The organism is Pyramidobacter sp. C12-8 (assembly GCF_002007215.1).
Classification (GTDB): domain Bacteria; phylum Synergistota; class Synergistia; order Synergistales; family Dethiosulfovibrionaceae; genus Pyramidobacter.
Genome location: NZ_MUHX01000009.1, coordinates 1 through 95582, shown reverse-complemented (window position 1 = coordinate 95582; position 95582 = coordinate 1). Strand labels below are relative to the sequence as shown.

106 protein-coding genes, 1 tRNA gene, 1 other RNA gene and 2 pseudogenes are annotated in these 95582 nt (G+C 59.9%); 14 read left to right on the top strand and 96 right to left on the bottom strand.

The features are described from left to right. Together B0D78_RS05310 and B0D78_RS13595 are read right to left on the bottom strand one after the other, a co-directional pair. On the bottom strand, window positions 1-276 hold a 276-nt coding region (locus B0D78_RS05310), incomplete at its 3' end, for a helix-turn-helix domain-containing protein (RefSeq protein WP_143521727.1). Window positions 277-377: 101 nt separating this feature from the next. Next, window positions 378-501: pseudogene (locus B0D78_RS13595) on the bottom strand (transposase); the annotation flags it as partial. An 84-nt stretch (window positions 502-585) separates the two neighbouring features. Here B0D78_RS13595 and B0D78_RS05300 point away from each other — a divergent pair. Further along, complete coding sequence (locus B0D78_RS05300; RefSeq protein ID WP_078015942.1) at window positions 586-1245, top strand: nitroreductase; 660 nt, start codon at window positions 586-588, stop codon at window positions 1243-1245. Between the two features lie 156 nt (window positions 1246-1401). Here the strand turns inward: B0D78_RS05300 and B0D78_RS05295 are convergent, their stop codons facing one another. The 6 genes from B0D78_RS05295 to B0D78_RS05275 all read right to left on the bottom strand — a co-directional run bounded on the left by B0D78_RS05295 (window position 1402) and on the right by B0D78_RS05275 (window position 6024). Beyond that, a complete protein-coding gene (locus tag B0D78_RS05295) occupies window positions 1402-2463 on the bottom strand; it encodes a HigA family addiction module antitoxin (RefSeq protein ID WP_078015941.1) in 1062 nt (353 codons plus the stop codon). Window positions 2464-2508: 45 nt separating this feature from the next. Then, entirely contained in the window at window positions 2509-2739 is a 231-nt protein-coding gene (locus B0D78_RS05290) for a hypothetical protein (protein ID WP_205948265.1), read from the bottom strand. 271 nt (window positions 2740-3010) lie between these two features. After that, complete coding sequence (locus B0D78_RS12790) at window positions 3011-3148, bottom strand: hypothetical protein (RefSeq protein ID WP_154528004.1); 138 nt, start codon at window positions 3146-3148, stop codon at window positions 3011-3013. Window positions 3149-3301: 153 nt separating this feature from the next. After that, window positions 3302-3859: a TetR family transcriptional regulator gene (locus B0D78_RS05285; protein WP_078015939.1), complete on the bottom strand. Its 558-nt coding sequence runs from the start codon at window positions 3857-3859 to the stop codon at window positions 3302-3304. Window positions 3860-4057: 198 nt separating this feature from the next. Further along, entirely contained in the window at window positions 4058-5440 is a 1383-nt protein-coding gene (locus B0D78_RS05280) for an S-layer homology domain-containing protein (RefSeq protein ID WP_078015938.1), read from the bottom strand. 230 nt (window positions 5441-5670) lie between these two features. Continuing rightward, entirely contained in the window at window positions 5671-6024 is a 354-nt protein-coding gene (locus B0D78_RS05275; protein WP_158606205.1) for a helix-turn-helix domain-containing protein, read from the bottom strand. A 434-nt stretch (window positions 6025-6458) separates the two neighbouring features. On the opposite strand from B0D78_RS05275, the gene B0D78_RS05270 reads away from it, so the two are divergent. Together B0D78_RS05270 and B0D78_RS05265 are read left to right on the top strand one after the other, a co-directional pair. Further along, window positions 6459-6734, top strand: coding sequence for a type II toxin-antitoxin system RelB/DinJ family antitoxin (locus tag B0D78_RS05270; RefSeq protein WP_168170016.1), 276 nt, complete (start codon window positions 6459-6461; stop codon window positions 6732-6734). A 1-nt stretch (window position 6735) separates the two neighbouring features. After that, window positions 6736-7008 carry a type II toxin-antitoxin system YafQ family toxin gene (locus B0D78_RS05265; protein WP_078015935.1) on the top strand — a complete coding sequence of 91 codons (273 nt, stop codon included), beginning with the start codon at window positions 6736-6738 and terminating at the stop codon, window positions 7006-7008. Window positions 7009-7362: 354 nt separating this feature from the next. Here B0D78_RS05265 and B0D78_RS05260 read toward each other — a convergent pair whose 3' ends face one another. The 8 genes and pseudogenes from B0D78_RS05260 to B0D78_RS05225 form a co-directional block, all read right to left on the bottom strand. Continuing rightward, window positions 7363-8529: an efflux RND transporter periplasmic adaptor subunit gene (locus B0D78_RS05260; protein ID WP_168170015.1), complete on the bottom strand. Its 1167-nt coding sequence runs from the start codon at window positions 8527-8529 to the stop codon at window positions 7363-7365. Between the two features lie 11 nt (window positions 8530-8540). Then, window positions 8541-9989, bottom strand: a complete 1449-nt coding sequence (locus tag B0D78_RS05255; protein WP_078015933.1) for a TolC family protein — start codon at window positions 9987-9989, stop codon at window positions 8541-8543. Between the two features lie 23 nt (window positions 9990-10012). Further along, window positions 10013-12994 (bottom strand): annotated as a pseudogene (locus B0D78_RS05250) (efflux RND transporter permease subunit). Between the two features lie 59 nt (window positions 12995-13053). Then, window positions 13054-13674, bottom strand: a complete 621-nt coding sequence (locus tag B0D78_RS05245) for a TetR/AcrR family transcriptional regulator (RefSeq protein WP_078015932.1) — start codon at window positions 13672-13674, stop codon at window positions 13054-13056. 309 nt (window positions 13675-13983) lie between these two features. Continuing rightward, an RNA gene (gene ffs / locus B0D78_RS05240) (signal recognition particle sRNA small type) lies at window positions 13984-14082 on the bottom strand. Between the two features lie 133 nt (window positions 14083-14215). Then, a complete protein-coding gene (locus B0D78_RS05235) occupies window positions 14216-14584 on the bottom strand; it encodes a YegP family protein (RefSeq protein WP_078015931.1) in 369 nt (122 codons plus the stop codon). A gap of 241 nt (window positions 14585-14825) precedes the next feature. Next, window positions 14826-16466 (bottom strand): hypothetical protein, encoded by a 1641-nt coding sequence (locus B0D78_RS05230; RefSeq protein WP_078015930.1) that lies wholly within the window; start codon window positions 16464-16466, stop codon window positions 14826-14828. 100 nt (window positions 16467-16566) lie between these two features. Continuing rightward, window positions 16567-17367, bottom strand: a complete 801-nt coding sequence (locus B0D78_RS05225) for an ankyrin repeat domain-containing protein (protein ID WP_168170014.1) — start codon at window positions 17365-17367, stop codon at window positions 16567-16569. A 209-nt stretch (window positions 17368-17576) separates the two neighbouring features. Between B0D78_RS05225 and B0D78_RS05220 the strand changes: the two genes are divergently transcribed. From B0D78_RS05220 to B0D78_RS05205, 4 genes are read left to right on the top strand one after another with little or no spacing between them, the layout of a single operon-like run. Further along, on the top strand, window positions 17577-18077 hold the full coding sequence (locus tag B0D78_RS05220; RefSeq protein ID WP_078015928.1) for a DUF6921 family protein: 501 nt from the start codon (window positions 17577-17579) through the stop codon (window positions 18075-18077). Then, a complete protein-coding gene (locus B0D78_RS05215; protein ID WP_078015927.1) occupies window positions 18074-18610 on the top strand; it encodes a pilus assembly protein PilX in 537 nt (178 codons plus the stop codon). Before B0D78_RS05220 ends, B0D78_RS05215 begins: the two co-directional genes overlap by 4 nt. Further along, window positions 18607-20151 carry an FAD-binding protein gene (locus tag B0D78_RS05210; RefSeq protein WP_078015926.1) on the top strand — a complete coding sequence of 515 codons (1545 nt, stop codon included), beginning with the start codon at window positions 18607-18609 and terminating at the stop codon, window positions 20149-20151. The genes B0D78_RS05215 and B0D78_RS05210 overlap by 4 nt, the downstream gene beginning before the upstream one ends. Further along, window positions 20148-20852 (top strand): 2Fe-2S iron-sulfur cluster-binding protein, encoded by a 705-nt coding sequence (locus B0D78_RS05205; protein WP_078015925.1) that lies wholly within the window; start codon window positions 20148-20150, stop codon window positions 20850-20852. The genes B0D78_RS05210 and B0D78_RS05205 overlap by 4 nt, the downstream gene beginning before the upstream one ends. A 105-nt stretch (window positions 20853-20957) precedes the next feature. Here B0D78_RS05205 and B0D78_RS05200 read toward each other — a convergent pair whose 3' ends face one another. The 16 genes from B0D78_RS05200 to B0D78_RS05125 form a co-directional block, all read right to left on the bottom strand. Then, window positions 20958-21644, bottom strand: coding sequence for an ABC transporter ATP-binding protein (locus B0D78_RS05200; RefSeq protein ID WP_078015924.1), 687 nt, complete (start codon window positions 21642-21644; stop codon window positions 20958-20960). Between the two features lies 1 nt (window position 21645). After that, window positions 21646-22854 carry an ABC transporter permease gene (locus B0D78_RS05195; RefSeq protein WP_078015923.1) on the bottom strand — a complete coding sequence of 403 codons (1209 nt, stop codon included), beginning with the start codon at window positions 22852-22854 and terminating at the stop codon, window positions 21646-21648. Between the two features lie 2 nt (window positions 22855-22856). After that, window positions 22857-23288: a DUF4418 family protein gene (locus B0D78_RS05190; protein WP_078015922.1), complete on the bottom strand. Its 432-nt coding sequence runs from the start codon at window positions 23286-23288 to the stop codon at window positions 22857-22859. 4 nt (window positions 23289-23292) lie between these two features. After that, window positions 23293-23706 carry an FMN-binding protein gene (locus B0D78_RS05185; protein WP_078015921.1) on the bottom strand — a complete coding sequence of 138 codons (414 nt, stop codon included), beginning with the start codon at window positions 23704-23706 and terminating at the stop codon, window positions 23293-23295. Between the two features lie 15 nt (window positions 23707-23721). Then, on the bottom strand, window positions 23722-24414 hold the full coding sequence (locus B0D78_RS05180) for an ABC transporter ATP-binding protein (RefSeq protein WP_078015920.1): 693 nt from the start codon (window positions 24412-24414) through the stop codon (window positions 23722-23724). 3 nt (window positions 24415-24417) lie between these two features. Beyond that, window positions 24418-25626 (bottom strand): ABC transporter permease, encoded by a 1209-nt coding sequence (locus B0D78_RS05175; RefSeq protein WP_078015919.1) that lies wholly within the window; start codon window positions 25624-25626, stop codon window positions 24418-24420. Beyond that, complete coding sequence (locus B0D78_RS05170) at window positions 25616-26902, bottom strand: ABC transporter permease (RefSeq protein ID WP_078015918.1); 1287 nt, start codon at window positions 26900-26902, stop codon at window positions 25616-25618. The genes B0D78_RS05175 and B0D78_RS05170 overlap by 11 nt, the downstream gene beginning before the upstream one ends. 15 nt (window positions 26903-26917) lie before the next feature. Next, the gene (locus B0D78_RS05165; protein ID WP_078015917.1) at window positions 26918-28132 is read right to left on the bottom strand and encodes a Fe-S-containing protein; all 1215 of its coding nucleotides are present in this window, start codon (window positions 28130-28132) and stop codon (window positions 26918-26920) included. 159 nt (window positions 28133-28291) lie between these two features. Then, window positions 28292-28888: an iron transporter gene (locus tag B0D78_RS05160; protein ID WP_078015916.1), complete on the bottom strand. Its 597-nt coding sequence runs from the start codon at window positions 28886-28888 to the stop codon at window positions 28292-28294. Window positions 28889-28960: 72 nt separating this feature from the next. Beyond that, the gene (locus B0D78_RS05155; RefSeq protein WP_078015915.1) at window positions 28961-30394 is read right to left on the bottom strand and encodes an FTR1 family iron permease; all 1434 of its coding nucleotides are present in this window, start codon (window positions 30392-30394) and stop codon (window positions 28961-28963) included. A gap of 491 nt (window positions 30395-30885) precedes the next feature. Further along, a complete protein-coding gene (locus B0D78_RS05150; RefSeq protein WP_078015914.1) occupies window positions 30886-32142 on the bottom strand; it encodes a CaiB/BaiF CoA transferase family protein in 1257 nt (418 codons plus the stop codon). 58 nt (window positions 32143-32200) lie between these two features. Beyond that, the gene (locus tag B0D78_RS05145) at window positions 32201-33199 is read right to left on the bottom strand and encodes an electron transfer flavoprotein subunit alpha/FixB family protein (protein ID WP_078015913.1); all 999 of its coding nucleotides are present in this window, start codon (window positions 33197-33199) and stop codon (window positions 32201-32203) included. Between the two features lie 13 nt (window positions 33200-33212). Beyond that, window positions 33213-33998: an electron transfer flavoprotein subunit beta/FixA family protein gene (locus tag B0D78_RS05140; protein WP_078015912.1), complete on the bottom strand. Its 786-nt coding sequence runs from the start codon at window positions 33996-33998 to the stop codon at window positions 33213-33215. 28 nt (window positions 33999-34026) lie between these two features. After that, the gene (locus tag B0D78_RS05135) at window positions 34027-35160 is read right to left on the bottom strand and encodes an acyl-CoA dehydrogenase family protein (RefSeq protein ID WP_078015911.1); all 1134 of its coding nucleotides are present in this window, start codon (window positions 35158-35160) and stop codon (window positions 34027-34029) included. A 586-nt stretch (window positions 35161-35746) separates the two neighbouring features. Beyond that, entirely contained in the window at window positions 35747-38011 is a 2265-nt protein-coding gene (locus B0D78_RS05130; protein ID WP_078015910.1) for an ATP-binding cassette domain-containing protein, read from the bottom strand. Between the two features lie 293 nt (window positions 38012-38304). Beyond that, the gene (locus B0D78_RS05125; RefSeq protein ID WP_078015909.1) at window positions 38305-38763 is read right to left on the bottom strand and encodes a MarR family winged helix-turn-helix transcriptional regulator; all 459 of its coding nucleotides are present in this window, start codon (window positions 38761-38763) and stop codon (window positions 38305-38307) included. 242 nt (window positions 38764-39005) lie between these two features. Between B0D78_RS05125 and B0D78_RS05120 the strand changes: the two genes are divergently transcribed. After that, window positions 39006-39206: a hypothetical protein gene (locus B0D78_RS05120; protein WP_078015908.1), complete on the top strand. Its 201-nt coding sequence runs from the start codon at window positions 39006-39008 to the stop codon at window positions 39204-39206. Next, window positions 39203-39490, top strand: a complete 288-nt coding sequence (locus tag B0D78_RS05115) for a hypothetical protein (protein WP_078015907.1) — start codon at window positions 39203-39205, stop codon at window positions 39488-39490. Before B0D78_RS05120 ends, B0D78_RS05115 begins: the two co-directional genes overlap by 4 nt. Here the strand turns inward: B0D78_RS05115 and B0D78_RS12785 are convergent. The 9 genes from B0D78_RS12785 to argH form a co-directional block, all read right to left on the bottom strand. Further along, window positions 39461-39715: a hypothetical protein gene (locus B0D78_RS12785; protein ID WP_168170013.1), complete on the bottom strand. Its 255-nt coding sequence runs from the start codon at window positions 39713-39715 to the stop codon at window positions 39461-39463. The genes B0D78_RS05115 and B0D78_RS12785 overlap by 30 nt on opposite strands. Window positions 39716-39731: 16 nt before the next feature. Beyond that, window positions 39732-39819 (bottom strand) — tRNA-Ser (locus B0D78_RS05110). 153 nt (window positions 39820-39972) lie between these two features. Next, window positions 39973-40809, bottom strand: a complete 837-nt coding sequence (locus tag B0D78_RS05105) for a polysaccharide deacetylase family protein (protein WP_078015906.1) — start codon at window positions 40807-40809, stop codon at window positions 39973-39975. Beyond that, window positions 40802-41671 carry a polysaccharide deacetylase family protein gene (locus B0D78_RS05100; protein WP_078015905.1) on the bottom strand — a complete coding sequence of 290 codons (870 nt, stop codon included), beginning with the start codon at window positions 41669-41671 and terminating at the stop codon, window positions 40802-40804. Before B0D78_RS05100 ends, B0D78_RS05105 begins: the two co-directional genes overlap by 8 nt. A 24-nt stretch (window positions 41672-41695) precedes the next feature. Continuing rightward, entirely contained in the window at window positions 41696-42418 is a 723-nt protein-coding gene (locus tag B0D78_RS05095; protein WP_078015904.1) for an amino acid ABC transporter ATP-binding protein, read from the bottom strand. Continuing rightward, window positions 42405-43178 carry an amino acid ABC transporter permease gene (locus tag B0D78_RS05090; protein WP_078015903.1) on the bottom strand — a complete coding sequence of 258 codons (774 nt, stop codon included), beginning with the start codon at window positions 43176-43178 and terminating at the stop codon, window positions 42405-42407. Before B0D78_RS05090 ends, B0D78_RS05095 begins: the two co-directional genes overlap by 14 nt. Window positions 43179-43302: 124 nt before the next feature. Then, window positions 43303-44811: a transporter substrate-binding domain-containing protein gene (locus B0D78_RS05085; protein WP_078015902.1), complete on the bottom strand. Its 1509-nt coding sequence runs from the start codon at window positions 44809-44811 to the stop codon at window positions 43303-43305. A gap of 49 nt (window positions 44812-44860) precedes the next feature. Next, window positions 44861-45595, bottom strand: a complete 735-nt coding sequence (locus B0D78_RS05080) for an aspartate/glutamate racemase family protein (RefSeq protein ID WP_078015901.1) — start codon at window positions 45593-45595, stop codon at window positions 44861-44863. Further along, window positions 45592-46914: an argininosuccinate lyase gene (gene argH, locus B0D78_RS05075; protein ID WP_078015900.1), complete on the bottom strand. Its 1323-nt coding sequence runs from the start codon at window positions 46912-46914 to the stop codon at window positions 45592-45594. The genes B0D78_RS05080 and argH overlap by 4 nt, the downstream gene beginning before the upstream one ends. Before the next feature lie 338 nt (window positions 46915-47252). On the opposite strand from argH, the gene B0D78_RS05070 reads away from it, so the two are divergent. Both B0D78_RS05070 and B0D78_RS05065 read left to right on the top strand, forming a co-directional pair. Further along, window positions 47253-48119: an NAD(P)-dependent oxidoreductase gene (locus B0D78_RS05070; RefSeq protein WP_078015899.1), complete on the top strand. Its 867-nt coding sequence runs from the start codon at window positions 47253-47255 to the stop codon at window positions 48117-48119. Window positions 48120-48132: 13 nt separating this feature from the next. Further along, window positions 48133-49644, top strand: coding sequence for a carboxypeptidase M32 (locus B0D78_RS05065; RefSeq protein WP_078015898.1), 1512 nt, complete (start codon window positions 48133-48135; stop codon window positions 49642-49644). 73 nt (window positions 49645-49717) lie between these two features. Here B0D78_RS05065 and B0D78_RS05060 read toward each other — a convergent pair whose 3' ends face one another. From B0D78_RS05060 to B0D78_RS05020, 9 genes are all read right to left on the bottom strand, one after another. Further along, complete coding sequence (locus tag B0D78_RS05060) at window positions 49718-51013, bottom strand: L-cysteine desulfidase family protein (protein WP_078015897.1); 1296 nt, start codon at window positions 51011-51013, stop codon at window positions 49718-49720. A gap of 36 nt (window positions 51014-51049) precedes the next feature. Further along, on the bottom strand, window positions 51050-52051 hold the full coding sequence (locus B0D78_RS05055) for a uroporphyrinogen decarboxylase family protein (RefSeq protein WP_078015896.1): 1002 nt from the start codon (window positions 52049-52051) through the stop codon (window positions 51050-51052). Window positions 52052-52130: 79 nt separating this feature from the next. Continuing rightward, window positions 52131-52874, bottom strand: coding sequence for a GntR family transcriptional regulator (locus B0D78_RS05050; protein WP_078015895.1), 744 nt, complete (start codon window positions 52872-52874; stop codon window positions 52131-52133). After that, window positions 52867-53454 carry a hypothetical protein gene (locus B0D78_RS05045; RefSeq protein WP_078015894.1) on the bottom strand — a complete coding sequence of 196 codons (588 nt, stop codon included), beginning with the start codon at window positions 53452-53454 and terminating at the stop codon, window positions 52867-52869. Before B0D78_RS05045 ends, B0D78_RS05050 begins: the two co-directional genes overlap by 8 nt. Next, window positions 53447-54418 (bottom strand): ABC transporter ATP-binding protein, encoded by a 972-nt coding sequence (locus B0D78_RS05040; RefSeq protein ID WP_078015893.1) that lies wholly within the window; start codon window positions 54416-54418, stop codon window positions 53447-53449. Before B0D78_RS05040 ends, B0D78_RS05045 begins: the two co-directional genes overlap by 8 nt. Before the next feature lie 2 nt (window positions 54419-54420). After that, complete coding sequence (locus B0D78_RS05035; protein ID WP_078015944.1) at window positions 54421-55446, bottom strand: ABC transporter ATP-binding protein; 1026 nt, start codon at window positions 55444-55446, stop codon at window positions 54421-54423. Window positions 55447-55455: 9 nt separating this feature from the next. Further along, window positions 55456-56304, bottom strand: coding sequence for an ABC transporter permease (locus B0D78_RS05030; protein ID WP_078015892.1), 849 nt, complete (start codon window positions 56302-56304; stop codon window positions 55456-55458). A 14-nt stretch (window positions 56305-56318) separates the two neighbouring features. Then, entirely contained in the window at window positions 56319-57242 is a 924-nt protein-coding gene (locus tag B0D78_RS05025) for an ABC transporter permease (protein WP_078015891.1), read from the bottom strand. Between the two features lie 132 nt (window positions 57243-57374). Continuing rightward, window positions 57375-58919, bottom strand: coding sequence for an ABC transporter substrate-binding protein (locus B0D78_RS05020; RefSeq protein ID WP_078015890.1), 1545 nt, complete (start codon window positions 58917-58919; stop codon window positions 57375-57377). A 557-nt stretch (window positions 58920-59476) separates the two neighbouring features. Between B0D78_RS05020 and B0D78_RS05015 the strand changes: the two genes are divergently transcribed. Beyond that, window positions 59477-60664 carry a M20 metallopeptidase family protein gene (locus B0D78_RS05015; RefSeq protein WP_078015889.1) on the top strand — a complete coding sequence of 396 codons (1188 nt, stop codon included), beginning with the start codon at window positions 59477-59479 and terminating at the stop codon, window positions 60662-60664. Window positions 60665-60858: 194 nt separating this feature from the next. Here the strand turns inward: B0D78_RS05015 and B0D78_RS05010 are convergent, their stop codons facing one another. The 4 genes from B0D78_RS05010 to B0D78_RS04995 all read right to left on the bottom strand — a co-directional run bounded on the left by B0D78_RS05010 (window position 60859) and on the right by B0D78_RS04995 (window position 65851). Beyond that, window positions 60859-62376, bottom strand: a complete 1518-nt coding sequence (locus B0D78_RS05010) for an ABC transporter substrate-binding protein (protein ID WP_342418074.1) — start codon at window positions 62374-62376, stop codon at window positions 60859-60861. 81 nt (window positions 62377-62457) lie between these two features. Beyond that, window positions 62458-63435, bottom strand: a complete 978-nt coding sequence (locus tag B0D78_RS05005) for an alpha/beta fold hydrolase (protein ID WP_078015887.1) — start codon at window positions 63433-63435, stop codon at window positions 62458-62460. A gap of 115 nt (window positions 63436-63550) precedes the next feature. Then, on the bottom strand, window positions 63551-65062 hold the full coding sequence (locus B0D78_RS05000) for a S10 family serine carboxypeptidase-like protein (protein ID WP_078015886.1): 1512 nt from the start codon (window positions 65060-65062) through the stop codon (window positions 63551-63553). Between the two features lie 63 nt (window positions 65063-65125). After that, window positions 65126-65851, bottom strand: coding sequence for a sulfite exporter TauE/SafE family protein (locus B0D78_RS04995; protein WP_078015885.1), 726 nt, complete (start codon window positions 65849-65851; stop codon window positions 65126-65128). A gap of 227 nt (window positions 65852-66078) precedes the next feature. Here B0D78_RS04995 and B0D78_RS13590 point away from each other — a divergent pair, with 227 nt between their 5' ends. Continuing rightward, window positions 66079-66348, top strand: coding sequence for a helix-turn-helix domain-containing protein (locus tag B0D78_RS13590; RefSeq protein WP_446737331.1), 270 nt, complete (start codon window positions 66079-66081; stop codon window positions 66346-66348). A gap of 250 nt (window positions 66349-66598) precedes the next feature. On the opposite strand, the gene B0D78_RS04985 is transcribed toward B0D78_RS13590, so the two are convergent. From B0D78_RS04985 to B0D78_RS04970, 4 genes are all read right to left on the bottom strand, one after another. Beyond that, complete coding sequence (locus B0D78_RS04985) at window positions 66599-68116, bottom strand: ABC transporter substrate-binding protein (RefSeq protein ID WP_078015883.1); 1518 nt, start codon at window positions 68114-68116, stop codon at window positions 66599-66601. 28 nt (window positions 68117-68144) lie between these two features. Further along, complete coding sequence (locus B0D78_RS04980) at window positions 68145-69356, bottom strand: M20 metallopeptidase family protein (protein WP_078015882.1); 1212 nt, start codon at window positions 69354-69356, stop codon at window positions 68145-68147. A 361-nt stretch (window positions 69357-69717) separates the two neighbouring features. After that, window positions 69718-71337 (bottom strand): amidohydrolase, encoded by a 1620-nt coding sequence (locus tag B0D78_RS04975; RefSeq protein WP_078015881.1) that lies wholly within the window; start codon window positions 71335-71337, stop codon window positions 69718-69720. Then, window positions 71334-72653: a Na+/H+ antiporter NhaC family protein gene (locus tag B0D78_RS04970; RefSeq protein ID WP_078015880.1), complete on the bottom strand. Its 1320-nt coding sequence runs from the start codon at window positions 72651-72653 to the stop codon at window positions 71334-71336. The genes B0D78_RS04975 and B0D78_RS04970 overlap by 4 nt, the downstream gene beginning before the upstream one ends. A 590-nt stretch (window positions 72654-73243) precedes the next feature. Here B0D78_RS04970 and B0D78_RS04965 point away from each other — a divergent pair. Beyond that, window positions 73244-74023 (top strand): IclR family transcriptional regulator, encoded by a 780-nt coding sequence (locus B0D78_RS04965; RefSeq protein ID WP_078015879.1) that lies wholly within the window; start codon window positions 73244-73246, stop codon window positions 74021-74023. Window positions 74024-74170: 147 nt separating this feature from the next. Here the strand turns inward: B0D78_RS04965 and B0D78_RS04960 are convergent, their stop codons facing one another. The 38 genes from B0D78_RS04960 to rpsJ all read right to left on the bottom strand — a co-directional run bounded on the left by B0D78_RS04960 (window position 74171) and on the right by rpsJ (window position 95512). After that, the gene (locus B0D78_RS04960; RefSeq protein ID WP_078015878.1) at window positions 74171-74851 is read right to left on the bottom strand and encodes a ComF family protein; all 681 of its coding nucleotides are present in this window, start codon (window positions 74849-74851) and stop codon (window positions 74171-74173) included. Continuing rightward, the gene (locus B0D78_RS04955) at window positions 74848-76080 is read right to left on the bottom strand and encodes a DUF3084 domain-containing protein (RefSeq protein ID WP_168170012.1); all 1233 of its coding nucleotides are present in this window, start codon (window positions 76078-76080) and stop codon (window positions 74848-74850) included. Before B0D78_RS04955 ends, B0D78_RS04960 begins: the two co-directional genes overlap by 4 nt. Next, window positions 76080-76595 carry a YkgJ family cysteine cluster protein gene (locus tag B0D78_RS04950; protein WP_078015876.1) on the bottom strand — a complete coding sequence of 172 codons (516 nt, stop codon included), beginning with the start codon at window positions 76593-76595 and terminating at the stop codon, window positions 76080-76082. Before B0D78_RS04950 ends, B0D78_RS04955 begins: the two co-directional genes overlap by 1 nt. Continuing rightward, on the bottom strand, window positions 76592-77635 hold the full coding sequence (mreB, locus tag B0D78_RS04945; protein WP_078015875.1) for a rod shape-determining protein: 1044 nt from the start codon (window positions 77633-77635) through the stop codon (window positions 76592-76594). Before mreB ends, B0D78_RS04950 begins: the two co-directional genes overlap by 4 nt. Before the next feature lie 92 nt (window positions 77636-77727). Beyond that, window positions 77728-78471: a tRNA pseudouridine(38-40) synthase TruA gene (truA, locus tag B0D78_RS04940; RefSeq protein ID WP_078015874.1), complete on the bottom strand. Its 744-nt coding sequence runs from the start codon at window positions 78469-78471 to the stop codon at window positions 77728-77730. Beyond that, window positions 78471-79280, bottom strand: a complete 810-nt coding sequence (locus B0D78_RS04935) for an energy-coupling factor transporter transmembrane component T family protein (protein WP_078015873.1) — start codon at window positions 79278-79280, stop codon at window positions 78471-78473. Before B0D78_RS04935 ends, truA begins: the two co-directional genes overlap by 1 nt. Continuing rightward, the gene (locus tag B0D78_RS04930; RefSeq protein WP_078015872.1) at window positions 79277-80137 is read right to left on the bottom strand and encodes an ATP-binding cassette domain-containing protein; all 861 of its coding nucleotides are present in this window, start codon (window positions 80135-80137) and stop codon (window positions 79277-79279) included. The genes B0D78_RS04935 and B0D78_RS04930 overlap by 4 nt, the downstream gene beginning before the upstream one ends. Continuing rightward, window positions 80113-80955, bottom strand: a complete 843-nt coding sequence (locus B0D78_RS04925) for an energy-coupling factor transporter ATPase (protein WP_078015871.1) — start codon at window positions 80953-80955, stop codon at window positions 80113-80115. The genes B0D78_RS04930 and B0D78_RS04925 overlap by 25 nt, the downstream gene beginning before the upstream one ends. Before the next feature lie 12 nt (window positions 80956-80967). Then, window positions 80968-81321, bottom strand: coding sequence for a 50S ribosomal protein L17 (rplQ, locus tag B0D78_RS04920; protein ID WP_078015870.1), 354 nt, complete (start codon window positions 81319-81321; stop codon window positions 80968-80970). Window positions 81322-81327: 6 nt separating this feature from the next. After that, entirely contained in the window at window positions 81328-82335 is a 1008-nt protein-coding gene (locus B0D78_RS04915; protein WP_078015869.1) for a DNA-directed RNA polymerase subunit alpha, read from the bottom strand. Between the two features lie 92 nt (window positions 82336-82427). Continuing rightward, window positions 82428-82811 (bottom strand): 30S ribosomal protein S11, encoded by a 384-nt coding sequence (gene rpsK / locus B0D78_RS04910; protein WP_009165399.1) that lies wholly within the window; start codon window positions 82809-82811, stop codon window positions 82428-82430. An 18-nt stretch (window positions 82812-82829) separates the two neighbouring features. Then, window positions 82830-83210, bottom strand: coding sequence for a 30S ribosomal protein S13 (gene rpsM, locus B0D78_RS04905; protein ID WP_009165400.1), 381 nt, complete (start codon window positions 83208-83210; stop codon window positions 82830-82832). 5 nt (window positions 83211-83215) lie between these two features. Continuing rightward, window positions 83216-83341, bottom strand: a complete 126-nt coding sequence (gene rpmJ / locus B0D78_RS04900) for a 50S ribosomal protein L36 (RefSeq protein ID WP_009165401.1) — start codon at window positions 83339-83341, stop codon at window positions 83216-83218. Between the two features lie 65 nt (window positions 83342-83406). After that, the gene (gene infA, locus B0D78_RS04895; RefSeq protein WP_009165402.1) at window positions 83407-83628 is read right to left on the bottom strand and encodes a translation initiation factor IF-1; all 222 of its coding nucleotides are present in this window, start codon (window positions 83626-83628) and stop codon (window positions 83407-83409) included. A gap of 31 nt (window positions 83629-83659) precedes the next feature. Then, complete coding sequence (gene map / locus B0D78_RS04890) at window positions 83660-84430, bottom strand: type I methionyl aminopeptidase (protein WP_078015868.1); 771 nt, start codon at window positions 84428-84430, stop codon at window positions 83660-83662. Next, window positions 84427-85077, bottom strand: coding sequence for an adenylate kinase (locus tag B0D78_RS04885; protein WP_078015867.1), 651 nt, complete (start codon window positions 85075-85077; stop codon window positions 84427-84429). The genes map and B0D78_RS04885 overlap by 4 nt, the downstream gene beginning before the upstream one ends. A gap of 12 nt (window positions 85078-85089) precedes the next feature. Next, the gene (gene secY / locus B0D78_RS04880) at window positions 85090-86376 is read right to left on the bottom strand and encodes a preprotein translocase subunit SecY (protein ID WP_078015866.1); all 1287 of its coding nucleotides are present in this window, start codon (window positions 86374-86376) and stop codon (window positions 85090-85092) included. A 1-nt stretch (window position 86377) separates the two neighbouring features. Continuing rightward, on the bottom strand, window positions 86378-86824 hold the full coding sequence (gene rplO, locus B0D78_RS04875; RefSeq protein ID WP_009165406.1) for a 50S ribosomal protein L15: 447 nt from the start codon (window positions 86822-86824) through the stop codon (window positions 86378-86380). After that, complete coding sequence (gene rpmD, locus B0D78_RS04870) at window positions 86811-87023, bottom strand: 50S ribosomal protein L30 (protein WP_078015865.1); 213 nt, start codon at window positions 87021-87023, stop codon at window positions 86811-86813. The genes rplO and rpmD overlap by 14 nt, the downstream gene beginning before the upstream one ends. A gap of 13 nt (window positions 87024-87036) precedes the next feature. Then, the gene (gene rpsE, locus B0D78_RS04865) at window positions 87037-87540 is read right to left on the bottom strand and encodes a 30S ribosomal protein S5 (RefSeq protein WP_078015864.1); all 504 of its coding nucleotides are present in this window, start codon (window positions 87538-87540) and stop codon (window positions 87037-87039) included. A gap of 12 nt (window positions 87541-87552) precedes the next feature. Continuing rightward, window positions 87553-87924, bottom strand: coding sequence for a 50S ribosomal protein L18 (gene rplR, locus B0D78_RS04860; RefSeq protein WP_078015863.1), 372 nt, complete (start codon window positions 87922-87924; stop codon window positions 87553-87555). A 16-nt stretch (window positions 87925-87940) separates the two neighbouring features. Beyond that, window positions 87941-88480 carry a 50S ribosomal protein L6 gene (gene rplF / locus B0D78_RS04855; RefSeq protein WP_078015862.1) on the bottom strand — a complete coding sequence of 180 codons (540 nt, stop codon included), beginning with the start codon at window positions 88478-88480 and terminating at the stop codon, window positions 87941-87943. A 14-nt stretch (window positions 88481-88494) separates the two neighbouring features. Continuing rightward, window positions 88495-88899, bottom strand: a complete 405-nt coding sequence (gene rpsH / locus B0D78_RS04850; RefSeq protein WP_009165411.1) for a 30S ribosomal protein S8 — start codon at window positions 88897-88899, stop codon at window positions 88495-88497. Between the two features lie 28 nt (window positions 88900-88927). Continuing rightward, window positions 88928-89113 carry a type Z 30S ribosomal protein S14 gene (locus B0D78_RS04845; RefSeq protein WP_009165412.1) on the bottom strand — a complete coding sequence of 62 codons (186 nt, stop codon included), beginning with the start codon at window positions 89111-89113 and terminating at the stop codon, window positions 88928-88930. A gap of 11 nt (window positions 89114-89124) precedes the next feature. Then, the gene (gene rplE / locus B0D78_RS04840; protein WP_078015861.1) at window positions 89125-89673 is read right to left on the bottom strand and encodes a 50S ribosomal protein L5; all 549 of its coding nucleotides are present in this window, start codon (window positions 89671-89673) and stop codon (window positions 89125-89127) included. Between the two features lie 15 nt (window positions 89674-89688). Further along, window positions 89689-90018, bottom strand: coding sequence for a 50S ribosomal protein L24 (rplX, locus tag B0D78_RS04835; protein ID WP_229769299.1), 330 nt, complete (start codon window positions 90016-90018; stop codon window positions 89689-89691). A 12-nt stretch (window positions 90019-90030) separates the two neighbouring features. Further along, window positions 90031-90399 (bottom strand): 50S ribosomal protein L14, encoded by a 369-nt coding sequence (gene rplN / locus B0D78_RS04830; RefSeq protein ID WP_009165415.1) that lies wholly within the window; start codon window positions 90397-90399, stop codon window positions 90031-90033. Window positions 90400-90402: 3 nt separating this feature from the next. Further along, window positions 90403-90693, bottom strand: a complete 291-nt coding sequence (rpsQ, locus tag B0D78_RS04825; RefSeq protein WP_009165416.1) for a 30S ribosomal protein S17 — start codon at window positions 90691-90693, stop codon at window positions 90403-90405. A 6-nt stretch (window positions 90694-90699) separates the two neighbouring features. Further along, the gene (gene rpmC, locus B0D78_RS04820) at window positions 90700-90915 is read right to left on the bottom strand and encodes a 50S ribosomal protein L29 (RefSeq protein WP_078015860.1); all 216 of its coding nucleotides are present in this window, start codon (window positions 90913-90915) and stop codon (window positions 90700-90702) included. Between the two features lie 2 nt (window positions 90916-90917). Further along, window positions 90918-91340 (bottom strand): 50S ribosomal protein L16, encoded by a 423-nt coding sequence (gene rplP, locus B0D78_RS04815; RefSeq protein WP_078015859.1) that lies wholly within the window; start codon window positions 91338-91340, stop codon window positions 90918-90920. Continuing rightward, window positions 91341-92030, bottom strand: coding sequence for a 30S ribosomal protein S3 (rpsC, locus tag B0D78_RS04810; RefSeq protein WP_078015858.1), 690 nt, complete (start codon window positions 92028-92030; stop codon window positions 91341-91343). Between the two features lie 14 nt (window positions 92031-92044). Continuing rightward, window positions 92045-92374, bottom strand: coding sequence for a 50S ribosomal protein L22 (gene rplV / locus B0D78_RS04805; protein ID WP_009165420.1), 330 nt, complete (start codon window positions 92372-92374; stop codon window positions 92045-92047). 14 nt (window positions 92375-92388) lie between these two features. Next, a complete protein-coding gene (gene rpsS, locus B0D78_RS04800) occupies window positions 92389-92691 on the bottom strand; it encodes a 30S ribosomal protein S19 (RefSeq protein ID WP_078015857.1) in 303 nt (100 codons plus the stop codon). Between the two features lie 20 nt (window positions 92692-92711). After that, window positions 92712-93542 carry a 50S ribosomal protein L2 gene (rplB, locus tag B0D78_RS04795; protein WP_078015856.1) on the bottom strand — a complete coding sequence of 277 codons (831 nt, stop codon included), beginning with the start codon at window positions 93540-93542 and terminating at the stop codon, window positions 92712-92714. 20 nt (window positions 93543-93562) lie between these two features. After that, window positions 93563-93859: a 50S ribosomal protein L23 gene (rplW, locus tag B0D78_RS04790; RefSeq protein WP_009165422.1), complete on the bottom strand. Its 297-nt coding sequence runs from the start codon at window positions 93857-93859 to the stop codon at window positions 93563-93565. Then, window positions 93856-94479, bottom strand: a complete 624-nt coding sequence (gene rplD / locus B0D78_RS04785; protein WP_078015855.1) for a 50S ribosomal protein L4 — start codon at window positions 94477-94479, stop codon at window positions 93856-93858. Before rplD ends, rplW begins: the two co-directional genes overlap by 4 nt. 20 nt (window positions 94480-94499) lie before the next feature. Then, a complete protein-coding gene (gene rplC, locus B0D78_RS04780) occupies window positions 94500-95126 on the bottom strand; it encodes a 50S ribosomal protein L3 (RefSeq protein ID WP_078015854.1) in 627 nt (208 codons plus the stop codon). An 80-nt stretch (window positions 95127-95206) separates the two neighbouring features. Then, window positions 95207-95512, bottom strand: a complete 306-nt coding sequence (rpsJ, locus tag B0D78_RS04775) for a 30S ribosomal protein S10 (RefSeq protein ID WP_078015853.1) — start codon at window positions 95510-95512, stop codon at window positions 95207-95209. Window positions 95513-95582 lie beyond the last annotated feature (70 nt).

The following is a 95582-nucleotide window of genomic DNA, read 5'->3' as shown; positions in this document are numbered from 1 at the left end:
AGAGGTGTTACAAAGGGAAGTAACGGAGCAGTCATACCGGTGAAGGCAGCAGTTTGCTGTCCGGCCATAACAGCCTTTGAAGACAGTCTCTGCATGTTTTCTGATCTCTCTGGAGATCGTACTCGGCGACTTCAGAACTGTTGAGGCAATACTTCTGAGAGATTCTCGCCGGTTGAGGGCGCTTTCAATGGCTTTTCTTTCAGCCAGAGTCAAATGTTTGTTCATGATGATGAACTCCTTTCCGAGATCTGTTGTCTCGTAAGAAAGGTCTTTCATCAATTCAGACTAAATGCAAGCTTCTTTTAATTCAGATTTAATGCAACGGGGTACCGGATGTTGCGTTGCATTTACCTTGAAGAATTTCAATAACGTTTTTAATATATCTCGTATGCTTTCTTTATATTGATTATAAATCATTTTTCGTCTATACTTAGGAGTAAACACAATGTGGTATTTACACATCCACTTTGTATGTGCCATATCATGATTCTTGTGTGCCATTAAAATCACCTTTCCTCTCTTAGATAGTAGCTTGAACAACTCTATTCTGACGGAATCATTAATTTTCCGGGAAGGAATCACGAAATGAACGATGAAAAATCTACAGAACTGCTAGCCGGCATCGCCGCGCGCCGGTCCTGCCGCGCCTTCGAAAACACGCCGCCGGGGCCGGAGCTGCTCGCGTCGGTGCTGAAATACGCCACGTTCTCGCCCTCGGCCAAAAACGCCCAGCCGTGGGAAGTCTACGTCGTCGCCGGAGAACGCCTCGACGCCCTGCGCGCGAAGATGGACGAAGCCTTTCGTCAGGGCCGGGGCGTGCCCATGCACGCCGGGCGGGAAATGCCCGCGTGGCAGGCCCGCGCCCGCGAACTGAGCGGCGCCCTGGCGCCCGTTCTCGAGCGCCAGGGCTGGGAGCCGAAAAGCTTCATCGGCCGCTGCCTGCGCTTCTTCGACGCGCCGGCCGCCGCCATCGTCTGCATGGACGGCGAGCCCAGCCCCCTGCATCTCCTCGACATCGGCATGTTCACGCAGACCCTGTGCTTGTCCGCCGCCGGCCACGGCCTTGCCAGCTGCATCATCGCCTACACGCTGATCGTCGAGCCGGCCATCCGCGAGTTCCTGCGCCTGCCCGCCGAGCGCCGCGTCATGATCACCGTGGCGCTCGGCTTCCCCGCCAAAGACCAGCCCATGGCCCAGTTCAGATCCGGGCGCGCCGAAGCGGGCGAGAACGTGCACTTCGTCTGATCGTGGTTTTCGATGAAAAAGGCCCGACCGGTCATGCGACCGGTCGGACCTTTTCGTATTATGCCCCGCCCTCGGACTCTCGCCTTCCCTCGGCGCAAAGCAAACTCCCACGAAAGCATCTTGCTTCGACCTCCTCGAAGACCCTCTTCCGCGATTTCAATCACAGGGAATCTCATACTTCGCTTTCAACGCGCCCAAACAGTCATAACGCAGCCGGCCTTCCTTTTGAAGCCGCCCAACCACGATGCCCGGAGCGATCCCCACCTTTTCGGCGAAAGCGCATACGCTCTCGCGGTCAAAGCGGGCGGCCTCGGTAAAGCGCTCATACCCGCCGGCCGGAATGAGAGCATCTTGGGCAAACGTATCGGCGGCCCGTTCCATCTCTTCCCTTTCCGCCGCATCGTGCGTTCCGAAAATATCTCCCGCGATCACATGGCCCAGCTCGTGAAACAGGTTGAACCAAAAGATATCCGCAAACTTTCCGCGCGTGGTCACGCCGACGACGATCTTTTTCCCGTCGATGAAAGAAGCCCCGTTCAGGAACGTCCCTTCAAAATGCGGCAGATATACGAGAGCGACGCCGCATTCAGCCAAACAATCCCTGAGCTTTTTATAAGAGTCGGCCGAGAATCCCTTTGAGAGCGCCCGAATTCGAGGAAGGAGCGCCGTCAATTTTTTGATGTCGATTTCGCCCGCTTCGACCTTCCGCGCTTCGAGACGCACTTTCTGCGACCAGGCGGCCAGAGCGTAATCGTTGCGATCGTTCTCGCCCAGCTGACGATACGCGATTCCCGGGATTTGGAACTTCCCCAGGAACGTCAGGCGCGCCGTCTCGAAGAACGACCTGAGCGCAAAAACCTTCTCCTTCGCGTTCCTCGTGTTTTTTACCCAACCTCTGGCCGCCATTTTCGAGTACGGAAACTTCTTCGCGATTTCGACTTCCTCGTCCATCTCGAGCTCTCCTTTTACGCGGGCAAGCTTTTCCCGATAGATCGCCTCGAGATTGTTCCAGAATTTGGCGGGGATGCCGAGAACTGACTCCAACCTCAGCGCCATGTCCTGACTCAGCTCCACGTCGCCGTGAATCAGACGGCTGATATGCTTTTCGCTGATTCCCATACGCACCGCAAACTCTTTCTGCGTGAGCCCGCGCTCCTCCAGTTGCTCGCGTATCGTCGCGCCGGGGGGGACCGCGATAAAACTCCTGCTGTGCGCCATTTCAATCCCTCCTTTGCTTCCCTTGACGCCGTTTCTCATTTTCCGTCAGTGATAATCATTCTCGATTTTCGTGATTTTCACGGCTTCTATCCCTTGAATACGACCATCCCGGGTAAAGAGCAGACGATGCGGCTGAACCAGATCCATCGCCAGAGTCCCTTCCAGATTTCCATGCAGTTCATGGCAGCGTCCGATCCGGTGCGCCAAAAGAAAATCCACCGAGTCCGCCGCGTGAATCTCGTTCAATCTCTGGACGAGCTTCCCTGCCATTTCCACCCCGTAAGCCCGTATGGCCGCCTTGTCCGAAGTGCAAACCCTTTCGAGCCTCTTGCTTTTGAACGTCGTAAGCAGTCTCTTCACCACCTGCAATTTACCTCTAAGGTAAATTAATTATATCACGCGCCTGAAAAATGTGCAAAAACATACCCCAGTTCAGGTCCGGGTGCGCCGGAGCGGGCGAGAACGTGCACTTCGTCCGATCCTGACATTCAACGCCAAAGGCCCGACGGTCGCGCGACCGCCGGGCCTTTGGCGTTGAATACCAATATCAGTGGCGCGGCTGCTCTTCGGCGGGGAGGTCGGGGCGGACGACCAGCGTCACGTTGTTCTCGCGGGAAAACCGGGCCAGCATGGCGTCGAAACGCTCCTTCACTTCCGCCGGCACGTCAACTTTCATGGTCTCCATAGGCATCGCTCCTCCGTTAATAGTTTATCATGATAAAGCATTAACCGACAGTTGGATGATACCACAAAGGACAAAAAAAGCAAGAGGGAGAAAAAGAGCTTCTCCGTCTTGCCGGGAAATTCCACCGCCCCGCACGCGATCCCGACGCCGCAGTCACAGGCGACGCGCTTTCGAATCAGGAGGGAGGGAGGGAGGGAGGGAGGGAGGGAGGGAGAAATTTTTCAGCAGTTCCGCACAGCGCGACAGACTTTTCCCCAAATCGGAGCTCATGTCCCCTTCCAGCCAATCCAGCAGGAACCCCGCCAGCGCGAAGCGGCACACGGAAAGCAGCAGTTCCCGGTTCTCCTTCTCCGCGAAAAGCCCGCCTTCCCCGGCGCCGACGCAGCGGGCCACGGCGTAGCGCACCCAGACGCCCAATTCCTCGATGAACGTCTCGCGCGGCAGCGACCTGTAGACGTGCATGACGGCCGCCCGGCGCCGCGACAGCGCGGCGACGACCGCCGCCGCGCCCGCTCCGTCGGCGAACAGCTCGTCGAGCCAGCCGAGCACGGACGTGCGGAGCAGATCGCGAAGATCCTGAAAGTGATAGTAAAACGTGTTGCGGTTCACGCCGCAGCGCGCGACGACCGCTTTCACCGTGATCTTGCCGAACGGGCGCTCTTCCAGAAGCTGCCAGAACGCGCTCTGTATTTCTTTCTTCGTAAAATCCATGGCGGCCGCCTTTCCGACGCTCCCCGCGGAACTTCGCCGCCGTCGAGGGACGGAAGGCGCGGCTCCGCCGCGGCGTCACCAATATGATCGATCATACCTCAAAACGCGCGCTGCGTCACGGACTTTTCACGGCGCGCGAAGATGCGAAAAAGCGGGGCTGCCGAAGCAGCCCCGCTTTTTGCGTATGCAGAGATTCGCTTAGAAGTTCAGCAGCGTGCGGAAGCGGATCTGGTTGTTGTCGTAGTTGGGATCGAAGAAGCTGCCGTCCATATCGGCGTAGGCCAGCTCGAAGTAGAGGTTGGGGCTGTACTGGTAACCAATGGCCACAGACCACTCCTTGGCATCCCAGAAAGTGTCAATGTCGTACTTGACATAGCGCTCGATCGTGCTCCACTTGTCGTTCCACTTCTGCTTCGCCTTGACAAAGAGGACGTCCACGTCGTCCGGCAGGGTGACGCCCGCAGAGATGTCGCCCGGCCACAGGACATCGCTGAAGGACCAGGGGCTTCTGTCGATGTAGAAGCCCTGGTCGAGCTTGGCGTACTCGACCCACAGGCTGGTGAACTTCAGCACGTCCTGGTCGACGTCGAGGATGACCTTGAAGGCCTTGGGATCGTCGATGGCCGCGCCGTCGATGTCTTCCATGTAGTAGGCGCCCTTCAGCTCGAGGCCGTCCATGAAGCTGAAGCCGAGGCCGGCCCAGTAGGTCTTGTAGTTCGTGTCGCCCACGTTGTACCACAGGCCGTTCAGGCTCAGCCAGAACTTCTCGCTGAAGTCGAACTTCAGGCGGGCGCCGTAGTACTCGTCGCTGGCGTTGTCAGCGTAGATGTTGCCGCCCTGGTTGGAGGCCGCGAAGCCCTCGACGGTGAACATGCCGCGGTTGTACTTCAGGTCGAAGCCGCGATAGTTGGCGTCCATGTTGAACGCGTCGTTGTCGTCGTACAGTCCGTCTTCGTCTTCCCAGTCAAGGTAGAACTGACCGCCGCGCATCGTCAAGCCTTCCAGGCCCATGAAGTCCTTGGCGGTGACCCACCAGCGGTCGAAGTTACCCCTGTGCCAACGAGCGTCGAAGCTGACGCCGTCGCTCAGGTCGCGGTGCAGGAACAGACGGGCACGGTTCATCGTGAAGCCGTCGGCGCCGGCGCCGGTCGCAGCACCGTCGTTGTCCCACGCGTTGTAGTCGAAGCGCATCTGGCCGGTGATCTTCCATCCGCCGAGGCCCTTCTCAAGCGCGCTCAGGCGGCTGTCGAAACCGTCCACTTTCACGCCCAAGGCTTCCAGCTCGGGCTGGAACTCCACCACCAGCGCCTTCAGCTTCTCCAGGTCTTCGCCGCTCAGGCCGCCCGCGGCCATCATGCGCGCCACCATCGTCGCGATCTCGTAGCGCGTCATGGCGCGGTTGCCCTTGAACGTCCCGTTCGGATAACCTTCCAGGATGCCCTTCGCGCTCAGCTGCTCCACGGCGTCGTACGCCCAGTGGTTCATCGGCACGTCGCTGAACGGGTTCGCGGCGAACGCGGGCGCGGCTACGGCCACCAGCGACGCGGCGGCTACTACGGCGAGCATTTTCTTCATACTCATTCTCAAAACTCCTCCTCAAACACGGAACAATGATGTGTGACGCCTCATGGCGCCGTTTCCCGGCCGTTCGGGGCGGAAAACGGATCGTCGCGAACCGCGTTTGTGGGGAGTTTCCACGTTTCCTCGCCCGTCGCGCTTTCGTTCCGTCCCGTTTCACGCCTGATGCGGCCGTGAAATGTTGTTTTATATTGCACGAGCCTCCCCGCGGGAGGTCCGCCACACGCTTTCGGTCATGCGGAGTGTTCTTCGCTTCCGGCGATGCGCCGCTCGAGGTAAGAGAGGTGTTTCTTGAGGACGTGGCGCTCTTCCTTGAGGTTTTTGATGCTGGCCCGGAGCAGGCGGTTCTCGACCCGCAGCTTTTCCGTCTCGCCCAGCTCGTCGGCTTCGCCGAGGCTGCGTCCGGTGCCGCGCCGATCCTGCAGGCCGGCCGCGCCGTACTGGCGGTATTTGTTGATCCAGGAATAAATCTGGCCGTAGCTGACGCCGTACTTGCGGATCACTTTGAGGCAGTCGGCGCCGTTGTCGAGGTAGTAGTTGACGATCTCCAGCCGCTCTTCACACGTGGTCTGCCGTACCTTGGCCATGCGCGCCACCTCTCTTGCCTTCGTTCCACACTTCTCACGCATACTTTACTTTGCCATTTTACGAAAGATGTCTTTGCGGGCAATAGACAATATCGACTCAAATGCCTATAATTCAGGCAGATATATAAATGTTGGCTGGATAACAAGCTTTAAACAAAACTCGCACGACACAGCAGAAGCCGCCGCGGCGCAAAGACGCGGAGAAAAACATGAATCCTCAAAAAACGAAAACGAGGGGGGACGACCGGATCAATTCCAGTCGTCCCCCCTCGTTCTTTGCGCCGCGAAGCGGCCCTGTCTTATGAGCTTCTCTCCGCATCCCCGCATCGTTACAGTGTTTTTTGTTTCCGCCGTTCCGCCGCTGCCCAACGTTTCTCAATATTGACATCATATTGCTAAAATCACTATAATATCATCATAAAGGGGTGATGATCATGGCTACAGCCACCAAAGACAGCTCGATTCAGATCAAAGTCGATCCCAAACTGAAGGCCGACGCGGCCGGTATCGCCGAAGAGCTGGGCATGAATCTGTCCACTCTCATCAACGTCTACCTCAAGCGCGTCGTCGCCGAACGCGGGATCCCGTTCCCCCTCGCCGCGCCCCTGACGCCCAACGCCCGCACGCGGCAGGCGATCCGCGACCTCCGCGCCGGCAAGACGAAACGGTTCGACACCGCGGAAGAAGCGCTCCGGGACCTGGGCATCTGAGATGCTGCACGTCGAATTCACCGCCCAGTTCCGCAAAGACCGAAAGCGCATGGAAAAGCGCGGCGCCGACATGGGCAAGCTGCGAGAAGCCGTCCTCATCCTCGCGGCGGAGGAGGAACTTCCCCCGCGCTCTCGGGATCACGGACTGACCGGCGAGTGGAAAGGATGCCGCGATCTTCACATTGAACCGGACTGGATTCTGATCTACGAAATCCGCGGCGACGTCCTCGGCCTCGTCCGAACGGGTTCGCACGCCGATCTTTTCGACAGATAGACGCCGTTTTCAGACTAATTCTTGATAGAAAGTATTAACATAGTTTTCCGGGGGCCGCGGGGGAGTTCAGTCGCTCGGGACTCCCTCGACCGCTACGCGGTCTGCGCAGCTCGCTTTGTGAATCTCCCCCGCAGCCCCCTTGTGTTCGGCCTTTTAATTAAGAAATAGTATCAGACACCCCGCCTCGGGCAAACATAAAACACGAAAACGAGGGCGGACGACTGGATCGATTCCAGTCGTCCGCCCTCGTTTTCTGCGCCGCGAAGCGGCCGGATCGTTTCGTTTTTCCCGGCGCTTTGGCGGCGGTTCTTGTTTTCCCATTCGCCGCCGCTTCGCGGCGGAAGTCGTTTCGGCCTACTCGGCGGTGATGACGAACTCGACTTCGGTGCCTTCGGCAACGTTGTTGCCGCCGGAGACGACGACGTCTTCGCCGATCTGCAGGCCGCCGGAGACGGTGACCATGCCGCCGGTGGCGGCGCCGGTGACGACTTTCTGGATCGCGGCCCTGCCGTCGCGGATGACCATGACGGAACCGTCGGCGCGCAGCGCTTCGCTGGGGATGACGAGGGGATTCTCCTCGCTGGTCTCGACCAGCAGCACGCGGGCGAACATGCCGGGGCGCAGCTTGAAGCCGGTGGCCTGGTTGTCGACGGTGATCTCGGCGCCGATGGTGCGGGTGGAGGTGTTGATGTAGGGGTCGATCAGCGTCACGGTGCCGTAAAAGGTCTGCCCGCTCAGGCTCTCGAAGGTGAGCACGGCGTCCATGCCGAGGCGCAGGCGGCCCATGTCGCGCTCGGGGATGTCGACGCGGGCCTTGAGGCGGTCGACGCGGCCGATGCGCAGCACGTTGGTGGCGTCTTTGACGAGGGCGCCGAGGGTAAGGTCGTAATCGTCGAGGATGACGCCCTTGATCGGCGCTTTGAGCTGGTACTCGCTGAGCAGCACGGCCTGGGCGTCCAGATTGGCCTGGGCCTGCTTGACCTGCGCGGCGGCTTTGGCGTTGGCGGCCACGGCGGCCTGATAGGTGGTGCTGCGCGCGTCGTACTCCTGCTGGGTGGCGTAGCCCGACTTGCGCAGGCGGCCGTAGCGGTCAAGCTCGCGCTTGGCGTCGGCGAGCGTGACGGCGGACTGGGAGAGTTCGGCTTTGCTGACGGCGACCTGGGCCTGCATGGAGTTGTACTCGGCTTCCTGGTTGCGGCTGTCGAGCACGACGAGCGTGTCGCCGGCCTCGACGAGGCCGCCTTTGGCGACGACGAGGTTGTCGATGCGGCCGGTGACTTTGGGGTTGAGGATCACTTCTTCGAGGGCCTGCAGCGTGGAGGTGGTGGTGATGCCCTGCTGCACGCTGCTGAGGCGTTTGACGACGGCCACCTCGACGCGCGGCAGCGGCGCGACGGGCTGTTTGGCGCGGGCTTCGGCGCGGGAACCGAACCACGCGGCGGCCGCGGGGCCGCACAGGGGCGAGAGGGCGGCGGCAAGCAGCGCGGGCAGAAGATAGACTTTGAGTTTCGCAAATTTCATGGGCATTGACCTCACTTTGTCTTCTTTCGGGAATCGGCGCGGAGGCCGGCGCTTTTCGCCGGAGCGGCGGCGCGGTCGCGAAGATTTTCCTGAAGCAGGGCGCGCTCGATGAGGACGCCCTGCGCTTTCCACAGGTTGGCCTGCGCCTCGCGGCTGTCGCGGAGATACTGCGCCAGCAGCTGGAGCGCGTCGGTCAGCTCGCTGCGGGCCTGCAGCACGTCGATCTGCGTGTTGACGCCCTCGCGGTAGCCCGATTCGGCGTAGGCAAGGCTCTCTTTCGCCAGCTGCACGTTGGCGCGGCCGGCGCTGAGGGTCTCCAGCGCGTTCTGGAGGCTGAGCCATCCGTCGGCAAGTTCGGCCTTGATGCTGTCCTCTTTTTCGCCCAGGGCGTGTTCGGCGGCTTTCAGTCCGGCTTTGGCGGCGCGGACATTGCCGCTGGCGCCGCCGCCGTCGTAGACGGGCACGTCGAGGGTGAGCGAGGCGGTCCACTGGTTTTTGTCGGAGACGCCGCCGAGGCCGCTCGACGCGTAGCCGAAGCGGTAGCCGCTGCTGAGGCTGAGCGTGGGCAGCAGGCCGCTTTTCGCCACGGCGATCTCGTTTTTCCGCGAGGCGGCGGCGTAGCGCAGCGACTGATAATCGCCGCGGCGTTCGAGCACTTCGCGAATGGCCGCCTCGACGTCGTCGGGGATCTTGCGGGCGTCTTCCAGTTTGGGCAGGTTATCCTCGAGCGAACCGGAGAGGGCGAGGTCCGTCTCGGGGCGCATGCGCAGCAGGCGGCACAGTTCGATGCGCGCCGCTTCGAGGTTGTTCCCGGCGGCGATGTTGCTTGCCCGGGCGTTTTCCTTCTGCTGGCGCACGCGGGTGAGGTCGAGGTTGGTGGAGAGGCCGTAGACGACGCGCTCGTTCAGCTCTTTTTCGGCGTTGCCGTAGTAGTCGAGCGCGTTCTCGGTGTTGCGCAGCACTTCGCGGCGGTACAGCACTTCGCAGTAGGCGTTCCAGACGGTCAGCGCCACGCTCTCGCGGGCGCTGCGCAGGTCCTGCTCGGCCTGTTTGACGCCGAGTTTGCCCTGGCGGGCCCGCGCCTGATTTTTGCCGCCGGAATACAGGCTCTGGCTGACGGTGACGCGCGAAAGCAGTTCGTTGTCGGGATAGCCCGGAATGCCGTCGTAGGCGTTCCCCTGCCCCTGAAGGTTCAGCTGCGGGTTGAGCGCGGCGCCGGCCGCCCTGCTCTGTCCTTTGGCGCTCTCCACGTTCTGCTCGGCCGTCAGCACGGTAAAGTTGCGGTCCAGCGCGATGCTCAGCGCTCGCCCCATGGTGAGGATGACCGCTTCGGAGTCGCCGGCCGCGGGACGCGCGGCGTTCCGCAGCGCCTCAAGTGAACTGGCCGCCGGCGCGCCCGGCGCGGGGCACCCCAGCAGCGAAAACGAGAGCGCCAGCGCGGCCGCCTGAATTCTTTTCATGATGTTCGCTTCTCCTCTCTTGCCTAAGGCAGCGCCTTCTGGAAAAGTTTGCGTCCCAGGCGCTCTTTGACGTTGTCCAGCACCAGATAGACGACGGGCACGACCAGCAGCGTCAGCAGCGTGGAGGTGAACAGCCCGCCGAAGATCGCCACCGACATGGGCTGGCGCGATTCGGAGCCCTCGCTCAGCTTCAGCGCCGCGGGAATGGCGCCGATCAGCGTGGACAGCGAGGTGATCAGGATGGCGCGCAGGCGGCGCGGGCCGGCGTCGATGACGGCGCTGACTTTGTCCATGCCGCTGAGGCGGTTCTGGTTGATGAAGTCGACGAGGATGATGCCGTTGTTGACGACGATGCCGACGAGCAGGATGATGCCCATGTAGGCCATCACGTCGAGCTTGACGTTCATCGCCTACATCAGGCAGAAGGTGCCGGGGGTCATCAGCGGCAGCGAGAACATGACCGTGAAGGGATGCAGGAACGATTCGAACTGCACGGCCATGATCACATACATCAGCGAGATGGCGATGAGCAGCGCCGTGAACAGGCGGGCGAACTCTTTCTGCATGTTCTTGGTGCGCCCGGAGGGCTGGAGGGTGATGCCGGAACCCTCGGGAATGTACTTTTTGCCGAGCTCCTGAATGTAGACCATGGCTTCGCCCATGGAGTAATCGCTGGTGACGTTGGCGGAGATGGTCAGCGCGGTCTGGCGGCCGTAGCGCTTGATGACGCTGGGGGCCATGACCCGGTTGACGGTGATCAGGCCGGGGGCCTGCACGATCTCGCCGGCGCCGTTCTTGAACGAGACGATCTGCAGGTCTTCGAGGCTGGAGCGCTGGCCGCGGCGGGCCATGAGGCGGATGTCGTAGCGGTAGCCGCCTTCTTTGAACACGCCGGCCTTGACGCCGCCGAAGTAGGCCTGGATCTCCGTGGACAGCGAACGCACGTCGACGTTCATGGCGTCGGTCATGTTGCGGTCGATGGAGATGTTGAGCTGGGGCTTGTCGAGGCGCACGTCGGTCTCGACGTCGCGCAGTTTGCTCATGGTCTTCATCTCGGCCGTAAGTTTCTGGGCGAGCGCCGCCAAAGTTTCCGTGGGGGCGCCGGACATGACCATTTCCACGTCCTTGCCGCCGAAGGTGGTGAAGTTCATGGTCACGTCGCGGAAGCCGGCCACGGAGTTGCGCACATCGTTCATGACGACGTCCTGGGCCTCGCGCAACTTGCGCGCGATCAGCTGCACGTAGATGCTGCCCTTGTTCGACTCGCCGCCGCTGCCGGAGCCGGCGGAGATGATCGTGCGCATGACGCCGGGATGGCGGCGCGCCACGTCGGCGATGCTCTGCATGACGCGGCCGGTCTCCTCGATCTCGGTGCCGGAGGGCAGCTCGCAGTTGATGATGAAGATGCCCTGGTCGTCGTTGGTCGAAAAGGTGGAGCCGACTTTGCCGGCCACGAAGACGCCGAAGGCGAAGATGCCCAGCGCGGTCGCCAGCGTCACGGTCTTGTGATGCACGGCCGCGGTGAGCACGCGCCGGTAGCCGCGTTCCAGAGAGCGCAGCAGCGCGTCGCAGAACTGCGCGGCGCGGCCGGGCGGCGTGATGCGCAAAATGCGCGAGCAGGCAAAGGGCGTCAGCGTCAGCGAGAGGATCAGCGACAGCGAGATGGTGACGACGACGGTGATGCCGAAGGCGTAGAAAAAGCGGCCGATGATGCCGCCCATCGTGGCGATGGGGGCGAACACGCCGATGGTGGTGAGGGCGCCGCCGAGCACGGAAAAGCCGACCTCGTTCGTGCCCTTGAGGGCCGCGTCGAAGGGCAGCAGCCCCTTGTGCATGTGCGTGTAGATGTTCTCCAGCACGACGGTGGTAGCGTCGACGACCATGCCGACGGCCAGCGAGATGGCCATCATCGACATGTTGTTGACGGTGATGCCCAGGTACGACAGCACGCAGAAGCTGCCGATCAGGCAGACGGGCATGGAGATGACCGTCACGAACGTGGCGCGGAACGTCTGCAGGAAAAACAGCATCAGCAGCGAGCAAAGGATCACGGCCTGGATGATGTCGCCGCCGACGCCGTTCATGGAACGGCGGATGAAGTCGGACTTGTTGTAGATCTGCTGCATCGTGATGCCCTCGGGCACCATGCCCTGCATCTCGCCGAACTTGGCGACGATGGCGTCGCACACTTCCACCTCGTTGGCGCCGCGCTGTTTCATGACGCCCATAACGATGGTGGACTGCTCGTCGACGAAAGCTTCGCTGTCCTCCTCTTCGAAGCCGTCCTCCACGTCGGCCACGTCGCCGAGGCGGATCACCACGCCGTTGCGCGTCGTGACGGGCAGGCTCTTGAGCTCTTCCACCGAGGAGTATTCGCCCTCGATGCGCAGGTCCATCTTGAAGCGGTCGATGCTGAGGCTGCCGGCGGGAAGTTCGACGTGCTTGCTGGCGATGGCGCTGGACAGGTCGCTGACGACCAGACCGCGCGAGCGCAGGCGCACCGGGTCGATCCAGACGCGGATCTCGCGGTCGCGCAGGCCGGGCATGCTGACGTTGCCGACGCCGTTGACCGACTGGAACTGCACCTTGGCCACCTTGTCGGCGAAATAGACTTTGTCCCTGTAGGGCGCGTCGCCGGTGATGGAAAACATCACCAGCGGCGAATCGCCGATGTCGTACTTGGCGATGATGGGCTGATTGGCCTCGTCGGGCAGATCGGCCTGGGCGGCGTTGACTTTGTCGCGCACGTCGGCCGCGGCGGCGTCGATGTCGCGGGCCAGGTCGAACTCCACGACCGTGACGGCGGCGCCCATGTAACTGGACGAGCTCAGGCTCTCGATGCCGGAGATGGTGTTGATCTGTTCTTCCAGCACGTCGGTGACGTCGTTGTCCATAACGGCGGCGGTGGCGCCGGTCATCGTCGTCGTCACCATGACGACGGGCAGATCGACGTCGGGGGTCTGCTGCACGCCCATGCGGGCGTAGGAAAACAGCCCGAAATACACCAGCGCCAGCGTCAGAACGGTGACCGTTACCGGCCTTCTCAATGATGTTTCCGTAATCCTCATTTTTCCTCCGTACAAATGCCGCGCAGAAGCCAGTCCGCGACCAGCTCGCGGATCTGCTGCGAATCCGTGTTCAGCGCGCCGTGAAAGCGGCTGCCGATTTCCACGCCCATCAGCGACGAATGAAGCGCGGCCGCCATCAGGACGGGATCGCCGGGGCGTACCGAACCGTCCTTCATGCCCCGCTCCATGACGGCGGCAAGAACCTCGTGCACACAGTCCATGGCCGCGTCGTCCCGGGGCGCCCCTTCCGGACCGGCCTGCCTCATCACCACGTCGCCGATGGCGAAGTGAAGAAAGCGGAACTCCTTCATGCCCTCGATCGATTTCAGCACGATGCGGCGCAGCAGCCGGCGGGTGTCGCGCTCCCGCTCCATGTCGCGCCGGATGCGGTCGGTGATCTGCCGGGCAAGACAGTCGCGAATGAAGAGGATCACGGCGTCCTTGTCGCGAAAATAATTGTAGACGGTGCCCTTGGCCACGCCCATGCGCGCGGCCAGATCCTTCATCGTGAAGCGGCGCCACTCCGCCTCGCGCAGCATCGCGCAGGCGCACGCAAAGGCCTTGTCCCGCACCGCCGCAGTGATCAGCTCTTTGTTCTCAGCCGAAAGTTTCGGCACGCTTCCCGCCTCCTTTCGCGCCGTCGGAAGACGGCAAGTCAAAATAACGACCCTCGGTCATTTTTATTCGAACGAGGATATTATAGCCATCGCCCGGCCATCTGTCACCGCCCCGTTCCCGCGGCTTAATTACAAAAGCGGGAAGAAAACGAAATCCACCGCGGAGTCACGGAGAAACGCAAGAGAAAAACGCGACGCCGTTTTTCGCGGCGAAGCCGCCGTGCAATTTTATTTTTCGCCGTTTCTCCGCGTCTCCGTGGCAGCCGTCGTTTTTCTTCCGTGCGCCGCACGACGAAAAAGCCTCCCCCAGGAGACCCAGAGAGCCGTGGCACCCGAAAAGATCCTCTTACCGCTGCTTCCTTCCGGACCTGACGGGATTCGTGGTTTTTCGCCGCACGGGGCTGGGCCTCCTGCGAGAGGCTTCAGGCATATTTTAACAAAATCCGCGCCCTTTGCAAGGGCGCGGCGGGGATGTTCCACATGGAACACTTGAATCGAAAAAAGATAACGACAGGATTTTTCGCAGATGCGAAAAAACGAATTACGCCTTTTCGACGGAGGCGTTCGGGGCGTTCTTGCGCACGCTTTCGATGCCGTTCAGGCAGCCGGCCTTGGCTTTGTAGCCTTCGGAGACGGCGACGACCTGGCCGTTGCGGGCCTTGAGGCGGAAGCGGAACTCGCCAGCCTTGTCGGCGTAAAGCTCGAACTTCGGGTTCTTCCGGACGGCACAATCCTTCTCGGTCTGATCTTCCACGACGGCTTCGGCCGCGTTCTTCACCACGCTTTCGATGCCGTTGCGGCAGGCCGCCTCGGTGGTGTACACCTCGGACGTGGCGATCACCTCGCCGTTGCCCGCTTTCAGATCGAACTTCAGGCCCGACGCGACGCTTTTCATCACAAACTTTGCCACTTTCGTCCCCTCCTTTAGTAAGCATATTTCATGAAACCGTTCTCAGCTTATCAGACTTTTATCAAAAAGCAAGCGGGGTCACGACGAAAAACAGATTTTTGCAGCTTTCTTCCGATCGGGAGCCGCCGCGTCGAAACGGAGCCGGGAGCGAGCAGGCAGCCGTCCGCGCGCTCCGCTTCGCGGCTTTCGCGCGGACGGCGTGGCGAACGTTCGTCGTTTGAGCGTCTCCCCGTTTCGCCGATCAAAAACCGAAAGCCGTCAAATAGCACATGGTGCAAAAGGACGCGATTCCAAACCAGACCGCCAGGCAGAGCGGCGGCTTTATCAGCAAAACGAGGACGACCGCGAGACCGTCCACCACTTTTTTCCACGTGATTTCGATCTTTTTTCTGTAGCGCTTCTTTCCGCCGTCCTCTGTAAGGGTATAGATCCACGGGGCATCATAAAGCCTTGCCATGCCGAAAACCACAAAGTAAATCGGCACGACGGGAACCATAATGCAGAACCACACGGCCGAGCCGCCGAGAGACAACCTTGCAAAGTCGAATCCATTCAGAAAGAGGGCGACGATCGCCGGCAAAAAAATGACCGCGAAACTCAGCAGCGCGATCCCCATCATCCGTTTCGGCGACCTGAAAAGATAGACGACGGGCTGGACCTTGCCGTCCAGTTTCCTCAAGAACACCGGCCGGGCCACCTTGCGCTCCAGGATCTCCTCGCGAAGGACAAGCTTCCCCCCGTCCCTGCGAAAGGTCCGCTCTCCCGAGGTGAATATCTTTCGGTAAGACCCGATCTCCCCGCTGTTATTCGCGAAATCGCCGAGCATGCACAGATAGACGATCAGATAAAAGATCCCGAGCATGCCCGCGATGCCCAGGCTTTCCCAGAGATCCATGCCGGAAAGCGCCATCGCGGAAAATGTGGCGCCGACAGCCAAAAGCAGCGTCACCATGGCTTTCAGCCACCATGGCAGAGTGACGTAATACGTTTTCTTCTCCGCTCGGACGCTGACTTTGCCCGTCTGTCCGTTCACGGCCGCATGGATATCCCCGCCGGAAACATAATAGACCGGCAAAAGCACTGGCAGCCTGACGGCGGACTTTGCCTCCGTATTGATCTCGATCGCCTTGGTGCCCCACATCTTTTCCAGCTGCGGCCGGTAGTTTTCCGAGACCTCTTCCGTCATCCGCCTTTCGGCTTCGGCCTCGGATATATCCGTTATCTTTACATGCTGTCCCGCCACATAGGCGAAATCGAAGGCTTCGAGCCCGTCCAGATCGAACGGTTCCATGGCGTCCAGCAGTAAATTGTCGAGCTGTTTCGAACCGTTTACGAACTCATCGTTCACAAAACCCTCGAAGCCGTAGACCTCGGCCGTCCTCTTGCAGCTCACGCGGCAATGCACCGGGCCGCGCACCATCTCGTAGGGAAGATAGAATCCCTTCAGCTCGGGGATCAGGGGGCGCAGATGCTTGGCCTCTTTTTTGCGGCTGTTCCGGTCGCACCATTCTTCCAGCCTTTGCTGCGCTTCCGCTTTCGTGAGCCTGAACGGGATGACGCTCTCCGGCAGTCCCGCGTCGTACAGATACTCTTTCCGCACCAGGCTCCTGCCGCAGAACGCGCATTTCGACAGAGCCTCGTTTTCCTCGAACACAATCGTCGCGCCGCATCCGCTGCAGGACGCGGACTCCAAAGCAAACGCCTCGGCGGACTTCTTCATTTTTTTCTGCTGCGCATCCCGGTAATCCTTTTTTTCCTCCAGCGCCGCCTCGACCTTCACCGTTCCGCCGCAGTAGCCGCATTCATAGACCTGATGAACAATGTCGAAGTTTGCCGGCGCCCCGCACTGAGGGCAATGGATGTTCAGTATCTCTTTCCCCATGACTCGGTTCTCCTTTCGATCGCCGCCAAAGGGCATGATCTCATCGTCGGCCCAATCCGGAACCGGAGAAGCGCTTATCACTTTCTGTCGGGAACCGGCGTTACGGCTCCTTTTCTTCGGAACAGTAGAAACGGGACAGGCGGCTGCTCAGCCGGGTCTTGTCGGCGCTGCTCATCAGCGGATTCTGATGGAGCAGCCTCGTCAGCGTTTCCCGTTCCGTTTCGTCGCGGCCGGGGCGCGCGCCGGCGCCGAGGAGCAGTGCGACGGCTTCGGTCGTTTTGTTGTAGGCGACGGCCAGCTTCAGCGGCGTCCAGCCGTCTTTGTCGCGGAGGTTGGCGTCCGCGCCCGCCAGCAGCAGGAGGCGCACCACGGCGGGCGACGGCACGACCTGCTTGAGCGCGTACATCAGCGCGCTCATGCCGCCGCGGTCGCCGCGGTCGATCTGCGCGCCGGAGCGCAACAGGATGTCGACGACGGCAGCGTCGCGGTTGTAGGCCGCGGCGTACATCAGCGCCGTGCGGCCCTGCCGGTCGCGGGCGCCGACTTTCGCTCCCGCTTCGACGAGCAGATCGACGACGACGGCGCTGCGTTTCTGCGCGGCGATCATCAGGGGCGTAGCGTGCTCGCCGTTTCTCGTTTCCAAGGGCGCGCCGCGCTCGAGCAGGACTTTCAGCGCCGCCAGGCTGGCATTGGAGTTCAGCGCCGCCGCCAGCGGCGTCACGCCGCGTTCGTCGCGGGCCTCAGCCGGAGCGCCCCGGCGCAGCGCCGTTTCGATCTCCGCCGCCGAGCCGCGCGCGCATAAGGCAATAAACTGCCTGGCGGCCGACAATTCCCCGCCGCCGGCGACGAAGTCTCCGTCCGCGTCCAGAATGATGCGCAGCTGTTCGTATGTCTCGCCCATGGAATCCATCCCCTTCCCTCCGCATTTATTATATATGAAAGATCGGAAAGTTGCGACAGATAAAAATCTCTCCCCGTCGGGACGGATCCCTCGTCGCCGGATTTTATGCCGCGACGGGGACGAACATGTTCTTTCCCCAAAAATTGCGGTACAATAGAGGCGAAGTTCACTGAAACTAACGTCGACGGATTTTCGAAAAGGGTGAGACCATGATCAAACGCGCTTTTATCGTCGCGGCGCTGACGCTGTGCCTGATCGCCGGAACGGGCTTTTATTACCGCTCGCGGCTCGACGCGCTTTCGGCCGCTTCCTCGGGGGCGCGGCGCGCCCACGCCGGCGAGAAGGAGCTGGACGGGCTCTATCTGCTGGCGGTCAATCCGCGCGTGGACGCGTCCGGCGAACTGCTGCGCGGACTGCGCGAGGCCGCGCTGGGACGGCCGGCGCGCTTTGGACGCCCCGGCGAGCTGAAGCTGGCCTACACGACCGACGAAAAGGCGCTCGGCGTTTACGCGCGGCGTCTGGCGCGGCGGCTGGAACGCGCCGGCCTGAACGTGAAGCTGAGCCCCTGCTCGCCCGTGATGCTGCGGTCGAAGGCGCTCGCGGGCAAGTACGATCTGTTCGTCGCGCCGCGGCGCGTCATCCTCATGAGCGACATCGAGCGGCTGGGCGCGCTGACGCTGAAAGCGCGGGAAATGGAGCGCGCGCTGTGAGGCGGCTCAACGCGCTGGTCACGGCGGCCCTGCTGGCGCTGCTGGCGTGGCACGGCCTGGCGGGCAGCTTCATGCTGTTGGGAGTCAACGCCGGCACGGGCAAGATCGTGGCCTGGACGGCGATGGCGCTGGCGGCGCTGCACGGCGCCATCGGTCTGGCGCTGACGGTCCCGACGCTGCGCGCTTCGCGGCGGGGGGCGCTGTATCTGCGGCAGAACGCGCGCTTCTGGGCGATCCGCCTCAGCGGGCTGGCCCTGATCCTGCTGCTGTGCCTGCACGTCGGCGTCTTCGGGCGCGTTCGTTCGGGGCAGTTCGTGCTGTTCGAGTTCACGACGCTGAAAATGCTCGTGCAGATCCTTCTGGCCGCGGCGCTGGCGCTGCACGTGCTGGCCGGGATCGGTCCGCTGCTGGTCTCGCTGGGCGTCTGCCGCTACCGCGTCTGGCAGGGGGACCTGCTGTTGATTTTCTCGCTGCTGCTGCTGTTTTTTGCGGGAGCGCTGATCTTTTATTACGCGGAGTGGCAGTGGCGATGAAGACGCTGCTGATCGTCGGCGCGGGTCTGGCGGGCCTGGCGGCCGCCCTGACCGCCGCGGAAAAAGGGGGGCGCGCCGCGCTCGTCTCGTCGATGCCGTCGGAGCGCGCCCAGTCGGTGATGGCCGAGGGCGGCATCAACGCGGCGCTGAACGTGAAGGGCGAAAACGACAGCCCGGCGCAGCACTTCGCCGACACGTACAAAGCCGGCTGCGAACTGGCCGACGCCGCGGCGCTGCGCGGCATGACCGAGGCGGCGCCGGGCATCGTGCGCCGCCTGCTGGAGATGGGGACGCAGTTCAATCGGGCAAACGGCGAGATCGACCAGCGCCATTTCGGCGGACAGAAGAAAAAGCGCACCGCCTTCGCCCAAAGCAGCACGGGCAAGCAGATAATGACGGCGCTGATCGACGCCGTGCGCCGTTACGAAGGCGAGGGGCTCGTCGTCCGTCTGCCGCATCACGATTTCGTGACGCTGCTGCGCGACGGGATCGCCTGCGGCGGCGCGGCGCTGCGCGACCGTTTCGACGGCTCCGTGTCGGAAGTCCGCGCCGACGCGGTGATCATGGCGACCGGCGGCATGCACGGCCTTTTTTCCGACACCACCGGCTCGCTGAACAACACGGGCGAAGCCGCGGCCGAACTGTTCCGTCTTGGCGCGCCGATCGCCGACGGCGAGTTCATCCAATACCACCCCACCACCGTGTCCGCTTCGGGCAAACGACATCTGATCAGCGAGGCCGCGCGCGGCGAGGGCGGGCGGCTTTTCACGATACGGGACGGCGAGCGCCGGTACTTCATGGAAGAGAAATACCCCGAGCTGGGCAACCTGATGCCGCGCGACGTCACCGCGCGCGAGATCTGGCGGGCGCGGCGCGGCGGCCCCGTGTTCCTCGACCTCACGGAACTGCCCGAAAACGTGATGAGCTGCAAGCTGGCCGGCGTGGTCGACACCTGCCTCACCTACCTGCGCCTCGACCCGCGCGAGCGCCCCATCCCCGTCGAGCCGGGACTGCACTACTTCATGGGCGGCCTCAAGGTGGACGCATCTCACCGCGTCGCCGGGTTCGAGAACCTGTACGCCGCCGGCGAGTGCGCTTGCCTGTACCACGGCGCCAACCGCCTCGGCGGCAACTCGCTGCTGGGCGCCATCTACGGCGGGCAGATCGCGGCGCGCACGGCCCTCGGCGAGGCGAAAGCCCCGGCGCGCTGCCGCGCCGGCGAAGCGCCGCCGCCTGCGCCGCAGCGGGACGTGAACGCCATGCACGCGGTCACGAAGCGCTGCCTCGGCGTGATCCGCGACGGCGAGACCATGGCCCGCGGCCTGAGCGAGCTGGAAAAGCTTTCCGGCACGCTGCCGCTGCTGGCCCGCTCTCTGCTGCAAAGCGCGCTGGCGCGCGAGGAAAGCCGCGGCGCGCACTTCCGCAGCGACTTTCCCGCGCGCGACGACGCAAAGTTCCGCCGCGCCAGCGTAGCGCGCTTCGACGGCGCGCGCGTCGCCGTAACGTTCGAGGACGTCGGAAAGGGGGACGAGCGGCCATGAACTTCGTCATCCGCGTCAGACGCGCCGCCGGCCCCGGCGCGCACGTTTTCTGGCAGGAATTCGCCTACGAAGGCGACGAGTCCGAGTCCGTCGCCGCCGCGCTGCGCGAGCTGAACGCGCGCACGCCGCTGACCGACCTGGAAGGCCGCGAAGCGCCGCCCGTCCGCTGGGAATGCGGCTGCGCCTGCGGCAAGTGCGGCGCCTGCGCCATGCGCGTCAACGGACTGCCGATGCTGGCCTGCAAAGCCTTTCTCGGCCCTCTGGGACGGACGGTCACGCTCGAGCCGCTGAGCAAGTTCCCGCTCGTCGCCGATCTTGTCGTCGACCGCGGCGTCATCTTCGAACAGCTGAAAAAAATCCATCTGTGGCTCTCCGGCAAAGCCGTGACGCGCGAAAAGACCCACGAACTGCGCTTCCAGTCGGCCCGCTGCCTGATGTGCGGCTGCTGCCTCGAGATCTGCCCGAACTTTTCCGCCGGAGGCGGCTTCGCCGGCGCGCTGGCGGCCGTCGGCGCCTACCGCATGTTCAATCAGGAGAGCGACGAACCCCACCGCGCCGAAGCGGCGAAACGATATGTCAAACATTATTACGCCGGCTGCGGCACCTCGCTGGCCTGCCGCGACATCTGCCCGGCCGGCATCCCCGTGGACGAGCTGATCTCCCGCAGCAACGCCGCCGCCGTCTGGCGAAGGCGGTCGTGAGCCTGCATCAAAAAGAAGCGAATAAAAAACCGCGCGGACGAACGGGAAAAATTCCGTTCGTCCGCGCGGTTTTCGTTTTGCGTTCCATTTTCCCGCAGTCCCCGTTTACGCCTCGAACAAATTGCCCTCGCGCAGCTTGCCTTCGCTCATCGTGCAGACCCGCTTGCCGTATTTCAGCGAGTCGAGGTCGTGCGAGACGATCAGCAGCGTCACGCCCTCGGCGTTGAGGCGCGAGAATTCCTCCATGATGCCGCGGCTGGATTCCACGTCGAGATCCGACGTCGGCTCGTCGGCGATCACCAGCTTGGGACGGTTGATCAGCGCGCGGGCGATCAGCGCCCGGCGCAGTTCGCCGCCGGACAGCTCGCCCGGGTACGAACCGGCCGTCGCGCCGATGCCGAAGCGTTCCAGCAGCAGTCGGGCCGCGCCTTCGCCGTCGCCGCCGTGCGGGTAAAGGCAGAACGGCAGCATCACGTTCTCCAGCACGGTCAGATTGGGCAGCGCCGCCGCTCCCTGAGGGATGAAGCCGATCCTGTCGCAGCGCAGCCGCGACAGTTCCGCGTCGCTTTTGCCGGCCAGACCGACGCCGTCCAGTTCGACCGAGCCGGACGTGGCCGTCAGCATGCCCGCCGCCAGGTTCAGCAGCGTCGATTTGCCGCTGCCGGAACGGCCGACGACGTTGACGAAATCCCCGCTCGCGACGGTCAGCGACACATGGTCCACGGCGAAGAACGGACGGCCGCCGCGCGAATACTCTTTGCACAGGTCTTTCAGATTCAAAACGGCGGCCATCTCAGTTCCCCCTCAACGTGTCGTAAATGTCGGCGCGGCTGGCCCGGCGCGCCGAGAACAGCGCGCTCAGCACGCCCGTAAGGACGGAGACCGTCACGGACGCGACGCCCAGCAGGATCAGCGCCCTCCAGGACGGCAGAAGGAACGGCAGCTTCAGCGCTTCCGAAACCGCCGGGCTGACGACGGCTGCGGCCGCGGCGCCGAGAGACGTGCCCAGCACGGCGCCGTAAAAACTGATCAGCAGCGCTTCGGTCAGAGCCAGAGCAAGGATTTTGCCGCGGCTGGCGCCGACGGCGCGCAGAACGCCGATCTCGCCCTTGCGCTCGTTCATGGTCACGGAGAACAGCAGCGCGATGACGATCACCGCCAGCAGCCAGACCAGACCGATGCCGCCGCGGATCATCCACGAGACCAGCGTCAGCGAAGAGGCGATGCTGTTGACGAACTTCTTGCTGAACAGCGCGAAAATATCGTCGTCGCCGAAGCGGCGGTTGATCTCCTGCGCCACCTTCACCGAATCGTAACCCGGCTTCAGCTTGACCATCACCGTCGAGACGAGGCTGCCGTCGTTGGCGAGCGGATGTTTGAAGATGTTTTCCGCCGCCTTGGCCAGGTCGGTCACCGTTTTGCGCGTCACGAAAACCGTCGAATCGAACCCCATGCCCGTCTGTTCCAGCCTTCCGGCGATGGGCAGATCGACACCGAAGAAATGCAGCCGCTCGCCCGCTTCGCCGTTGACGCGGTAGCCGACGATCAGCTCGCCGTCTTTGAGGCCGCGCCCCAGCGTCGCTTCCAGCCACGGGCGCACGATGAAGTCGCTGTCGTAGTCCACGCCGACGATCTGCAGCGGATAGGAGCAGCAGGAAGCGTGCAGCGTCGCCAGAAAAGTCTGCGGCGACATGCGGTCGATCCCTTCCACGTCCCGCAGGCGCTCGAGGATGTCCTTGGGCAGGTAGAACATCGACGGCTTGCCCGAGAGGATGATGCTGTCGATGTGGGGATCGTACCCCGCCGGCACGACGATGACGTCGGCGCCGAGGCGGTCGGCGGTGCTGCGCGCGCCGCCGGACAGACTGATCGACAGGACCGTGCCCGCGTACAGGAAGAACGCGAACAGCAGCACCGTGAGCACAAGGCAGAAACTCCGCCAGGGGCGGCGGCGGATGTTTTTGCGCGCGACGGCCGCCATGCTCAAGGGTGCGCCCGCCATCTTCAGCGCCCTCCCCTGACGAAAGACAGGATCAGCGAGACGACGTTCAGCGCGACGATGGCGGCGGCGATTTTCCGCACAAGCGGCATCGTCACGGCGCGGCAGGCGTGCGTCGGATCGCCGCACAGACCGCAGACCCAGCCGGCGCCGCGCAGCGGGATCACGCCGTTGGGCACGAGCAGACAGGCCACCGCCGCCGCAACGGCGACAAGCGAAGCCAGAACCGCAAACCAGCCGCGGCCGCGGCGCAGCAGGGCGAACAGCGCCAGAACAACGACGACCGCGCCCATTCCCGCAATGAACAGTCCAGAATAGTAACACTTCATCGGGCCGCCGTGAGGCGCCATCTGCGAACAGACCGGCGCCAGCCAGAACGGCGTCAGGGCAAGAACCAGTCCGAGCAGAGCGTTCACGACGGCAAACAACGTTCTCATCGCTCTACCTCGCTTTGCTCAGCGCTTCATGCACGGCGATCTGCATGGCCTTGTAGGTAACGGACGCGCCGGAAATGCTGTCCATCGTGTCCACATCCTGCGCCTCGATCAGCATGTCCGGATACTTCTTCATCTCGCGCACGGCGCGCTGCGCCTGGCGAAAATCCTCGGCCGAACCGTCCCTGCCGTGATTTTCGTCCTTGACGTTGCCCAGCGCGTCGCGCGCTTCGAGAACGCAGGCCACGATCCTGTTGTCCTTGAGCGTCAGGATCACTTTGGTGTTTTCGCCGTCGTCGGCCTGATACTCGCCCTCGTAAACGCCGTCCCGGTACGTAACGCCGAAGATCCTGTCTTTCATGGCGAAAACGCCGCCGCCGATCACGGCGAGGACGGCGATCAAAATCAGTGCTTTCTTCACGATGCGCGCTCTCCTTTACGCTCTCAGCACGCCGCTGAAACTGGCGCGCTGGTCGATATCCTGAACGATCTTGCCGTGCTCCAGCACGATCTTGCGCTGCGCCACGTCGCCGACTTCGGGATCGTGGGTGACGACGATCAGCGTCACGCCCTCGTCGTGCAGGCGGTGGAAGATGTCCACGACGATGCGTTCGTTCTCCTCGTCGAGGTTGCCCGTCGGCTCGTCGCCGAGCAGGATGCGGGGCGAGTTGATCAGCGCGCGGGCGATGCAGACGCGCTGCTGCTCGCCGCCGGAAAGCTGCGTGGGCAGGTGATGGGCGCGCTGTCCCAGACCGACTTTTTCCAGAGCGTCCATGGCTTCTTTCTCGTCGGGCATGCTGTGGTAGTACTGGGCGACCATGACGTTTTCGAGCGCGGAAAGATAACTGATCAGGTGAAACTGCTGGAAGATCAGGCCGATCTTGTCGCGGCGGATCTTCGTCAGGTTCGCGGCGCTCTCGCGGCTGATGTCGGCGCCGTCGAGGACGACGCCGCCCTCGGAGGGAGTGTCCATGCAGCCGATGACGTTCAGCATCGTCGTCTTGCCGGAGCCGGAAGGCCCCATGATGGACAGCCACTCGCCTTCGTTCACCGTCAGGTTGATATGCGAGAGGGCGTGCAGGTCGCCGTAGATCTTGGAAACATCTTTCAATTCGAGAATCTTACCCAATTTTTATTCCCCCCTGAGCACGATCGCGGGATGAATGTCCATTACCCGGCGCACCGGCAGGATCGAAGCGAGCACGGTGATCGCGATGAAAACCGCGATGGTAACGGGGATGATGGGCCACTGGAAGTCGATGGCCCGGCCGAAGACGTTCAAACTGACGCGCTGCGCGAACTCGAAGCCGAGGAACACGCCGACGACGCTGCCGATAAAGCCCAGCAGCACGCCTTCCCCGAGCAGCTCGCCCATGACGAGGCGATTCTCGGCGCCGAGCGCTTTTTTGAGGGCGATCTCGCGGCGGCGTTCGGCGACCATGGCCATCATCGTGGTGGAGACCGAGATCATCGTGATGATCAGCACCACTACCGTGACCAGCAGCACCAGCGCCTGCAGCTTGCCCAGCACGATGTCCTGCGCCTGAGTGAGGCGGCGCACGGCGCGCGGCTGGATGCCGGGCATCTCCGCCTCCAGGGCGGCGGTCAGTTCTTCCATCTGCTCCGAATCGGCCACGACGCTGCACTCCACCACGTCGCCTCGGAAGCTGTCGCCGATCAGACCGTCGAGCATGTCCACGTCGGCGAAGATGAAGCCCTCTTCGGCGCCGCCGGTGGTGACGATGCCGCAGACGGTCAATTTCTTGGCGAAATTCTGTTTGCCTTCGTCGCGGACGCGGTTCTCTTCCGCCGACAGGTTCTGCCCGGAGGCTTCGGCGCGGCGGCCGTACTTGACGCCCAGCACGGTGAACGTGTCGCCGATGGACAAATTCAGCGTCTCGGCGATCTCCTTGCCGACCATCACCCGGTCGGGCGCGGCGGCGCTGCCCCAGTCTCCCTCCACGTACCAGAAGGGACTGTTCTTCTTCGCCTGCGGCAGGTCGGTGCCGGCGATAATGTAGGGCTGCTCGTTGATCTTCACCGTCTGGTAACGGTACGGCGCCATGCCGACGATGCGGTCGGAGCCGATGATGCCGCGCACCCGTTCGAGGTCTTCGCGGCTGATGCGGGCGTCGCCCTTGGGCAACAGCAGCAGATTGGCGCCGTAGGAGCGGAATTCGCGCCCCAACTGACGCGGGATGTCATAGTAGATCGTCACCAGGCCCGACAGGATGGTGGCGCCGATCGCGATAGCCAGCACGGCGATGATCAGCCGCGAGGCGCGCCGGATCAGCGAACTCGTCACCATTTTGAGGTACATTTTCCGTCTTCTATTTACCATGGAGGACCTCCGTCGGTTTCAGGTTCAGCAGGTAACGGATCGCCGGGATCGAGCCGAACAGCGTCACGAAGAACAGGATCACGGCCACGATCACGATCACCAGCCGCGCGATCTCGATGGAGGAGCCGAAGACCGTCTGGCCGATGATCTGCGCGAAGCCGATGCCGAGGAAATATCCCAGCGCGCCGCCGAACAGGCTGGTCATCATCACCTCGACCAGCACCAGCAGCACGATCTGATAGTTATGGGCGCCGAGCGCCTTGAGCAGCCCCAGTTCCTGGCTGCGCTCGATCACGCTGGCCGTGATCAGGTTGGAGATCGCCAGCGCCGAGCCGATGGAGCTGAGGATCGTGATCAGGATCATCAGCAGCGTCGTCTTGTTGAGGATCGTCCCCTCCGACTCCGCCACCTGACGCACGGGCTTGGCCACGCCGTCGCGCACCACTTCCTGGATCTGGTGGCAGATGGCGCTGACGTAGGCCGTACAGTACCATGTCTCGTACTCTTCGGGCGAGAGGCTGCGCGGATCCTGGGCGGCCTTTCGCGCCAGATCGTTGTCGGGCGTGGTCAGCGCCGAGACTTCGAGGCGCGAGACCTTGCCCGGCAGACTCATGAGCTCCTGCACCATTTTCAGCGTGCCGACGATCTGGCCGTCGGCCGCGCCGCCGTCGTTGAAGATGCCCTTGACGGTCACTTTCTTCGCCGCGCCGTTATGCGTCAGCGTCAGTTCGCCGCCGACGCCGATTTGAAGCCGTTCGGCCAGAGCGCCGCCGACCATGACGAAGCCGTCGTCGTCTTCGCCGAGCCAGTCGCCCTTCATGTCGATCTGCCACCAGTTGCGCAAGGGGCGCAGACCGGTGTCGATCTCCTCGCCGGTGTTCAGCACGGCGTGTTTCTGCACCCAGGCTCCCAACAGCGGGACTTCCTCGCCGCCGTTGACCCGGGCGCGTCCGTCGATCATCGGCGCGAAGTCGATGATGTTGAACCCCCAGAAGATCGTCTTGAGCTTGAGCACGTCCTCTTCGTACAGGAACTTGTCGGTGACGCCCAGTCCCTCGCTGAGACCGTAGAGATCGTTCATCAGCGCCGCGTCCTTGTGGCGCACGGTGATGTTGGCGCCGTAAACTTTCAGCTCGCGGTTGACCTTGTCGCCGACGCCCAGCATGACGTTCATCATCGCCGTGGACAACGATACGCCGAGGATGACGGTGAAAGCGATCATCAGCATCTTGCTCTTCTGGCGGGCAAGCGTCCGCCAAATCATTCTCCAGAACATGTCCGCTCCCGCCTCCTACCTGAAGCGCCGTTCGTGGCGCTCGAGCTCCCTGACATCGATGGAGATCCGGCCTTCCCGTACCTCATAGGGGAAGGGAATCGGATTGCAGCCTCCCTTGAAGCCGATCGTGTTCTTGTTCATGACCACGTCGCAGCGGCGGCAGACCACGTCGTCGCCGCGTTCGAAATATCCGGCGACGCCGCAGATCTCGCAGGCGTCCAGGCCGACGCCATAGGCCGTGCCGACGGGCTTTTTGACGACGAGAAAGCGCACGTCGTAGCCGTTCGGCGTAACGTAGGAAAATTTGTGCAGGTGCCCGTCGGACACCTTTCCCAGGTCTATGGAAATGATGCCGTCGCTGAGATCGTAAGCTTCCGGCGGCACTTCCGCCGGAGGCTTGGTGTCGTAATAATGGAGCGCCGTCACCGTCAGCGCCGCCGCCAGAGCCCAGGAGAACAGGCTCCACGACCAGCGGCGGCAGGTGCGCAGGCGGGCTTTTTCCTTGCGCAGCAGGGCGCGGTTGGCGAACTCCCCTTCGGGGCGCCGGTGCGTGGCGATCACCCACAGCAGCATGACCAGCCCCAGCAGCAGCTGAGCGAAGAGGAAATAATTTTCATATTCGTCGCCCAGGACCATGATCTCGAACACGAGGTCGCTGAGCGGGATCATCTTCAGTCTCTGCAGCGAAGCGACGGCGTTGAAGCCGTATTCGACGAAGAAGAAAAGCACGGAGACGCCGAGGAACACCATGCCGCCGCGCTCGTCCAGAGCGCGATGGACCTTGAACGAACTCAAGCCCAGCAGCAGGCACAGCGCGAGACCGAGGGCAAAGCCGATCGCGCGCAGCAGCGCCTTGGTGCTGAAGCCGCTCTCGCCGAAATAGACGAACTCCTGAGTGAACTGGATCACGGACGGCGCCAGATACATGAAGGCGACGCCCAGCAGCGCCGCCAGCAGCACGACGCCCAGCGTCCGCCAGGCGCCTTCGACGCGGCGCGGCAGCGACGAAAGCAGCGCCCACAAAAGAGCCGCGGCCGCGACAACCGCGACGGCGACGACGACCCAGCGGTTGAACCGCGTCAGGGGCAGATTCATGCCCTTGGGATCGTACAGGCGCACGCCGAAAACGACAAAGCCGAGAAGGATCCCCGCCGCCATTCCACCCCAGGCGATCGAACGGCCGATTTTCTCTCGGCTCCGCGTCGCGAAGCCGAGGATCAGGCCGGTCAAAAACGATAAGGAGGCGAGATGATCCGTGACCGCAACAAGATATTTTAAAATGAGACTGACCCCCGTTCTCAATAAACAGCCAAAGCGGGGCGCTGTTCTGCTCTTACGGCAGCGCAGCTCCCCGCATACTCGACTTCTTTTTTTGCTTATACCTCGATTTTACTGATTCTGAAGCTGCTCAGCGGTGTACTTCCATTTGAAATCGCAGGTGTAGGTCTTGAAGTAATCCTTGGCGTTCTCCTTCGCCGGCACGCCGGTCTCGGGATCGGTGTGGAGGAGATAATCCGTGGGCGGCTCGATGGTGAAGCGCAGCGTGTAGGTGCCGACCTTCAGGCCCTTCTTGATGTTGGCGCCGTAATGGGGGCCGTCATCGGCGTTCATGGGCATGAAGGAACCGTACATGACGATCTTGTTGTTCTTGTCGAGGATCTCGTACTTGACGGTCAGGTACGCGGGCCAGATGTTGTCGCCGGCGCCGAAGCCGTACTGCACGGCGTATTCGGGCTGCAGGTGGATGTCGGCCTCGAGGTGCATGTCGGACTCTTCCTTGGAAGGATTCTTGCCGGCGGGATACATATCGACGGCCTGGAAGTACACGGCGGCGACGTTGTAGGGGCCGACCTGCTTCTCTTCGCCGATGGAGATCTCGGCAAAGCCGCTCTCACCCGGCTTTTCCACCGCGGGGGCGGCCATCGCGGACGCCGCCAGAGCCACCACGGCAAGACCGGCCAGCATTGCAACAAAAGACTTTTTCATAAGAACTTCCTCCTTTAAAGATAGCGTTCTATAAAAGTTCCGCGCGGCGCGGAATCTTTCCGAAGATGAAAACTACTTCGCTCCCCCGTCCTTCTTTTTGCCGAACAGATGAGGCAGCGTCACCCACAGCGAGGCGATCAGCAGCATGACCTGCGGGATCAGCGTCTCGGCGCGGTCGTAAATGCTGAGGATCTCGATCTGGAAGCCCTTCATCGCGGGGATGACCGTGCGCCCCGTGATCACGTCGGCCTCCGTCAGTTCCACCACGCCCTTGCCCATGAAGGAAATGCACATCAAAAACAGCAAAATGCTGGTGAACAGGAAAAACGGCTTGAGCGGCAGCTTGACGCTGAAGTAACGGAACGCCACCCAGACGGCGACCAGCACCGCCGTGCCGGCGAGAATGCCGTAGACGATGTGCGGGACGCTGTTCATGCCGCCCGTGAAGGCCGCCTTGTAGAACAGGATCAGCTCCGCGCCCTCGCGCATCACGGCGATGAACGCCGCGAAGATCAGCGTCCACTGGCTCTTGCTGTCGATCGACTGCCGCACTTTGCCACCGATGTAATTCTCCCAGCGCTCCGTGTCGGCCTTGGAGAGCATCCAGTTGCTGACGTAAAACAGCACGGCCACCGCCAGGAACATCGTCCAGCCCTCGAGCAGCTCGCGCGCCACGCCGCTGGCGTCGCCCATCATGTACTCCAGGAACCAGGCCAGCACCGCGCTGGCGAAAACGGCGGCGAAACAGCCGAAATACACGCTTTTGATCATCGGCTTGTTGCCCGTCTTGATCAGATAGGCGACGATGGCGACGATGACCAGGATCGCTTCGAGCCCCTCGCGGACCAGGAGCCCGAACGCCGTCAAAAACGTCAGCCAGTCGCGGCTGACCGGGGCTTTCTTGGGAGCCGCATCCTGCGCAGGCCGCGCGTCCCGACCGGCGGGAACGACTGCCGCCTTCTCGGGCTCGGCCTCCTTTCCCGGCTCGACGGCAACTTCCGCGCCGTACGGCGCCGGCTTGCCCGCCGAACCGTAGACGGCCTCGCCGAGGCTGTCCGGATCGGTATCGCTGATGTCGCCGTCGAGGACCATGGCGTCCTTGTAGACCTTGACCTTCAGGTCCTCGATCTCGCTGACGAGCGTCGCCTTGTCCATCGAGTCGTTGTTGCCGAGCAGCACGTGCTTGATGGCCGAGAACTTGCCTTCGATGTGGCCGACGCGGGCCGAAGAGATGGCGACCATGACGTTCTTCTCGAAGCCCTGGATCTCGTAATAGCCGAAATAGGCGTCGTTCATGTTCTTGTGGGCGGCCTTGTACTCGCCCTTCTCGACGTTCTCCCGCGCGCGCGAGAACTCGACCGCCATATCCGCCGCCACGGCTTTCCACGTGTCGTATTTCTTCTTGGCCGCGGAAGCGTCCTGCGCCGAAGAGAAAAGAAGGAAGAGGACAGCGACCGCAAGCAGTCCCAAGGCCCCCCCGCGCCGCAACGTGTTCTTTGTCTGCATCGTGCCGTCTCCTTACGCACATTTAATTTTCCAGCTTCCGGCCCGCGCCGGAAGACAAAAATCCGGCCGCGCGAAAAAATCCTTCGCGCGCCAACGCTCCACTCGAGATCTTTCATTGTTCGCGGAAAGACCTGCTCCGTACGGAATTCGCACTTTCGGACGGGACTCCCTGTAAGTCTCGGACCGCATGTTTCACAGCTCTTCTTAGTTGTTTCTAACTAATACGTCGTTAGTTTAACACTGCTAACCATCCTGTCAAGCGTTTTTTCAAAAAAATCCCCTTAGAGCAATTAAAAACATTCTCTCCCGGCCATGGCGCATCATTCTGATACTCGATCGGGAACGACAAATCATACTATTTCTTGATCAAAAAGCCGAACACGAGGGCGGGACCGTCGCCGCCGCAAAAAGCCGGAAAGAGCGTGGCGCTCTTTCCGGCTTTTTGCGTGGTTCTCTCGCACAGTTTTTCTCGGCACAAGCCCGAGTCTGGTTCAGATAAGCCCCTTCTCTCGCAGCGACGAAATCTTGGCGTCATCGTATCCAAGGATGGTCTTGAGGATGTTTTCGGTGTCCTGGCCGAGCTTCGGCGCCCCGCGCCAGACTTTGCCAGGCGTCTCGGACATCTTCGGGGCGATGCCGAAGGCGGTGATTTCGGTTTCGACGGTCTGATCCTCGTACGTGATCCAGTCGTTGCGGCTTTTGAAATGCTCGTTCTCGAAGGCGGATTTGGCCGTGTTCAGCACAGCGCAGGGAACCCGCGCCTCCTCCATCTTCCGCTCGATTTCCGCGGCGGTCAGAGAGGCGCACCATTCGATGACTTTCCGATCCAGTTCGCGTCCCTTGGGCGAGGCGACGGCTTCTATGCCGGACGAGCAATCCTCGTAGTTGAAATAGTCGGGGTCGAATCCGGCGCCCTGAATGAATCTCTTGTACACTCCCGGGCCAAAGGCGCCGAGCGCCACGAGGAACCCTTCTTTCGACTTGAAAATATTGTACGGCTGGAACGCCGGCGAGGCGTTGCCGCTTCTTTCGGAAATCTCCCCGGCCATGGTGTATGAGGTGTAGGTGCCACACATATACTGCGCCATCGCTTCGAACTGCGCGACGTCGACGACCTGCCCCCTGCCCGTCTTCTGAACGTTGATATACGCGCCCAACGTGCCGAAGAGAACGGCGAACGCCGAAACGAAGTCGTTCGTATAAGGTTTGGACACCGACGGATCGCGGTCGGGGTCGCCCTGCAGGTACAGCCATCCGGAAAACGCCTGCCCGATCATGTCGTACGAAGCTCTGTTGCAGACCGAGGGGACGCCGCCGAATTCCTTGTGCCCAAGTCCGCTGACGTGGACGATGACGAGCTTCGGATTGACCTTCAGCAGTTCCTCGTCGTAGATGCCGAGCTTCTCCAGCCAGACCATGTTCTCCATGAAGACGTCGGCTTCCTTGATGAGCCCATAAAATATCTCTTTGACTTCCTCATGCCGGAGGTTGAGCTCAAGCGTCATCGACAGCTTGTTTCTCGCATCCTGCGCCCAGGCCGTGGAAACTTTCTTGCCGTTGACGGTGGCGAACGGCGCCATCAAACGCAGCGTGTCGCCGACGCCAGGACGTTCGATGTGAATGACTTCGGCTCCGAAATCGGCCAACATCGTGGCGGCAAAGGGCATCGCAATGAGAGAGCCGCTGTCGATGATCCTCATCCCCGCAAGGGGGCCGAATTCCGGGATGATAAACGTACGATCGCGCATGGACAAGGTCCTCCTTCAAAATGATATGAATCTCCGTACAAAGCTCGCGCCCTGATCCTCAGGCTTTTCGCCTTCTGATCTCCTCGATCAGGGCCGGTATCAGCGCCCTGTAGTCGGCAACCGCGCCGTAGTGGGAAATGTCGAAGATCGGGGCGCCCTTGGTATGGTTGACGCTGATGATGCAGCCGGCTTTCTGCATGCCGACCTGATACTGGACCGAGCCCGAAATCGCGACGTTGAAGATGTATTTGGGCTTTACGGTCGTTCCGCTCTGGCCGATCTGCCGGTCGTGCGGAAGCCATCCGCTGTCAACCAGCGGGCGAGACGCCGCAAGACGTCCGCCCAGCAGGGCGGCGAGCTCGTCCAAACGCTTCAGGTCTTCCTCGCTCTTGATCCCTCGCCCGCCCGAAACCAGAATGTCCGCATCCTCTATGGATCCGCCGTGATCCTGCCGCGCCATTGTTTCAAGAACTTCGTAATCTCCGTCCGCCGCGACGTCTACCGTTTCGGCAATCATCCGGCCCGAAGCGCGGGACCGCGGCTCGACGGGATCGAACATCTTCGGACGGACAGTTACCATCTGCGGCCGCTTTTCGAGGATCGCAATGCGGGCAAGAACGCTGCCGCCGTATGCCGGCGTCGTCTGGCAGAACACCCCGTCCTCGTCGAACCCCAGGTCTACCGCGTCGGCGGTCAGTCCCGTGCGCAAAGAGACCATCACGCGCGGAGCCAGGTCTCTCCCGAGAGAGGTGGCCCCGTAGAGCAGGATGGAAGGCCGATGCTTTTGGACCAGCTGCGTCAGGGCCTTTTCGTAAGGACGAGCGCTGTACTGCGCCAGGGCGTCGTTCTCGGCGACGATCACGGCGTCGGCGCCGTACTCGAAAAGGGCCGGGGCCAACGCGGTCACGCCCTTGCCCAGCAGCACCGCCGTGATTTCTTCTCCGCTGTGGTTTTTCAGATCGAGGGCCCGCGCCAGAATTTCGAAAACCGTGTCGTTCAATTTTCCGTCCTGCTGTTCGGCAAACACCCATATTCCTTTGCAGTCTTCCTGTGCCATGAGGTCCGCCTCCTTAAATCAGGCGCTCGTCATGCAGCAGATCGGCGATCTGCGCCGCGATTTCCCGCGGCTGTCCCTGAAAATACTTCGTGTCGGCCTTGCGTTTCCGCGGCTCCATCAGTCCGCGCGTCGACGTCGGCGAGCCGTTCATCCCGATCCGGGAAGGATCCGCCTCCAGGTCCTGAGCGGTCCACGCGTGCCGCAGTTTCTTCAGCGCCTTCACGATATCGACGGGCTTGGGATAGCGCGGTTTGTTCATCTCCGCCGTGACGGTCACGAGCGCGGGCATCCTGGCCCTGACTTTTTGCGTGCGGTCTTCCAGACGGCGCTCGCAGACGACCCAGCCGTCCTCGACGTCTATGGAGGAGGCCAGCGTGACCTGCGGGATGCCGAGGAAGGCCGCCGTGGCGGGCCCCGTCTGGGCCGTATCGCCGTCGACGGCGTTGCGCCCGAACAGGAGCAGATCATAGCCGCCGATCCGGCGTGCCGCCAGGGACAGCGTATACGCCGTGGCCAGCGTGTCCGCGCCGCCCAGCGGACGGTCCGACAACAGATACGACTCGTCGCAGCCAAGCGCCAGCGCCTTTTTCAGAACGTCTTCCGCCTGAGGCGGCCCCATGCTGACAACGCCGACCGTGCCGCCGTGCTTTTCTTTGAGCTGCACAGCCGCTTCGATGGCGTTCGCATCGACCGGGTTGAGTTTGCTCTCCACGCCTTCCCGCACGAGCCGCCCCGTTTTCGGGTCGAGCGCGACGTCGTCAGTATCCGGAACCTGCTTGACAAAAACGAGGATTTTCATCGGATTCCATGCCTCGATGGACGCGGGCCTATCGGCCGAGGACGGAGCTGCTGATGATCAGACGCAGGATCTCGCTCGTGCCTTCGCCGATTTCCAAAAGCTTGGCGTCACGATAGAATCTCTCGACGTCGAATTCCTCGCTGTAGCCGTTGCCGCCGAAGATCTGAATGCAGTCGTCGCACACTTCGCATGCCCATCGGGAGGCAAGGAGCTTCAGCTCCGCCGCTTCGACGGAAAATCTTTTCCCCTGCCGCTTGAGCTCGCAGGTATCCCAGACCATCAGGTCGGTGGCGCGGATTTTGGCCGCCATATCGGCGAACTTGAACCCGACCGCCTGGTGCCCGGCGATGGGCTTGCCGAACGTCGTGCGTTCTCTGGCATACGCGGCGGCCCTGTCCATGGCGTGCTGCATCAGTCCCGAAGCGATCGCGCCGATGGAGATGCGCGCCCCGTCCAGAGCCTGCATGGCCATCATGAAGCCCTTGCCTTCGTCGCCGACCAGAGAGTCGGCGGGAAGCTCGATGTTGTCGAAAGAGAGCTCGCAGGTGGCGGTGCCCCTCATACCCATTTTCTTCTCGAATTTGCCGACGGTCAGCCCTTCGGCGTCCTTGGGGACGACGAACACGGAAATGCCGTGGCTGCCGGCAGCGGGATCCGTTTTGGCCATGATCAGGTAGTAATCCGCGACGCCTGAGTTCGTGATCCACGCCTTGCTTCCGTTGAGGATATAGCCGCCGTCAGGCTGTTTCTCCGCCGCCGACTTGATCGCCGCCGCATCGGAACCCGCGCTGGATTCCGTCAGGCCGAAAGCGAAAACCTTGCCCTCGGCGCACTGCGGGAGATATTTTTTCTTCTGCGCCTCGCTGCCGTGCAGGAGGATCAAGTCGGCCGCCAGCCAATGGGCGTCGAGAAACAGCGCGACGGAAGCGCTGCCCTTGGCGATTTCGTTGATCACGATCTCGCTGGTGACCGCGTCGCCGCCGCCTCCGCCGTACTCCTCCGGCATATGAATGGCCATCAAGCCGGCTTCCGTCAGCTTTTTGCGCAGCTCATGATCGAATCCGTTCTCGTCCATCCAGCGATCGCGCGGGGCGACTTCGTTCTTCGTGAACTCGCGGACCATGTCGCGGATCATCACCTGAGCCTCGCTGAACTGAATCATCTGCATCCCTCCATTTTCAAACGAATATCCGAGTGCAAAAGACGCGACTTTGCCATAATAAAAGGATCGTTACTTTTTTAGACTGATTTTATTATATCATGAACGAGCATATCGATTTAACCGTAAAACTGCGTCGATCAAAAGCCTAAACTTTCGCAATAGCTTCCGCAGCCATATGGGAACCGGATCCCAGCGCTTTTCGAGAAATCGTCGGCGGCGCTTTTTTTTCAATCCCGCGCCGCACGTTTTTTTGCGGCGCGGCGCGCGGATGCGCGGCATTTTCAATGCCGCCCCGTAATCGAAATTCATACTATTTCTTAGTTAAAAAACCGAACACAAAGGCGCCGAGGGAGATCCGCGAAGCGAGCGGCGCAGCCTGAGGAACGTCGGCTTTAAACACGACACAAGAGGCCGTCTCAAAAGTCGATTGAGGCGGCCTCCCTGCCGTTTTCTCCGTTTCATTCCGTGCGACGACAGAAACTCCGACGGCGTTCCGACGGACGTCCGCATCCCTCCCGATCTCCATTTCTCGATTGAGCCGCAGGCGCCGCATGCGATAAAAGCCGCCGGGCCGGAGGCGTTTTCGCTATCGGAGCGCTTCAAGCATATACTTTGCGGTTTTGGAGCCCGAACATTTCAACAGCTGTTCGGGGACCCCCTCGAATACCACTGTTCCCCCGCCGGAGCCGCCGTCCGGCCCCATGTCGATGACCCAGTCCGCCTGTGCGATCAGTTCCATGCGATGCTCGACCATGACCACGGTGTTCCCGCTCCCCACCAGCCCGCGGAGCAGCGCCAGCAGCTTTTCAATGTCGCTAGCGTGTAAGCCGCTGCTTGGTTCGTCCAGCACATAGATCTGTCCCTGCCTGTGCAGCTCGCTGGCCAGCTTGACCCGCTGCACTTCTCCGCCGGACAGCGTGCTCGTGGGCTGTCCCAGCGTGAGATAATCCAGCCCCACGTCGATCATGCTCCGCAGGAGCTTGCGGATCTTGGCATTGTCGAAGAAATCATACGCCTGCCCGATAGTCAGCCTCATCGCTTCTTCGATGTTCATTCCTTTGTAACAGTAAGACAGCGCCGTGGGATTGTAGCGATGTCCGCCGCATTCCTCGCAGGGGACGGCCAACGGCTCGGCGAAGGCCATATCGTAGGTGATCTGCCCGGTGCCCTTGCAGATAGGGCAGCCGCCCTCGGAATTGAAGGAGAACCAGCCCGCGCCGACGCCGTTCTCCTTGGCGAAGACCTTTCTGATCTCGTCCATCACGCCGGTATAAGTGGCGGGCGTCGAGCGGATGGATGTGCCGATGGGCTTTTGGTCGATGATGACGGCATCCGGGTATGCTTTAGGGAACTCACGGCGCATCAGCGAGCTTTTGCCGCTTCCCGCCACGCCGGTGACGGCGGTGAGAACGCCCTTCGGAACGGTCACGTTCACGTGCTTCAAATTGTGGCAATGGGCGTCTCTGATCTCGTAGCCTTCCGTCCACGGCAGCGGCTCTCTGTTGACTGCGACCTTCTGACGGATCGCCTGCGCCGTGAGCGTCCCCGCTTTTTGCAGTTCTTCAAGGCTGCCCGAAAAGACGAGACTGCCGCCTCCGATTCCGGCCCCCGGCCCCATTTCGATGATGTGGTCCGCAAGCGCAAGCATTTGACGGCTGTGTTCCACCACAAGCACGTTGTTGTGCTTGTCCCGCAGGTCGCAGAGCATCCTGCCGATCCGCTCCGCATCCGCCGGATGCAGGCCGGCCGTGGGTTCGTCGAAAATGTAAGTGATATTGTTGAGATATCCGCCGAGATTGCGAACCATTTTTAACCGCTGGGCCTCGCCGCCGGAGAGAGTTTCGGTCTTGCGCGAAAGGGACAAATAGCCGATACCGACGCCGATCATACGTTCCAGATATTCGGCGATCCGCTTGGCAAGCGAGCCGCCGCGCGGGTCGCCGATCGTTTCGAGGAACGGCAGCAGATCGGCGGCGGTCATGTCCATGCACTCCACGATGTTTTTGCCGTTGATCCTTGAGGCCAGAGCCTTCGGATTCAGTCCCGTCCCCCCGCAGGTGCGACATGCCCCGCGCCTCACATGAGACATGATCTCGTCCTGCAAGCCTTTTTTCAGCTTGGTGATGTCCCGCTTCATGTAGACACGCTCAAAACGGGGGAAAACGCCCTCATATTCCACCATATCCACACGTCCGGTATTGTTGGACTTGATTCCCACTTTGACCGGTTCTTTCGATCCGTATTTCAGCGTGTCCCATTCCTCGGATGTAAAATCCCGGAGCTTTTTATCGGGATCGAGCAGAGGATTGTTCTGATACAGGTGCGTCTGCCATCCGGCGGAAAACTGGCTGAACAGAATGGCTCCTTCCGCAAGAGTCTTATCCGGGTCGAACATGGATTCCTCGATCAGCTCCAACCGTTCTCCGACGCCGGTGCAGTCCGGGCACATCCCGGCGGGATGATTGAAGGAGTACGCCATACTGCCGCCGGCACTCGGCTCGCCCACGCGGGAAAACAGCAGACGCAAAAGCGGCGCGACGTCCACCGCCGTGCCGACCGTGGAACGGGTGTTCGCGCCGATGGCGCGCTGATCCACTACGATGGCGGGCGTCAGATTGCGGATCTCGTCCACCTTTGGGCGGTCATAGTGCGGCATCTTGTTGCGCAGAAACAGCGGATAGCTCTGCTGCCATTCGCGTTCGGATTCCACAGCCACCGTATCAAAAGCCAGCGAACTCTTGCCCGAGCCGGAGACGCCGGCAAAGACGACCAGCTTCCCCTTCGGTATGGTCACGTCGATGTGCTTCAAGTTGTTCTCGGACGCGCCGCGGATTTCAATATTGTCGTTCATCGCACGATCTCCTTCGTCGCTCATAAACGCTTTCCCGTTCCCATCACGTTCCACATTTCGACGCGCCACTCGTCCGCCTCTTCAAGAAATGCACCAGAAGTCATATTGACACGCAGGCAAGAGCCGGATGGGATCTTATACTGCCCCCGCCAGTTCCTCTTGGGCGGATTATCCCTTGAATGACAGCCGCACGCTCCGGGACGCCTCTGACCTTATCCGGATAATGCATATAACGGTTTTCCCAGTCCTCGCTGTATTTTTGGCAGCCGCGCCAAAGATTCCATGATCTCAAGTCAGGCATCCGTCAAACCTTCGTCTTGAAACGCTCGTTGCAAGTGAGAATAAAAACTGTTGTGGAGCGAGACAAACTGTTCCATGCGCTCGGCTCCCATGGCCTCAACGGCCCGGAGTTCCGCATGCCGCATCCGCTCTACGGTCGCTTGTGCCAGCTTCGCTCCGGTGTCCGTCAAAAAGATCGTCTTCCGATTACGGGTGCCGGGGACGATTTGAAGTTGGACAAGCCCCTCTTTGGAAAGCTTCATCACAGCAGAATTGATGGTCTGCTTGGGAAACATCATCTTCTCGATCAGATCCTGCTGTGTTATCGGCCCATCGGAAGAAACGAGAAAATACAACACCCACATCGCACAATCCGGCAGATCAAATTTCGCGCTTGTTTCCCGATACAGAGCATCGAATTGTTTTTCCTGCATGGCAATCCGCGTCAAGTAATCTTTCGTATTCGAACCCATTGTCTGTGTCCTCCATAAGATAAAAATCCGAAAACGGACGCTTAAATTATAGTCCGTTCTCGGATTTTTTCAAGACAAGACAGGCGGCGAGGAGCGCTCCCCGCCGCCCATGATATTATTTCTTAACTAAAAAGCCGAACGCAAGGGCGCTGCGGGGCAGATTCACAAAACGAGCCGCGCATGGCGGTGGAGAGGTCACGATTGACGGGTATGATACAATAGATCAAAAGGAGGGGATGGGGATGGCACAGATTATCAACATGCTGCGCATCGATTCCGAAGACCTGACCATTGAACAATACCTGAGCCTGCGCGAAAAGGACAAGGCGAAAATAAAAGAAACGAGAATCATCCCGCCTCGCCTTGGCGATCCAACAGTCGGCGGAAAAATCCGCGTAACTTATACGCATCCTATTTACGCCCCGCTCGGAGAAGCTAAATGAACGACAACCATCCAGCGCCGTCTGCACAGCCCGCTGCTCCCCAGCTCCCGCCGGAGGCATTGAACGCGCTCATCGCCAATCAGGCACGGGAGATAGATTTACGGGAAAAGGAACTTCTTACTCGGCAAACAGAAGACAAATACAGCTACGAATATGCTCAGACGGCTTTGAAAGCGCAAATGCAGGATAACGAAAAAAGCCGTCAGTACGATATCAAAAAGAAACGCGAGCTGTATATTTTCTGCGGATTGGTGTTATTTCTCATCGTCCTTTTTGTCGGATGAGCACTCCACGCGGGCTTCGGAGAATTCGTCAAAGACCTGGTAAAAGTTCTGCTGGCTTTTGCAGCTGGCGCCGTGAGCGGATTCCAATACGGAAAAAAGAAAAATTGAGCTGATGTTACGTTTTTCGTTTGTATCATAACCACCGGCATGGCCGGTGGTTTTCGTTTTACAGCAAAAAAGCCGCCCGCAGGCGGCTTTGTCCGTTTTTTGTCCAAGATTGTCCATGTTTGACCGTTAAAAATGGCGGAGGGGAGAGGATTCGAACCTCCGGTACCCTAAGGTACACATGCCTTCCAAGCAAGCACCATCGACCACTCGGACACCCCTCCGCGGACAAAGGGCATTATAACACAGGCGGGCGTTTTTTGACAAGTTGCGGCCGCGGCTTCGACGGAAACGTGCCGCTTGAAGACGGCGGCGGGGAGAGGGGGCGAACATTCGCTCCCTCGCGGTACATTCGTTTCCCGTTCCGCAACAAAGAGCTACTTCGCGGGATAAACGGCGGACCAGTAATCGTACATCTTGCCGCCGGTGGCGAGCCAGGCCGCGCCGCTCTCCTTGATCTCGGTCAGCAGTCCGCGCAGCAGCGGCATGCGGCCGGGAGTGCAGGCGGTCTGCGGGTCGAGCTGGAGCACGTAACAGAGGCCGCGCTCGGCGCAGCCGAGGAACTCCTCGCGGAAGTTATTGAAGACCTGAGCGGAGTTGGCGATCCGCCCCTGTCCCTTCGGCATGGGCGGGTGGTAGTTGAAGGCGAAGTACGGCAGGTCGTAAAGCGCCCAGTGAACGGGGATCTCCAGCAGTTTTTCGCCGTTTCCCAGGTCGAACCAGAAGGGGCGGTCGTCGCTGCTGAGGCTGCTGGAATACACGGCGCCGTTGGCATGGGCGGCGCGCAGGGTGTCGAGGGTGAACTCGGCGATGGGAGCGCGGTAGCCTCTGGGTTGCGCGCCGACGACGTTTTTGAGGACAGCGGCGCCTTTTTCCATGTCGGCCGCGGCCTGTTCGGCGGGCAGCAGGCCCCAGTTGAGCAGTTCGTAGCCGCGCAGGGCGATCTCGTGGCCGCGGGCGGCGACGTCTTTCACTTTTTCGGCGTAGGCCGCGGCGGTCGAACCGGGCACGAAAAACGTGGCCTTGATATCCAAATCGTCAAGAAGCTCCAGCAGGCGCGGCAGGCCGCGGTCCATGCCGTACTGCCCCATGGACAGAGTCTTCGGGCGTTTCGAGACGTCGGGGTCGACGGCCAGCCAGAAGTTTTCGGCGTCGAGGTTGACGGTGATCATGGCGGCGCAGCGGGCGCCGTCCTTCCACTCGATTTCAGGCATTTTTCAGGACCTCCTCGCGGTCGTAATGCTCGCGGTACCACCGCGCCACTTCGCCGCCGCGCGCGAACCAGACGTCGCCTCGCTCCTTGATATGCCGGATCAGCTTTTCGAGGATGCGCAGGCGGCCGGGAGTGCCGGTGACCTGCGGATGGATCATGCTGACGAAGCACAGGCCGTATTCGTAATAGCCGTCGAACTCGCGCGAGAAATTGTCGTAGACCAGGTCGTAGCCGGAGATGCGGTCCTGCCCGTCGGGTTCGGCGGGGAAATAATTGTAGGCGGTGGCCACGTAATCGTCCAGTTCCCAGCGCGTAGGGATCTCGATGAAGTCGGTCTTTTCGCCGTCGATCGCGGTGTGATAGGGGCGGTCGTTGCCGCGCATCGAGCTGCTGTAGTCGACGCCGCGCTCGTACAGCAGGCGCGGCGTGTCCAGCGACCAGTCGCCGGACGGGGTGCGAAAGCCGCGGGCGGGCTTGCCGATCAGGTCGCAGAAGATGTTCTGGCACTTTTCGACGATCTCGATCTGCCGCTCGCGGCCGTAGTTGAAGAACATTTCGTGCGTGTAGCCGTGCTGGCCGATCTCGTGCCCTTCGGCGTCGATGCGGCGGATCAGGTCGGGGTTGTCCTCGGCGACCTTGCCGGGCACGAAGAAGGTGCCGGGGACGCCGTATTTCTTCAGCAGGTCGAGGATGGAGTGAGCGCCGCGGTTGGGGCCGTAAAGCCCTACCGAGCGGGCTTTCAGGAACTTGTCGCCGCCTTCGTAGTGGGCGTTGCCGTTCTTCCACGTGGTGTCCCCGTCGAGATCGAACGTCAGCATCACGGCGCAGCGGGCGCCGTTTTTCCAATGCAGCCGGTCTTCCATTTTTCAGTCTCCGTTTCTCTGCGTCTAAAGCACTTTTTCCAAAAACTGCCGAGCGCGCGCCGACTTCGGCGACGAGAAGAACTCAGACGGCGCGGCGTCTTCGGCGATCACGCCCTCGTCGACGAAGCAGACGCGGTCGGAAGCCTCGCGGGCGAAGCCCATCTCGTGGGTGACGATCGCCATGGTGATGCCCGTGGAAACCAGGCTGCGAATCACGTCGAGCACTTCCTTGACCATCTCCGGATCGAGCGCCGAGGAGGGCTCGTCGAAAAGCAGCGTGCGCGGCTCCATGGCCAGGGCGCGGGCGATGGCGACGCGCTGCTGCTGGCCGCCGGAGAGCATGGAAGGATAGGCGCGGGCCTTGTCGGCCAGACCGACGCGTTCGAGCAGCCGCATGGCCTTTTCGACGGCCTGCGCCTCGGGAAGGCCGCGCACTTTCATGGGCGCGTAGATCATGTTCTGGAGCACGTTCTTGTTCTGGAACAGGTTGAAGTGCTGAAACACCATGCCCACGTTCTCGCGCACTTTCTGAATGTCCACGCCTCTTTGGGTGATGTCCACCCCGTCGATCACGACCTGTCCCGACGTGGGCGTTTCGAGCAGGTTGATGCAGCGCAGCAGCGTCGACTTGCCCGAGCCGGAGGGGCCGATGACGGACACCACTTCGCCGTCGTCGATCTTCAGGTTGACGCCCCGAAGCACCTCGAGGGAGCCGAATTGTTTTTTCAGATCCTTAATTTCGATCACTTTTGTGCAGCCTCCTCTCCAGGCGCGAGGCGACGGCCGTGAAGATCATCACGAGCACGTAGTACATGCCGGCGACGACGATGAACGGCTCGAAGGCCAGATAGGTGGAGTTCATGGCGGTCTGGGCGGCGCGCATCATGTCGAGCATGCCGATGGTGGCGACGATGGAGGTGTCCTTGAGCAGGGCGATGAGCTCGTTGACCAGCGACGGCAGCACGGTGCGCAGCGCCTGAGGGATGACGATGTCGAACATCATGGCGCGGTAGGGCACGCCCAGGGCCATGGCGGCCTCGCGCTGGCCGACGTCGATGGACTGGATGCCGCCGCGCAGGATCTCGGACACGTAGGCGGCGGAGTTGAGCCCGAAGGTCAGCACCACGGCGTTGAAGGCCGGGATCTGATAATCGAAGAGCTGCGGCGTGGCGAAATAAACGAGGAACAACTGCACCATCAGCGGCGTGCCGCGGAACACCGAGGTGTAGGCCGTGGCGAACCACGACAGCGGCCCGAGGCGCGAGACTTTGAGCAGCGCCAGCACGGTGCCGCAGACCGAGCCCATGATCACGGACATGAAGGTCACCTCGAGCGAATTGATCATGCCGCGGTAAAAGACTTTGTAATAGGGCCAGATGCGTTCGAAATGCAGCGCAAACCGCCGCGCCGGGGCCGGCGCGGCCCAGGCCAGCCCCGCCAGAGCCAGCACGGCCGCGAGGGCCAGCAGCGGCGGCGCTTTTTTGCGGCCGAAAAGCGATTTTCTCATGTTCTTCCTTCCTGCGGCGTTTCGCAAAGCCGCCGCGGCGACGCGCGGCGCGCCCGTCGCACAGGGCCGAAGGGATCTCCGCGCGCGGCGGCGAGCCCTTCGGCCGCTCTTTTTTCGAAAAAAGTTACTTGACGAACTCCTCGCCCATCCATTTGACGATCAGCTCGTTCATCCGGCCGCTGGCGAACATCTTCCCGATCTGTTCGTTGAACAGGGGGATCAGCCCGGAACCTTTCTGGAAGGCGATGGAATACGCACCGGAAACGTAATGGGCGCTTTCGAGCTCTTCGTTGGGGATGACGTGGTACACGTAACCCTCGTTCTGCTCGCACTTGGTCTTGGCCTGCGAGGCGTCCATGACGGCGCCGTCGACGCGGCCGTTCAGCAGCTCCTGAGTGACCATGGTGCTGTTGTCGAGCAGCGTGGGAACGGAACCGGAGGCCTCGACCACCTTGGCGTACTCGGTGCCGAACACGGTGGCGATCTTTTTGCCCTTCATCTCCGCCATGGTCTTCACCGGCGCGGCGGCCGGCGAGATGATGGCGGTCTTGCAGAAATAATAGGGAACGGAGAAATCGACGCTCTTGCGGCGCTCCTCCGTGTCCGACAGGCCGGAGATGACGAAGTCGGCGCGGCCGCTGTGCAGCTCGCCGATCAGGCCGGAGAAGTTCATGTCCTTGATCTCGTAGGTGAAGCCGAGCGCCGCGGCGATCGCGTCGAGCACGTCGATGTCGAAACCGGTGATGACGCTCTCGCCCGTGTCGTTCACCTGGGCGAACTCGAACGGCGCGAAGGTGGCGTTGATCGCCAGCTTGTAGTGCTTGCCCCGGAGCGGCTTGGCGTCGTAGGGCCAGGGGCCGATCCACTTCTCGTAAATGGCCTTCATGGTGCCGTCGGCCTGCATCTTTTCGATCTGTTCGGTGAACAGCGGTTCCAGTTCCGAGCCCTTGGGGAACACGGCGGCGAAACAGTCGGAGACGTTGCCGCCCTGCACCTTGTCGAGTTCGTCCTGCGGCAGCACGAAGTACTCGAGCTCGGGATGCTGCTTGACGCGGATGGAAGCGGAGGCGGCGTCCTGTACCACGCCGTCGGCGCGGCCGGCCAGGAGTTCCTGCATGCTGTATGTGCTGCTGTCCATCGCGGCGACGACGGCGCCCGCCGCTTCGGCGAAGTCGGCGTACTGAGTGCCGAAGGAGGCGGCGATCTTTTTGCCCTTCAGGTCCGCCACGGTCTTGATGTTGGTTCCCTTGTGCTGGATGATTGAAGTCTGGCAATAATAGTAGGGCACGGAGAAATCGACGGTCTTTTTGCGCTCCTCGGTGGGCGACATGCCGGAGACGACGAAGTCGACGCGGTGACTGGCCAGCTCCCCCATCAATCCCTTGAAGTTGGTGTGCACCAGCTCGTAGGTGAAGCCGAGCTCCGCGGCGATCGCGTCCACCATGTCGATGTCGTAGCCGACGATGCGGGCATTGCCCTGCTCGTCGAGCTGCTCGAACTCGAAAGGCGGGAACGTGGGGCTGACGGCCATCTTCAGCTTTTGCCCTTCGAGCGGCTTGGCCGCACAGGCCGATACGGCGCACAGCATGACCGCCGCAACGCCGGCGGCAATTTTTTTGACGTTGAAATTCATCGTGTGTTCCTCCTCATAAATATAAATGTCGCATGGCGCAGCGCCACGTTCAGTTTTCGATGGTCCCCGCGCCCCAGAAGCGTCGCGCCGCCGGCGGCTCGGGCCAGCTCCGCTTGCTGTGGCTGAGTCCCTGAACGACCAAAGATTCGGCCGTGGCGATCAGCGCGGCGGCGGGGTCGATCACCGGCACGCCGAGCCGCTCCGTCAGCTCCGCGCCCATGCCGGCGAAGCTGAGACAGCCGAGGATCACGGCGCCGGCGCCGTCTTCTTCGACGCACAGCCGTCCGCCCGCCTCGAGAATTTCAATGATTTCGCTCCGTTCCCGCGAGGCGCCCGGCGGCAGTTCGACGCCGCGCACGCTCGCGATCCTGACGGGATCGGCGCCCAGCGCGCGGAGAAAGGCTTTTTTCTGCGGGATCCGCCGCGCCGACGTGGTCAGCACCGAAAAGCTGAGGGCCAGCTGGCTGGCCAGCAGCACCGTGGCCTGCGCGCCGACGACGACGGGGACACGGAGCAGTTCCCGGCAGGCGTCGAAGCCGGGATCGCTGAAACAGTACAGGCACACCGCGTCGGCGCCGCCGGCTTGCGCCCGCAGCGCCATCTCCGCGATCTCCGGCGCGTCCAGCGCCGCGTCGAGGCACGAATCGACGCAGAGATTGTTCTTGCGCGGGCAGACCATGACGATTTCCGTATCGGGGCGCGCAAAGGCGCGCAGCAGCTCGACCCTCAGTTTCAGACCCGCCGCGTCGAGGCCGCTGTCGGGATTGACGACGCAGATCTTCATAGCATTTGACTCTTGACGCCCAGTTTGATCGTGTTTTCGTAATCCAGCTGGCCGTACACGTCCGCGCCGATCGCGGGGCTGAGTTTTTGCAGCTCCTCCAGCGGCAGGTCCTCGATCGCGCAGCCTTTTTTCTCGCACAGCAGCACCGCCGCGCCGACGACGGCATGCGCGTCGCGGAAGGGCACGCCGCGTTTGACGAGGTAGTCGGCCAGCTCGGTGGCGTTGAGAAAACCGTCGTGAAGCGCTTTTTTCATGGCCTCGGGGTGGACGGTCATCGTGGCGACGAGGCCGCTCATGATCTCGAGGCACATCAGCGTGTCGTCCAGCGCCGGCAGAAAGGCCCGCTTGTCGAGCTGCATGTCCTTGTTGTAGGCCAGCGGCAGCCCCTTCATCTCCGTCAGCATCGCCATCAGCGAGCCGTAGACCAGCCCCGCGCTGCCGCGGATCAGTTCGGCGCTGTCGGGGTTCTTCTTCTGGGGCATGATGCTGCTGCCCGTGGAATAGGCGTCGCTGAGCGTGACGAAGCGGAACTCCTGCGAACACCAGAGGATGATCGATTCGCTCAGGCGGCTGAGGTGCATGAGGACGATCGCGAAGACGCCGAGCAGCTCGCAGAAATAATCGCGGTCGCTGACGCCGTCGAGGAAATTGTCGCAGGGCTTTTGGAACCCCAGCGCCGCGGCGGTCATGCCGCGGTCGATGGGATGCGTGGTCCCCGCCAGCGCGCCGCAGCCCAGCGGACAGTCTTCCATCATGATCTCCACGGCGTTGCGCAGGCGCTTGCGGTCGCGCTGGAACATGCGCTCGAAGGCCGCCAGCGTGTGTTTGAAGGTGACGGCCTGCGCGCGCTGCAGGTGCGTGTAGCCCGGCATCAGCCAGGGATTGGCGTCGGCCGTAGCTTTGAGCGCGCCGCACAGTTTGTCCAGCTTCTCCTCCACCCGCGCGGCGGCGTTTTTGGCGAAGAGCTTCGAATCCACGGCCACCTGGTCGTTGCGGCTGCGCGCCGTGTGGAGCTTTTTGCCCGCCTCGCCGATGCGCTTCGTCAAATTCAGCTCCACAAAGCTGTGAATGTCCTCGTACCCCTCGTCGCCGATCACGAGCGCGCCGCTTTCGATGTCGCCCATGATCCCCTGCAGCCCCTTCCGGATCGCCTCGGCGTCTTCCTTCGTGATGATCCCGCAGGCGCCGAGCATAGCCGCGTGCGCGAGGCTGCCTTCGATGTCTTCCTTCCAGTAACGCTTGCCCAGCGGCAGCGAATTGTCGAAGGCCTTCATCAGCTCGTCTTCGGCGCCTTGAAAGCGCCCTCCCCATAAATTCATATTTTTTCACCTCAATACGATGCACGAATAAACTATTATTCATCACTCGATGAAAACTGAAGCGATATTATCATTGCCTTGGGACGCTGTCAAGATGAACTTCTATATTATTTAATGACTTTCACAAAACTGAAGTTTTGATAAACTGAGATTTGTCCGGAGAAAGCGTTCTCTTTCTCGAACCGCAATGGCTTCGCTCGAGATCTTATGGCATAATAGCGGCGGGAGCCGTTTTGGCATGAAGATCCGGCGTAAGCCGCGTTCGCGGTGCGGACAGAACCATATCTCACGAGGACCACGCGGGAAAAATCTCGCCGTCGGGAAAAGGAGAAAACAAAATGAACCAAGCGCTCGCCTTCATCGGTCTGGGCATCATGGGAAAGCCCATGGGCCGCAATCTCATGAACGCCGGATACGAACTGCACGTTTACGCCCGGCATCCGGAAAAGGCGCGGGATCTGATCAACGCCGGCGCGCGCCTTCACAATTCCATCGCCGACTGCGTCCGCTCCGCCGCGGTCGCGCTCACCATGCTCGGCGCGCCCGCCGACGTGGAACAGGTCTATTTCGGCCGAGGAGGATTGATGGATTCGGCGCGTCCGGGGACGTTCCTGATCGACATGACCACCTCCAGCCCGGCGCTGGCGGAACGGATCTTCGCCGAGGGGCAAAAGCGCGGGCTGCGCGCGCTCGACGCGCCCGTCACGGGCGGCGCGAAGGGAGCGGCGGAAGGGACGCTGTCGTTCCTCGTCGGCGGTGCGGCGGCGGATTTCGAAAGATGCCGGCCTCTTTTTTCGGCTATGGGGGCAAAAGCGGACTTTATGGGGCCGGCAGGGAAAGGCCAGCACGCCAAGGCGGCCAACCAGATCCTCGTGGCCGGAACGCTTTCGGGCATTTGCGAGTCGTTCGCGTACGCCCGCCGGGCCGGCCTTGACCTGAACCGCCTTTTCGGGCTCGTCAGCAGCGGTTCCGCCGCCAGCCGGCAACTGGACACGCTGGGACCGAAGATCATTTCCGGCGACGACTCGCCCACTTTTTTCGTCAAATATCTGGCCAAAGATCTGCGCATCGCCGCTGAGGAAGCCCGAAGCGCTGGACTCTCTCTCGACGTGCTCGAGGCCGCGCTGCGCAATTGTCTCGACGTGACAGCGCGCGGCATGGGCGACCTCGGCACGCAGGCGCTGATCCATCATTACGAAAAGTGAGCGGAGACCGAGCATGGACTTTGACGAAGCATTGCGGACCGCCCGTGCGGTCAATCAAACGGCCGTTTATTACCGTTCGCTGAACGGGCTGCTTCAGTACGACCAATGGACTTCGCTGCCCCGCCGCGGCGGCGCATACCGTCAGGAGATGAGCGCCTTTTTCGGGGCGCAGAAAGCGAAGCTTTACGCCTCCGACGACGCCCGCCGAGCCGCCGCGTACCTTAACGGAGTGCCCCTTGCGGAGATCGAAAGCGACGCCGACCGCGCCCAGGCGCGCATCTTCCGGCGCGACTACCGCAACTCCGTTCTCATTCCCTCCGACACGCTACGCGAGTTCACGCTGATCAAGGCCGACGTGCTGAACGCCTGGAAAGAAGCCCGCGAAAAGCGCGATTATCGGATCTTCATGCCGTGGCTGAAACGGGCCTTCGCGCTGAAAGCCGAGATCGCCCGAGCTCTCGCCCCCGGCCAGCCCGTTTTCGACACGCTCGTGGGGCTGACCGACGAAGACGTCAAAACCGGCGATATCAGCCGCGAGTTCGCGCGGCTACGCGCCGGTATCATCGCCTTGATCGAACGTATCCGCTCTTCCGGCAAAACGATTTCCCGCGATTTCATAAACCGCGAGTACGACGCCGGCGCGCTGATGGCGCTGGGACGCCGCCTGGCCTGCTGGAACGGGCTCGATTCGGAGACGGTAACCTTCAACGACCGCGCCGTCCACGGCATGACCAACCGCCCGGGGCCTCTCGATTCGCGCATTTCCACGGCCCGCCTCGGGCGGATCGACATGATCTTCACACTCCTGCACGAGGGCGGGCACGCCATGTACTCCAGCCGCACCGATCCCGCGCTGCGCGGCGAGGGACTGTGGGGCGGCACGACCGGCGCGCTGCAGGAAGGCGCAGCGCGTTTTTACGAAAACATCGTCGGCCGCAGCCGCGAATTCTGGCAGTGCCATTACGGAGCGCTGCAAGCCGCGCTGCCCGAATTCAAAGATCTGCCGCCGGAAGATTTCTACGCCGGCGTCAACGCCGTTTCGCCCAACCTCAAGCGTACGGCCGCCGACGAAGTGACGTACAGCCTGCACATCATCGTCCGCTTCGAGCTGGAACGCGATTATTTCGCCGGGCTTCTCACAGCGGAAGACCTTGCCGACGCATGGAATGACGCTTACGAACGCACGCTCGGCGTCCGCCCCACCGACGACCTGGAAGGGATCCTGCAGGATATCCACTGGGCCGGCGACTACATCGGCTACTTCCAGAGCTACGCGCTCGGCAACATCTACGGCGGCCAGTGGCGCGCCGCGCTGCTGAAAAAACGTCCCGACGCCTTTGCGCACCTTGCCGCAGGCGACATCGGCGCCATCGACGGCTGGATGCAGGAACATCTGTTCCGCTGGGGCTGCTGCTTCACCTCGCCCGAACTGATGAAGCGCGTCGCCGGAAGCGAACTCGACGCCAGCCCCTATCTGGATTACCTAAATGAAAAATACTCGCGGCTGTACGGATTCAAAATTTAGCCCTGCCGCAAAAAAGCTGACCTCCGCGCCGTCGTTTACGGTTCGGAGGTCAGCTTTTCTCTTGCGATTTTTTTCAGCGGTGCGTGATGATGTCGATGATGGTGTGATCGACGTCCTTCATGCCTTCGCGATTCAGTCTGGCCGCGTTCTCGGCGGTACGGGTGAAACTGTTCACGTCGACGACGCCCTGCGACACGGCCATGCCGCCGCCAGCCAGGGCGATCTGCGCGGCGTAAAACGCTTCGGTCGCGCCGGTGCCCACTTTGAGCGCGCAGGATTCCTTGGCGCCGTCGCAGAGCATGCCGGTGATGTTGCCGAGCACGAGTTCCATGGCTTTCTTGGCCTGGCCGTCCGTGCCGCCCATGACGTTGACGATGCCCGCGGCCGCTCCGGCTCCGGCCGCCACGGCGCAGCCGCACACGGGGCTGAGACGGCCCATGCGGCTCTTGACAAAACTCGTCGCCAGATGGCTGTACGCCACGGCGCGGGCGATCTGTTCGCGGGTCTTATTCTTGGCTTTGCCGACGACGTAGACGGGCAGGATGGCGGTGATACCGTGATTGCCGCTGCCGGCGCTGCTCATCACAGGCAGCGCTACGCCGGCCATGCGCGCGTCGGAGGCCGCCGCGGAAACGGCTTTCACCTGGGCGGCCAGATCGTTTTCGTAGTTCGCTCCGGCCGCGGCTCTGACGGTCCGCCCCAGTCCAAGGCCGACGTCGTTCTCGAAGCCGTAATCGGAGATCCTCATGTTCATGTCGATGCCCTGCCACACGTAGTCGATGTCTTCGGGAGAGAGCCGGCCGGCGAGCGCGACGAGTTCCTCGAAATCCATCTCTTTCACCTGGTCGGGAACGGAGAGCGTTTTCGCGGGAGCGGCCGATACGGCGCCATCGCAGTGCGGCACGGCCTGAAAGACGACTTCGCCGTTTTTCTTCACCAGCGTGATGTTGCCGTGCGTCTGCTCGATCACGGCGACGCCGGTTTCGTCGCCGCGATATGCCGCAGCTTCCACGTAGACGCCACCCTTGCCGTTGGCTGTCAGCTTCAGACGGCCTGCGGCAATGAACTCCTTGGCGTGGGACAGATCTTCGGGGGTAGCGTCCTTGAGCACTTCGAGGCTGTAAGCGCTGTGGCCGCAGAACACGGCCAGCGCCGCGGCGATCTCGTTGCCGCGGGCGCCGTTGGTGCCGGGCACGCCGACGGCGATGCCGTTCTTGAAGATGTTGTCGCTGACGACCACTTCCACGCGCTCGGCCAGACCGCTCAGCTGCTCGCACGCTTTGGCGACGGCCAGAGCCACAGCCCCCGGCTCCGTGCAGCCAAGGGCCGGCTTGACTTCCTGATGAAGAAATTCGGTAATGGTAAACATGGATGATCTTAAACCTCTCTCTGATGTTCGCAGATTTTATTTACAACAACGGCCTTTGCCGGCGCACTCGAGAATCGTCCGATGGACCAGTTCGAGGAACTTTTCAGGCGTGTGGGGCTCGATGACGCAGCCGGGGCCAAGGATGACTCCCTTGTGGCCACACATCTCGCGGACTTCGGCGGAGACCTGTTCTTCCGTCTTGGTCAGCCAGTTCTCGCCCCAGCTCAGACCGCCGACGAACGCCTTGGAACTGTACGTGCGCACTTCCTCCATGGAAGGGCCGTCGTCGCGGTCGTGCCAACTCAGCCCCTGCACGGGATAATGCTGCACTTCGTCGATGCGCACTGCGGCGCCGTGCATGTGCAGCACGTTGAACCACGTGAGATCTTTGACGGCGTTCAGCACTTCGAGGTCGTACTTCATGACGAACTCCTCATGCTCCGCCGTCTCCATCGTCTTGCGGCCGGAAAGCTGAGTGGCGTAGAAGAAGCCGTCGGCGCCGAGTGCCGCGGAAGCTCGGGCAAACTGGATGGTGGTGTCGGTGACCATCTCCAGCACGCGGTGGACTCGGGCGGGATCCTCGCGCATGTGCTTGACCAGCGCGGCGGGCGAGCACATCTTGGCCAGCGTGGTGGCGGGGCTGAAGAGCGTCTGCAGGAACGGCACATGTTCGTCCATCATCTCCATGAGAATGCGCTGCGATTCGAGCACTACGGCGTACTCGCCGCGGACGCCGCTGACGGGGCGGATCCGATCCCAGTCCTTCACGTCCTTGATGACAGGCTCGTACAGCGTGGGAGCTTTTTCGAAGCCAGGATACACGTCGAGATCGACGCCCATGTCGATAGTGGTGTACAGGCCGAAGGGCATGTACTTGATGAAGTCGAGGTCGTACTTCTTCTGATTGGCGAGCGCCAGTTCGGCCAGGCGGCGGGGATGGCGGTCTCGGTTGGGAAAGTGCATCCACATACTGTACGGCGTGCGGTCGTTTTCCTTCAGGGCGAGGGCGTTTTCGATTCTCTGCTTGTGCGTGAACATTCATAAAACCTCCTAAAATTCTTTCATGCTGCAAAGACAGCTTATAAATTTGACGGCTGAGCCGTCTGAAATCCTGCGTTCAAACCGACGCCTGCTTCGACATGAGGATCTGTTCCGAGGCGCGGCGGTTGATCAGCGGAGGGAACAGCGTAAAGAACTCGTCGGGCGCAGGCGCGCTGATCTTTTCCTGCAAGAAAAGGTCGAGCCGGCGCAGCGCGGTCATCATGTGCTCGTGCAGCAGCACCGTCGCTTCGACCGTGTCGCCGGCGCGGCAGGCCTGGAGGATCGCGTCATGGGATTTGAAAGCGTACTCCTGCGCGCTGGGCTTGGTGATGTCCATCTGCACGTAACGGTCGATCTTGTTGTACTGGGATTCGATCAGCTCCAACAAGCGCGGCTTGTTCGCGATCTCGTAGAGGGCGCGGTGAAATTCCCAGTTCGTCTTGCGGCTGCGTTCTTCGGGCGGCGTCCGCGTCGAAGCGAGCAGCAGGGCATGAACGCTCCCGGCCGCTTCCTCGGTGATGTTCTGCACCACGTAGCGGAGGATCAGGGATTCCAGCGAATAGCGGATCTCGAAGATCTCGTGCAGCTCGTCGAGGGAGAACGAGGCAACGACCGCGCCCTTGTAGGGGATAATCTCGACCAGCCCTTCGCTCGAAAGCTGCATCAGAGCTTCCCTCACGGGGATGCGGCTGACGTGATATTCTTCGGCCAGATCGGCCTGCAGCAGCTGCTGCCCGTCGTGGTAACGCCCTGAGAGAATGTCGTTGCGCAGGCTCAGGTACACCTGTTCGTTCATGGTATGTTTGCCGCTTTTAAGCATGATGACCAACCTTCTCTCCCGCAAAGTCAAGGGCTTTTCGATACGTCTCGTCGTCGGGGCAGTAAATCTGCGCGAGCCGCCCCCGCTTTCCCCGGAGCTGGAACGAATTCATTCCCCGCAGCTCCCTGACGCCTTTCACATCGTCCCAGCTCACGTTTTTCGTCACGCTGCGGACGATCTCCGCCGGCTCTTCCACGGCAAAGGGGCGGACGTGAACCCCCTCCGCGCCGGGAACTTTTCGGGCGCGGATCGTTTCCATGAAGACGCCGTTCTGTTCGAAACGGTAAAACATCACGTAGCCACGGCGGTAAAAGACCGCGCACACGGCGGCGAACAGGAACAGCACCAGCGCCGTCAGATAACTCGCGTAGATCGAAGCCGCCGCGATATGGGAACCCTGTAGAGACCCTGTACCGAACATCAGCTGCGCGAGCGCCATGATCAGCACCGTGACGAACCATAGCGCCGCGGTCCCCGTCAACAGGTCGATCAGAATCAGCGGATTGGTAAGCACGGGAACGCCGCAAAACCAGCGCAGCGTCTTCTGCGGCGCAGCAGCCTGACCGTCGCGCTCAGACATGGCAGACAAGCTGATCTTTCAGCCGATGGCACGCCACAAAATGTCCCGGTTCCACTTCAACCAGAGGTGGCGTCTGGCACGTGCAGATCTCCTCGTGCTGCCAGCAGCGTCCGGCGAAGCGGCAGCCTTCGGGAGGATTGACCGGGCTGGGTACGTCGCCTTCGAGGATGATGCGTTGCTTCTTCGGCCCCACGCTGGCGATCGGCACGGCCGAAAGCAGCGCCTGCGTGTAGGGGTGCAGCGGCGATTTGAACAGCGTGCTGTTGTCGGCCTTCTCCACCACGTTGCCGAGGTACATGACCGCGACTTCGTCGGAAACGTAACGGACGACGGAAAGATTGTGGGAGATGAAAAGATAGGTGTAGCCACGCTGTTCGCGCAGGTCGGCCAGCAGGTTGAGCACCTGCGCCTGAATGCACACGTCCAGCGCCGAAACCGGCTCGTCGAGGACGATGAACTCGGGGTCGAGCGCCAGCGCGCGGGCGATGCCGATGCGCTGGCGGCGGCCGCCGTCAAGTTCGTGAGGGAACGAAGTCGTCAGGCGCGAAGCCAGGCCGACCAGATCCATCAGCTCGCCGACCTTCTCGTCCAGCTCTTTTCTGGAACGGCAGATGCCGTTGATGATCAACGGCTCGGAAATGAGCTGCGACACGGACATACGAGGATTCAGCGAAGAAAACGGATCCTGAAAGACGATCTGGGCGTGGCGGCGGAACTCGCTCCGCTTGGCGCCGTCGAATTTAAGCGAATCCTCGCCGTTGAAGAACACCTCGCCGCCGCTCGCCTTGAGCAGACCGATAATGACGCGCCCCAGAGTGGACTTGCCGCATCCCGACTCGCCGACCAGCCCCAGCGTCTTGCCGCGGGGGATGTCCAGGGAAACGTCGTCGACGGCGTGAAGCAGACCGCTGGAGACATGAAAGTATTTTTTCAGGTGTTTGATCTCGATCAGATTATCGCTCATGGCTATTCGGCCTCCTTGCAAGGACGCTCAAGAAACGCGTTGCCGGATTCGGGCGTCAGCGGGAAGTGGCAGTCCACGAAATGTCCCGGCCCCGCCTCGCGCATGCCGCAGGCGCGCTCATGGCAGACATCCCTGGCGTAGGGGCAGCGCGGCGAGAAAGAACAGCCCTTGGGCAGATTCGTCGGATCGGGCGGCAGACCGGGAATCACGGCCAGCCGGCTGCCGAGAGGGCTCTCGAGCGTGGGAACGGCGTTGAACAGCCCCTGAGTGTAGGGATGCTTGGGATTGGTATACAGCTCTTTGATGCCGGCGTACTCCACCAGATGGCCGCCGTACATGATCGCCACGCTGTCGCAGGTCTCGGCGACGATCCCCAGATCGTGCGTGATCAGCAGCATCGACGTTTTTTCACTCTGCTGCAGCTTTTTGATCAGTTCCAGCACCTGCGCCTGAATCGTCACGTCCAGCGCCGTGGTCGGCTCGTCGGCGATGATCAGCTGCGGACGGCAGGCCAAGGCGATGGCAATCACCACGCGCTGCCTCATCCCGCCGGAAAACTGATGGGGAAAGTCCTTGGCGCGCTCGGGCCGGATGCCGACGAGGCGCAGCATCTCGATGGCGCGCTCGCGGGCCGCTTCGCCTTTCAGGTTAAGGTGCAGCGAGACCATCTCCATGATCTGCTCTTCGACCGTCATGATCGGATTGAGCGATGTCATCGGATCCTGGAAGATCATGGAGATGTCGCCGCCGCGCAGATGGCGCTTCTCCGCCTCCGTCATCCGCCGCACGTCCACCCCGTTGAACAGGATCTCACCGCTGGTGATCTCGCCGGGAGGCGTCTGTACCAGCTGCAAAATCGAAAGGGCCGTCGTCGTCTTGCCGGCGCCCGTTTCGCCGACAAATCCCAGAGACTTGCCGCGCTCAAGCCGCAGGTTCAGGTGATTGACTGCCTTGACCACGCCGGAATCCGTGTTGAACTGAACGGAAAGATCCTTTATGTCGAGAAGAATGTCTTTATTTTCGCTCATAACGTCCACCTATCGTTTCTGCTTGGGGTCAAGGGCGTCGCGAAGACCGTCGCCGAGAAAATTCAGAGACAGGATCGTGAACATGATGGCCAGCCCGGGGAAAATGCTCATATAGGCGCTGTTGCGCAGATACGGGCGGGCCGCCGAGAGCATGCCACCCCACTCGGGATAGGGGGGCTGAATGCCCAGCCCAAGAAAGCTCAGCGTCGCGGCGAACAGGATCGCGTTGGCCACGCTCAGCGTGGACTGAACGATCAGCGGCGCGGCGCAGTTGGGCAGGATGTACAGGCAGATGATGCGCGTGTGTGAGGCGCCCATAGCGCGAGCCGCCTCAATGAATTCCTGATCTTTGATAGAAAGCACTGAAGCGCGCGTCAAGCGGGCAAATTTGGGAATGTAGGTGATGCCCACGGCGACCATCAGATTAAACAGCCCGGGGCCGAGCACGGAAGAGATGACGATGGCCATCAGAATCGTGGGGATGGCCATCTGAATGTCCATCAGACGCATCAACACGTTGTCCAGTTTGCCGCCGAAGTATCCGGAAACCGCGCCGATCAGCCCTCCGACCACCAGCGAGATAGAGACGGCAATCAGGCCGACCTGCAGCGAGATGCGCGAACCGTAGATCAGGCGGCTGAGAATGTCGCGGCCGAATTCGTCGGTGCCCAGCCAGTGCATCGCGGAAGGCGCCTTGCGGATCATCATGTAATCCTGCTGGGCATAGCCGAAGGGAGCCAGCTGGTCGGCAAAAATGGCGCAGACGATCAACACTACGAGGATGAACAACCCGAAAAGCGCCAGATAGTTGCGGCGCAGGCGGATCATCGTGTACTTGAGCATGGAATTGTTCTTCATGGCAGTACCTTCCCTTACTTGACGTGGATACGCGGATCGACCACCGCGTACAGCAGATCGACGGCAAGGTTGATGAAGCAGTACGCCACGGAGATAAACAAAACGCCACCCTGAATGATGGGATAGTCGCGTAAGTTTATGGCCTCAAGCATCAGACGGCCGACGCCGGAGATGGAGAAAATGGCCTCCGTGACGATGGAACCGCCCAACAGAGCTCCGAACTGCATGCTGATAATGGTCATGATGGGGATCAGCGCGTTCGGCAGCGCGTGACGCCAAATCACGACGCTTTCCTTCTGTCCCTTGGCGCGGGCCGTTCTGATGTAGTCCGACTTGATGACTTCCAGCATGCTGGAACGGGTCATCTTGGCGAACAGAGCCGTCGACGAACCCGACAGCGTCACCACCGGCAGCACCATCTCGCTCAGCGTGTCAAAGCCCATGGAAGGCAGCCAGCCCAGCTTGACCGAAAAAGCCAGAATAAGCAATAGCCCCGTCCAGAATGTCGGCATGGAAACGCCCAGCAGGATGAAGACCGTCACGACGCTGTCAAGCAGCGAATACTGCTTGATCGCGCTGAGGATCCCCAGCGGCAGGCCCAGCAGCGTGCTGAAGAGCACGGCCGCAAACGCCAGCCTCATGGTGGTGGGGATGCGGATCGCCAGCTCCTGCGCGACGGGGCTCTTCATGTTGTAGGAATACCCCAGATCAAACTTGGTCACCGCATTGTAAACGTAGTGTCCAAACTGGACGAAAAACGGATCGTTCAGCCCGTGTTCGTCGCGGAACGACTCGATCGCTTCGGGCGTCGCCTCTTCGCCGAGGGCGATGCGCGCCGGATCTCCGGGCGTAAAGTAGAGGATGGTGAAGAGGATGAACATAACGCTGAGAATAACAGGGATCAGAATAAAAATTCGGCGGATAGCGTACTTCAGCACGGGAGCATCACCTTTTCTCTGTGATCTGTGATCGCGAAAAATCTAAAAAATCCATAGGGGGGTGGATTAAAAACAACTTTCACAAAAGCGCCGGACGCAGCGGAGGCGTCCGGCGCCCCATGAAAAAGCGACTTATTTTACGCGTTCAGTCTGCTCGGGATAGTGAATGTTGGAAAGCAGATTGATCTTGCCGTCGTAGAGCTCGTCCACACCGATCAGATCCTTCTGGGCACCGTGAAGCTCATCGGCCTGGCACAGATAGACCCAGGGGTGCAGATCGTTGACACGATCCCAGATCTTCTGGAAGACTTTGCCGCGCTCGCCCTCGTCGATGCAGTGATTGGCCTCGTCCATCAGCGTGTCGATCTCGGGGTCAGACAGACGGGCCGAGTTGGTACTGACGATGGAGGTCGTGGTGATGACCGACTGCCAGTAAACGCCAGCGTCACGGTTGGTCTGCATGCCCCAGGTGGCGGCGTACATATCGTACTTTTCGGGCTCCTTACGGACCTTGTCATTGATGACGGCGTTCTCGAACACCGACACGTTGACCTTGATGCCGACAGCTCCCAGCATACTCTGCAGCACCGTCGCGCCGTTGACACGGTCGGCGGCGTTCATGACCCAGAGGTTCAGCTCCAGATCCTTGACGCCGGCCTCGGCAAGAAGTTTTTTGGCGAGCTCGGGATTGTAATCCCATTTCTCGGGATTCTCGGGGAACCATGAGCTCGCCGTGGGCAGGGGCCCCTGGCCGGGGATGCCATTACCGTTGTAGACGACCTGAACGTAGGCGTCCTTGTTGATCGCGGCGTCGATCGCTTTGCGCACGCGGGGATCCTTCAGTTTGGGGCTGTCCGTGTTCATGGCCAGATGCAGCAGTACCAGACCGGGAGCCTTGACAGCCTTGACCTTGTCGCTGCTCTGCAAGCGCTCGAAATCGGAGGGCGGCACGGCGTAGATCATGTCGACCTTGCCCGTCTCAAGAGCGATGATGCGCGTACTGTCGTCGGGCAGGACCACGAACGTCAGCTTCTTCGCGTAGGGCTTGGTTCCCCAGTAGTCGGCGAAAGCTTCCATCTCGACTCGTTCGCCCTTGGTCCAGCTCACGAACTTGTACGGGCCCGTCCCCACGGGCTGACGGAAGTAATCGGCGCCGGCTTCTTCAACGGCCTTACGGTTCAGGATCATAGCGTAAGGGTGCTTCATAGAGCCCAGCCAGCCGCCGACGGGGCCGTTGGTGCGGACGATCACGGTATGCTTGTCGATCACTTCGAAGCCCTTCGGATCAATCCACACGCCCTTCGACTTGGCGAAGACAGACTTGGAAGGATCGGTGACACGGGTCAGAGAGAAAACCACGTCATCCGCGGTAAACTCCTCGCCGTTGTGGAACTTGACGCCCTTGCGCAGATGGAACTTGTAAGTGTGGTCGTCAAGGATCTCGACGCTTTCGGCGAGCACCGGCGTCAGCTTGCGGGTCTTGCCGTCCACCGTGAACAGCGGCTCGTAGATCTGTTTCTGCATGGAGAACGAATAGGTATCGACAGAGTTCTGCGGATCAAAGTTCTTCGCGTCGATGGAGACGCCGACACGAAGTTCCTCGCCCCGCGGCGCGGCGAAAGCCGTTCCGGCGCACAGCATGGCACAGACGAGACACAAAGCGAATGTCCTCTTCATAACAAAGATCCCCTTCCTAAAATGAGATTGCGGAACCTGCAGCCTTTACTCCACTTCCCCCAATATGGCGACATGACGTCGCGGCCCGTTAAAAGGACAACCTGAAATTCCCAACCCGTTTTTCAAATAAGGATGCTCTTTTCTCGGGAAAAAGAATATCCACGACTGAGTCAGATTCTAGCAAATAATATACAAAAAGCAAGGAGTCTCAAATTTTGACTTTGCCTATTGAATAAAATTCAAAACGAATGTCGCTTTCAGTTAAAGGACACATATCACAACTATTACAGCAAATAATCATAATATATTGTCGTTAAATACGAATAAATTCACTACATAAGCCAAAAACATTTTATATGGCTTCTCCATTGCTCTTCAATATATTGTATACATATTTGATATATTATTCTTCATGATTGAAAAAATCAGGCAGGAGTGTATATTATTCTAGTCACACGACTGAAACAGCTCGTCCCTTGCCTAATTTCAAATTTTTTATATTTTCAAAGCGACCGCTCCATGTAAACTAAAGATCCCATCCAGGAGGAGGAAAAATAATGCCTTCAGAAGTACTCGAAAAAGCCCAATCTATATGCAGCTACCTCGTAGATTGCAAGCGCAGGATCCACCGTAACCCCGAGCTGGGGATGCAAGAGCTCCGAACAGCGGCCTTCGTGAGAGCCGAACTGAAGAAAATGGGCGTGGAAATTCAGCCGCTCGACACCAAAGTCGGCGTGCTGGGGCTTATCCGCGGCACAAAAGCCGGCGCGGGAAAAGTGATCGCCCTGCGCGCCGACATGGACGCGCTGCCCATTCAGGAAGCCGCCGGCCAGCCCGATCAGTCCGAGGTAGCCGGCGTCATGCACGCCTGCGGACACGACGCGCACACCGCCATGCTGCTGGGGGCCGCCCAACTTCTGATGAGCATGCGGGAACGCTTCAGCGGCGTCGTGAAGTTGATCTTTCAGCCCGCCGAGGAGACGCTGGGCGGCTCGGAGCTGATGATCCGGCTCGGCTGCCTCGAAAACCCCAAAGTAGACATTATGCTCGGACAGCACGGCATCGGCGAATTCGCCACGGGCGACATCGCCTTTCGCGAAGGTCCCAGCATGGCCTCGTCCGACACCTTCTCCGTCACTGTCAAAGGCGTCGGCGGGCACGGAGCCTATCCGCACAATTCCGGCGCCGACGCGCTGCTCGCCGCGGCCAACTGCGTCACGTCCCTGCAGGGCCTGATCACTCGTCAGTTCAACGCCGTCGATCCCGTCGTCCTCTCGATCTGCACGTTCCACGGCGGTACGGCCAAGAACATCATCCCCGAAGAAGTCGCCTTCGGCGGCTCCATACGCTGTCAGTCTCCCGAAAGCCGCGGCAGGATCAGAAGCGCGCTGGACCGTATGATCGGTTCCATCGTCGCCGGTTACAACTGCACCCACGAGCTCGACTACACCTACGGCGTCCCGCCGCTGGTCAACGACGCCGCCGTGGTGAGAGCGATGCGCTCCGCCGCAGCCAAGCTGCTAGGGGAGGAACACGTCAAAACCATGGAACAGCCCCGCATGGGTTCGGAAGATTATGCCTGCTACTCCGAAAAGATCCCCGCCTCCTGTTTCGCCCGCCTGGGAATCTGGAAAGACGGCCGGGCGCAGCCCAAATTCCATAATCCCGCCTTTGTCTTCGACGAAAACGCGCTGCCCGTCGGAGCAGGATTCTTCGTGCAAGCCGTGCTGGAGATCAACGGATAGTTTTTCGAATGCTTTTCATAACGCCGGCGCCCGCTTTGGAATCATACGATTCCAAAGCGGGCGCCGGCGTTATTTCTGTCAGAAAAAACGTTACTCAGGGTACTACAGCTCGGGATAGATAGTGCAGATTGCCGGGGGGCAGCCCTGCCATCAGGTGATCCTCGACGCCAACCCGACCTGTTCCCTATTCACTGTTAATAATGCAGATTGCCAAGGAAACTGATTTTACCGTCACATAGGTCTTTGACGCCCTTCAGATCTTTTTGGGCGCCGTACAGTTCGCTGGGGATCGACAGATAAACCCAGGGATGCAATTCGTTGATGCGATCCCAGATCTTCTGAAAAATTCCATTCCGCTTCGCAGTATCGACGGTTTCAGCGGCTTCTTTGATCCATGCGTTGGTCTGAGGATCGTCAAAACGGGTGAAATTGGTCGTACCAATGGCCTCTTTGGTGAACAACGACTGCCAGTAGACGGCCGCGTCACGGTTGGTCATCATGCCCCACATGTAGATGAACATGTCATAGCCGCCGGTTTTCATCCGATCGTTGAAGACGCCGTTTTCAAGTACCTGAATGTCAAGCGTAATGCCGACCTGTGCCAGCATAGCCTGAAGCACCGTGGCGGTGTTAATCAGATCCTGAAGGTTCAGCACCCATAAACTGAGTTTCAGATCCTTGACGCCGGCATCTTTCAGCAGCGCTTTCGATCTCTCGGGATCATAACCGAACGGACGAGCATCTTCGGGATAGAAACTGCACACCGGCAGAAGCGGTCCGACGGCCGGTGCGGAGTTTCCCTCGTAGACCACCTGATTCAAGGCTTCCTTGTTGACGGCGTACTCGATCGCAAGCCTCACGCGAGGATCAGCCAGCCGAGGCGACTGCGTGTTCAGACCAAGATAATGAAGCACAAGCCCGGGAGCGCGAACGAGCTGCACTTTATCGCTTTGGGAAAGACGATTAAACTCCGTTGTGGGAACAGCATAGATAAGATCGACCTTGCCGGTCTCAAGAGCGATAACGCGGTTACTGTCATCGGAGATAATCAGGAAAGTCAGCTTCTTGTAGACAGGTTTTGTTCCGTGATAATCCTCGAAGCGCTCCAGCTCCAGCTTCTCTCCCTTTGTCCATTTAATCAGCTTGAAAGCGCCGGTGCCTACGGGGTGCATGGAATAGTTACTGCCGGCCTCCTCCACAGCTTTTTTATTGAGGATCGAGGCATAAGGATGCTTCATTGACTCAAGGAATCCCCCAAAAGGTGTCCGCGTCTTCACGACAACCGTGTATTTGTCTTCGATTTTAAAGCCGTCGGGGTCAATATAGCGTCCCTTTGAACCGGCGAAAACCGACTGGGGAGAAGTGGCGCGTTTGAGTGAAAAAACGACGTCGTCGGCAGTAAGTTCTTCGCCGTTGTGGAATTTAACGCCTTTTTTCAAATGAAAGCGATACGTCTTATCGTCAAGGATGTCCACGCTTTCCGCAAGGACAGGGACCAGTTTGCGGGTCTTGCCGTCGACAGTGTATAAAGTCTCGTAAATTTGGTTCGTCAGACAAAAAGAATACGTATCGACCGAATTCTGCGGATCGAGATTCTTGGCGTCGATGGCGACGCCGACGGCCATCTCGTCTCCGCGGGCAAAGGCACATGACGCCAGAAACGCACTCACTGCTAAACTATAAAACAATGATTTCAGCTTCAAAAAAGACACCTCTTTCACCTATTAAGTTCCAAATTTGCTGAAAACATCATCCCGCGCAACACTGCCTCGTCGACGCTCTCCATAGGATTTCTACTTCATCAGCCCCTTCTCCGTCATCCAACTTTGAACCATTTCAGCTACCTGGACCGAATTACGGTCCATCATCAGCAAATGCGTATTGCCGAAAATACCGCGTTTCGGCAAATCGATCCAGGTGATCGGCGCGCCGAGCTCTTTCATGATACGAAAATATTCAGGATAAATTTTAAAATAAGCGGCTTTTGTCCACGCGCAGAGCTCCGGCACCCTGATGAAATCGCCCCAGAGAACGAGCTGAGGAATCTCTTTCAGCGCGGAAAATTCCGTCGTTTGAGGATCGGGAGTACGGGCCGGCTCCAACAGGATCAGCCCCCTTACCTTGTCAGGATGAGCGAGGGCTGCCGGAAGAGCGAAATTGGCACCCTGGCTGTGAGCCATGATCACGCACCCACCATCGAACCGATCTACCAGATTATTATAGGCGTCCTGCGCCCAATCATCCATACTGCGCCAGCGAGGCACAATCTGTTTGCAGAACTCGTCGTAATATTTCATTGGGAACTGCGTGCCCGCATAGGGAACGCGCTCCGCGTGATTTTCAGCAAAAACGGGCCCCATGCGAAAGTTGCTCCAGCAGGCCGCTTTGGTGGTAAATTCCGGAGGCGTACGATAGATCTCCGGGTACATGGCCCAGGAAGATCGCCCCCGCTCCACCGAATCGCTCACGTAAACGTCATGCCCATAGCGAAGAAACAGACTTCTCCAGCCTTCACGGCCGTCGGGCGTAGCCCCCCAGGTGGCGCCGGTCAAACCGCCGCCGTGCCACATCAACAGCGGATATTTGGCTTTCGGCTGAGCTAGCTTAACATATTCAACATACATCTGTCCCGCTTCGTACTGGCCGTTGGGGTCAAAATCCTGCGTCGTTCCGTCCTGACAAATAAAAGCTTTGTGAGGGAGGCCTCGCAGAATTACCTCATGACCGCCCACGTAAAAATTTCCCAGTTCCCTTACGGAAATATTTTCCATAAAATATTACACTTCCTTAAGTCCTCAAAAGAGTTTCCATAGTACTGCCTTTATAGAATTACGATCTCTATATAAAGATTTTGCCCGGAGTCCTAAAGATTTTTTCCCCGCTCTTTCACTGTATGACTAACGCCTCTGCGCGCGCTTCTTTCCCGACATTCGCCTCCAGCGCGGCAGTATAAAACTCTTTCAGGTCGCGGCGGAACTGGAGGCGCGCTTCGGGATTGGAATAGAACATGTGCCCGCCCCAGTAGGTTTTGAAAGTGACATTCGCACGTAGACGAGCGGGAATGTCCATATGGTTCAGACAGTAGCGCGTCGTATCGATCGAGCAGTGCAGGTCGAACTGCCCGGCGCAGGCGAAGAACTTAAAACGAGAATCCATCTTCATGGCCGTGCACAGGTCCGCCAGCATGGACGCGAAACCGCCGGCGCGCGGCGCGGCGCCCGAGGCCGTCGGCAGATAGCCGCTGGCAAAATCCCATCTGCCGCCGTCCACGCGGGGATTGAAGGCGAGATAATCCCGGTGTTCCGGCAGCTTCATGATGCGCCCGAAATACTCGTAAAACGCCGCGTAACAGGCCGCCGACATGTTGAATGTCTGTGGGTCAGCCGCAGCGTTAAAGCCGCGCCCCGGATAGGTCAGCCGCGCGTCGAAGTAGCTCGTCACAAGGCCTTGATCCGCGAGCAGCAGCCCCGCGAACTGCTTGTCGCCGACGCGCAGATTCAGCGCTTCGAGATCCGGCGCTTTCAGCGCCGTGTAGCGGCGCAGCTTTTCCAGAACAGCGTTGCGTTCCTCCGCCGAAGCCTCGCAGCCCTTCCACAGAAACAGCAGATACTCGCTCTGCGCCCACGCCGCCGCTTCGGCACGCACGTCTTCAAGAGGGCGCGCCAGCAGATCGGCGTCCAGCTTTTTGTGGAACCACGCCGCCGCGCACAGCGCCGGCACCGTGTGCACCAGATGGTGTTCGTACAGCATCGACGTGTGCAGCTCGCCGTACGACAACGCCGGGGACACCGCCACAAAACCGCTCGACATGATGTGCATCTGCTGCAGCCGCAGCACAAGTCCGCTGCCGCGCAGTCCGCCGTAGCTCTCGCCAACGATGAACACGGGCGAGGCGAAACGCCCGTGACGCGCCATCCACGCGCGGATGATACGTGCGATCGCGTCCACGTCCTGCCGCACGCCGTAATACTGGCGTTCCTTCTCGCGGTTCACAGTGCAGCTGAATCCCGTCCCCACAGGATCGATGAAGACCAGATCGGAAAAATCGAGGATCGTACCGGGATTGTCGCCAACGATATAAGGCCGCCGCGGCGCCTCCTCACCCTGCCCCGTCAGGCTGAACGTCTTCGGCGCCAGCGCCGCCATGTGCAGATAAAGCGTCGAAGTCCCCGGTTTCCCGTTGAAGGCGAAAGTCACCGGCCGCTGCGCGCCGCCGTCCGTCAGAGCGTAGCTGACGCAGAAACTGCGCGCCTGTTCGGCGCCCTCATCGTCGTAAACAGGGATGGACTCTGCCGTAATGCCGTACTTCAGCCGCTGTCCTTCCAGCGCGATCGCATCCTCAGCGCGCTGCGGCTCAAGAAAAGGTTCCGTCGGCAAAAACTGTTCGTTCGCGATCATTGATATTCTCCTTCTCTGGCACACTCTTCGATGAAATTTTTTCATGTCCCCCGCAGACATGAGCTACTTAAACAGCATGGTCACGCCGGAGACGGCCAGGTAGCCGTACACAGCGAGGCGCAGGCGACGGGCGTCGAGGCGTTTGAAGATTTTGTTGCCGAGAAAGATGCCAAAAGCCAGCGCCGCGACGACCAGCAGCCACAGCTGAACCGTCGTGGGAGTGATGACGCCGCTGCGCCATCTCATGAACGTGGCGACGCCGGAAGTGAAGCAGAAATGAGCGTTCAGCGTGGCGCGGTACTCCTGATTGTCGCGGGTCGACGAGAGCAGATAGATAGCGACGGGAGGTCCACCGACAGCGAAAAGTCCGGCGCACGCGCCGCCGATGGCACCGGCGACCATACCGGTCAAAGGTGTCCCTTTGATGCGGATCCTGCCGCCGAGAAAAATGGAATAGAAGCTGACGGCAATCAGCATCGCGCCAAGCGCATGCACCATCATCCTTTCCGCCGCACCGAGGGACAGTACGACCGAAGCCGCCGAAAAAAACAGCCCCGAAAGTGCACAGGGCAGCAGAATTCTGAAGTTGATCCTGTGCCAGTGAGGAACGGCAATCATCACGGCCGTGCTGGCGCCGCAGAGCGCCGAAACGGCTACAGCCTGGGGATAGGAGAGAAAATACGGCCATGTGGCCATCGCCACGGCGCCAAAGCCGAAGCCGCACACACTGGCCACGATTCCGCCGGCCACCGTTGTCCCCATCATCATGGCAGTGAGCATCCAGTCCATAACGCCATCTCCAATTTCTACAGAAATTTTACCGTAGGCATGAAACTTCCGCGCCAAAAGCATTTAAGGAATCTCTGACTTTATAAAGAGAGCCCGTTCTCAGATCAGGGTTCATTCATCTCATACCTGACTGGCAATGTCACTTAGACTACAAAATCAGAGCAACCGTCGCGAGAAACAAGCAGACCTCATAGATCCCAGTAAAATGACGTTTATCACGAGGAGAACTGAGCCCCTGTACCCATCTTACACCATTCGAACGCGAAAAGCTCATGTCGCTTTCCAATAGCGGAAAAGGGCTCTCCGAGATCGCACAGCATCTTGGACGTCATAAATCGACGATCTCCGGAGAGCGAAAGCGGAATGCTTTTTCCGAGCCGTATTCTTCTTCCCCGGTGCAAGGCGCTCGCTATGCTCGCGGAAAGGCCTGCCGCCCCAGGCGAAAGCTTGACGACGAGAGGGCTTTAAAGCGGGTACGGAACTTTTTTATTTCATAAAAGCGTTCCTCCGGAAAAGTATTAACATAATTCTCTGGGCACTGCGAGTATGTTCGAGCGACCGAACTTCCCCGCGGCGCCCTTATGTTCGGCTTTTTAATTAAAAAATAGTATAAATGGCTAAATCGATTTGAGCAATTTCACGTTTTTTAGGCAAGCCCAATAAAATTGTGCAAGGCCGACAAATAACGTTGCCTTGCACAATTTTATCAGTGAGTATTTTTTCTAAAATAAAAAACTCAGTTAAAATTCATTCCACCGTCACGCGCCCAAGGTAGTTCAGGCGTCCGTCGCAAAAATCCTCCATGCCCCGAAGATCTTTGCGGCCGCCGTAAAGTTCGTTGGGAACAGCCAAAGAAACAAAAGGATGGATCTCGTCGAGCCGCGCCCAGACTTTTTGGAAAGCCGCCTGGCGTTCCGCCGGTTCGACGCTTCGATTGCCCAGTTCAATGTTCTCATCAACGATCTTGTCGTCCAGCACCGCCCAATTCGTAGTCCCGATACTGCTGGAATGGAACAGCGACAGCCAGAACTGTCCCGCATCGCGGTTCGTCTGCATACCCCATGTACTGATGAACAAGCTCTGCGTATTGCTCGTGACGCGGTCGTCGAAGACGCCGGACTCCATGACGATGATGTTGACTTTGATGCCGATATCCTGAAGCATGGATTGAAGCACGGTCGCGCCGTTCACGTAATCCTGGCGCGTCGTGATCCACAGATCGAACGTCAGGCCGTCGGCATAGCCGGCCTCTTTCAGAAGTTGTCTAGCTTTGACGGGATCGCGGGGATGGCGTCGAATGTCGGCAGGAGTGAAGCTGCTGGAGGAAACCAGCGGCCCGTCGGGGACCACCGCTTTTCCCTGATACACCACTTGGACAAAAGCATCCTTATCAATGGCATACTCGATGGCCATGCGGACGCGCGGATCCTTGAGAGCACCTTTTTGAGTGTTCATACCGAGATAAATGAGGTTATGCCCGGTCCCCTTGATGACCTTCACTCGGCCTTCTTCGGCAAGACGATCGAAATCGTTCACAGGCACGTTGTAAATCAAGTCGGCCTTGCCGGTTTCAAGGGCGATGACGCGGCTGCTGTCGTCGGCCATTGTAAGAAAATTCAAGCGTTGGGAATGGGGCTTATCGCCATGATAGTCGCCAAACGCTTCCAGTTCTACGCGGTCGCCCTTGAGCCACCGCTTGAACTTGTAAGGCCCCGTGCCGACCGGCATCCTGAAGTAATCGCCGCCGGCGTCCGCAACGGCTTTGCGGTTGAAAATACTGGCATAGGGATGCTTCATCGATTCCAGAAAACCGCCGAAAGGCGTCAGCGTCTTCACGATCAGCGTATGCCGGTCGATCACCTGGAATCCCTGCGGATCAATGTACTTAGCCTTGGATTTGGCATAAACGGATTCATTTGAAAGAGCTCGCTGAAACGAGAACACCACATCGTCTGCGGTAAACTCTTCACCATTATGGAACTTAACGCCTTTTTTCAGATAAAACTTATAGGTCAGCGGATCAAGCACTTTCCAACGTTCCGCCAGCACGGGCACCAACTGCTTGGTTCTGCCGTCCACCGTCACCAGCGTTTCATTAATATGCTTGATCATGGCAAAGGAGACCGTATCGACAGCCTTGAGCGGATCCATGCTCTTGGCGTCGTTGGGGACTCCCACGTTGAGCGTCTGCAAATCCGCCGCCACGCAGGACGCAGCAAAAACCAAAAGCGACGTCAAAAACAACAGGGTCTTTTTCACGTTCATCTTCGTTCAATGCCTCCCCTTAAAAATATTACTCTGAACCCGTGAGCGCGTTAAGCACCGTAGTGGTCATGACTTCCGTCCCAATAGGGATCGAGCGGTCGTCGGCATAAAAGTTGACCGAATGGGTGGGACAGTGGAGGCCGCCCGGCGAGCGGCACCCCAAGCGGAAGAGCGTCCCCGGCGCTTTTTTCAGGAAAAGCGCAAAATCTTCGCCGCCCATGGCGGGGGAAGGGAGATCGACAACGTTCGTCACCGACTTTACCTGCGCGCAGGCACGGCGTACCCGGTCGACCCAGCTTCTGGCGACCACAGAGGGGATGCTTTCCGGCGTGATCTCCACGGTCACTTTCGCGCGCAGTCCCGCGCCGATACTTTCGGCGATCTCGCGCACACGGCGCCGAAAACGGTCGTGCGTCTCGTCGCGAAGGTAGCGGATGCAGCCTTCCAATACCACCGGGGCACCGATATAAGAATTGGAAATGCCACCATGAATACTGCCAAAAGTCACCAGCGCACAGTCAGTAGGAGCCAGCTCACGCGACCCCAGACTCATGAGCGCGGTGACGATTGTCGAAGCGGTCAGGATCGTGTCGACGCCGTAATGAGGATACCCCCCATGCGCCCTTTTGCCTTCGACGGTGATCTTGAGGATATCGACGCCGGCCGTCATGAAGTCATCTCTCACGCCGATCTCACCGACATAGATGTCAGGCAGCGCGTGAAGCGCCAACACAGCGTCCACGGCAGGATCTTCCATCACACCAGCTTCGATGAATTCCACCGCGCCGCCAAGCTCTTCCTCGGCATGTTGGAAAAAAAACTTGACTGTCCCCGCGAAGTAACTGCGAAATTCGCTGAGCAGCCAAGCCGTGCCCAACAGCGCCGCAGTGTGGGTGTCATGCCCGCAGCCATGGAAGACGCCGTCATTTTGGGAAACGAACGGCACGCCTGACTGCTCCTGGATCGGCAGCGCGTCCATATCGGCTCTGACGGCGATGCAAACATCTGGTCCCGTACCCGTTCCCCGCAGCACGGCGAGAATGCCTGTCTGTGACCTCCCGACCCGCCGGATCGAGTCCATATCCATTTTCCTGAGTTGCTCTTCCACCAGCGCGGAGGTCTTCACCTCGCGAAAGCTCAATTCCGGATTCCGATGGATCTGATGACGCCACTCGATCAGCTGCGGTGCAATCTCCTTCAGCCGTTGCGCGAGTCTGTCGCGGCGGTAGCTGCACAACATCGCGGGACCTCCTGGAATAAAAATGCGAAATATTACCAAGATAATAATTCTTTATAAAACATTCTACTGTATGTTAGAAAAATGTCAATAATTTTTTTCGACAATCAAGTTTCGCCGCCGGAGCCGTCCCAAGACGCCCCCCTCGAGCATATAAATCTCGCCATGTTTCCGATAACGGACAAGGATATCGCTCTTGGGCAAGGCGTTTCGCTTTTCTTGACATGGACGCCGTCGCCGATGCCTTCGACGTTCAGAAACGCCACACATCATTTTTCCACAATCTAGCGAGAAGTCGACATCATAAAAAAGCTACCTCAACTTTGCTGCGTGAGTTTGAGGTAGCTTTCTTCACAACGTGATTTTATCTCTCGTATACGATACGTCCGTCCATAAGGGTCAGGATCGGCGCGGTCTCCAGAATTTCATGCGGATCGTCCAGCGAAAACAGATCATGATCCAGCACGACGATGTCCGCGTACTTTCCTTCTTCCAGAGTGCCGACCCGGTCTTCCATGAAAGCGCCGTAGGCGGAACCGGCCGTGTAGCCTTTCAGAAGCTGCGCCATCGTGACCTTCTCGCCCGGATTCCAGCCGCCTTCCGGCTGACCGTCGTTGAACAGGCGGGTCGTGCCCCGATAAAGGGCCAGCATGGGGTTGTTGTCGTAAATTGGGAAATCCGTGCCGAACTGCATGTGCGCGCCGGTTTCCAAAATCGAACGGATCGGCCACGTCTCCGCGGCGCGGCGTTCGCCCAGCCGGGCGAAATAGGGATTGTCCGCAAACTTTTCGCAGATGCTGAGATGATCCGGCTGCATCGACGCCACCACGCCCAGTTGAGCGAAGCGGCCGATGTCTTCTTTGGCGATGATCTCGATGTGCTCGATCGTGTGCCGGGAATCGCGCTTGCCGTTGTGCTTTTGGGCCAGCTCGCAGCAGTCCAGCGCCCTTCGGACGGAGCCGTCGCCGCAGGCGTGCATCCTCACCCGGAAGCCTTCGCGGTCGGCATCCACCACTCTGCGGGCCAGTTCTTCCACCGGGATCCGGCTGGAGCCGACGGAATCGGGTTTGTCCGCGTAAGGTTCGAGCAGCAGTGCCGTCCAGCCCGTCGCCGTTCCGTCGACGATGTGCTTCAGACCGGAAAAACGCACCTTGTCGCTGTCGTATTCCTGCCGTAGGCGACGCGGGCGCTCCAGATCCCCGGTCAGGCCGGCGGCGAAGAAAAAGCGGACGTTGAGACGCCCTTCCCGCTCGAACTGCTTCACCACGGCGACGTTGCCCACGTCGATGTCCGACCCCTGGTAGCACTGGATGTTACTGACCGAGGTGATGCCCAGGGAGGCCGTGCGGCGCTGGAACTCGTCGAAAATGACCTCCTGGACCGGCATGGGCATGTCGAAGGCCAGTCGAGCGACCATGAGCATCGGCGTCTCGGCGATATAACCGGTGGGCGATCCGTCGGGATCGCGGGCGACGAGGTCGCCACCGAACTCTTCGACGTCCGCAACGCCGCTGAGCTTGATGGCGGCGGAATTGAGCCAGGCGGAATGCCCTTCCGTGTCGATCAGGTAAACCGGCGTATCGGGCAGAAGCGCGTCCAGAGTTTCCTTGCGGGGATGCCGCGCCTGCTCCCAAGCGATGTTCGACCAGTCCGTGCCGATAATCCAGGACAGCTCGGGGTGCGCGTCCGCAAAATCCTTGACGCGTCGCGCCGCTTCCTGCTCGGAAGCGCAATCGCTCAGATCGACGGCCCGGCCGAAAATGCCGCCCAGAAATGCGTGCTCGTGCCCGTCGAAAAAACCCGGCATGATCAGCTGACTGCCGTAATCCCTCACGTCCGTTCCGGAGCCTATATACGAGGCCATCTCTTCGGGCGGACAGACCTTTTCGATCCGGTTGCCTCTGACGCCGACTGCCAGACGCTCGGGGCCGTCTTTGAGCCCCGTGAAGACGGCGTCGCTTTTCAACACCAGATCCATGATCATAACACGAACCCTCCGACCAGGAAGAGAACGAAAGAAAGGGCCGCGCCGATCAGCGCGTAGGGAAGCGTCGTGACGCCATGATCGGCCGTCGAGATGTTCGTGGCGGCGGAGCACATGATCAGCGCGTCGGAGAACAGGCAGCTCTGGCTGCCGAAGGCCGCGGCGGAGAAAACCGCGCCGAGCACGAGATACACGTTGACGCCGATCCCTTGCGCCAGCGGGATGACGATGGGAAGCATCACGGCCGCCATACTCCAGAAACAGCTGGTAAAGTACGCATAAATGATGCAGACTACAAAAGTGACCGCCGGAAGCAATCCGCCCTTCATGATCGGTTTGACGACGCCGATGATGTACGGGGCCAGCTTCAGCGTGTCGTTGGCCTCTTTGAGCGTGAAAGCCACGATCAGCAGCACGTCGATGAACACCATGTTTTTCATGCCCTGCATGAAGACCTTGAAGAATTCGTCGTAAGGCATCGTCTTGGTAAGGAGGAACGTGACCGCACAGACGGCTAGAGCGGTCATCACGCCGTAGAGGATTTCGTTGTCGCAGGCAATGGTCACGCCCACAAGCGTCACGACCGGCAGCAAGAAGTTCCAGACGTTATGTCTGCCGTTTTCGGCCGCGGGTTCGTCCTCGCTGTTGAGCAGCTCGGGATCGATGGTTTTCATCGGACCGATCGCGGGAACAACGCCCAGCGCGAAGAGGAACGAGATGATGATCGCGATCCAGCAGTAGAACAGATAAGGGATGCAGCGCAGATAAGTGCTTGTCGCCGACCCGACGACGAATCCCGACGTCTCCAGCAACCCGGCGAAGAACACGACCCACGAAGAGATCGGCATGAGGCAGCAGAGGTTGCCGGCGTTGGAGTTGACGACGTAGGCAAGCTCCGTCCGTTTGACGCCGCGGGAATCGGTGATGTACTTCATCGTGGAAGCAGTCGTCAGGTTATGCAGGTAATCGTCCAAAAAGAAGATGCTTCCCAGCAGCCACGTGATCATGAGGGACTTCTTGCGGCTCATGGCGTATTTTCGGGCCAGCGCCGCGAAGCTGCCGAGGCCGCCCGACTTTTCCAGCAGCGCGATCAGACTGCCGAAAAGAGTTACCACGAGAATCAACCATACCATATGCTTGCTGCACATTACCTTGTAGAGAGAGTCAATCCAGGCCGTTGCGAAGTTCGCTTTGTATATGATGATATGGCCGACGATCGCCGCCACGAATAAGGGCTCAAGCGATCTTTTCGTCGAGAACGCCATGGCGAACAGAACAAATATGGGGATAAGGGATAAAGCGCCGTAAGTTTCCACGTAAAACGATCTCCTTTCGTTACGCTGTCACAAAAATGCCGGCCCGGCGCGCTTACGGGCAAGTATTCCGCAGCGTCGCGCGCAAAACCTCACATCGAGAATCCGGCCGCCGACGTGGCCCCGCGCGAATGATCCCCGCAAAGCGCTTGTCGTTTTTTGCAAAATGCCACCAGATGCCGGCCGGCGCAAATGAGTTCATCCTCCGTAAGACATCGCAAATTATACAATCATCCGTCCGATTCATGACTAAAAAATTCCCCTTTATGGGATTAATTTTCCGCTAAGCAGAATTTTATACATAATGAACATTTTATGTCAATATCTAAAAATAAAATTCTGTAAAATATAACAACCGAAATGATATTGTGCTAAATCACTATACGCGCAAAATAAAAACTGATTCGACACTATAAACACAAATGCCGGCGATTGCTGCTCTCAAAAAGTGTATAACTTTTACTTCCTGCCAAACAACGCAAAAAACACCGTCCTGTTTTGGATAAGGGGTAAGAAAATTACTGACAGACATTGCCCTGGCCGTCAATTTGGTATATACTGCCTAAAAGATTTTTTGCAAAGGAGATCTTGCGTTGTCCAACGAATATAATTATCATGAAGCATTGCAGTCAGTAGAGAGAACCGTTGCGATTCTTGAGCTGCTCGCAAAAAATTCGCAGGGATTGTATCTCACCGAGATCTCAGAGGAGTCCGGCCTAAGCAGCAGCACCGTCCACCGTTTGCTGCGCTCGTTGATTTCTCTCGGCTATGTTCTGAATCGCAAAGAAAATAGCGGAAGGTACAAACTCAGCTACAAACTTTACGAACTTGGCACAAAATATCTCGCAGGACAAACATTTATACGAGCGGCGTTTCCGTTTCTGGAAAAATTATCATCAAGCACCTTCCGTACCGTCTCTTTGTGCGTACCCGAGATGTTCGACGTAATCTCCGTCGCACGAACGGGGAACTGGAGAGAAAAGGCGACGGTCGATCTTCCCGCATTCCGTGTGCCGATGTACGCCTGCTCCGCCGGCATCGCCATCCTCTCTACCTATGACAACGACCGGATCAAAAAACTTTGGGATCTCTCAAAAATCACGCCCTTTACTCCTTGCACGATAAAGACGCTGGAACATCTTTACCTCCGTGTCGAAACGACGAGAGAAAGGGGATATGACGTGTCCCAGGACGAATACCAAATGGGAATATCCAACGTCGCGGCCGTTATTGTCCCTCACGGGAGAGTGGCCATCGGCGCCATACAATACATTTACCCATCTTCCGAAAGTCAGACGTCTGCCCTCAAAAACTGTCCGGCCCTCGTGGAAACAGCAAAAGCTCTGACGGAGTTGTACAGTGATTCTCTGTAGTACGTACAAAAACGTTGTGACCTTCCATACTTCGCGGCACGCAGAATTTTTTGAAAAAACAGCGGCTCCGCGCTCAAAGCGGCGAGACCAACGAGCATGCGTTCGTTGGTCTCGCCGCTTTGAGCGCGGAGCCGTTTGTTTTGTGCCTCACGTCCGCCAGGCGACGCTCCAGCACAGGCTGATCACCTGCTGCGCTCCGACGCCGTAGAGGCACTGGGCGGCGCGCAGCAGTGTGGTGCCAGTGGTGCTGACGTCGTCGAGCAGGAAGACTCGTTCGGGCGCCGCGCCGGCGCAGACGAAGCTGTCTTCGGGCATGGCGCGGCGTGACTGCGAATCGGGCTGCTGCTTCTGCGGCGTGCGTTTTTCCTTCCAGCGCAGGCATTCCCGCACGGGCACGCCGAGGGCGCCGGCAAGGCCGCGGGCCATCCACTGCAGGTGGCTGTCGCCGCGAGGAAAAAAGCATACGCGCGGATGCGGCGGAATGGGGACGATGGTCCATCCGCCCCGACGCTCATTTTCGCCGACCAGCCGGGTCAACGCAACGCCCATTTTCCGCGCCGCCACGCCGGAGCCGCCGTACTTGACCGTCAGCAGCAGCTCGCGCGCCTCGCCTTTGTGCAGCGTCAGGGCGCGCGCTTCATAGCGCCGGCCGTGGCGTTTGCAGGGCGAAGCTCCGTCGCAGCACAGGCAGTGCGGCAGGGGCGGCTCGGGAGCGGAAATTTTTTCCAGGCATTCGGGGCAGAGCGGGGAGGCCAGTTTTCCGCAGACGGGGCAGCTTTCCGGCATCAGCAGATGGCCCAGCAGTTCGGCGACAGGCGGCCAGTTCATTTTCGGCCCGTCGTCTTCGCCAGTACGGAAGAATTCCCCCGCTCCGCGGCGGTAAGATCGGGCAGCTCTTCGTCCAGTGAATCGAGGTTGTCGAGGCTCACGTTCTGTTCCACGACGATTTTCACGCTCACAGGACCTTCGCTGTAGATGTCGCGGGCGGCCAGCAGGGTGACGCGCAGCGGCGCTTTCGCGGCGGCGAGGCGCTCGACGCCGTCGTAAAAGTCGTTGGCGGGGATGCCGCCGACCATGCCGGTCAGCGGATCGTTGAGGATGCCGCTGGATGTCGCCATGCGGTTCAGCTCGCGCAGCATGTAGCTGAGCATGGTCTCGGCCTGCTCGGCGCTGGGTTTGAAACGCAGCACGCGGGTGATCAGCGCTTCCTCCTTGCGAAAAACCAGCGAACTCTCGTAAACGCGGTAGACGACGCGCACCGTCTCGCCGGCGGCGATGTTCTGCGGCACCATGGCGCGCACGACTTTGCGGCTGTCATAGGCGAGGATGCGCTGCATGGCGTTCTGCAGCGACTCGGGATCCTCTTCGAGGGAGATCGAGGTAGGCACGGCGTCGGAACGGCGGGCCACTTCAAAGCGCACGCGCTCGTTGAGACGGTCCAGGTACCTGCGGGCTTCCGCCTCGCTGGCGACGCCTTCGGGGATCACTTCCTGCCCGAGGCGCTCGTCGGAGAAGGCGACGATACGCCCTTCCTGAAGTTTGCCCAGCGTCGTGCGGATCCGGTTCACGTCCTCTTCGAGCCTGGCGCGTTCTTGGGTGAGACGGTCGCGTTCGGCCTGCATTTCTTCCGTGGTCTTGCGCAGCGCGTCGGCCCGGGTCTGCAGGTCGTCCAGCTCTTTTTCCTTGCTGGTGAGCTGCTGCTGCGCCTCGACGATCAACAGCGAAGAGATCTGCTGTTCGTTGCGGCTGTCCTGCAGCTGCCGCGTCAGATCGACGATCTGGCGTTGGATGAACTGCATGGAGAACAGGCTGGTGCGCACCGATTCGGAAACGACGGCCAGAATGGCGATGACGCACAGCGAGATCAGCATGCCCGTGCAGGCGGTCAGGATCGACGAGGTGTACTTCGGACGCAGGTTGAACAGCGTCACGCGGCGTTTGGCGAATTTCATGCCGACGCGGTCGCCGATGATCGACAACACGCCGCCGGCCAGGAGCGTCAGCGCGATCATTTTCCAGTTGACTTCAGTGAGCAGCTCCCACAGGCTTTCTTCCATCAGCGAGCCTCCTTTCTCCATTCGCGGGAGAGTTTCTCCGCGTAATTTTCATGAGCCGCCAGCACGGCGGCGATGCGTCGCGGGCTCCATAGCGGCCCGGAATCCATGCCGGGGCAGCGGTGAGCCGCCGCCTGCCAGGTCTGCGGCGATTCGAGCAGCTCCGGCCAGAACGGCCAGGTGCGGCACTCGACGGGACGGCAAGCGTAAACGCGGCAGCGTCCGTCGTCGCCGTTCATGACGCAGCGGCCGCAGCCCGTCTCTCTCAGGCTGGGAAAGCGCCAGCGCGTCGTCTCGAAGCGCGAACGCAGCTGTTCCGCCGTCAGATTCAGCGCGGCGGCGATGCGCCGCTCCTCGACGGGGCGCATGAAGATCCCGCCGGAAGCGCCTCGGCAGCAACGGCCGCACCCCAGACATTCAAAACGAAGGCCCCCGCAGGCCCACCAGGGAAGTTCCCGAGCGGTTCTGCGGGGGCCTGAAGAGATCCCTTCAACGTCCGGCAAGGTCGTCTCGATCATTTTCGCTGACGGCGGGCCGAGAACAGAAAACTGCCCTGCCCCTTCTCCGAAAGCTTGCCGATGTTGGCCAGCGCCAATCCGGTGCCCAGCGCCACGCACTCGGCGGGGCGATCGGCCACGACGCACTTGATGCCGGTGCTGCGGCCGATCAGCTCGGGCAGGCCGCGCAGCAACGCGCCGCCGCCGGTGAGCACGATGCCCTGGTCGATAATGTCGGCGGAAAGTTCGGGCGGCGTCATCTCCAGCACGTTCTTGACGCCGTCGACGATGGCCTGGATGCGCTCGATGATGGCCGAGCACACGCTGCGGCTGTTGATCTCGATCTGGCGGGGCAGCCCCTGAACCAGGTCGCGGCCTTTCAGCGTCATGTTGTTCTCCTCGCCGTCGGGCAGGCAGGAACCGATCATGATCTTCAGGTTCTCCGCCATCTGCTCGCCGATGGCCAGATTGTACTGCTTGCGCAGGTAGCGCATGATGCACTCGTCGAGCTTGTCGCCGCCGATGCGCAGCGATTTGGAGATGACGCAGCCGCCCAGCGAGATCACGGCGATGTCCGTGGTGCCGCCGCCGATGTCGACCACCATCTTGCCGCGCGATTCCTCCACGTGCAGATCGGCGCCGATGGCCGCAGCCATCGGTTCCTCGATCAGATAGGCATCGCGGGCGCCCACCTCCACCGCCGCCTCGAGCACGGCGCGGCGCTCCACGTCGGTCGCGCCCGACGGCACGCAGATCATCACGCGGCTGCGGAAATAGCGGTGCAGGCCGCGGTTGATCTTCCTCATGAAGTAGCGCATCATCGCTTCCGTCATCGAATAATCGGCGATCACGCCGTCGCGCAGCGGGCGTACCGACACTACGTTGCCCGGCGTGCGCCCCACCATGTTTTTCGCCTCGTAGCCGACGGCCAGGATACGCCCCGTATCCTGATCGACCGCCACGCACGAAGGCTCGCGCAGCACGATGCCCTTGCCTTTCATATAGATAAGCACCGTGGCGGTGCCGAGATCGATGCCGATGTCGTTGCCCAGGGAAAACATTTTAGGAAGAGCCTCCCTTCTGAAGTTGGTCAGCTTTTGAATCGTACGGGAGTCAGAACACATTCTCCAAAACTGTTCTATTGTACCCTATTTTAGTCCTTGTAGCCAACCTTCCAGAAAAACAACCCGTCCGGCGGCACCGTCATCGCCGAGTCGCTGCGGCTCGCGCCATCCAGCAGCGCGGCCAGCCACGAGAGCGGCCGGCGTCCCGAAGCGACGGCGTCCAGATTGCCAACCATGATCCGCACCATGTTGGTCAAAAAAGCGTCGCCGCGGATGCGGAAGACCGACAGCCGGCCGCGGCGAATATAGCGCACGAAGTGCATGCGCCGCACCGCGTTTTCCGGCAGGTCGCCGGCCCGGCAGAACGCGCTGAAATCGTGCCGTCCCTCCAGCAGCGCGCAGCCGCGGCGGATCAGATCATGATCCCAGTCGTCCTTTTTTTTCCACCACACGTAGGGCTTCATCATTGGATAGCAGAATGAACCGCGCCACACGAAAAAGGCGTATTCGCGCCACAGCGCGTCGCGCCGCGCGTCGAACTCCGGCGGGCGCTCCCGTACCGACGCAACCGCCGCGCCCTCGGGCAGATTCGCGTTCAGCGCCAGCAGAAGCCGCCGCGGCTCCCAGGCTCGGTCCATCAGGAAGGAAGCCGTCTGTCCGCGCGCGTGCACGCCGGCGTCCGTGCGCCCTGCGCCCGTTGCCTTCACCGGCGAACCGTTCAGCAGCGACAGGACCCGCTCCAGCGACTCCTGAACGGTGGCGCCGTTGGGCTGCGTCTGCCAGCCGCAGAACTTGCCGCCGTCGTAGCTGATCACGCAGGAATAGCGCGGCATCAGCCGACCACCCAGTTCAGCAGCTTCTGGCCGGCGATCAGCAGCGCGCAGAAAACCAGCGCCGCCGTGTCGGCCGCCCGCCAGCGAAACGGCTTCATGCGCGTCCGCCCCTCGCCGCCGCGGTAACAGCGGGCTTCCATCGCCACCGCCAGATCGTCGGCGCGCTGAAAGACGATCACGAACAGCGGCACCAGCACGGGGATGAACGCCTTCATGCGCCTGACGACCGAACCGCGGTCAAGGTCCGCGCCGCGGGCCAGCTGCGCTTTGAGGATGCGGTCCGTCTCGCTCAGCAGCGTGGGGATGAAGCGCAGCGCGATCGTCATCATCATCGCCAGTTCGTGCGCCGGAAAACCGAAGCGCTTGAACGGCGAAAAGAGACTCTCCAGCCCGTCGGACAGCGCCATCGGACTGGTCGTCAGCGTCAGCAGATTGGCGAACAGCACCAGCAGCGTCAGCCGCAGCGCCATCGTCCAGGCCAGCTCGACGCCTTCCCGGCTGACGCGGAAGATCCCCCACTGCCACAGAGGCTCCCCCGACGCGAAGAACAGATTCAGCAGCGCCGTGAAAACGATCAGGAACAGCACCGTGCGGATCGAACGCAGCAAAAACGCCACGTTCGTCTGCGCCAGCGCCGCGCAGAGCCACAGCACCGCCGCCCAGAGGATCCAATCGTAGGGGCGCCCCGCCATGAATATCCCCGTCAGCAGCAGCGCCAGCGCGCCCACCTTGGCGCGCGGGTCGAGGCGATGCACCCACGAACGGGCGGGCACGTACTGCCCGAAACTCATGTTCTCAAGAAACTTCAACGCCCCCGCCTCCTCTCGCGGACCAGCGCCTGCGCCAGCCTTTCGGCATCGCAGGTCAGCGGCGCGCGCAGTCCGCGCTCGCGCAACTTCAGCGCCGTCAGCATCACTTCAGGCAGCACCAGCCCCGAAACCGGCCGCCGGTACAGCTGCACCGCGATCTCGTCCGCCGTGCCCAGACCGGCGCAGCGCCCGTGGTCGAGCACGAGAATGCGGTCGCTGCGCGAAAAGGCGATCTCCAGATCGTGAGTGACCAGCACGATCCCCGTGCCCTCGCGGTGGATACGGTCCAGCAGCTTCAGCAGCGCCGCCCGGCCGCGCTCGTCCAGTCCCGCCGTCGGCTCGTCGAGCACCAGATAATCCGGCGCGCAGGTCAGCACCGAGGCGATCGCCACGCGCCTCTTCTCGCCGCCGGAGAGGCCGAAAGGATTGCGCTCCAGATAAGAATCGTCGAGTTCCACCGCGCGCAGCGCCCCCGCCGTCAGCTCGCCGATCCGGGACTCCGGCACGCCCCAGTTGCGCGGCGCAAAAGCCAGCTCCTCGCGCACCGTCTCCTCGAAAAGCTGCTGCTCGGGATACTGGAAGATCAGCCCCACCTTGCGGCGGATCTCGCGAAAATCGGTCTTCTCCCGTTTTTTCTCCGGCAGGATCGCCGCGCCGTCCACCGTCACCGAACCCGACGTAGGGCGCAGGATCGCGTTCAGGTGCTGAGCCAGCGTCGACTTGCCGCTGCCCGTATGGCCGATGAACGAGGTCCAGTGACCGCGTTCGATCGACAGCGAAACGCCCTCCAGAGCTGCCGTCTGGAGGGCAGTGTTTTCATGGTAAATGTGGCTTAAATTTTCGACGACGATAGACATAAAGCCGTTCCTATCCCCTCCGCCGTCGGCGGAGTATCTTTTGCTATCAGCCCGGCGGCGACGAGCCGCTCCCGAAGAATCACGACGGGCGGCACTTCCAGTCCCCAGCGGGCGCCGATGTCTTTCAGGCGGAAAAGCTGATCCGGCGTGCCTTCCCAGGCGAAGCGCCCCTGATCGAGAACGATCACGCGATCGGCGCCAATCACCTCTTCGAGGCGGTGCGTCACCTGCACGATCGTGATGCCGCGTCCATGCAGCTCGCGCAGCAGCGTCCCCACTTCCCGGCGCCCCTCGGGATCGAGCATCGCCGTCGGCTCGTCGAGCACCAGACACTGCGTGCCCATGGCCAGAGCGCCGGCAATGGCCAAACGCTGCTTTTGCCCGCCGGACAGCGTGTAGACCGCCTTGTCGGCTTTCTCCGCAAGACCGCAGACTTTGAGGGCTTCGTCCACGCGGCGGCGGATCTCCGCCGCCGGCAGGCCGAGATTTTCCGGACCGAACGCCACGTCGTCCTCCACTACCGTGGAAACGATCTGATTTTCGGGATTCTGAAAGACCATCGACACGGAAGAGCGGATCTTCCACAGATTTTCTTCCTCGCGGGAGTCCCGTCCCAAGATAAAACAAGCGCCCTGCATCGGAACGAGCAGGGCGTTAAGGTGTTTGGCCAGCGTGGACTTCCCAGAGCCATTGCTGCCGACCAGGGCGATCCACTCGCCCTGCCGCACTTCGAAACTGACGTTCTCAAGCGCGGGCCTCCCCGTGTCGGAGTAAGAATAGCCAACACCCCTCAGGGAGATCATATTGGGTTGTTCCATTTTCCGGCGTTTTTAGTCAACCAGCGAGATGACCGCCATGGGCGACGCGTCGCCGACGCGGAAACGGGTACGGACGATACGGGTGTATCCGCCGGGACGATCCGCAAAACGGGGAGCGACGTCGTCAAACAGTTTGATGACGGCTTCCTTGTAGTTCATGCGCGAAATGACGATGCGGCGATCGTGCAGCGTGCCGCCCTTGGCGCGCGTGATCAAACGCTCGGCGACGCGGCGAACTTCCTTCGCGCGGGTCACCGTGGTCTCGATGCTGCCTTCAAGGATCAGGCTCGCGACCATATTGGCCAGCATCGCGCGTCTGTGGCTGCCGTTGCGGCCGAGCTTTCTCTGGGCAACTCCATGTCTCATAGGGACTTAGTCCTCCTTGCTTGAGTTCTCTGCGCTTGCCTTGTCGTCACTGAGGACGATACCGTACTTGGTCATCTTCTCTTCGATCTCGCGAAGAGAGATCTTGCCCAGGTTGCGGATCTTCAGCAAGTCATCCTTACTGCGGCTGACAAGATCGCCAATGGTATGAATGCCACCGCGAAGCAGGCAGTTTTCACTTCTGATTGAAAGTTCAAGTTCCCTGACCGGTTTGTTCAGCAGGGCATTCTCCGGCGGATTATCGGCGCCGTCTCCGGCCTGACTGTTCCCGGAAGGCTGAGACGCGCTTTCGTCGTCGAACAGCCCGAGCTCGGCGGGATGAAGCTTGCGAAGCTCCTGAATGACGATGTCGAAATACTCGCGAAGCAGTTTCGCCGCTTCGGCGACGGCGATATCGGGAGCGACGACGCCATTCGTGGTGACGTTCATCACAATTTTTTCATAGTCCGTCTTTTGGCCGACGCGTTCGTTCTGAACTTCGTACTTGACGCGAAGGATCGGGGAATAGATGGCGTCGATCATGAGAGCGTCTACCGGTAAATAGCTCGGGCGCGGACGATCCACCGTGGCGTAGCCGACGCCCTGCTCGATGTAAACTTCGAGCGAAAGCGAATGCCCTTCCGCCAGCGTGCAGATGTACGCGTCGGGATCTATGAACTCGATGTCGCTGTCCTCCTGAAAATCGGCTGCCGTAACCTTCTTTCCGCCTTCCACATCCAGCTTCAGTGTACGGTATTCGGCGCTATGGGAGCGGACAGGCACGTGCTTGAGATTCAGCAGCAGCTCGATAACGTCTTCCTTCATGCCGGGGATCGTCGTAAACTCGTGCTGAGCGCCTTCAACGCGAACCGCACTGATCGCCGCTCCTTTGATCGAAGAAAGCAGCACACGACGGAGAGCGTTACCTATCGTCTGACCATAACCGCGTTCGAGCGGACCAATAACCAGCCGCGCGGCGGTACTGGAACACTCTTCAACTTGAATCTCAGGCCGCATAATCTCCAAAGATCCCCACACCCTTCCTATAACTCCATAGCCGATTGAGGCTACGACGGATTCTACGCAGCTTTAACGACAAAATACAAGTATTAGACGCGGCGTCTTTTGGGAGGACGGCATCCGTTGTGAGGGATGGGGGTCTCGTCCCTGATGGAGTTGACCTGCAGGCCGACGGCCTGAAGCGCGCGGATGGCAGACTCACGGCCTGGACCGGGGCCCTTGACGACCACGTCGATCTCGCGAAGGCCGTGATCCTGAGCCGTTTTGGCGGCCTGCTGAGAAGCGACCTGCGCGGCGAAGGGAGTGGACTTGCGGGCGCCCTTGAAACCGACGTTGCCGCCCGACGCCCACGCCAGCAGAGCGCCGCCCTTGTCGGTGATGCTCACGATGGTGTTGTTGAACGTCGAGAAGATATGAGCGACTCCGTAGCTGATATTCTTCTTTTCCTTCTTACGCTGTGTGCGATTGGCCACGAACGTTACCTCCCTTGGTTATGCGGTCTTCTTACCGGCAACGGGACGTGAACGTCCTTTGCGGTTCTTCCACGTGCGGGCATTCGTCTTGGTGCGCTGGCCGCGACAGGGCAACCCCAGGCGGTGACGGATACCACGATAACAGCCGATGTCCATCAACCGCTTGATGTTCATGGACACCTCACGGCGAAGGTCGCCCTCCACCTTGTGATTGTTGACGATTTCGGAACGAAGCAGCTGGGCTTCTTCTTCGGTGAGATCCTTGACGCGCGTATCCGGGTTCACGCCAGTCTTCTTGAGAATCTCACGAGCCGTGCTCAGACCGATGCCATAGATGTAGGTGAGGCCGATCTCAACACGCTTGTCGCGGGGAAGATCAACTCCTGCAATTCGAGCCATACCGGTTACCTCCTAGCTCCCTGACGCTGTTTATGACGAGGATCGCGGCTGCAGATGACGCGGATGACGCCATTGCGCTTGATCACTCGGCAATACTCACAAATGGGTTTAACAGATGATCTAACCTTCATAGTTTGCACACTCCTCATGGACATTCCGCTCCCGGCTGCAAACAGCCGCAGAGGCAGCATATCGACTACTTGTAGCGGTAAGTGATCCGCCCTCTGGTCAGGTCGTAAGGCGACAATTCCAACAACACCTTGTCGCCGGGAAGAATACGGATGAAATGCATCCTCATTTTTCCCGAAACATGAGCCAGAATCACCTGGCCCGTCTCAAGCCTGACGCGAAACATGGCGTTGGGCAAGGGCTCTTCAACTTCGCCGTGGACCTCGATCACATCGTCCTTGTTAGCCATGGAACCTTACGAACCTCCTCAAAGATCCCGGTTAGTGCCAGGGAGTCAGGATTTCTGCTCCGTCCGTCGTGACGAGGACGGTTTTTTCGAAATGGGCCGCATCAGAACCGTCGGCTGTCGAAACAAGCCAACCGTCCGTTCCATCTTTCAGGGTCTCGCCGCCGCACATGATCATGGGTTCGATGGCGATCGTCATCCCCTTCAAAAGAGTTACTCCCGTGCCGGGCTCACCGTAGTTCAAGACCGACGGGGCCTCATGGGGATGACGCCCAATTCCGTGTCCTGCATATTCCCGCACTATGCCATAACCTTTGGGAATCACAAAAGACTCCACAGCGTTTCCGATGTCTCCGAGAGTCGCTCCGGCTTTCACCTTGGCGATCGCGCGATCCAGACTTTCCCGTGTTACGTCAAGCAGCGCCTGCCTCTGCGGCGAAATGTCGCCCACCGCGTAGGTGTAGCACGCATCAGCGTGGAGGCCTTGATAAGAGGCCATGACATCGACACTGACAATGTCGCCGTCCTCAAGGATCCGTTTGTCGCTGGGGATCCCATGGACCACTTCGTCGTTGACCGACGTGCAGACCGAAGCAGGATAAGGCTCAGAAATCCCCGGCACCGCGTACCCCTTTTCGGAAGGAACGGCGCCGTTCTTCCTGATAAAGTCTTCGGCATATCGATCAATATCGGCCGTCGTCATGCCGGGTTTGACGATCCCCTTCAAGTTCATCAGAAGATCGGCAAGAATCGCACCGGCATGGCGCATCTTCTCAATATCGCCAACGGACTTGAGAGAGATCATGCACGCCTCTCAAGCATGGCTTCGATACGGCTTAAAACCTGGTCCCCGGCTTCGGCAGCGTCGATTCTGAGCAGAAGCCCCGCCTTGCCGTAATAATCGACAAGAGGAGCCGTCTGATCATGATACACGGCCAGACGCTGACGGATCACTTCTTCCCTGTCGTCGTCCCTCTGGTAGAGCTCGCCGTCGCATGAATCGCAGCGGTCTCCCTTCGCAGAAGGCTTGAAAGAGACATGGAAGATCCGGCCGCACTTCTTGCACATGCGGCGTCCGCACAAACGTTCGACGACCGTTTCGTCGTCCACGTCGAGAAGGATCACACCGTCAAGCTCGATCCCCATCTCCGCCAGAAGCGCCGTCAGCGCTTCGGCCTGAGGAACGGTGCGGGGGAAACCGTCGAGGATGAACCCTTTCCGACAGTCGTCTTCAGCGAGTCGGCCGCGCATCATGCCGACGATCACGTCGTCAGGCACAAGAGCGCCGGCGTCCATGAAGGACTTGGCTTTTCTGCCAAGCTCCGTGCCAGCCGTGACGTTGGCGCGAAGGATGTCGCCCGTGGAGATGTGGGCGACACCGTACTTCGCGACAATCTTCTCAGCCTGAGTGCCTTTGCCTGCGCCGGGAGGTCCGACAAGAATAATCCTCATCTCCCGTCCTCCCTAGAAGCGAAGCAATCCCCGGCCGCTCTTGGCACGCTTGAGGACGCCCTCATAGTTGCGCATCAAAAGCTGACTGTTGACCTGCTCGACGATCTCCAGCGCCACACCCACGATGATCAGGACGGACGTTCCGCCAAAGTAAAAACTCGTGATGCCGAACACGTTGGTCAGAAGATCGGGGACAAGAGCGACCACGACGAGAAAGACCGACCCCACCAGCGTGATGCGGGAGGCGATCTTTTCGATGTAGTCTGACGTAGGCTTGCCCGGACGGATTCCGAGAATGAAGCCGCCGTTTTTCTTCATGTTGTCCGCGATGTCGCTCGGATTGAAGACCATGGCCGTGTAGAAGAAACTGAAGAAGACGATCAGCACTACATACAGGACCGTGTAAAGCCAACTGCCGGGCGCAAAGTAATTCGCCAGCCGCTCTGTGCCGTGGAAAAGGCGAAGCACCGTCGAGGGGAAAATCAGCAGCGACGAGGCAAAGATGATCGGCATGACGCCGCCCATGTTGACACGCAGCGGAATAAAACTGCTCTGTCCGCCGTAGACGCGGTTGCCGACGACGCGCTTCGCGTACTGAACGGGAAGACGCCGCTGCCCCTGTTCAAGGAGCACAGCGCCCGCCAGAACAGCGACCATGACGGCGAGCGCCAGAATCAGCGTGACGACGTTCATTTCACCGGAGCTGACCATCGAAAGCGTCTGGATCACAGCCTCGGGAAGACGGGCAACGATACCGGCAAAGATCAGCAGGGAAATGCCGTTGCCGATGCCGTGATCGGTCATTTCTTCGCCAAGCCACATCACGGCTACCGATCCCGTCACCGCCGTAATGACAGCGACAAAGAAATCAAGTCCCGACGCAGCCAGAACCCCGGCGCGGCGCAGCCACATGGCCATGCCGACCGCCTGCACAAACGCGAAGAAGATCGCTCCATACCTCGTATACTGCGTCATTTTCTTCTGCCCCTGCGGACCTTCTTTCTGAAGACGCTCAAGCGTGGGGAAAATGACAGCGGCCAACTGCAAAACAATGCTCGCGTTGATGTAAGGCGCCACACCAAGCGAGAAAAGACTGAACCTTCTCAGCGCACCACCGGCAAACAGGTCAAGGAAACCGAGAACGCCACTTCCTTCAAAGAGCTGCGACATCGCCGCCGAGTTGATGCCCGGCGTAGGAATGTGAGCTCCCAGGCGGAAAACAAACAGCATTCCCAAGGTAAAGAGAATGCGCCTTTTGAGATCCGGAAGTTTGAATACGTCGCGGAAGGTATCAGCCACTTTAAATCACCTCAGCAGTTCCGCCTGCAGCTGCAATCTTCTGAGCAGCAGACTTGCTGAAGGCTTCTGCCTTGATCGTCAGCGGTTTGTCAAGCTCGCCATCACCAAGGATCTTGACGGGCGTATCCATATTGCGGACCAAGCCGTACGCAAAGAGCTCGTTCACCGTGATGACAGCGCCTTCTTTGAAGATCTCGGCAATGTCGCCCAGATTGGCGATCTGATATACCTTAGCAAAATTGTAATTGTTGAAACCGCGCTTGGGCGTACGGCGAACCAAAGGCATCTGGCCGCCCTCAAAACCGGGACGGATAGCGCTGCCGGCACGGGAGCCGTACCCCTTGGTGCCTCTTCCGGCAGTTTTGCCGTTGCCGCTGCCGATGCCGCAGCCAACGCGCTTCGCTTTGTGCTTGGCACCTTCGGCCGGACGCAGATCACTCAGATTCATTGGCTTTGCCCCCTTCCTCGTTCACTTCAGAGCACTCGACAAGGTGAGCCACCGCGCGAACCATGCCGCGGATCTGGGGCGTATCCTCGTGAATGACGACCGAGTTCAGCTTATGGAATCCCAGCGCCTTGATCGTACGCGACTGACGCTCAGGACGGCCGATATCGCTCCTCTTCCAGACAATACGAAGTTTAGCCATGGTCCCTTACCTCCTAAGCGTTCTCCGTCTTTTTCTTGCCGCGCAGAACCATGATCTCGTCACGAGTGCGCAGCGAAGCGACGGCAGCCAGAGTGGCGCGGGCGACGTTGACGGGGTTGCTGGTGTGTCCGACGACCTTGGTCATAACGTCCTTGATGCCACCCAGCTCCATGATGGCGCGCACGACGCTGCCGGCGATAACTCCGGTACCGTCAGCGGCGGGGCGGAGCATAACGGCCGCCGAGCCATAGCGTCCCATCACCGGATGAGGAATGGTCTTGCCGTTGCGCTTCACAGGGATCATGTCTTTCTTCGCGTCTTCCATGCCCTTGCGGACAGCTTCGGAAATTTCGCGAGCCTTGCCCATACCGATGCCCACGTTGCCTTCACCGTCGCCGACGGCAAGAAGGATGCTGAAACGGAATCTCTTGCCGCCCTTGACGGTCTTGCTGACACGGTTGATAAAGACAACGCGCTCGTTCAGCTCGGTACCGCTCGCAGACTGTTTTTCGGTCATTGAAATTCCTCCTTAGAGCTTCAAACCGGCTTCACGAGCGGCGTCGGCGATCGCCTGAACGCGGCCGTGATACACGTGGCCACCGCGATCGAAGACGACCTCGGTGATACCTTTTTCCCTCGCACGCTCCGCAACAAGCTTGCCCACAACCTTGGCAGCGGCTACCGTGCAATGGCCGCACTCAAGGCTCTGCGCCACGACCTTTTCCTTTGTGGATACGGAGATCAGCGTATGACCGACGGTGTCGTCGATCACCTGAACGTAGATGTCTTTCAGGCTGCGGAAAACAGACAGTCTCGGTCTCTCAGCGGTGCCGGAAACGCTCTTGCGAAGACGGCTGTGCCGAAGGAGACGCATTTCATTTCTGCTCTTGGTCTTAATCATATCGGCTCACCTCGTCTTACTTAGTAGCGGTCTTGCCGGCCTTGCGCAGGATGTGCTCGCCGAGATAGTGAATGCCCTTGCCCTTGTAGGGTTCGGGAGCGCGGTATCCGCGAATGATCGCAGCGATCTGGCCAACAACTTGTTTGTCGATGCCTTTGACGAAAATCTTGGTCGCGCCTTCCACGGCAAAGGTGATTCCCTCGGGAGGAATCACTTCAAGCGGATGGGAAAAACCCAAGCTCAGACCGAGGTTCTTGCCTTTCATGGCGGCGCGATAGCCAACGCCCTCGATTTCGAGAGTCTTGGTGTACCCTTCGGTGACGCCGATAACCATGTTGTTGATCATGGCGCGCACCATGCCGTGCGCGGCCTTGGTGGGCTTCTCCTCGTTGGCGCGGGCTACGTGAACGGCGCCGTCCTTGACTTCGACGGAGATGTTCTCCACAAGAGGCATGGACAACTGGCCGTTCTTGCCCTTGACAACGATTCTGTCTTCCTTGACTTCTACGCTGGTACCCTGCGGGACCGTGACGGGTTTACGTCCTAATCTTGACATGTTAATCCCTCGCCTTACCAGACATAGCAGACGACTTCTCCACCGAGCCCAAGCAGCCTGGCCTCGGCGTCAGTCTTCAGACCCTGGGAAGTGGAAATAATGGCAATTCCCAAGCCTCCCATGACTTTGGGCAGTTTATCTTTGCCGACATAGACACGGCGGCCGGGCTTACTCATGCGGCGAAGGCCCTGTACGACGCGTTCGCGGTTGGGACCATAGTTCATAAAGACCTTAATGGTGCCCGCGGGCTTTTTGGGGTCGTTGAGGACCTTGTAGTTGCGGATGTAACCTTCACTTTTCAGGATCTTCGCAATCCCCAGCTTCATCTTGCTGATCGGGATATCGACGCTCTCATGGTAGACCATGTTCGCGTTGCGAATTCTCGTGAGCATATCCGCAATCGGATCGTTAACGTACATGAAAGTTCCCCTTTCTCAGAGCGGTAATTTACCAGCTCGACTTGACAATTCCAGGGATCTTGCCTTCGCGGGCAAGATTGCGGAAGCAGCAGCGGCACATGTCGAAATCTCTCATGTAACCGTGCATACGGCCACAGATCGGGCATCTGTTGTAGCCGCGGGTCGAAAACTTCGGGGTCAGCGCAGCTTTGTTCTTCAGAGCTTTTCTCGCCATCTCAACCCCTCCTATTCAGCGTGCGCAAAAGGCATGCCAAGCTTCTCGAGCATGACAAAAGCCTCTTCGTCGGTGTTCGCAGTCGTCACGATGGTAACGTTCATACCGCGAAGCTTGACAACTTTGTCGTAATCGATCTCGGGGAAAATCAGCTGGTCCCTGAGGCCGAGGTTGTAGTTGCCGCGTCCGTCGAAGGACGTTCTCGACACGCCCTGAAAGTCCTTGATGCGAGCAAGAGTGAGATTCAGCAGACGGTCGAGAAACTCCCACATGCGCACGCCGCGAAGCGTCACGCTGCAGCCGACGGGAGAACCTTCGCGAAGTTTGAAGTTCGCGATGGACTTCTTCGACTTCTTGATCATCGGACGCTGTCCGCTGATCGTGGCAAGCTCGGCGGCGGCGGCATCGATAAACTTGCTGTCGCTCTTGGCGTCGCCAACGCCGATATTGATGACGACCTTGACGATCTTAGGCATCATCATGGGATTTTTATAAGCGAACTGAGCCTGAAGCGCAGGCACGACTTCGCTCTTGTACTTTTCCAGCACGCGTACGGTCATGATTTGCCTCCTCCACTACTTGAGCTGGTCGACAATTTCGCCGGAAACCTTGGCCACGCGCACTTTGCGGCCGTCTTCCAGGAAAGCGTGACCAACGCGGGTGGGTTTACCGGTGTTGGGGCAAATCAGCATGACCTTGGAGGCATAGATCGGCGTCTCCTTCTTGACGATGCCGCCCTGCGGATTGGCCTGAGTGGGCTTGCTGTGACGCGAGGCAACGCTTACGCCTTCGACGATAACCTTGTTTTCCGCGGGGAAGGAAACAAGAATCTTGCCTTCTTTGCCCTTGTCCTTACCGGAGATGACTCTGACGCGGTCACCCTTCTTCAAACGCATTTTGCTCATCACGCAGGCCTCCTATACAACTTCGGGCGCCAGCGAGATGATGCGCATGTACTTCTTCGCGCGAAGCTCACGGGCGACTGGGCCAAAAATACGAGTTCCTCTCGGATCGCCGTTGCCGTCGATCAGAACCGCGGCGTTATCGTCAAAGCGCACGTAGGAACCATCCGCACGACGACGCTCTTTTTTGGTACGAACGATCACAGCCTTGACGACGCTGCCCTTGGCAACATTGCTGTTGGGGATGGCTTCCTTTACAGCGCAGACAATGATATCGCCCAGCGAGCCGAAACGGCGTCGGCTGCCGCCGAGCACTTGAATGCACTTGACGCGCTTCGCGCCCGTGTTGTCAGCAACGTTAAGCACTGTATTTAACTGAATCATCGGTTAAACATCCTCCTCGACAGATCCGCCCAGGATGGGGGCTCTCTCAATGATCTTGACGAGGGTCCAGCGCTTGTTCTTGCTCATAGGACGAGTTTCGGCAAACTGGACTCTGTCGCCCATGCGGCAGGCGTTCTCAGCATCGTGCACAAGGAACTTCTTGGACTTGATGATGCGCTTGCCGTACACGGGGTGCATGGCATGCCGGGTCACACGGACGGAAATCGTCTTCTCCATCTTGTCGCTGACAACGATTCCGATCTTCATCTTACGATGAGGGGTTTTAGCTTCCATTGTGCCTTACCTCCTTCCGGCGTTCACGTTCAGTCCCTGTTCCTTTTCGTGAACAATGGTAAGGACTCTCGCGATGGTCTTTTTGACCTCTTTGATCCTGCTGGTGTTCTTCAACTGACCAACAGCATTCTGGAAGCGCAGGTTAAACAGCTCTTCCTTGAACTGGTCGTGCTTGTTCATAAGCTCTTCAACGGTCATTTCACGCAGACTTTTGGCGTCCATTACTATTCACCATCCAAACTGTCGCGGGTCACAAGCCGCACCTTGATAGGAAGCTTGTGAGAGGCCGTGCGGAACGCTTCCTCAGCGATTTCACGGGGAATCCCGCCAAGCTCAAACATGATGCGGCCTTTACGAACGGCGGATACCCAGAACTCCGGAGCGCCCTTTCCCTTTCCCATTCGGGTTTCAAGAGGCTTCTTCGTATAAGGCACGTCGGGGAAGATGCGGATCCACAACTTGCCGCCCTTGCGCATCTTACGGTTGATGGCAACGCGGGTCGCTTCGATCTGGCGGGCAGTAATGTAGGCGCATTCCATCGCCTGCACGCCGAACTCGCCAAAAGCCACGTAAGCCCCGCCTTTCGCTTCACCCACAAGGCAGTCGCGATGAGGCTTACGGAACTTTGTTCTTTTCGGCATCAACATTTAGGCCCGGCCTCCTTCCCTTTTGTTCGCTCTGCTGCGGACTGGACGAGGAGCTGCCGTGTTCAAGGCTTTCTCATCACGGTAGATCCAGCACTTCACACCAATAGCGCCATACATGGTCACGGCCTTGACGCAACTGTAGTCCACGTCAGCACGAAGCGTGGAAAGAGGAAGGCGCCCATCGTTATACCACTCCGTGCGGGCAATTTCCGCTCCGCCAAGACGTCCCGAACATTGAATCTTGATGCCCAGACCGCCGGCCTTCATGGTACGGAACATGGCCTGCTTCATGGCGCGGCGGAAGCTGACGCGGCGCTCCAGCGCGGAGGCGATACCTTCGGCCACAAGCTGCGCGTCGACGTCGGGATTTTTGATCTCCTGAACGTTCAGCATCACGCGGGTGCCGGTCAAAGCCTGGAGCTCGTCTTTCACTTTCGTCAGCTCGGCGCCCTGTTTGCCGATCACCACACCAGGACGAGCCGTCCATAGCGTGAAACGAATTACTTTGCCCACGCGCTCAATCTCGACGCGAGAAATGCCGGCGCCTTCCCAGCGATTCTTGATCCAGGTGCGCAGCTTGATATCCTCGTGAAGATTCTTCACATAATTTTTACCAACCGCATACCACTTGGATTCCCAGTCGCGGATCACGCCGATACGATAACCGATCGGATGAACTTTCTGACCCATAAGTCCTTTCCCCCTTACTCGGCGACCGTCACAGTGATGTGACTGGTACGATGCACATACGCATGAGCCCGCCCCATAGACGCGGGACGAAAACGTTTCATGCTGGGGCCCTGATCGGCTTTGGCCTCGACAACCTTCAGCTTCTCAACATCCATGCCAAAGTTGAACTCAGCATTAGCGACGGCGCTCTTCAGCACCTTTTCCACAAGTCGGGCAGCTTTCTTCGGGGTATAACGGAGAACCATCATGGCATCTCCAACTTTTTTGCCACGAATCAAAGGCAGTACCTGACGAACTTTATAAGGCGAAATACGAACCGCCTTGGCAACTGCATAAGCCTGCACGTCAATGTCCCCCTTTACTTAGCCTTCGGCGCTGCCGCCGCGGTCGGAATCGAACGCTCCTGACCGCTGTGGCCGGTAAAACGACGGGTCAGCGCGAATTCACCCAACTTATGACCGATCATGTTCTCGCTGATATAGACCGGAACATGGGTACGGCCATTATGAACAGCGATTGTATGACCAACCATAGGCGGAACGATCATGGAAGCGCGCGACCAGGTCTTGAGAACCTTTTTCGTGCCGCTTCCGTTCAGTTCCTCGACCCTCTTGAGGAGCCTCGCCTCGACGTAGGGTCCTTTTTTAGCAGAACGTGCCATATTTTGTCCTCCTTACCCTACTACTTGGCGTAACGACGTCTGACAATGAACTTGTCAGAAGGCTTACGCGCACGAGTACGATAGCCCTTCGCAGGGGTGCCCCAAGGCGAACAGGGGTGATGATGCGATTTCGTGGTGCCCTCTCCGCCGCCCATGGGGTGGTCGACAGGGTTCTGAATCATAGCGCGGATGCGTCCCTTGCGTCCCAGCCAGCGAGTCTTGCCGGCCTTGCCCAACGAGACGTTTTCGTGTTCGCCGTTGCCAACCACGCCAATAGTAGCGGTGCACTCAAGCAGGAACTTGCGAAGTTCGCCGCTGGGCATGCGCACAAATGCGAACTTGCCTTCTCTGGCCATCAGCTGAGCGCTGACGCCGGCGGAACGGACCAGCTTGGCGCCGCGACCGGGTTCGAGCTCGATGTTGTGAACCAACGTGCCGTCAGGAATGTTTTTGAACTTCTTGGCGTTGCCGGGGCGGATATCCGCCTCGGGCCCCGCCATGATCGTATCGCCGACATGAAGCTGGTCGGGGCAGAGGATGTAGCGTTTTTCGCCGTCGACGTAGAAAATCAACGCCAGACGCGCAGAACGGTTGGGATCATATTCGATCGCCGCAACGCGACCGGGGACGCCAATTTTATCGCGCTTGAAATCGACGATGCGCAGGCGGCGGATGTGACCACCACCGATGAAACGCATAGTCCTGCGCCCGTAATTGTTGCGGCCGCCCGTCCTTTTCTTTCTGCCGGCAAGCAGAGAGCGCTCAGGCTTCTGCTTCGTGATGTCCTCACGGCTTAGAACCGTCATATGACGTCTACTGGCGGTGTAGGGATTGAATTCCTTGATTGCCATTTTCAGATTTCCTCCAATCGCTAGGCGCCAGCGCCTTCGAAGAACTGGATGCGCTCTCCCTCGGCTAACGTGATGATGGCCTTTTTCCACGCGCGGCTCTTGCCAAGAAAAGCTCCCATGCGCTTGGGCTTGGAATGGACCTTCACCGTATGGACGCTCTTGACCTTAACCTTGAAGACAACCTCGACAGCCTTGCGAATCTCAATCTTATTGGCCATAGGATGAACTTCGAAGGTGTACTTGTTCATTTCCATCAAGCGGCTGCTCTTCTCGGTAACCACAGGACGGATGATGATGTCATGAGCTACAAGATTCATCGAGCGTACACCTCCTCAAGCTTTTCGAGAACCGCCGGCGTGGCTACGACATGATCATGATGAACCAGGTCAAGCACGTTGATGCTGTCAACATGAAGGACCTTGGCGCCGGGGATGTTGCTGGCGGATCTGACAACATTTTCATCTCTCTGGTCAAGCAGGAACAGGACCTTTTTGGCCTTCAGAGAATCGATGAAACCTTTCATCTTCTTCGTGGACGGGACCTCAAAGCCAAAGCTCTCCACCGCACAAAGCGACTGCTCAATCACCCGCATCGAAAGAGCACTGCGCATCGCCAGGGCGCGGACCTTCTTATTGACTTTCAGGCTGTAGGAACGGGGTTTGGGCCCGTGAACCACGCCGCCGCCGACCCAGAGAGGCGAACGGCTGCTGCCCGCGCGCGCGCGCCCGGTATGTTTCTGTTTCCATGGCTTCTTGCCGCCGCCGCGAACTTCGCCGCGCATCTTGGTGCTGGCTGTCCCTTGTCTGGCATGAGCCAACTGAGCCACTACAACCTGATGCATCGCAGAAACATGAACAGAAGCGCCGAAGACTTCGTCCGAGAGCGTCTTCTCCCCAACGATTTCTCCGCTGATATTCATAATCTTGATAACAGGCATTTCGTTGATCCTCCTTCAGCCTAGTCCTGCTTGTGAATCAGGACGAGGCCGTTTTTGGCGCCAGGAACCGCACCCTTGATGAGAAGGAGGTTGTTCTCCTTATCAACTGCGACGACGGTCAGATTCTTGATGGTGACGCGCTCGTTGCCGAGATGTCCGGGCATCGTCTTGCCCTTGAAAATATGGCTCGGATAGCTGCTGGCGCCGCTTGAGGCCGGCTTACGATGCGACACGGACACGCCATGACTCGCCTGAAGACCACCAAAGTTCCAGCGCTTCATAACGCCCGCGAATCCTTTCCCCTTGCTGGTGCCGGTGACGCTGACCGTCTCGCCCTCGGCAAAGACGGCCACGTCGACAATCTGACCAGCTTTATACTCGGCGGAATTCTCAATACGGAATTCACGCAGCCAACGACAGGGCTTTACACCGCAGCGGTCATACATACCCTGAAGCGGCTTCGTGACCTTGTGAGGCTTACGTTCGCCCAAACCGAGAAGAACGGCACTGTAACCGTTTTTCTCAGGGGTACGGACATCGACCACAGGGCAAGGGCCAGCAGCGATAACGGTCACCGGAACGGACTGCCCCGCTTCGTTAAATACGCGGGTCATCCCCAGCTTCTGTCCAAGAATACCAAGACTCATACTACAATACACTCTCCTTTGCTCAGAGCTCCCTCCAGCGAGGGAGATTCAGCTTTATTGGCTCAGAGCTTCCCGCTCGGTTAGAGCTTGATCTGGATATCGACACCAGAGGGAAGATTCAGCTGCATCAATGCTTCCATCGTCTTCTGCGTCGGATCGAAAATGTCGATGAGACGCTTGTGGGTTCTCATTTCATAGTGCTCGCGGGCATCCTTATTGACATGAGGTGATGTGAGGATGCAGAACTTGTTGATCTCCGTAGGAAGCGGGATCGGACCGGCGACCTTGGCGCCGCTGCGAGCCGCGGTTTCAGCGATTTGGACGGCGGAGGTATCGAGTACGCGGTGATCGAACGCTTTGAGACGAATTCTGATTTTTTTGGACACGACACGGCCTCCGCTTACTCGAGGATCTGGGAGACGACGCCGGCGCCGACGGTGTGGCCGCCTTCGCGGA

Coding starts and splice junctions, on each gene's coding strand:
- B0D78_RS05300 (WP_078015942.1), top strand. CDS start 586: ATGAACGATGAAAAATCTACAGAACTGCTAGCCGGCATCGCCGCGCGC.
- B0D78_RS05295 (WP_078015941.1), bottom strand. CDS start 2,463: ATGGCGCACAGCAGGAGTTTTATCGCGGTCCCCCCCGGCGCGACGATA.
- B0D78_RS12790 (WP_154528004.1), bottom strand. CDS start 3,148: ATGGAGACCATGAAAGTTGACGTGCCGGCGGAAGTGAAGGAGCGTTTC.
- B0D78_RS05285 (WP_078015939.1), bottom strand. CDS start 3,859: ATGGATTTTACGAAGAAAGAAATACAGAGCGCGTTCTGGCAGCTTCTG.
- B0D78_RS05280 (WP_078015938.1), bottom strand. CDS start 5,440: ATGAGTATGAAGAAAATGCTCGCCGTAGTAGCCGCCGCGTCGCTGGTG.
- B0D78_RS05275 (WP_158606205.1), bottom strand. CDS start 6,024: ATGGCCAAGGTACGGCAGACCACGTGTGAAGAGCGGCTGGAGATCGTC.
- B0D78_RS05270 (WP_168170016.1), top strand. CDS start 6,459: ATGGCTACAGCCACCAAAGACAGCTCGATTCAGATCAAAGTCGATCCC.
- B0D78_RS05265 (WP_078015935.1), top strand. CDS start 6,736: ATGCTGCACGTCGAATTCACCGCCCAGTTCCGCAAAGACCGAAAGCGC.
- B0D78_RS05260 (WP_168170015.1), bottom strand. CDS start 8,529: ATGAAATTTGCGAAACTCAAAGTCTATCTTCTGCCCGCGCTGCTTGCC.
- B0D78_RS05255 (WP_078015933.1), bottom strand. CDS start 9,989: ATGAAAAGAATTCAGGCGGCCGCGCTGGCGCTCTCGTTTTCGCTGCTG.
- B0D78_RS05230 (WP_078015930.1), bottom strand. CDS start 16,466: ATGGGGAAAGAGATACTGAACATCCATTGCCCTCAGTGCGGGGCGCCG.
- B0D78_RS05225 (WP_168170014.1), bottom strand. CDS start 17,367: ATGGGCGAGACATACGAACAGCTGCGCATCATTCTGGACGCGGACGGA.
- B0D78_RS05220 (WP_078015928.1), top strand. CDS start 17,577: ATGATCAAACGCGCTTTTATCGTCGCGGCGCTGACGCTGTGCCTGATC.
- B0D78_RS05210 (WP_078015926.1), top strand. CDS start 18,607: ATGAAGACGCTGCTGATCGTCGGCGCGGGTCTGGCGGGCCTGGCGGCC.
- B0D78_RS05205 (WP_078015925.1), top strand. CDS start 20,148: ATGAACTTCGTCATCCGCGTCAGACGCGCCGCCGGCCCCGGCGCGCAC.
- B0D78_RS05200 (WP_078015924.1), bottom strand. CDS start 21,644: ATGGCCGCCGTTTTGAATCTGAAAGACCTGTGCAAAGAGTATTCGCGC.
- B0D78_RS05195 (WP_078015923.1), bottom strand. CDS start 22,854: ATGGCGGGCGCACCCTTGAGCATGGCGGCCGTCGCGCGCAAAAACATC.
- B0D78_RS05190 (WP_078015922.1), bottom strand. CDS start 23,288: ATGAGAACGTTGTTTGCCGTCGTGAACGCTCTGCTCGGACTGGTTCTT.
- B0D78_RS05175 (WP_078015919.1), bottom strand. CDS start 25,626: ATGGTAAATAGAAGACGGAAAATGTACCTCAAAATGGTGACGAGTTCG.
- B0D78_RS05170 (WP_078015918.1), bottom strand. CDS start 26,902: ATGTTCTGGAGAATGATTTGGCGGACGCTTGCCCGCCAGAAGAGCAAG.
- B0D78_RS05160 (WP_078015916.1), bottom strand. CDS start 28,888: ATGAAAAAGTCTTTTGTTGCAATGCTGGCCGGTCTTGCCGTGGTGGCT.
- B0D78_RS05155 (WP_078015915.1), bottom strand. CDS start 30,394: ATGCAGACAAAGAACACGTTGCGGCGCGGGGGGGCCTTGGGACTGCTT.
- B0D78_RS05150 (WP_078015914.1), bottom strand. CDS start 32,142: ATGCGCGATCGTACGTTTATCATCCCGGAATTCGGCCCCCTTGCGGGG.
- B0D78_RS05145 (WP_078015913.1), bottom strand. CDS start 33,199: ATGGCACAGGAAGACTGCAAAGGAATATGGGTGTTTGCCGAACAGCAG.
- B0D78_RS05140 (WP_078015912.1), bottom strand. CDS start 33,998: ATGAAAATCCTCGTTTTTGTCAAGCAGGTTCCGGATACTGACGACGTC.
- B0D78_RS05135 (WP_078015911.1), bottom strand. CDS start 35,160: ATGATTCAGTTCAGCGAGGCTCAGGTGATGATCCGCGACATGGTCCGC.
- B0D78_RS05130 (WP_078015910.1), bottom strand. CDS start 38,011: ATGAACGACAATATTGAAATCCGCGGCGCGTCCGAGAACAACTTGAAG.
- B0D78_RS05125 (WP_078015909.1), bottom strand. CDS start 38,763: ATGGGTTCGAATACGAAAGATTACTTGACGCGGATTGCCATGCAGGAA.
- B0D78_RS05120 (WP_078015908.1), top strand. CDS start 39,006: ATGGCACAGATTATCAACATGCTGCGCATCGATTCCGAAGACCTGACC.
- B0D78_RS05115 (WP_078015907.1), top strand. CDS start 39,203: ATGAACGACAACCATCCAGCGCCGTCTGCACAGCCCGCTGCTCCCCAG.
- B0D78_RS12785 (WP_168170013.1), bottom strand. CDS start 39,715: ATGGACAATCTTGGACAAAAAACGGACAAAGCCGCCTGCGGGCGGCTT.
- B0D78_RS05105 (WP_078015906.1), bottom strand. CDS start 40,809: ATGCCTGAAATCGAGTGGAAGGACGGCGCCCGCTGCGCCGCCATGATC.
- B0D78_RS05100 (WP_078015905.1), bottom strand. CDS start 41,671: ATGGAAGACCGGCTGCATTGGAAAAACGGCGCCCGCTGCGCCGTGATG.
- B0D78_RS05090 (WP_078015903.1), bottom strand. CDS start 43,178: ATGAGAAAATCGCTTTTCGGCCGCAAAAAAGCGCCGCCGCTGCTGGCC.
- B0D78_RS05085 (WP_078015902.1), bottom strand. CDS start 44,811: ATGAATTTCAACGTCAAAAAAATTGCCGCCGGCGTTGCGGCGGTCATG.
- B0D78_RS05080 (WP_078015901.1), bottom strand. CDS start 45,595: ATGAAGATCTGCGTCGTCAATCCCGACAGCGGCCTCGACGCGGCGGGT.
- argH (WP_078015900.1), bottom strand. CDS start 46,914: ATGAATTTATGGGGAGGGCGCTTTCAAGGCGCCGAAGACGAGCTGATG.
- B0D78_RS05070 (WP_078015899.1), top strand. CDS start 47,253: ATGAACCAAGCGCTCGCCTTCATCGGTCTGGGCATCATGGGAAAGCCC.
- B0D78_RS05065 (WP_078015898.1), top strand. CDS start 48,133: ATGGACTTTGACGAAGCATTGCGGACCGCCCGTGCGGTCAATCAAACG.
- B0D78_RS05060 (WP_078015897.1), bottom strand. CDS start 51,013: ATGTTTACCATTACCGAATTTCTTCATCAGGAAGTCAAGCCGGCCCTT.
- B0D78_RS05055 (WP_078015896.1), bottom strand. CDS start 52,051: ATGTTCACGCACAAGCAGAGAATCGAAAACGCCCTCGCCCTGAAGGAA.
- B0D78_RS05050 (WP_078015895.1), bottom strand. CDS start 52,874: ATGCTTAAAAGCGGCAAACATACCATGAACGAACAGGTGTACCTGAGC.
- B0D78_RS05045 (WP_078015894.1), bottom strand. CDS start 53,454: ATGTCTGAGCGCGACGGTCAGGCTGCTGCGCCGCAGAAGACGCTGCGC.
- B0D78_RS05040 (WP_078015893.1), bottom strand. CDS start 54,418: ATGAGCGATAATCTGATCGAGATCAAACACCTGAAAAAATACTTTCAT.
- B0D78_RS05035 (WP_078015944.1), bottom strand. CDS start 55,446: ATGAGCGAAAATAAAGACATTCTTCTCGACATAAAGGATCTTTCCGTT.
- B0D78_RS05030 (WP_078015892.1), bottom strand. CDS start 56,304: ATGAAGAACAATTCCATGCTCAAGTACACGATGATCCGCCTGCGCCGC.
- B0D78_RS05020 (WP_078015890.1), bottom strand. CDS start 58,919: ATGAAGAGGACATTCGCTTTGTGTCTCGTCTGTGCCATGCTGTGCGCC.
- B0D78_RS05015 (WP_078015889.1), top strand. CDS start 59,477: ATGCCTTCAGAAGTACTCGAAAAAGCCCAATCTATATGCAGCTACCTC.
- B0D78_RS05005 (WP_078015887.1), bottom strand. CDS start 63,435: ATGGAAAATATTTCCGTAAGGGAACTGGGAAATTTTTACGTGGGCGGT.
- B0D78_RS05000 (WP_078015886.1), bottom strand. CDS start 65,062: ATGATCGCGAACGAACAGTTTTTGCCGACGGAACCTTTTCTTGAGCCG.
- B0D78_RS04995 (WP_078015885.1), bottom strand. CDS start 65,851: ATGGACTGGATGCTCACTGCCATGATGATGGGGACAACGGTGGCCGGC.
- B0D78_RS04985 (WP_078015883.1), bottom strand. CDS start 68,116: ATGAACGTGAAAAAGACCCTGTTGTTTTTGACGTCGCTTTTGGTTTTT.
- B0D78_RS04980 (WP_078015882.1), bottom strand. CDS start 69,356: ATGTTGTGCAGCTACCGCCGCGACAGACTCGCGCAACGGCTGAAGGAG.
- B0D78_RS04975 (WP_078015881.1), bottom strand. CDS start 71,337: ATGATCATGGATCTGGTGTTGAAAAGCGACGCCGTCTTCACGGGGCTC.
- B0D78_RS04960 (WP_078015878.1), bottom strand. CDS start 74,851: ATGAACTGGCCGCCTGTCGCCGAACTGCTGGGCCATCTGCTGATGCCG.
- B0D78_RS04955 (WP_168170012.1), bottom strand. CDS start 76,080: ATGGAAGAAAGCCTGTGGGAGCTGCTCACTGAAGTCAACTGGAAAATG.
- B0D78_RS04950 (WP_078015876.1), bottom strand. CDS start 76,595: ATGATCGAGACGACCTTGCCGGACGTTGAAGGGATCTCTTCAGGCCCC.
- mreB (WP_078015875.1), bottom strand. CDS start 77,635: ATGTTTTCCCTGGGCAACGACATCGGCATCGATCTCGGCACCGCCACG.
- truA (WP_078015874.1), bottom strand. CDS start 78,471: ATGCCGCGCTATTCCTGCGTGATCAGCTACGACGGCGGCAAGTTCTGC.
- B0D78_RS04930 (WP_078015872.1), bottom strand. CDS start 80,137: ATGTCTATCGTCGTCGAAAATTTAAGCCACATTTACCATGAAAACACT.
- B0D78_RS04925 (WP_078015871.1), bottom strand. CDS start 80,955: ATGGAACAACCCAATATGATCTCCCTGAGGGGTGTTGGCTATTCTTAC.
- rplQ (WP_078015870.1), bottom strand. CDS start 81,321: ATGAGACATGGAGTTGCCCAGAGAAAGCTCGGCCGCAACGGCAGCCAC.
- B0D78_RS04915 (WP_078015869.1), bottom strand. CDS start 82,335: ATGCGGCCTGAGATTCAAGTTGAAGAGTGTTCCAGTACCGCCGCGCGG.
- rpsM (WP_009165400.1), bottom strand. CDS start 83,210: ATGGCTCGAATTGCAGGAGTTGATCTTCCCCGCGACAAGCGTGTTGAG.
- rpmJ (WP_009165401.1), bottom strand. CDS start 83,341: ATGAAGGTTAGATCATCTGTTAAACCCATTTGTGAGTATTGCCGAGTG.
- infA (WP_009165402.1), bottom strand. CDS start 83,628: ATGGCTAACAAGGACGATGTGATCGAGGTCCACGGCGAAGTTGAAGAG.
- map (WP_078015868.1), bottom strand. CDS start 84,430: ATGATCTCTCTCAAGTCCGTTGGCGATATTGAGAAGATGCGCCATGCC.
- B0D78_RS04885 (WP_078015867.1), bottom strand. CDS start 85,077: ATGAGGATTATTCTTGTCGGACCTCCCGGCGCAGGCAAAGGCACTCAG.
- rplO (WP_009165406.1), bottom strand. CDS start 86,824: ATGAATCTGAGTGATCTGCGTCCGGCCGAAGGTGCCAAGCACAAAGCG.
- rpmD (WP_078015865.1), bottom strand. CDS start 87,023: ATGGCTAAACTTCGTATTGTCTGGAAGAGGAGCGATATCGGCCGTCCT.
- rpsE (WP_078015864.1), bottom strand. CDS start 87,540: ATGACCGAAAAACAGTCTGCGAGCGGTACCGAGCTGAACGAGCGCGTT.
- rplR (WP_078015863.1), bottom strand. CDS start 87,924: ATGATTAAGACCAAGAGCAGAAATGAAATGCGTCTCCTTCGGCACAGC.
- rplF (WP_078015862.1), bottom strand. CDS start 88,480: ATGTCAAGATTAGGACGTAAACCCGTCACGGTCCCGCAGGGTACCAGC.
- rpsH (WP_009165411.1), bottom strand. CDS start 88,899: ATGTACGTTAACGATCCGATTGCGGATATGCTCACGAGAATTCGCAAC.
- B0D78_RS04845 (WP_009165412.1), bottom strand. CDS start 89,113: ATGGCGAGAAAAGCTCTGAAGAACAAAGCTGCGCTGACCCCGAAGTTT.
- rplE (WP_078015861.1), bottom strand. CDS start 89,673: ATGACCGTACGCGTGCTGGAAAAGTACAAGAGCGAAGTCGTGCCTGCG.
- rplX (WP_229769299.1), bottom strand. CDS start 90,018: ATGAGCAAAATGCGTTTGAAGAAGGGTGACCGCGTCAGAGTCATCTCC.
- rplN (WP_009165415.1), bottom strand. CDS start 90,399: ATGATTCAGTTAAATACAGTGCTTAACGTTGCTGACAACACGGGCGCG.
- rpsQ (WP_009165416.1), bottom strand. CDS start 90,693: ATGGAAGCTAAAACCCCTCATCGTAAGATGAAGATCGGAATCGTTGTC.
- rpmC (WP_078015860.1), bottom strand. CDS start 90,915: ATGGACGCCAAAAGTCTGCGTGAAATGACCGTTGAAGAGCTTATGAAC.
- rplP (WP_078015859.1), bottom strand. CDS start 91,340: ATGTTGATGCCGAAAAGAACAAAGTTCCGTAAGCCTCATCGCGACTGC.
- rpsC (WP_078015858.1), bottom strand. CDS start 92,030: ATGGGTCAGAAAGTTCATCCGATCGGTTATCGTATCGGCGTGATCCGC.
- rpsS (WP_078015857.1), bottom strand. CDS start 92,691: ATGGCACGTTCTGCTAAAAAAGGACCCTACGTCGAGGCGAGGCTCCTC.
- rplB (WP_078015856.1), bottom strand. CDS start 93,542: ATGGCAATCAAGGAATTCAATCCCTACACCGCCAGTAGACGTCATATG.
- rplW (WP_009165422.1), bottom strand. CDS start 93,859: ATGAATCTTGTAGCTCATGACATCATCATCCGTCCTGTGGTTACCGAG.
- rplD (WP_078015855.1), bottom strand. CDS start 94,479: ATGCCTGTTATCAAGATTATGAATATCAGCGGAGAAATCGTTGGGGAG.
- rplC (WP_078015854.1), bottom strand. CDS start 95,126: ATGAGTCTTGGTATTCTTGGACAGAAGCTGGGGATGACCCGCGTATTT.